Annotated in this window: 95 protein-coding genes, 1 tRNA gene, 2 pseudogenes and 1 riboswitch (1 of these 99 running past the window's edge); of the genes and pseudogenes, 37 read left to right on the top strand and 61 right to left on the bottom strand. The window is 47.9% G+C overall.

What is annotated here, in order from left to right; translation table 11 throughout:
* The 6 genes from gspH to gspC all read right to left on the bottom strand — a co-directional run.
* Positions 1-458 carry the 5' portion of a type II secretion system minor pseudopilin GspH gene (gene gspH, locus OX890_RS02955; protein WP_011848173.1) on the bottom strand. Its footprint begins 118 nt before the window's first position, so the window shows 458 of its 576 coding nt (coding positions 1-458); it begins with the start codon at positions 456-458; its stop codon lies off the left edge, out of view.
* 1 nt (position 459) lies between these two features.
* Positions 460-894 (bottom strand): type II secretion system major pseudopilin GspG, encoded by a 435-nt coding sequence (gspG, locus tag OX890_RS02950; RefSeq protein WP_006083645.1) that lies wholly within the window; start codon positions 892-894, stop codon positions 460-462.
* Between the two features lie 62 nt (positions 895-956).
* Positions 957-2,180, bottom strand: coding sequence for a type II secretion system inner membrane protein GspF (gene gspF, locus OX890_RS02945; RefSeq protein ID WP_006084929.1), 1,224 nt, complete (start codon positions 2,178-2,180; stop codon positions 957-959).
* 3 nt (positions 2,181-2,183) lie between these two features.
* The gene (gene gspE / locus OX890_RS02940) at positions 2,184-3,749 is read right to left on the bottom strand and encodes a type II secretion system ATPase GspE (protein ID WP_268650084.1); all 1,566 of its coding nucleotides are present in this window, start codon (positions 3,747-3,749) and stop codon (positions 2,184-2,186) included.
* The gene (gene gspD / locus OX890_RS02935) at positions 3,742-5,856 is read right to left on the bottom strand and encodes a type II secretion system secretin GspD (RefSeq protein WP_268650083.1); all 2,115 of its coding nucleotides are present in this window, start codon (positions 5,854-5,856) and stop codon (positions 3,742-3,744) included. Before gspD ends, gspE begins: the two co-directional genes overlap by 8 nt.
* A 24-nt stretch (positions 5,857-5,880) precedes the next feature.
* Positions 5,881-6,810 carry a type II secretion system protein GspC gene (gspC, locus tag OX890_RS02930; protein ID WP_268650082.1) on the bottom strand — a complete coding sequence of 310 codons (930 nt, stop codon included), beginning with the start codon at positions 6,808-6,810 and terminating at the stop codon, positions 5,881-5,883.
* Between the two features lie 253 nt (positions 6,811-7,063).
* Between gspC and hslR the strand changes: the two genes are divergently transcribed.
* The 6 genes from hslR (at position 7,064) to OX890_RS02900 (ending at position 15,631) form a co-directional block, all read left to right on the top strand.
* On the top strand, positions 7,064-7,462 hold the full coding sequence (gene hslR, locus OX890_RS02925; protein WP_006083650.1) for a ribosome-associated heat shock protein Hsp15: 399 nt from the start codon (positions 7,064-7,066) through the stop codon (positions 7,460-7,462).
* Positions 7,463-7,476: 14 nt separating this feature from the next.
* Entirely contained in the window at positions 7,477-8,337 is an 861-nt protein-coding gene (hslO, locus tag OX890_RS02920) for an Hsp33 family molecular chaperone HslO (protein ID WP_106648507.1), read from the top strand.
* A gap of 211 nt (positions 8,338-8,548) precedes the next feature.
* On the top strand, positions 8,549-10,090 hold the full coding sequence (locus OX890_RS02915) for a phosphoenolpyruvate carboxykinase (protein ID WP_268650081.1): 1,542 nt from the start codon (positions 8,549-8,551) through the stop codon (positions 10,088-10,090).
* Between the two features lie 579 nt (positions 10,091-10,669).
* Entirely contained in the window at positions 10,670-11,920 is a 1,251-nt protein-coding gene (locus OX890_RS02910) for a dicarboxylate/amino acid:cation symporter (RefSeq protein WP_006084923.1), read from the top strand.
* A gap of 295 nt (positions 11,921-12,215) precedes the next feature.
* Positions 12,216-13,427: an FUSC family protein gene (locus OX890_RS02905; RefSeq protein WP_268650080.1), complete on the top strand. Its 1,212-nt coding sequence runs from the start codon at positions 12,216-12,218 to the stop codon at positions 13,425-13,427.
* Positions 13,428-13,570: 143 nt separating this feature from the next.
* Positions 13,571-15,631 carry a M14 family metallopeptidase gene (locus OX890_RS02900; RefSeq protein ID WP_268650079.1) on the top strand — a complete coding sequence of 687 codons (2,061 nt, stop codon included), beginning with the start codon at positions 13,571-13,573 and terminating at the stop codon, positions 15,629-15,631.
* A gap of 25 nt (positions 15,632-15,656) precedes the next feature.
* Here OX890_RS02900 and OX890_RS02895 read toward each other — a convergent pair whose 3' ends face one another.
* A complete protein-coding gene (locus OX890_RS02895) occupies positions 15,657-16,424 on the bottom strand; it encodes a class I SAM-dependent methyltransferase (RefSeq protein WP_012586424.1) in 768 nt (255 codons plus the stop codon).
* A 277-nt stretch (positions 16,425-16,701) separates the two neighbouring features.
* Here OX890_RS02895 and OX890_RS02890 point away from each other — a divergent pair, with 277 nt between their 5' ends.
* The gene (locus OX890_RS02890) at positions 16,702-17,487 is read left to right on the top strand and encodes a hypothetical protein (RefSeq protein ID WP_012586423.1); all 786 of its coding nucleotides are present in this window, start codon (positions 16,702-16,704) and stop codon (positions 17,485-17,487) included.
* A gap of 622 nt (positions 17,488-18,109) precedes the next feature.
* Here the strand turns inward: OX890_RS02890 and OX890_RS02885 are convergent.
* Together OX890_RS02885 and OX890_RS02880 are read right to left on the bottom strand one after the other, a co-directional pair.
* On the bottom strand, positions 18,110-18,706 hold the full coding sequence (locus OX890_RS02885) for a hypothetical protein (protein WP_268650078.1): 597 nt from the start codon (positions 18,704-18,706) through the stop codon (positions 18,110-18,112).
* A gap of 315 nt (positions 18,707-19,021) precedes the next feature.
* Entirely contained in the window at positions 19,022-19,465 is a 444-nt protein-coding gene (locus tag OX890_RS02880) for a hypothetical protein (RefSeq protein WP_268650077.1), read from the bottom strand.
* Between the two features lie 432 nt (positions 19,466-19,897).
* On the opposite strand from OX890_RS02880, the gene OX890_RS02875 reads away from it, so the two are divergent.
* Positions 19,898-20,911 (top strand): IS110 family transposase, encoded by a 1,014-nt coding sequence (locus tag OX890_RS02875; protein WP_107946627.1) that lies wholly within the window; start codon positions 19,898-19,900, stop codon positions 20,909-20,911.
* A gap of 314 nt (positions 20,912-21,225) precedes the next feature.
* Here the strand turns inward: OX890_RS02875 and OX890_RS02870 are convergent, their stop codons facing one another.
* Both OX890_RS02870 and OX890_RS02865 read right to left on the bottom strand, forming a co-directional pair.
* Positions 21,226-21,729, bottom strand: coding sequence for a GIY-YIG nuclease family protein (locus tag OX890_RS02870; protein WP_268650076.1), 504 nt, complete (start codon positions 21,727-21,729; stop codon positions 21,226-21,228).
* Between the two features lie 11 nt (positions 21,730-21,740).
* Complete coding sequence (locus OX890_RS02865) at positions 21,741-23,876, bottom strand: S9 family peptidase (protein WP_268650075.1); 2,136 nt, start codon at positions 23,874-23,876, stop codon at positions 21,741-21,743.
* Positions 23,877-24,056: 180 nt separating this feature from the next.
* Positions 24,057-24,286: riboswitch (FMN riboswitch) on the top strand.
* 192 nt (positions 24,287-24,478) lie between these two features.
* Between OX890_RS02865 and ribB the strand changes: the two genes are divergently transcribed.
* Both ribB and OX890_RS02855 read left to right on the top strand, forming a co-directional pair.
* Positions 24,479-25,132 (top strand): 3,4-dihydroxy-2-butanone-4-phosphate synthase, encoded by a 654-nt coding sequence (gene ribB, locus OX890_RS02860; protein WP_259505961.1) that lies wholly within the window; start codon positions 24,479-24,481, stop codon positions 25,130-25,132.
* Between the two features lie 442 nt (positions 25,133-25,574).
* Positions 25,575-28,799 carry an EAL domain-containing protein gene (locus OX890_RS02855; RefSeq protein WP_268650074.1) on the top strand — a complete coding sequence of 1,075 codons (3,225 nt, stop codon included), beginning with the start codon at positions 25,575-25,577 and terminating at the stop codon, positions 28,797-28,799.
* Positions 28,800-28,894: 95 nt separating this feature from the next.
* On the opposite strand, the gene ftnA is transcribed toward OX890_RS02855, so the two are convergent.
* The gene (gene ftnA / locus OX890_RS02850; protein WP_006083664.1) at positions 28,895-29,431 is read right to left on the bottom strand and encodes a non-heme ferritin; all 537 of its coding nucleotides are present in this window, start codon (positions 29,429-29,431) and stop codon (positions 28,895-28,897) included.
* Positions 29,432-29,780: 349 nt separating this feature from the next.
* Between ftnA and moeA the strand changes: the two genes are divergently transcribed.
* The 4 genes from moeA to OX890_RS02830 all read left to right on the top strand — a co-directional run bounded on the left by moeA (position 29,781) and on the right by OX890_RS02830 (position 32,849).
* Positions 29,781-31,034 (top strand): molybdopterin molybdotransferase MoeA, encoded by a 1,254-nt coding sequence (gene moeA / locus OX890_RS02845; RefSeq protein WP_268650073.1) that lies wholly within the window; start codon positions 29,781-29,783, stop codon positions 31,032-31,034.
* Positions 31,035-31,044: 10 nt separating this feature from the next.
* Entirely contained in the window at positions 31,045-31,812 is a 768-nt protein-coding gene (moeB, locus tag OX890_RS02840) for a molybdopterin-synthase adenylyltransferase MoeB (protein WP_268650072.1), read from the top strand.
* A gap of 99 nt (positions 31,813-31,911) precedes the next feature.
* Positions 31,912-32,574, top strand: coding sequence for a Bax inhibitor-1 family protein (locus OX890_RS02835; protein WP_006084906.1), 663 nt, complete (start codon positions 31,912-31,914; stop codon positions 32,572-32,574).
* Between the two features lie 17 nt (positions 32,575-32,591).
* A complete protein-coding gene (locus OX890_RS02830; RefSeq protein ID WP_226059781.1) occupies positions 32,592-32,849 on the top strand; it encodes a putative hemolysin in 258 nt (85 codons plus the stop codon).
* A 74-nt stretch (positions 32,850-32,923) separates the two neighbouring features.
* On the opposite strand, the gene rlmF is transcribed toward OX890_RS02830, so the two are convergent.
* Together rlmF and OX890_RS02820 are read right to left on the bottom strand one after the other, a co-directional pair.
* Positions 32,924-34,021 (bottom strand): 23S rRNA (adenine(1618)-N(6))-methyltransferase RlmF, encoded by a 1,098-nt coding sequence (gene rlmF, locus OX890_RS02825; protein WP_268650071.1) that lies wholly within the window; start codon positions 34,019-34,021, stop codon positions 32,924-32,926.
* A 58-nt stretch (positions 34,022-34,079) separates the two neighbouring features.
* Entirely contained in the window at positions 34,080-34,502 is a 423-nt protein-coding gene (locus OX890_RS02820) for a flagellar basal body-associated protein FliL (protein WP_012586415.1), read from the bottom strand.
* Positions 34,503-34,618: 116 nt separating this feature from the next.
* Here OX890_RS02820 and OX890_RS02815 point away from each other — a divergent pair, with 116 nt between their 5' ends.
* A complete protein-coding gene (locus OX890_RS02815; protein ID WP_268650070.1) occupies positions 34,619-35,182 on the top strand; it encodes a chorismate--pyruvate lyase family protein in 564 nt (187 codons plus the stop codon).
* Positions 35,183-35,277: 95 nt separating this feature from the next.
* On the opposite strand, the gene OX890_RS02810 is transcribed toward OX890_RS02815, so the two are convergent.
* Positions 35,278-37,887, bottom strand: coding sequence for an immune inhibitor A domain-containing protein (locus tag OX890_RS02810; RefSeq protein WP_268650069.1), 2,610 nt, complete (start codon positions 37,885-37,887; stop codon positions 35,278-35,280).
* A 323-nt stretch (positions 37,888-38,210) separates the two neighbouring features.
* Positions 38,211-38,804, bottom strand: coding sequence for a YhgN family NAAT transporter (locus OX890_RS02805; protein WP_268650068.1), 594 nt, complete (start codon positions 38,802-38,804; stop codon positions 38,211-38,213).
* A 220-nt stretch (positions 38,805-39,024) separates the two neighbouring features.
* Here OX890_RS02805 and OX890_RS02800 point away from each other — a divergent pair, with 220 nt between their 5' ends.
* Both OX890_RS02800 and OX890_RS02795 read left to right on the top strand, forming a co-directional pair.
* Positions 39,025-40,683 carry a metal transporter gene (locus OX890_RS02800; protein WP_268650067.1) on the top strand — a complete coding sequence of 553 codons (1,659 nt, stop codon included), beginning with the start codon at positions 39,025-39,027 and terminating at the stop codon, positions 40,681-40,683.
* Positions 40,684-40,744: 61 nt separating this feature from the next.
* Positions 40,745-41,548 (top strand): NRDE family protein, encoded by an 804-nt coding sequence (locus OX890_RS02795; RefSeq protein ID WP_268650066.1) that lies wholly within the window; start codon positions 40,745-40,747, stop codon positions 41,546-41,548.
* Positions 41,549-41,621: 73 nt separating this feature from the next.
* Here the strand turns inward: OX890_RS02795 and OX890_RS02790 are convergent, their stop codons facing one another.
* A complete protein-coding gene (locus OX890_RS02790; protein ID WP_268650065.1) occupies positions 41,622-42,074 on the bottom strand; it encodes a YybH family protein in 453 nt (150 codons plus the stop codon).
* Positions 42,075-42,529: 455 nt separating this feature from the next.
* Here OX890_RS02790 and OX890_RS02785 point away from each other — a divergent pair, with 455 nt between their 5' ends.
* Positions 42,530-43,093: a lysophospholipid acyltransferase family protein gene (locus OX890_RS02785; RefSeq protein ID WP_011848198.1), complete on the top strand. Its 564-nt coding sequence runs from the start codon at positions 42,530-42,532 to the stop codon at positions 43,091-43,093.
* A gap of 26 nt (positions 43,094-43,119) precedes the next feature.
* Complete coding sequence (locus OX890_RS02780) at positions 43,120-43,743, top strand: LysE family translocator (RefSeq protein WP_012196504.1); 624 nt, start codon at positions 43,120-43,122, stop codon at positions 43,741-43,743.
* A gap of 37 nt (positions 43,744-43,780) precedes the next feature.
* Here OX890_RS02780 and OX890_RS02775 read toward each other — a convergent pair whose 3' ends face one another.
* Positions 43,781-45,046 (bottom strand): mechanosensitive ion channel family protein, encoded by a 1,266-nt coding sequence (locus OX890_RS02775; protein WP_107403194.1) that lies wholly within the window; start codon positions 45,044-45,046, stop codon positions 43,781-43,783.
* 208 nt (positions 45,047-45,254) lie between these two features.
* Here OX890_RS02775 and OX890_RS02770 point away from each other — a divergent pair, with 208 nt between their 5' ends.
* Entirely contained in the window at positions 45,255-45,833 is a 579-nt protein-coding gene (locus tag OX890_RS02770; RefSeq protein ID WP_268650064.1) for a TonB-dependent receptor, read from the top strand.
* Positions 45,834-45,859: 26 nt separating this feature from the next.
* Here the strand turns inward: OX890_RS02770 and OX890_RS02765 are convergent, their stop codons facing one another.
* Entirely contained in the window at positions 45,860-46,252 is a 393-nt protein-coding gene (locus tag OX890_RS02765) for a DUF1090 domain-containing protein (protein ID WP_268650063.1), read from the bottom strand.
* A 233-nt stretch (positions 46,253-46,485) separates the two neighbouring features.
* Here OX890_RS02765 and OX890_RS02760 point away from each other — a divergent pair, with 233 nt between their 5' ends.
* Entirely contained in the window at positions 46,486-47,112 is a 627-nt protein-coding gene (locus tag OX890_RS02760) for a DUF3157 family protein (protein ID WP_268650062.1), read from the top strand.
* A 20-nt stretch (positions 47,113-47,132) separates the two neighbouring features.
* Entirely contained in the window at positions 47,133-47,453 is a 321-nt protein-coding gene (locus OX890_RS02755) for a hypothetical protein (RefSeq protein ID WP_232005140.1), read from the top strand.
* Positions 47,454-47,456: 3 nt separating this feature from the next.
* Here OX890_RS02755 and OX890_RS02750 read toward each other — a convergent pair whose 3' ends face one another.
* Complete coding sequence (locus tag OX890_RS02750; protein ID WP_107403188.1) at positions 47,457-47,888, bottom strand: VOC family protein; 432 nt, start codon at positions 47,886-47,888, stop codon at positions 47,457-47,459.
* A gap of 406 nt (positions 47,889-48,294) precedes the next feature.
* Here OX890_RS02750 and OX890_RS02745 point away from each other — a divergent pair, with 406 nt between their 5' ends.
* Positions 48,295-48,930 carry a hypothetical protein gene (locus OX890_RS02745; RefSeq protein ID WP_126490902.1) on the top strand — a complete coding sequence of 212 codons (636 nt, stop codon included), beginning with the start codon at positions 48,295-48,297 and terminating at the stop codon, positions 48,928-48,930.
* 207 nt (positions 48,931-49,137) lie between these two features.
* On the top strand, positions 49,138-50,478 hold the full coding sequence (locus OX890_RS02740) for a M48 family metallopeptidase (RefSeq protein ID WP_126490901.1): 1,341 nt from the start codon (positions 49,138-49,140) through the stop codon (positions 50,476-50,478).
* Between the two features lie 139 nt (positions 50,479-50,617).
* On the opposite strand, the gene yedF is transcribed toward OX890_RS02740, so the two are convergent.
* The 3 genes from yedF to fdhD all read right to left on the bottom strand — a co-directional run bounded on the left by yedF (position 50,618) and on the right by fdhD (position 53,015).
* Positions 50,618-50,851: a sulfurtransferase-like selenium metabolism protein YedF gene (gene yedF / locus OX890_RS02735; RefSeq protein WP_126490900.1), complete on the bottom strand. Its 234-nt coding sequence runs from the start codon at positions 50,849-50,851 to the stop codon at positions 50,618-50,620.
* Complete coding sequence (yedE, locus tag OX890_RS02730; protein ID WP_011982059.1) at positions 50,851-52,065, bottom strand: selenium metabolism membrane protein YedE/FdhT; 1,215 nt, start codon at positions 52,063-52,065, stop codon at positions 50,851-50,853. Before yedE ends, yedF begins: the two co-directional genes overlap by 1 nt.
* Before the next feature lie 113 nt (positions 52,066-52,178).
* The gene (gene fdhD / locus OX890_RS02725; protein WP_006084880.1) at positions 52,179-53,015 is read right to left on the bottom strand and encodes a formate dehydrogenase accessory sulfurtransferase FdhD; all 837 of its coding nucleotides are present in this window, start codon (positions 53,013-53,015) and stop codon (positions 52,179-52,181) included.
* Between the two features lie 141 nt (positions 53,016-53,156).
* Between fdhD and OX890_RS02720 the strand changes: the two genes are divergently transcribed.
* Positions 53,157-53,251 (top strand) — tRNA-Sec (locus OX890_RS02720).
* Positions 53,252-53,320: 69 nt separating this feature from the next.
* On the opposite strand, the pseudogene selB reads toward OX890_RS02720, so the two are convergent.
* From selB to hutC, 9 genes and pseudogenes are all read right to left on the bottom strand, one after another.
* A pseudogene (gene selB / locus OX890_RS21180) lies at positions 53,321-55,168 on the bottom strand (selenocysteine-specific translation elongation factor); the annotation flags it as partial.
* On the bottom strand, positions 55,165-56,586 hold the full coding sequence (gene selA, locus OX890_RS02710; protein WP_006084876.1) for an L-seryl-tRNA(Sec) selenium transferase: 1,422 nt from the start codon (positions 56,584-56,586) through the stop codon (positions 55,165-55,167). The pseudogene selB and the gene selA, both read right to left, overlap by 4 nt.
* Before the next feature lie 97 nt (positions 56,587-56,683).
* Positions 56,684-57,589, bottom strand: coding sequence for a formate dehydrogenase accessory protein FdhE (gene fdhE / locus OX890_RS02705; RefSeq protein WP_126490899.1), 906 nt, complete (start codon positions 57,587-57,589; stop codon positions 56,684-56,686).
* Entirely contained in the window at positions 57,589-58,230 is a 642-nt protein-coding gene (locus OX890_RS02700; RefSeq protein WP_006084873.1) for a formate dehydrogenase subunit gamma, read from the bottom strand. The genes fdhE and OX890_RS02700 overlap by 1 nt, the downstream gene beginning before the upstream one ends.
* On the bottom strand, positions 58,227-59,138 hold the full coding sequence (fdxH, locus tag OX890_RS02695) for a formate dehydrogenase subunit beta (RefSeq protein WP_310473085.1): 912 nt from the start codon (positions 59,136-59,138) through the stop codon (positions 58,227-58,229). Before fdxH ends, OX890_RS02700 begins: the two co-directional genes overlap by 4 nt.
* Positions 59,139-59,140: 2 nt before the next feature.
* Positions 59,141-62,155 carry a formate dehydrogenase-N subunit alpha gene (fdnG, locus tag OX890_RS02690; RefSeq protein WP_145963098.1) on the bottom strand — a complete coding sequence of 1,005 codons (3,015 nt, stop codon included), beginning with the start codon at positions 62,153-62,155 and terminating at the stop codon, positions 59,141-59,143.
* A 674-nt stretch (positions 62,156-62,829) separates the two neighbouring features.
* Complete coding sequence (gene hutH, locus OX890_RS02685) at positions 62,830-64,371, bottom strand: histidine ammonia-lyase (RefSeq protein ID WP_268650061.1); 1,542 nt, start codon at positions 64,369-64,371, stop codon at positions 62,830-62,832.
* A gap of 52 nt (positions 64,372-64,423) precedes the next feature.
* Positions 64,424-66,091 (bottom strand): urocanate hydratase, encoded by a 1,668-nt coding sequence (hutU, locus tag OX890_RS02680; protein WP_126490895.1) that lies wholly within the window; start codon positions 66,089-66,091, stop codon positions 64,424-64,426.
* 186 nt (positions 66,092-66,277) lie between these two features.
* Positions 66,278-66,985 carry a histidine utilization repressor gene (hutC, locus tag OX890_RS02675; protein ID WP_011848212.1) on the bottom strand — a complete coding sequence of 236 codons (708 nt, stop codon included), beginning with the start codon at positions 66,983-66,985 and terminating at the stop codon, positions 66,278-66,280.
* A 233-nt stretch (positions 66,986-67,218) separates the two neighbouring features.
* Here hutC and hutI point away from each other — a divergent pair, with 233 nt between their 5' ends.
* Positions 67,219-68,445: an imidazolonepropionase gene (gene hutI / locus OX890_RS02670; protein ID WP_063881898.1), complete on the top strand. Its 1,227-nt coding sequence runs from the start codon at positions 67,219-67,221 to the stop codon at positions 68,443-68,445.
* A gap of 111 nt (positions 68,446-68,556) precedes the next feature.
* Here the strand turns inward: hutI and OX890_RS02665 are convergent, their stop codons facing one another.
* The 3 genes from OX890_RS02665 to OX890_RS02655 form a co-directional block, all read right to left on the bottom strand.
* On the bottom strand, positions 68,557-69,315 hold the full coding sequence (locus OX890_RS02665; protein WP_126490894.1) for a siderophore-interacting protein: 759 nt from the start codon (positions 69,313-69,315) through the stop codon (positions 68,557-68,559).
* Positions 69,308-69,868, bottom strand: a complete 561-nt coding sequence (locus OX890_RS02660; protein ID WP_126490893.1) for a MarR family winged helix-turn-helix transcriptional regulator — start codon at positions 69,866-69,868, stop codon at positions 69,308-69,310. Before OX890_RS02660 ends, OX890_RS02665 begins: the two co-directional genes overlap by 8 nt.
* A 485-nt stretch (positions 69,869-70,353) precedes the next feature.
* Entirely contained in the window at positions 70,354-71,112 is a 759-nt protein-coding gene (locus OX890_RS02655; protein WP_126490892.1) for a COG4705 family protein, read from the bottom strand.
* Between the two features lie 456 nt (positions 71,113-71,568).
* On the opposite strand from OX890_RS02655, the gene OX890_RS02650 reads away from it, so the two are divergent.
* Positions 71,569-72,186 (top strand): FMN-binding negative transcriptional regulator, encoded by a 618-nt coding sequence (locus tag OX890_RS02650; RefSeq protein ID WP_126490891.1) that lies wholly within the window; start codon positions 71,569-71,571, stop codon positions 72,184-72,186.
* Positions 72,187-72,404: 218 nt separating this feature from the next.
* On the top strand, positions 72,405-74,228 hold the full coding sequence (locus OX890_RS02645) for a glycerophosphodiester phosphodiesterase (RefSeq protein ID WP_268650060.1): 1,824 nt from the start codon (positions 72,405-72,407) through the stop codon (positions 74,226-74,228).
* 12 nt (positions 74,229-74,240) lie between these two features.
* Here OX890_RS02645 and OX890_RS02640 read toward each other — a convergent pair.
* The 4 genes and pseudogenes from OX890_RS02640 to OX890_RS02625 all read right to left on the bottom strand — a co-directional run.
* Positions 74,241-74,450 (bottom strand): annotated as a pseudogene (locus tag OX890_RS02640) (hypothetical protein); the annotation flags it as partial.
* Between the two features lie 293 nt (positions 74,451-74,743).
* Complete coding sequence (locus tag OX890_RS02635; RefSeq protein WP_126490890.1) at positions 74,744-75,757, bottom strand: DUF3137 domain-containing protein; 1,014 nt, start codon at positions 75,755-75,757, stop codon at positions 74,744-74,746.
* Between the two features lie 96 nt (positions 75,758-75,853).
* A complete protein-coding gene (locus OX890_RS02630) occupies positions 75,854-76,288 on the bottom strand; it encodes a hypothetical protein (RefSeq protein WP_006084852.1) in 435 nt (144 codons plus the stop codon).
* 203 nt (positions 76,289-76,491) lie between these two features.
* Positions 76,492-77,649 carry an alpha/beta hydrolase-fold protein gene (locus OX890_RS02625; protein WP_268650059.1) on the bottom strand — a complete coding sequence of 386 codons (1,158 nt, stop codon included), beginning with the start codon at positions 77,647-77,649 and terminating at the stop codon, positions 76,492-76,494.
* A gap of 242 nt (positions 77,650-77,891) precedes the next feature.
* On the opposite strand from OX890_RS02625, the gene mtnC reads away from it, so the two are divergent.
* Positions 77,892-78,572, top strand: coding sequence for an acireductone synthase (mtnC, locus tag OX890_RS02620; protein ID WP_006084850.1), 681 nt, complete (start codon positions 77,892-77,894; stop codon positions 78,570-78,572).
* 94 nt (positions 78,573-78,666) lie between these two features.
* Here the strand turns inward: mtnC and OX890_RS02615 are convergent, their stop codons facing one another.
* The 4 genes from OX890_RS02615 to OX890_RS02600 all read right to left on the bottom strand — a co-directional run bounded on the left by OX890_RS02615 (position 78,667) and on the right by OX890_RS02600 (position 81,380).
* A complete protein-coding gene (locus OX890_RS02615; protein WP_006084849.1) occupies positions 78,667-79,749 on the bottom strand; it encodes a hypothetical protein in 1,083 nt (360 codons plus the stop codon).
* A gap of 295 nt (positions 79,750-80,044) precedes the next feature.
* Positions 80,045-80,431 carry a carboxymuconolactone decarboxylase family protein gene (locus tag OX890_RS02610; protein WP_259528791.1) on the bottom strand — a complete coding sequence of 129 codons (387 nt, stop codon included), beginning with the start codon at positions 80,429-80,431 and terminating at the stop codon, positions 80,045-80,047.
* 193 nt (positions 80,432-80,624) lie between these two features.
* The gene (locus OX890_RS02605) at positions 80,625-80,981 is read right to left on the bottom strand and encodes a MerR family transcriptional regulator (RefSeq protein WP_259570653.1); all 357 of its coding nucleotides are present in this window, start codon (positions 80,979-80,981) and stop codon (positions 80,625-80,627) included.
* A gap of 3 nt (positions 80,982-80,984) precedes the next feature.
* On the bottom strand, positions 80,985-81,380 hold the full coding sequence (locus OX890_RS02600; RefSeq protein WP_268650058.1) for a GFA family protein: 396 nt from the start codon (positions 81,378-81,380) through the stop codon (positions 80,985-80,987).
* A gap of 156 nt (positions 81,381-81,536) precedes the next feature.
* Here OX890_RS02600 and OX890_RS02595 point away from each other — a divergent pair, with 156 nt between their 5' ends.
* From OX890_RS02595 to OX890_RS02585, 3 genes are all read left to right on the top strand, one after another.
* Complete coding sequence (locus tag OX890_RS02595; protein ID WP_259563505.1) at positions 81,537-81,965, top strand: acyl-CoA thioesterase; 429 nt, start codon at positions 81,537-81,539, stop codon at positions 81,963-81,965.
* A gap of 62 nt (positions 81,966-82,027) precedes the next feature.
* Positions 82,028-82,294: a GNAT family N-acetyltransferase gene (locus tag OX890_RS02590; protein ID WP_115335933.1), complete on the top strand. Its 267-nt coding sequence runs from the start codon at positions 82,028-82,030 to the stop codon at positions 82,292-82,294.
* 45 nt (positions 82,295-82,339) lie between these two features.
* Positions 82,340-83,032 carry a hypothetical protein gene (locus tag OX890_RS02585; protein WP_259516125.1) on the top strand — a complete coding sequence of 231 codons (693 nt, stop codon included), beginning with the start codon at positions 82,340-82,342 and terminating at the stop codon, positions 83,030-83,032.
* Positions 83,033-83,098: 66 nt separating this feature from the next.
* On the opposite strand, the gene OX890_RS02580 is transcribed toward OX890_RS02585, so the two are convergent.
* From OX890_RS02580 to OX890_RS02550, 7 genes are all read right to left on the bottom strand, one after another.
* Positions 83,099-83,647 (bottom strand): HPP family protein, encoded by a 549-nt coding sequence (locus OX890_RS02580; RefSeq protein WP_006084842.1) that lies wholly within the window; start codon positions 83,645-83,647, stop codon positions 83,099-83,101.
* A gap of 122 nt (positions 83,648-83,769) precedes the next feature.
* Positions 83,770-84,180 (bottom strand): acyl-CoA thioesterase, encoded by a 411-nt coding sequence (locus OX890_RS02575; RefSeq protein WP_268650057.1) that lies wholly within the window; start codon positions 84,178-84,180, stop codon positions 83,770-83,772.
* A gap of 128 nt (positions 84,181-84,308) precedes the next feature.
* Positions 84,309-86,759: a toxin-antitoxin system YwqK family antitoxin gene (locus OX890_RS02570; protein WP_268650056.1), complete on the bottom strand. Its 2,451-nt coding sequence runs from the start codon at positions 86,757-86,759 to the stop codon at positions 84,309-84,311.
* Between the two features lie 143 nt (positions 86,760-86,902).
* Positions 86,903-88,708 (bottom strand): AMP-dependent synthetase/ligase, encoded by a 1,806-nt coding sequence (locus OX890_RS02565; RefSeq protein ID WP_268650055.1) that lies wholly within the window; start codon positions 88,706-88,708, stop codon positions 86,903-86,905.
* A gap of 128 nt (positions 88,709-88,836) precedes the next feature.
* Positions 88,837-90,147 carry an ABC transporter permease gene (locus OX890_RS02560; protein ID WP_268650054.1) on the bottom strand — a complete coding sequence of 437 codons (1,311 nt, stop codon included), beginning with the start codon at positions 90,145-90,147 and terminating at the stop codon, positions 88,837-88,839.
* Positions 90,144-91,007, bottom strand: a complete 864-nt coding sequence (locus OX890_RS02555; protein WP_268650053.1) for an ABC transporter ATP-binding protein — start codon at positions 91,005-91,007, stop codon at positions 90,144-90,146. Before OX890_RS02555 ends, OX890_RS02560 begins: the two co-directional genes overlap by 4 nt.
* A gap of 53 nt (positions 91,008-91,060) precedes the next feature.
* On the bottom strand, positions 91,061-91,432 hold the full coding sequence (locus OX890_RS02550) for a GntR family transcriptional regulator (protein ID WP_268650052.1): 372 nt from the start codon (positions 91,430-91,432) through the stop codon (positions 91,061-91,063).
* 93 nt (positions 91,433-91,525) lie between these two features.
* Between OX890_RS02550 and OX890_RS02545 the strand changes: the two genes are divergently transcribed.
* From OX890_RS02545 to OX890_RS02530, 4 genes are all read left to right on the top strand, one after another.
* Positions 91,526-93,184 (top strand): alpha/beta hydrolase, encoded by a 1,659-nt coding sequence (locus OX890_RS02545; RefSeq protein WP_268650051.1) that lies wholly within the window; start codon positions 91,526-91,528, stop codon positions 93,182-93,184.
* A gap of 3 nt (positions 93,185-93,187) precedes the next feature.
* Entirely contained in the window at positions 93,188-93,922 is a 735-nt protein-coding gene (locus OX890_RS02540) for an ABC transporter ATP-binding protein (RefSeq protein WP_268650050.1), read from the top strand.
* Between the two features lie 94 nt (positions 93,923-94,016).
* Positions 94,017-95,156, top strand: a complete 1,140-nt coding sequence (locus OX890_RS02535) for an ABC transporter permease (protein ID WP_268650049.1) — start codon at positions 94,017-94,019, stop codon at positions 95,154-95,156.
* A 79-nt stretch (positions 95,157-95,235) separates the two neighbouring features.
* Complete coding sequence (locus OX890_RS02530) at positions 95,236-95,487, top strand: hypothetical protein (protein ID WP_107946172.1); 252 nt, start codon at positions 95,236-95,238, stop codon at positions 95,485-95,487.
* A 24-nt stretch (positions 95,488-95,511) separates the two neighbouring features.
* Here OX890_RS02530 and OX890_RS02525 read toward each other — a convergent pair whose 3' ends face one another.
* The 7 genes from OX890_RS02525 to OX890_RS02495 form a co-directional block, all read right to left on the bottom strand.
* Positions 95,512-96,495, bottom strand: coding sequence for a hypothetical protein (locus OX890_RS02525; RefSeq protein ID WP_268650048.1), 984 nt, complete (start codon positions 96,493-96,495; stop codon positions 95,512-95,514).
* A gap of 2 nt (positions 96,496-96,497) precedes the next feature.
* Complete coding sequence (gene pbpC / locus OX890_RS02520; RefSeq protein ID WP_268650047.1) at positions 96,498-97,706, bottom strand: penicillin-binding protein 1C; 1,209 nt, start codon at positions 97,704-97,706, stop codon at positions 96,498-96,500.
* Between the two features lie 83 nt (positions 97,707-97,789).
* A complete protein-coding gene (locus tag OX890_RS02515; protein WP_126490871.1) occupies positions 97,790-103,408 on the bottom strand; it encodes an alpha-2-macroglobulin family protein in 5,619 nt (1,872 codons plus the stop codon).
* Between the two features lie 208 nt (positions 103,409-103,616).
* Positions 103,617-104,150, bottom strand: a complete 534-nt coding sequence (mog, locus tag OX890_RS02510; protein ID WP_006083754.1) for a molybdopterin adenylyltransferase — start codon at positions 104,148-104,150, stop codon at positions 103,617-103,619.
* Positions 104,151-104,405: 255 nt separating this feature from the next.
* Positions 104,406-105,365, bottom strand: a complete 960-nt coding sequence (locus OX890_RS02505) for a carbohydrate kinase family protein (protein WP_126490870.1) — start codon at positions 105,363-105,365, stop codon at positions 104,406-104,408.
* Between the two features lie 119 nt (positions 105,366-105,484).
* Positions 105,485-107,881, bottom strand: a complete 2,397-nt coding sequence (locus OX890_RS02500) for a TonB-dependent receptor domain-containing protein (protein ID WP_126490869.1) — start codon at positions 107,879-107,881, stop codon at positions 105,485-105,487.
* Between the two features lie 278 nt (positions 107,882-108,159).
* Positions 108,160-109,380 (bottom strand): MFS transporter, encoded by a 1,221-nt coding sequence (locus OX890_RS02495; RefSeq protein ID WP_126490868.1) that lies wholly within the window; start codon positions 109,378-109,380, stop codon positions 108,160-108,162.
* Between the two features lie 261 nt (positions 109,381-109,641).
* Between OX890_RS02495 and gtfA the strand changes: the two genes are divergently transcribed.
* Complete coding sequence (gtfA, locus tag OX890_RS02490; RefSeq protein ID WP_268650046.1) at positions 109,642-111,120, top strand: sucrose phosphorylase; 1,479 nt, start codon at positions 109,642-109,644, stop codon at positions 111,118-111,120.
* 120 nt (positions 111,121-111,240) lie between these two features.
* On the opposite strand, the gene OX890_RS02485 is transcribed toward gtfA, so the two are convergent.
* The 4 genes from OX890_RS02485 to OX890_RS02470 all read right to left on the bottom strand — a co-directional run bounded on the left by OX890_RS02485 (position 111,241) and on the right by OX890_RS02470 (position 115,220).
* Positions 111,241-112,272 carry a LacI family DNA-binding transcriptional regulator gene (locus OX890_RS02485; protein WP_107403133.1) on the bottom strand — a complete coding sequence of 344 codons (1,032 nt, stop codon included), beginning with the start codon at positions 112,270-112,272 and terminating at the stop codon, positions 111,241-111,243.
* Between the two features lie 92 nt (positions 112,273-112,364).
* Positions 112,365-113,822: an MFS transporter gene (locus OX890_RS02480; protein WP_268650045.1), complete on the bottom strand. Its 1,458-nt coding sequence runs from the start codon at positions 113,820-113,822 to the stop codon at positions 112,365-112,367.
* 59 nt (positions 113,823-113,881) lie between these two features.
* Entirely contained in the window at positions 113,882-114,346 is a 465-nt protein-coding gene (locus OX890_RS02475; RefSeq protein WP_014620907.1) for an NlpC/P60 family protein, read from the bottom strand.
* 136 nt (positions 114,347-114,482) lie between these two features.
* The gene (locus OX890_RS02470) at positions 114,483-115,220 is read right to left on the bottom strand and encodes a sulfite exporter TauE/SafE family protein (protein WP_006084819.1); all 738 of its coding nucleotides are present in this window, start codon (positions 115,218-115,220) and stop codon (positions 114,483-114,485) included.
* Positions 115,221-115,343: the final 123 nt, after the last annotated feature.

Here is a 115,343-nt window from a genome sequence, read left to right as displayed (position 1 = left end):
ATCTCGCCGCTCGGGAATAGCATGACCTGTGGCTCAGGATGTTTCTTCTTGTCATCGGCAGAGGGCTCAATTAGTGGTTCTTCAAACCAAGAATCGTCTTCTTCATCGTCTTGTACCAAGGGCAAACCATCGAGCACTAAGTTCATCACGACACCCGGCTCCATCTGCTTTTCAGACAAGAGCCTGTCTTTATCCAAAGGCTCCCACTTACCGTCTTTATAAAAAACAAACTGATAACTGGTTTTCTCAATCACAATCCCAATAAATTGGCCACTCAAAACGGTCTCATCGAGCACCATTTCAGTGGCAGCGATAAACTGCCGCGCCGTTCTATCTAGGGCCTGTTGTGGGCCCGAATTGCCGATAGACATAGTCACAGCCGCTGCCGTGAGTCCCATCAACAAGATCACTAGCATCACCTCCATTAAGGTGAAACCAGCGTGGCGCAGCTTTAGCATCTTATTGGAAATTCTGTAAATTCCAGTTACCGATGTCATCTTCGGTACCTGGTTGACCATCTGGGCCTGCTGTGAATATATCTAGCTTGCCGTTTTCGCCAGGGCTTAACAGCAAGTACTTATTGCGCCATGGATCTTCTGGCAGACGTTTTACATAACCATCTTCACGGTAGTTACGTGGCTCAGGCGAAATCGTTGGCTTTTGCACTAAGGCTTCTAGACCTTGCTCGGTCGTCGGGTAGATGCCGTTATCTAACTTGTACATGTCTAAGGCATTTTCGAGTGCGACTATGTCAGATACCGCTTTTTGTTGGTCAGCTTTATCTTTGTTACCCATTAAGTTAGGCACCACCATAGAGGCTAAAATCCCTAAAATAACAATAACAACCATCACTTCGAGTAAGGTAAAACCTTGATGTTTCTTGTTCATTTGCATCGACTACTTCTCCTAAAAAAACCTATGCCAATCGACTTGGTCATAATCCATAAATTCAAAAATTAACCGCTAATCAAGTTATTCAAGGCTAAGATTGGCTGCAGAATCGCCATCACGATAAACAGCACCACACACGCCATACTCACCACCAGCATAGGCTCAAACACCCCCAGTGCTATGTTGACGTTGCCCTCGAATTCCCTGTCTTGGTTATCGGCGGCGCGTTCTAACATTTGCTCAAGCTGACCACTCTTTTCGCCCGAGGCAATCATGTATAACATCATTGCCGGAAACAACTTAGTATTAGTCAATGCCGCACCTAAGCTAGTTCCTTCACGCACCCGCGCAGTCGCATCATCCACTGCAGCCCGCACACGCACATTCTGCAATACTTCACTGGCGATACGCATACCGTCGAGCAAAGGCACAGAGCTTGCGGATAAGATACTTAAGGTCCGTGCAAAACGCGCCGTATTCAAGCCCTTACTCACGCGGCCCACAACCGGCATGCTCAATAGAAAATTGTCGTACTTCATTCGAAACGCAGGCGACTTTAACATGCGGCGAAAGAGTGCGAATAGCATCACTAGGGCGATAACGACAAACACACCGTAGTTTTGTACAAAGTCAGAGGCCGAAATCAAGAAGCGTGTCGAAGCCGGTAACTCGGCGCCCATGTGTTCAAACTGCCCGACCACTTTAGGTACAACCGCTGCCAGCAGGATGGAAATCACTCCAATCGCCACTGTGGTCAGTACTGCAGGATAAATCATGGCTTGAGTCAGTTTAGATTTAAGCTGTTGACGTCGCTCTGTGTAATCCGCCAGACGATTAAGCACCACTTCTAAGTGACCGGATTTTTCACCCGAGGCCACCATGGCACGATATAAGTCATCGAAAATGTGCGGAAATTCGGCCAAGGAATCGGCCAGACTGTAACCTTCAACCACCCGCGAACGTACCGCCATGATCATACTCGCAAGGCGATCTTTCTCGCATTGCTGACCAACGGCTTTAAGGGATTCTTCAATCGGTAAACCCGCGGCCACTAAGGTCGCGATTTGACGGGTGATCAAGGCTAATTCAGCGACCGAGATACCCCGTTTGAAAAACGAAAAGCTGCTGCTCTTAGCTTTGGCTTCTTTTTCGGAAACAGGCAGAATTTCCAAGGGCATCATGCGCTGATCGCGCAACTGGCTACGGGCGTGTCTGGCGGTATCCGCCTCGATTACGCCCTTAAGCTGCTTTCCCTTGGCATCCAGTGCCTTATATTCAAATGCTGGCATAAATTACTCCTCGCGAGTCACACGTAGCACTTCTTCGAGAGTGGTGATGCCCGCGAGCACTTTGCTCATGCCATCGTGACGAATGCTCGGCACAAACTGACGGATATACTTTTCGATAGCTAACTCACCGCGGCCGCCATGGATCAATTCGCGGACATTGTCGTCAACCAGCAATAACTCATGAATACCCGTTCGACCACGGTAGCCATTGTTACCACAGGATTTACAGCCATTGGCACGGAAAATACGTCTGCCGTCATCGGCCGCTATGCCCAGTAACTCACGCTCACGCGCATCGGGCACGTGCTCGATTTTACATTTTGGACAAAGGGTACGGATCAAACGTTGCGCCAACACGCCCAGCAAACTCGATGATACGAGGAATGGCTCAACGCCCATGTCTTGCAAACGCGTAATTGCGCCAGAGGCCGTGTTGGTATGCAGGGTTGAAATCACCATGTGACCAGTCAGTGATGCTTGCACCGCAATTTGCGCGGTTTCGAGGTCACGGATTTCACCTATCATCACCACATCGGGATCTTGACGCAAAATTGCGCGCAGACCACGGGCGAAGGTCATGTCAGCCTTAGTGTTAACTTGGGTTTGACCGATACCGTCTAGCTCGTATTCGATTGGGTCTTCCACGGTAAGTATGTTGGTGTCTTTTGAGTTGATCTCAGTCAGACCCGCATACAAGGTGGTACTTTTACCTGAACCCGTTGGGCCAGTGACCAGAATAATGCCGTGGGGGCGACGGATAAGATCTTCAAACTTAACCCTAATACCATCAGTCATCCCCAATTGTTCTAAATCGAGGTTACCGGTATTTTTATCCAGCAGACGCAGCACGACGCGCTCACCATGGCTCGATGGCATGGTCGATACCCGCACATCCACCGCACGACCTGCAATACGCAGCGAAATACGGCCATCCTGTGGCACACGTTTTTCAGCGATATCGAGGCGCGCCATCACCTTAATCCGCGACACTAATAGCGACGACAGCTTACGGTTTGGCTTGAGGACTTCCTTGAGCACACCATCGATACGGAAACGCACTACGAGCTGTTTCTCGTAGGTTTCGATGTGGATATCCGACGCTTCTTCTTTAATCGCTTCAGATAACAAGGCATTAATCAGTTTGATGATAGGCGCGTCATCATCACCTTCGAGCAAGTCTTCGGTCTGCGGCAGCTCTTCGGCAAGGGTGAATAAATCCATCTCGTTGCCGATATCTTCCATCAACTGCTGCGCTTCAGACGAGTTAGCCTGATACGCTTGAGTGAGTTTGGCCTCAAACTTAGCGACTTCGAGCTTAACCAAAGGCAAATCAACACCCGAATAACGCCGCGCTTCGAGCATGGCCGTTAACGGTGTTTTGCTGGTATAAAACAAGCTCAACTCGCCCGTTTCACCCGGCGCGAGCACCACATCGTGGCGATGGGCGAAGGCAAAAGGTAAGCGCTCTTTACTGCTCGAACGAAACACCTCATCACCTTCAGCTTCCAGACCTAGCTCATTGGAGACTTGGCTGAGGTCATCGACTTGGGATAATTGTATTTCACTCATTGGTTTTATCTTTATTCTTGTTTTCTTCCAGTGACTTTAAAGTCGGATCCGTTTGGCGCATCTGGGCATCTAAACCTTTGCCTTCTTTGTAACGCTCTAAAATCGCGTTAACTTCTGGCGGCAAATACTCTGATTGATTCCATTCTTCCAACACAGGCACTTTTGTATTTGGCATTAAGTTAACGCCACGCTCTTGCTGCTCAAGTTGTAATGCTCTGAAATAGTTATATTTACGCCCAGCAATCCCTTCCATTGTGATGCCATCACGGATAATGGTTGGTTTGATGAAGATCATCAGGTTTTTCTTGGTCTTTTTGCTCGAAGAAGATTTGAATAAATGTCCCAAAATAGGAATGTCACCCAAGAAAGGCACTTTTTGCACACTTTCTTGCACTTCTTCGTTGATCAAGCCCCCCAGAACCACAATTTGCCCTGAATCAGCCATAACGGTAGTGGTTAAACGGCGTGTCGCAAAGGAAATATCCACACCTGTATTACCGTTAACTCCTGATACTTCCTGCTCAATCGTCAGCTTAACCGCATTGCCTTCGTTGATCTGTGGCACCACTTTCAGTTTAACCCCAACCTCTTTACGCTCAACAGTTTGGAATGGGTTGCTATTGCTCGAGCTGGCGGTAGAACCTGTCAGAATAGGCACTTCGTCACCCACAATAAACGAGGCCTCTTGGTTATCTAAGGTGGTAATCGAAGGCGTTGCCAGTACGTTTGAGTTAGTGTCACTCGACACTGCTTGAATTAAGGCACCAAAGTCGCCCATGGCCACGCCCCAAGCCATACCGTTCACTTTACCTAAGGCTTGAGCAAGTAAAGTAACATCACCTTTAGTATCTGGGTTTTTGCCAATCACGTCACCTGTATTTGGGTTAGTGATGAATGTCCCTTCTTGATCTTGCGCCTGCCATACACCTGCACCAATTTCACCTATGGTTGGGCCTAAGTTATTAAACTGAGTACCACCACCCGCTTTCGCGGCCCATTGGACCCCAAAGCCGACGCTATCGCCTTCGGCGACTTCCACGATAATGGCTTCTACGAGTACCTGAGCACGGCGGATGTCGAGTTGATTAATCACGCTCTCGATAGTGCGCATCTGATCGGGTTCAGCACTGATCACTAAGGCGTTGGTTTCAGTATGCGCCATGATATTAATTTCATTACGGCGTTTACCACCTGCAGCCTGAGCGCTCGGATCTTTCTCGCCTTCCAACTTTTGGGCAAAACCGGTCAGCACTTCAACTAAATCTTCTGCTTTGGCATAACGTAGATAACGAACTTTTGTGTTACCTGTGCTGGCTTGTTCGGCATCGAGACGACGGATAAGCTCGACCACACGTTGGCGGCTCTTCTCATCACCGCTCACGACCACGGCATTGATACGTTCGTCAGCAACCACTTTTGGTGCTTGTCCTGGCAATTGGGATTGGTTAGCAGTAGCACGATAAAGGGTATCTATGATTCGTACCATTTCACCCGCGGAGGCAAATTCTAACGGCACGACTTGCACCGAGGTATCGCCTTGCTTATCTACTCGACGGATAATTTCGACTAACTTGTTCACGACAGCAGCACGGCCAGACAACATCAAGACATTGGAGGGGTCGTAGTTCACTACGTTGCCGCCACCCGCATTATCATTAAGTTGGCGCAATAACGGCGCTAATTGCTTAGCCTCAGTATTATACAAGGCCACGATACGCGTCACCATTTCATCACCAAGGCCGGGGTCGTTATCGTTAGCGACTCGAATTGCAGCGGTTTTGGCATCTTTGTCTTTAATGACTTTAATAACGTTATTTTCCATCTCAACGATGGCATAACCGTAAACTTGTAAGACGTTGAGGAAAAACTGGTAATACTGTTCATCGTTCAACAGATCATAACTGCGAACGTTGATTTTGCCGCGAATTGTCGGGTCAACTATGATGGTCTTATTCAGGTTCTTACCAACGATATTGATAAATTCTTGAATATCCGTGCCTTTAAAGTTGGCCGCATACTGTTCAGACCAAGCGAATTGGGAGGAGAACATGGCTGCACCCGCAACAACCCCAGCAATCAGCTTGCGTCGAATCCTTTTGTTATTCATTCTTTTTCTTTCCTCTAACGCGTGTTATTGCGGCAAACTAAACATGATTTCAACCAATTGTCCTTCCCGCTCAACCATAATAGAAACTTCGGTTAACTCGGGTAATTGGCTCATCATTTCTAACGCCTGACTCATTACGGTCAAGTCGTATCCATTAATCGATTTGGCTAAATCATTGGCTTTAAAACCCGCCTGCTTAAACAAATTGGCGTCTTTCCCTGGATTCAAACGATAACCCGCCACAGAATCACCTTGTCTCACGGGTGAAATGGCAATGTAATCGGTGATCTTGCTCGGGTCGGCTAACAATTCGGTGCGGGATTCGGCGAGTTCTTGGGAAATATCGGCATTGTTACGTTGATCAACACGGCTCACTGCCGAGCCAGCCTTATTACTCTTAGCTTGTTGTAACTGCTGATTGGCTGGGCTTTGGCTGGTATAGACTAAGCCATCGAGCATTAAGGTCTCGTAACGGCCAGCGTTAGTGATAATGATACGGTCGGCATAGACTTCTTTGAGTGATGCAGATGTGCCCTTGATCTTATCGCCGAGGCTATAAGTATCTTGGCTGCCGTTTGACTCAATAATTGCGAGGCCTTTCTGGTCCGCTGTCGATGCGACAACCCCAGTCAGCTGAATTGAGAGTGTGGTCTTAGGTGCGTCTGTCACAGTCTCGACTGCTTCGACTTTAGGTTTATCAGATGTCGCATCCGCCTTACCAAAGAGTCCAAGCTGCTGCAGACCTGCGAGATCAACCTGACCGGCACCTTTGCCATTCACGCTTACGGGCGTTGGGGACCAAGCACTGGCAGATGAGTGAGTAGGCACTAATTTCCATGTAATTTGCGCAGCTAACAACATGATCACAATAAAGCCCAACCAGAAGACGATCCGGCTTAGGGGTTTATGGGGCATGCCAATGGCTTTTGCGATAACTTTATCTAATAAATCCATATTTTATGTGGACCCTCGATACAGGTCTCTGTTCTGATTATAATAATTAGGCAATAACCGCCTCATGCTAACCTAGGCTGCATTTGGCAACAAGCCCTTAACAGCATTCAAATTGGCGAAAATAGGCCAATTATGCTAACTTTGCCCGCCACAAAAGGGTGTGAAGCACGCCACCCTTTAACATAATAGAAATGCACTTCACGCATTTTCTTGCTCGGCATGTGAACTCATCGATCTTTTAGCTGGAGACACTATGACTCAAGGTCAAAGCGACAAAACAGACATTCGACTCGATAAGTGGCTTTGGGCTGCACGTTTCTATAAAACCCGTGCCATCGCCAAAGAAATGATTAACGGCGGCAAAGTACATTACAACGGCCAGCGCGCCAAATCTAGTAGGAATGCCGAGATAGGCGCCGTCCTTAAGATACGCCAAGGATATGACGATAAAGAGATCGTCATAAAAAAATTATCGCAATTACGCCAAAGTGGTGCGATTGCACAAGAATTGTACGAAGAAACCGCGACAAGTCTGGCTAAACGGGCCATTAATGCTGAGCAACGACGTCTCAACATGCTCAATAACCCGATACCCGATCAGAAACCAGATAAAAAGCAACGACGTCAGCTCATGCGCTTTAAAGACCTTTAACAGTGAGATACACGATGAACCAAGATACTTTACACCGCTACTTGTTCGACAATGCCGATGTGCGTGGTGAACTGGTGCAGTTACAAGACAGCTATCAACAAGTGATCAGCGCCCAAGAATATCCAGCCGTACTGCAAGTGCTGTTGGGTGAATTAATGGCGGCCACCTCGCTATTAACCGCGACATTAAAATTTAGCGGCGATATCAGCGTGCAGTTACAAGGCAACGGCCCTGTTTCTTTAGCAGTGATCAACGGTAACAATCTACAAGAGTTACGCGGTGTGGCTCGCTGGAATGCTGAACTTGCCGATGATGCTAGCCTTACCGATCTGTTCGGTCAGGGCTATATGGTCATCACCTTAACACCCGATGAAGGTGAGCGCTACCAAGGTGTGGTCGCACTGGACAAGCCAACACTTGCGGCCTGTGTTGAAGAATACTTCAATCAATCTGAACAGTTACCAACAGGCATTTGGTTATTTGCCGACGGCAAACAAGCGGCGGGCATGTTCCTACAAATTCTGCCAAGCCAGCAAGATCACAACGCCGACTTCGAACACTTGAGCCAACTAACGTCGACCATCAAGGCCGAAGAGTTATTCACTCTTGATGCAGAAAGCGTGTTACATCGCCTCTATCATCAGGAAGAAGTGCGTCTATTCGATCCTATCGATGTGAGCTTTAAATGCACCTGTTCCCATGAACGCAGTGCCGGCGCAATCAAAACCTTAGATCAAGCAGAAATCGAAGCCATTCTCGCCGAAGACGGCAAGATTGAAATGGGCTGCGAATATTGCCACGCAAAATACACCTTTGATGCCATAGACGTAGCGGCATTATTTGCGAACGGTCAGTCATCCGCGACTCAGCAATAATCACTTAACCGGTTCATCAAAGCTAAACAATATGGGCGCCCGATTCGGCGCCCATTTTTTATTCATACCCACAATCCCCTCACACATTGCACTCGGCTTAGGCTACAATCGCCTCACTTTGTTACCTAGCACGACTTAGGTGATAAATAAAACAAAATCGGCAGACGATCGATAACAAAAATAACCTTACAAATCAAATGGAGACCTCACTATGGCGGATGGATTAAACCGCGTTCACTTTAACCCCTCAACAGCACAACTTGTCGAATTTGCCCTGCTACGCGGCGAAGGTGAATTGACAGCCAATGGCGCATTAGTCGCTAAAACAGGCGCTCGCAGTGGTCGCTCACCCGGCGATCGTTTTATCGTAAGAGAACCCAGTTCAGAAGCAGACATCGAATGGGGCCCAGTCAATCAAGCTTTCGATCCAGGTGCTTTTGAAGGTTTATGGGCACGGGTTGAAGCTTACCTAGCCGATAAAGAACTGTTTGTCTCTGACCTCGAAGTCGGTGCCGATACAGAGCATTACCAGCCAGTACGTGTGACCACGCAATACGCTTGGCACCAACTGTTCGCCCGCAATCTATTTATCATTCCTGAAGAATTTAATCGTAAAGACAAACCTGTGTGGCAGATCATCAATGCCCCTGACTTTGTTTGCGATCCAGCGCGTGATGGCACTAACTCAGATGCGACCGTGATTTTAAACTTCGCCGAACGTAAAGTGCTGCTCGCGGGCCTGAAATACGCTGGCGAAATGAAAAAGTCTATGTTCTCAGTGCAGAACTTCCTACTGCCAGCCCAAGGCGTGCTACCTATGCACTGCTCGGCCAACGTAGGTAAAGATGGCGACACTACGCTGTTTTTCGGTTTATCTGGCACAGGTAAAACCACACTATCTGCCGATCCAAAACGCTTCCTGATCGGTGACGATGAACACGGCTGGGCACCTGGCGGCGTATTCAATATTGAAGGCGGTTGCTACGCCAAATGTATTGACTTAAGCCAAAAGAATGAACCAGTTATTTGGGATGCGATTCGTTTCGGCACTGTACTTGAAAACGTCGTAATGGACGAACACCGCGTACCCAACTACAAAGACAGCAGCCTGACGGAAAACACCCGCGCGGCGTATCCGCTGGAGCACATCGCCCAACGTAAAGAAGACAACTGCGGCGCCGAGCCACATGCGGTTGTGTTCTTAACTTGCGACGTGTCTGGCGTATTACCACCGGTTTCTATCCTGACCAAAGAACAAGCGGCATACCACTTCTTGTCTGGCTACACCGCTAAAGTGGGTTCGACTGAAATCGGCTCAACCTCAGCGATCCAATCGACCTTCTCAACCTGCTTCGGTGCACCTTTCTTCCCACGCCCTGCTGGCGTGTACGCTGAACTGTTGATGAAGCGCATTGAGTCATTCGGTAGCCAAGTGTACTTAGTCAACACCGGTTGGACTGGCGGTCCACACGGTGTGGGTAAACGTTTTGACATCCCCACCACTCGCGCCATCGTCGATGCGATTGTCAGCGGTGAGTTGAAAGATGTTGAAACCGTCCACTTAGACACCTTGAACCTCGCCGTTCCTGTGGCAGTCACAGGCGTAGACAGCAACTTACTCAACCCAATCAACACTTGGGGCGATAAAGCGCTATACGCCGAATATGCCCAGAAGCTAGCCGAAGCTTTCACTAAAAACTTCGCTAAGTATCAAGTGTCTGACGCTATCCGCAACGCTGGTCCAAAGGCATAAGCGCTTAAGCATTAAGCTATAGCCTTACTTGTAAAAAAGCGCCGACCCAGCAATGAGTCGGCGCTTTTTATCGTCGTGCCAAAGGCAAATACTTAGTCTTGATGCTATTAAGATCCCACTGAGTCAATGCTGCACGACCATTTAAAGCTCAGCGACTCCCTCATTAAAGATGGATGGACGCTTAATATCTCCCAACGGCATCATTGCGACGGCAACTATATTGGTGGGCATCCGAATTAAATTTATATAGCAGATGTTGCAACAGCCCCAAAAATCACAATTCATCATTCCGGCAGCTAAAATCGCACCATTAAATAAACTTTATTCATTTTTAAGCCAATAAATTTAAGCATTCCTCATTTAACACTTATGTAATTTAGACTTTGATTATTTTGAAACCAAGGTTGGTGATGTTTCACAATCCCCTGCTATGCAATTGTGGTACTTTAGCCGGACAAAAAAAGTGTCGGGCATTGGCTTTTAGCCTAGAGTAGGCCTTAATCACTAAGGTTTACGGCGTCTAGATTCAAATCGCCTACATGACACAAAATGCTGCGGCAACTGGGGAGTTTCGCAAGAATGAAGAGCAAGAGTTTATTAGGCAATATTGGTGTGCAAGTGGTTATTGCCATGATTATCGGCGCGCTAGTCGGTTTTATCATGGGCGAGAGTGCAAGCGTGTTTGCACCACTCGGAACCATTTTTATCCATTTAATCAAAATGCTAGTGATCCCACTAGTGTTAGTTTCTATCATCAGCGGTGCCGCGAGCTTAGGCGATAGCCCATCGGCGGGTAAGATTGGCATCGGCACTTTCGGCTTCTTTATCGTGACATCTGGCATCGCCGTGGCACTGGCGTTGGTGATGGGTAATCTGTTTCAACCGGGCGCGGGTGTGGATTTCACTGCCCACAGCAGCTCAGATTTGATGGAAGTAACTAAGGAACACGGCGCATTGCCTGGGGTCATGGATACCTTTATCGGTATGATCCCAACCAATGTGTTCGAATCGCTGAACGGCGGTAACATCTTACAAATCTTAGTCTTTAGTATCTTTTTCGGTATCGCGCTGACTAAGGTTAAAGGCGATGGCGCTAAGCCTATTTTGGCCGCACTCAACACTGTCGTCGACGCCTTTGTGTGGATGATCAACTGCGTGATGATCATTGCGCCTATTGGTGTATTTGGTTTGATGGCCGATTCCGTGGGCACCTTCGGTTTCGATGCGTTAGAAGTGGTATTTAAGTTATTCGCCGTGTTTGTGGCCGCGATTCTGATCTACGGTTTTATCTTCTTCCCATTGGTGGTGCAGCTCTTTTCAAGAGTGTCGGCGCGCCAGTTTATTTCGGCAATGAAGAAACCACAGGTGATGGCGTTATCGACCGCCTCGTCAATGGCGACGCTGCCGGTGAATATGGAAACCTGCGAGGAAGATCTTAAAGTCTCTAAAGCAACCACAGCCTTCGTGCTGCCGTTAGGCGCTACGATCAATATGAGCGGCAACGCGATTTATTATGGTTTAGTGGCCATGTTCTTCGCCCAAATGTATAACGTCGACCTGTCGATGACGGCCTATGCGGCCATTATCTTCACCTCAACCTTAGGCGCAATTGGTCAAGCGGGTGTGCCCGGTCCGTCTTTCTTAGTGGTAGCTGTGCTGTTAGCGGCTGGCATTCCTATCGATGGCTTACCTTTGCTATTTGCCTTAGACAGAGTGTTTGACATGATCCGCACCGCACTTAATATCACTGGCGATGCGGCTTGTGCCTTGATCATGGATAAGTACACAGAAGTTGAAGTTAAAGCGGATAGCGAGCACAGCTTAAGCTAGCAAATACAGTCACTCAACGCTTCAAATACCGGCTTGAATAGGCAACCCTTATTCAAGCCTTTTTTATGCCTGCTGCACGGCATAACACTCCCGCTTCTACACACGACTGTTCAGCCAATCCAATTCAAATATCTGAATTTAAATGTGATCTCTCCCGCGCTATCCACTAAGCTCAATTTGCTAGATTTCGCAATTTGCATTTCTTTCTGGCGCAATAGCCGCAAGTGACACGGTTTTTCTGCGATACTGACTCTACATAATGTCGCTTGGCTAACGCCCAAAGGAATTCTGCCCTATGTCTGTATTTGCCCCAGCCACACCCTTTGCCGACTTTATCTATCGTCATTTCCGTTCGGTTCACGCCTTAAAACTCGGTTTAGCCCTGCTCGTCGCTGTCACGATTAATGCTATTTGGGCGCCGCCGCATTTTATTTGGAGCATGGTGACGATTGTTGTCATCATGATGAGTCTGCCGCAGGTCGGCGGCGCGATTGAAAAGTCACTGCAAAGAGCGATAGGCACCTGTTTAGGCTCGGCTTATGGGGTGATGCTGGTTGCCACAGTTGACAGTTATTGGCTGATCATGAGCCTGCTGATCTTGGCCGTCAGTTTGATTTGTTTTATCTCGGCCGGACGCTACAGCTACGCCTATTTAGTGTCAGGATTTACCATCATAATAGTGGTCGGCGATGCAAATCACGACACCTCCGAGGCCCTGTGGCGCACGGCCAATATTCTCTCTGGCTGCGTGATCGCTATTTTGGTCTCGCTGTTTATTTTCCCAATCAAAGCCAAACAAGATTGGCGCTCTCAACTCACTCATGCCATCGACAATATGGCCGAAGTACTCGCCCAGCATCTTAAAGCGCCCGCTAATCACGACCTCGATTTTCGCGCTAAACTCGAAGCTGCAATGAAAGCCGTGCTCACCCAGAAGAAGCTGTTTTTCTCCTTAGAATGGGAAAGTAAAACCCTCAAAAAACACAAAGTACTGCTGTCGCAACTTGCCAATAAACAAGTGCGTCTAATCACCTTACTCGAACTCTTGCCCTTAACCCGCTGGCAGGAAGAAGATAAAGACGCCTATCTGCAGATTAATGCGGTTGCCTCTGAGCTCGCCTTCTATTTACAACAGCTTGCAGAGTTTGTGGCGGGTAAAGCCCAACAATTGCCGACCTTGCCAGAATGCTTAGAACAAGAGTTACAACACAGACTCCAGCTTGCGCTAGCCTCAGCCCCGATGGCATCAATAACTATGACATCAACAATCGTGACATCAACAATCGTGACATCAACAATCGTGACATCAACAACGGCATCAACAACCGATTCAAATGCCGCCGCAACCGACGGCGAAGTCCCGCAGGGATTTGCGCTCACAGGATATAGCTGGCTTATTTATCAACTCGCCATTGCCGTCGAAGCACTTTACGAAGACATCGCCATTATCGAAATTGCCTATAACAAGCAGCCCGCATCGCAGATAAAGTCCGGCAAAGCGGATTAGCCTGTTATGTCATTCAGGGTTTTATACCAATCGTATTAACCCACCGCCTGAATGCCAGATAAACCCTTGACCGCCCTTGCGTTAACGGGGCGTTTAATGAAAAGATACCGTCCTAATAAAAATTCGATATATGGACTCTTTTCATGCGCTTATTTTCCCTCTCCGTTATCGCCATTGCCTGCCTTTCTGCGGGCAGTCTCTACTCAGTCGATGCTGTTGCCAACGATGCAAAAACCTTGGCCAAAACAGCTCAAGCATCTACAGATTTGCCGGCCTCAACGCCAGTCGCTGCGGCGCAAACCGTCACCAACAAAACGCCAGTTGAAACCCCAGTAGCAACAGCGCCACAGGATGTAAGTCCAGCTGCGAATACCCAAGCAACCGAACCCGCTGCGACTGTCGCAACCGATGCCACTGCTGTAGCGCCAGAGGCTCAGCCCGCGCCGATTCCTGAGCGAGCCAACACCTTTGTCAACGATGCCATTTTACCGCCGAGTATAACTTGGCATGGCGCCAGCGAATCGCTCATGTTGAGTGTCGATAACGAGTGGGCGACGCCGTTTGAACAAAGTAGTGGTATTGAAAGCCCAAGCTACGAGGCCACTATCGCTTGGCTCGACAAACTTGCAGGCGAGACCAATAAATTACAAAAGGTTAGCTTAGGTAAGAGCCCACAGGGGCGCGATATTTGGATGTATATCGCCAGCAGTGAAGGCATTAATGAGTCGGCGCGCCTCAAGCAAAACACTAAGCCAACGGTTTTAGTGCAAGCAGGGATTCATGCCGGAGAAATCGACGGTAAAGATGCCGGCATGATGCTGCTACGCGACATCATCAAGGGCGATAAAAGCACCCTGCTGGATAAAGCCAACCTCTTGTTTGTGCCTATGTTTAGTGTCGATGCCCATGAGCGCAGCGGCGAATTTAATCGCGTGAATCAACGTGGCCCTGTGAATATGGGCTGGCGCACTACGGCAAATAATCTCAACCTTAACCGCGATTATGCCAAGGCCGATACCTTAGAAATGCAGCACATGTTGCGCGCAATCAACGTGTGGCAGCCAGATTTGTATATTGATGTGCATGTCACCGACGGCATCGATTACCAATACGATGTCACCTTTGGCTATAACCTTGCCCAAGGGTTAAGCCCAGCCAGTTACCGCTGGCTCGAAAACAGCTACAGACCCGCGGTTGAAGCCGCGTTAACCGAGCAAGGCCATATTCCCGGCCCGCTAATTTTTGCCGTGGATAACGCCGATATCACCAAAGGCATGTCGCTGTGGAATCCAAGTCCGCGCTTCTCTAACGGTTATGGCGATGCGCGCCATTTACCGACTATTTTGATTGAAAACCACAGCCTAAAACCCTTTAAACAAAGAGTGCTCGGCACCTATGTGATGCTGGAGCAAACCCTTAAAACCGTGGGCGAACAGGCGACTAAACTGAAGAGTGCGATTCAAAAAGATAAATATCGCGCTTCGCCGTTGATCACCCTAACGTGGAAATCGGCACCGCTGGCAAAAGGTTGGGATTTTAAGGGCATCGACTATCAACTCGAAAAGAGCCCCATCAGTGGCACTGAGGTGGTGCGCTGGAACGGTCAACCTAAGCTGTACCCCAACTTGCCTGTGATCGCCGAGACTGTGCCAGATATTAAAGTCACTCGTCCGAGTGCTTACTATATTCCGGCGCAATGGACGCAGGTGATTGATCGCCTGAACATACACGGCATTCGCATGACGCGCCTGACCAAACCGACAGAGCTTAAATTACAGCAATACAAACTCAGTAATCCCGTGTTTAACACTAAGGATTTTGAGGGCCATCAAACGGTTAAAGCCGAGTCAGAGTTGACGAAAGTCAGCACCACTCTGCCCGCTGGCACCATTAAAATCAGCACAGATCAACCGCTGGGCGATCTGGCGGTTTTACTGCTAGAGCCGCAATCACCAGATTCTTTGCTGCAATGGGGTTTCTTTAATCCTATCTTCACCCGCACTGAATACATTGAAGATTATGCGGTTGAGCCGCTGGCGGCCAATATGCTAAAAGATGATCCTAAGCTGCAAGCTGAGTTCGACAAAGCACTGACCAATGCCGAATTTGCCGCCGATCCCGAGGCACGCCTGCGCTGGTTCTATGAACGCAGCCCTTACTACGATAACCGTTACCTTAAGTATCCGGTTTACCGTAGTCGTTAATCCTCGCCATCACAAACAGCAAGCATTACGCAGGCTTACGAGCACTTATGCTATACACCAAGGGCACATTCTGCCCTTGGTGTGTTAACACATAACGACCATCGGCTTGCGCTTCGAGCCCTTCGAAACAGTTGTACGGGCTGAAATCGAATTCGTGGAAGAACTCCAACACTAAGCCCGCCTGCAATAACGCATTGATCACTTCAGATAGACTGTGTGACCAACACATTAAGGTTTGCTGATCATCACCGGCATTTTCGGTATAAGTGCCTTCCTGCTCTATGTCTGGCTCACCCCGATTAAAATAGCTATAACCATCGAACAGCTGTTGCGCCGGATGAAACTCAGCCATGTAAAACTGTCCGCCGGGTTTTAAACAAGCAACAACCGTCTGCGCCCACAGGGTTAAATCCGGTAGCCAAACAATGGCACCATAGGACGTAAAAACAATATCTTGCGGCTCAACCTTGCTCGCCACACTGTAGACATCGCTACAAATAAACTCGGCGGACAACTGTGTCTGCTGCGCCAGCTTTTGTGCTTCATCAATCGCCACCTCAGACAAATCGACGCCCAGTACTTTAGCGCCCATGCGCGCCCACGACAGGGTATCTAAGCCAAAATGGCATTGCAGATGCAGCAAGCTTTTACCAGCAACATCCAGCTCGCTGAGCTCGATTTCCCGTAATGAAGTATTCCCACGCAGGAAGCCCGCCACATCGTAAAAATCCGAAGTTAAATGTACCCGAGTGCGCGCATCCCAAGCCGTCTTGTTCGTCGTTAAATAATCCATCAGCATCCCTTCTTATGTTTTTTTGTATTGTCTGTATGTTTGCCCGGCCAGACCTATGAGGCTCAAGCTAACTTAATAAATGAGCAATTTCACTAATCTGTGAGTAAATCCCTCATTCTGCGGACATGTCCGCACAGCCTAGCGCGGACACTTTCAGTTTAAACCATTGATTATAAATGAAACTTAAAATTGGCATGGGCTGTGCAATGTCTTATCCATCGCAAGACGACTCAGCACTCCCCCGAAAAACGAGTGCCAGATAAACAAGGAAGCTAACATGTCACTACGTCCATTTATATTCACCCTCGCTTTTATATTGGTGTTTACCGCAGGGGTATCACTCACTGGCTGCATTATTAATGTCAACGCCGCTGGCATGCCCGATTTAGACCACCAGCAACGCGAACTCACCCTCGATAGCCAAGACTTGCAAGGCCTGATTGCCGAGACTGGCGCAGGCAGCCTCGAAATTATCGGTGTCGAAGGCCTAACCCAAATTAAACTCGTCGCCGACATCTATAGCAATAAGGACGGCAACGACGACAGCAAAGTCATTCTCACCCTTGAGAAAAAGGCCAACAAGGCCAAGCTCAAAGCCGATTTTGAACAAAGCGGTTTTAATAATTACTCGCCCTACATCGATCTAAAACTGCAAGTGCCTGCGAATTTAGCACTGGATATCGATGACGGCTCAGGTGCCATTTTGATCAGCAAGATGACAGCAGATATCAATGTCAAAGACGGTTCAGGTGAACTCATTATCAATGGCGGTAACAATGTCAGCATTGATGATGGCTCTGGTGATATTGAAGTCAGCAAAATCAGCGGCAACCTCACGATTGACGATGGCTCTGGCGCAATCAAGGTAACTGATGTTCGCGGCAATATCGCTATCGATGATGGTTCAGGCAACATCGAAGTCGCCAATGTGCAGAGTCCAGTGACCATCACAGATGGCTCAGGCGACATTAATGTCTTTAACACTAAGGGATTAACGATTCTTGCGGCAGGTTCTGGCGATGTGAAATTTAACAAAATCGACGGCCCAGTAAGCATGGAATAACGCGCCGTTTTACCACCCTACACCCAAAGGTTTTACCTACTTCCCGGCGTAGAGACTGATGTTGCAACGGTTCCCAGCCAAAATGTCAGTCTTCTACCCACCCTTTTAAGCTTGTGCCCGACTTATGCATTTATGCCACTAACCCCTTGTAGTGGCATTTTTTTGCGTCTGAGACTTTCTCAGCCTCAATTCATGACAGTCTTTGGTAACGTTTTACCTATTTTTTTTCCTAAAAAAATTTAGCAATGAGTATATAAATAAGGCGTTATTTTGTTTGTTGATACGTTTTAAAAAGTCAAAGTCGTGGGGCTTCACCCCACACCCGACCAAGAAGGACTGCTCGTCCTATCCTCCTTGGATTCTCCAAGACGCCCCTAGCGAAGTTACATGCATTAGTTTGTGGCTTCGTGCTTATTCGAAAATCGCTAACGCTTCCGATGGGGCATCCCTTCCCCCCGAAAGCTACGCAGACATCCTGTCTGCGTCACGCTATTTTCTTCAACGCCCTTCAGCAACTTCGCAGGGGAGATGAACTTCTGAATCCTAGGTGCAGGCTGTTAATCCCGAAAGAGTTTTGCTAGCCCTATCATTCCTATAACAAAATTTAACAATGGATGTCTCGTTAAACTTTCTTAAAATATTTTTGAGTTTCCAAGTCGCTTTTCCAGCGACGATATCCCCTAAGAAAACTTTCAACATCAATAGTTTCATTAAATATGTCATTATTAGACTCAGAACATTTTAATAAATATTGTTCGGCAACAATCTGTAGTGAATCACTTTTCCCTTTAACCCATTTCAATTCAAAATCCATATACTTAGTTATTTTTTTGACATCCAAAGAATATTCGTATTGCTTATCTTTTCCGAAGAATACTTCAGATAAGTTAGTTCTTCCGCCACTAATTATATGAGCCCTAAAGCAACTTGCAATGACAATTAATAATTCAGGAGGGGGATAAAAACCTGACTCGATGCACCACAGAAAATGAATTAATGGATTACTCTGCATTTTTTCACGTTCTATATTATCGTGAGATGAAAATTCCTCAAGTAAGTTCCAATTGTGTTCAAATCCTGAGTAGTAAGGAAATTCGTCATGTTCAACGGAGGATTTTAATATTTCACGTACTTCAGCAACATCTTCTGGTGTATTTTCATAGGCGCCTTTAAAAATAGCCTTGCCCTTAACTAACTTTTTCAATTCATCTATGTTCATTTCTCACCCTATTTTAAGCACTAATAAAACAAGACAAATACAGACCGTAACAGTTGAGATTTTCTCGACTTTAACTCCACTTAATAACTTAAAAATGAATTTTTCCATAATTAATTAACCTCTGCATATTTTCTTGGTTACTATTATGGTTCCCAGTGACTTATTGTCACGGACACAAAACTAAATGATTGTCCGAACAGTCATCCTCAGCAAGTTACAAACTCACCCTAACGCCAAATTCGAATGTCCAGTAGGTGTTACCTGAAATTTATCATATACATGCAATCTGATTCAGAAGCAGACTGTAATCATGCTTCATATCTTCAATAAAATCTTCGCCAATTGTAGGAAAACCGTACACAAGAAGCTCACTTCCCCTAACCCTGAATAAGTTATAAAGATAGCTTTCGTTTTAAGAGAAACGTGCACGGCTTCAAAGGGACGGTTTTTTACAATTTTATTATTTAGTTCACTGTTTTTTATGAAGTTATATTGATCTCCTGTAATATCAATTGCAACTTCGTCAATTTCTAACCAATAGTGCGTTATTTGATCGCCTATCCCAGTAGCAGCACTAACGCCCTTCACTTCAAGCTGCGGCCATACCTCAAGAAAATGATAAGACAAAAGCATCGATGATAATTTGCAACTCATAATAGGGAAACAATCAATCACAAGTTTCATGTTCGATTTTTCACACTTATCAATTAATCCTCGGAGCTTAAATGCTTCTTCTTTTATTTCGTTAATTGTTGGCAAAGCTCTCATTTCCTTAATGACACACATTATTTTTATAGTACGCATGTGCACTTATATTGTAAGAGCCGTGACACACTGCTCTCACGGTTGTCGAAACCATTACCTACACCTTTAAAAATAAACCATTGACTATAAATGTAATGCATTGATTTTATGTATAAAGATAGCTATTCATGTACAAGAATAAGGTTGTGGTTGCAAAAAATAATATTAAAAAATTAGGCTTGGCAAATCATTGATGCTTGGGGAGATTGTCTAGCTAACAGGATACTCTATGATTAACTGGATTAAGCACTGACATGGAAGTGACCGTTGACGGCATGGATGCCGTCGTCGAGCCTATAGGGATGATGAGATGGACACCTCTTGTAAAGTAGGCGTCATTAACGCCATATTGAATCTGCAAGCTCAATATCAACAAAGGTGTCCACTATGAAAATTACTCTAATTGGTATCGATTTGGCAAAAAATGTTCTCCAGGTTTGTGGTGTTAATCAAGCAGGGAAAGCGGTATTTAATCGCACAATTAAACGCACCCAACTATTAAAAACGCTTGTGCAATATCCCGAGGCTGTCATTGCTATGGAAGCCTGTAGTGGCTCAAATTATTGGGGCAGAGAACTTATCTCTCAGGGTTTTGAGGTCAGATTAATTCCACCACAACATGTGAAACCATTCGTGAAAGGGAATAAAAATGACCGCAATGATGCTTTTGCTATATGTGAAGCGGCTCAACGTCCTAACATCATTTTTGTTAAACCAAGATCTTTAGAGCAGGTCGATGTGATCATTAGCCATCGGATCCGAGAGCGCCGTATTAGGGTCAGAACGGCATTAACTAATCAGATCCGTGGTTTATTAAGTGAATATGGCATCGTTATCCCTAAAGGTCGTGATCCACTTAACCTAGCACTTCCTGAGTTACTCGAAGATGCAAGTAACTCGCTTACCACTATCGCTCGTCGTTACATTAGGGAATTGCTCGATGAGCTTTATGCCATAAATGCTTCGATTAAGTCATTAGAAAAAGATATTCGGATACAAGCAAGAAATCATCCAGATACCAAACGGTTAACCGCAATACGAGGTGTCGCTGAGATTATTGCCACAGCAGCGGTATCCTTTGCTGGTGATGGCTCCAGTTATCAAAATGGTCGACATTTTTCTGCAAATTTAGGGCTCGTTCCAAAAGAGTTTTCAAGTGGTGGAAAACAGAAATTAGGTGGCATAACCAAGCGTGGTAACAGCTATCTAAGGCGTCAGTTAATTCAAGGTGCATGGTCTGTCATACGCTACGCAACAAACAACGATGATAGGCTGTCTGTATGGGCGAGAAATATCATTGAACGAAGAGGCAAGCAAAAAGCAGCTGTGGCAGTTGCAAATAAACTGGCGAGGATAATTTGGGCGATGCTCTACTATAAAACAGAGTACAGAGCCTGTTAACTAAATGAAGCAATAACATACCCTAAAAAACCGAACACAATTAATGAAGTAACAGGTAATACCGGCCTTTGCAAATGCTGAGAGAGTATAAGGAGTTATAACTCCGAAGGGACGATAAGCAGCAAAGGCGCGGTTCTCATTAAGGCCAGAGAACAAAGATTCTCACAAACAGGTCGGATATACGTACGCAGTATTACTTTCTGTTACTCATAAAGTGGTTGATCTGTTCGAGGTGTCCATATACATATTTACGGCGAGTCACTGGAATGACAGTGCTTAATCATTCCTCGTCACAGGACAAGTATGATGCAGCGTTAACGCTCTAGTACTCCACATCCAGACTCAATCAATGCCAGCTTTTGACTGCGGCTTAGCTTTTTAACTGCAATCTCACGACGTAGTGCATCACCCTGACAACCAACCTGCTCTTGATACATCAGCGTTAATGGACCTTTACCGCGCAGATACTTAGCGGATTTGATTCCACCCGATTGATGCTCGCTAAAGCGTCGCGCTACGTCGGTGGTGACACCTGTGTATAAATGCCCGTTGGCGCAGCGGACTAGATACAAATACCAGAGGGATGATGACTTTATGGGTGTAGGCTTCAGAGGTGCAGAATTTAATGGTACGGGATTCAGCGCATCTTCTTTCACTAATTCTGCTATTGGGGTTTCTTCTATAGTCGAAGCTTCTGTAACTATATCTTTGGTAGCGACAGCGCTAGTCACTGGGGCAAGTGCGTCTGCCCCCAGTGACTCATGTTGCTGTAAAGCGCCTATGTCCGTATTGCCTAGGCTGACGGCTGATTCGGTCACTTGCGAATGACCTACTTTGCCATACCTAACAGACTCAAGAAGAACGCATATTCTTGGGCTGTGTCTTGATACTGGCGATAGCGACCACTCTTACCACCGTGGCCGGCTTCCATATCCACGTTAAGTAACAAGACTTTATCGTCGCTCTTGTACCATTGGTTTTTAACATCGCGCAGCTTAGCCACCCACTTGGCGGGTTCAAAATACTGCACCTGTGAATCATGCAAACCCGTCGTCACTAACATGTGTGGGTATTCTTGCTCGGTGACATTGTCGTAGGGCGAGTAACTCAGCATGTAATCGAAATAGGTTTTCTCGTTCGGATTGCCCCACTCATCGTACTCATTGGTCGTCAACGGAATCGACTCGTCCAGCATAGTGGTCACCACATCAACAAACGGCACATGGGCTGCGATGGCAAAATACTTGTCCGGCGCTTGGTTAGCAATTGCGCCCATTAGCAAACCACCCGCGCTGCCGCCAGAGGCGACGACCTTGTTTTTATCGCCATAACCTTGTGCCGTTAATGCCGTGGTTACATCGATAAAATCATTGAAGGTGTTTTGCTTATTCAACAGCTTACCGTCGTCATACCAAGGGCGGCCGAGCATTTCTGAACCGCGCACGTGGGCGATAGCATACACAAAACCGCGATCGAGCAAACTGATAACGGATGAAGAAAAGTCAGGCTCTACAGTGTAACCATAGGAACCATAACCGTATTGATACAGAGGGTTAGTGCCATCTTTCTTGAATTTATCTTTACGATACACCAAGGAAACAGGCACCTTTACGCCATCACGGGCGGTAATAAACACACGTTCGGCACGATATTGGCTGGCATCGAAGCCGCCTAAGACTTGATCTTGTTTCAATAAATCCCGTCTATCGGGATTCACTAGCGAATATTCGTATACGGCTTCTGGCGTTGTCAGGCTGGAGTAGAAAATGCGTAACTTATTGCTGTCTTGCTGAGAATTAACATCTAAACCCATCACATAGGCAGGTTCATCAAAGCTCAACTCGAAGGGCTTTTGACCGTTGAACGGCATCACTTTAATTCGCGTCAGGCCGTTTTCGCGGGTCTGAATAATCAGATAATCCTTGAGTACTAACTCGTCTTCGATACGGGCATTGGGGTTATGCGCTACCACTTCTTGCCACTTAGATTTGTCCGCCGCATCTTTGATGGCAACTTTCATCAAGCGGAAGTTAGTCGCCTGCCAGTTGGTGAGAATGTAATAAGTATCACCCAACTTAGACACACTGTATTCGTGACCTTCTTCCCGCGCTAACACTGGCTTGAATAAACCCAGAGGTTCGCTGGCATCGAGCACTGACACTTCGCTCGTCGTGGTGCTCTCTTGGAACAGCACAATTTGCGACTCATCTAAGGTTTTGCCCAGCGAGATATAAAAGGAATCGTCTTGTTCTTCATACACTAAAACATCGCTCGATTGCTTAGTGCCTAGCTCATGGCGATACACTTGGTAGCCAAGTAAGGTCTGCAAATCTTTGGCGATATAGAACACATGTTTGTTGTCGTTCGCCCACACCACTCGACCTTCGGTGTTTTCAAGCACGTCGACGATCATGTCGCCCGAGGCCAAATCTTTAAAATAGATGTGGTACACACGGCGGCTGAGGACGTCTTCACCAAAGGCCAACATGGTTTCATCTGGGCTAACACTGGCGCCGCCTAAGCCATAAAACTCATGGCCCTTAGCTCGCTCATTCACATCCAGCATCACTTGCTCAATGCCATCGGCGCCCTTACGACTAATTAGCGGATATTCGCCGCCTTCTTTATAACGACTGTAATAGCTGTGCTGGTGCCATTGGTAGGGCACGCTCGACTCATCGGCAACTAAGCGCTCAGTTAACTCTTTAAAAAGGCCATCTTGCAGCGGCTTTAAGGGTTTGAAATAGGCCGCAGTGTAGCGATTCTCGGCTTCGAGATGGGCCAACACTTTAGGATCTTTGCGTTCATCGTCACGCAGCCAATAGTAATCATCGGTGCGCGTTACGCCATGCAAGGTCACCACATGGGGAATTTTTTCAGCAACTGGGGCGGGTACTTGCCCTTTTGAGGTCGAACAACCGGATAACAACATGGCAATACCTAAAGTTAGCAGCAGAGATCGCATTTATACGTCCTTGTGACGTCCATAACGACCGTCGCAGAATGCAACGGCAAGTCAATAAGCTTATGTGTTCAATATGATAGTGGTCAGGTGTGCACTAGCGCAAACATTGAACGCGAGAAGTTGCCATTCGCGGTAAATAAGAGCAACATAACGGCGTTTTTGAGCGCAAACGGTTCAAAAGCAAATTCTCAGGGCGGGGTGAAACTCCCCACCGGCGGTAAATGGGTAACGCTAAGTGATTATTTAACTGAGCATCCCCAAAGCCCGCGAGCGCCCGAAATCACTTTCGGGGTCAGCAGATCTGGTGCCTTAGATTTTGCCTAGTGCAAAACTGACTATTCCAGAGCCGACGGTAATGGACTGTTTGCTTTAATGGCGACAGTGCTGAGTCCGGATGGAAGAGAATGTAAGACAACACCTTGTGGTATTTAAGTGCAACGCGCTTATGTATTGCAGTGTTAGCCTCATGTTTTGCAATAACTTCACCCCAAAGTGAGGTGATATTGCTACAGCAAAATCGAGCCATTAGGTTTGATTAGGTTGTATTTCTGCACGCCCTGATTCTGGATATTCCAATGTCGTATTTTTTAAGGATATTAACCATGAATCAGTCTTTACTTGCTCCTTTTGGTACTGCTATCGAACGCGTTGAAGCGGGTCTTAATGCCCTGCGTCAAGGCCAAGGTGTGTTAGTTGTCGATGACGAAGATAGAGAAAACGAAGGCGATTTAATTTTCGCTGCCGAGACACTGACTAACGCCCAAATGGCCATGCTCATCCGTGAATGTAGCGGTATTGTTTGCCTGTGTTTACCCGATGAAAAAGTCAAAGCCCTCGAACTGCCTGCTATGGTCGAGCACAACTCGAGCCAATACGGCACGGCATTTACTGTGAGCATTGAAGCGACTGTCGGTGTAACGACTGGGGTTTCTGCCGCTGACCGCGTAACCACCATTAAAGCCGCGATTAGCGACAACGCTAAGCCAAGTGATCTCGCTCGCCCAGGCCATGTGTATCCACTTCGCGCCCAACCGGGCGGCGTATTAACTCGCCGCGGCCACACCGAAGGCACGATCGATTTAGTGCAACTCGCTGGCTTAAAACCCGCTGGTGTATTGTGTGAAGTCACCAATCCCGATGGCACTATGGCGCGTTTACCCGAAATTATCGCCTTCGGCGCACTGCACAATATGCCTGTGCTGACGATTGAAGATATAGTGGTCTACCGTAAATCGCTATTGGCTAAGGTCGGTTAAGTCAGACTTCAATGGCCTAAACTTAGGTCATTAATTTAAGACGAAGGGACGTTTCGCTGCGGCAAACGTCCTTTTTATTGGGCTTTATTTGCAGTCCAACATCGCTTATTCCACCGGTTATACCATTCCCTGAATCAACGCCCATAAGAGCAAGAAATAAAGCCATTCTTTCGAATGACAAAATACTGTGTCACATCACAGACAAATGAAATGTTTGTTTGATAGGCAAAAAATACACTAATAAAAATAGTTGCTTAGCTCGATATATAACAATCTGCTTAATTTCGTGACCTAGATTAGATATCCATAAACTAAAGGTCGCCGTGACTGGCCGCCTATGTTAAATATTCTCACCCTGTGCCTAGTTCCATTTTCAACTCAAGTTCAACGTGATGACGTTGAATTTCTTTTTTAGCTAGGCGAACGAGTGGAGTGATCTTTAATGCCGTCAGCGCTACACCACCTCAGTTTGAAGCAAAAGCTCATTCTGTTTTCGCTTGTCCCCTTGTTGATGATGAGTTTTTTTATTCTGACTCGCATGCATGGCTTAATAAATGAATCACACTCGGCCAAGCACAACCATCTTGCGGTGCAGGCGACGGTACACATCACCGAATTACTGTATCAGTTGCAGAACGAATATGGCCTTAGCACCAATCAACTGCCCGCCGATAACGCGCTAGTCGCGCAACAACAGGCGACCTCCAACGCATTCAATACGTTACTTAATAGCGAACCTTTAGCCCACCTCTGTGAGGCGCTCGATCCTAACAGTATTGAAGCAAGTCAGATGAACGCATTATTAGATGCCATCACACTCACGGGCCACAGACTCGCCAACGCACGCCAAACCCTTGCGAGCGAAACACAAAGCCCGTTTTCTGACCGCTATAGTCAACTGCACACTCAGCTGTTGCAGCTCATTCAACTATTGCAGTTACAGACCAACGAAATCAGCCAATCCCGCGCCTATACCGATTTATTAAACCTGCTAATGGTGCAGGAACTCGCCGTAAAAGAACGTAGCGCGATCAATCATTTGTTACTCAGCGACTCACTCAATCTGAATGATTACCGCACCATAGGCTCCTTCATGTATGAATATGGCCGAGCCGTGATGCACGCAAGCAATGCAGCGATTTCCGATAGAAAATCGTTACTGCAAAACCTGCAAGATTCGCCAGAGAATCAACGTATTCTGCAGATAAGCCAACAAATTGAGCAACAAACCCGCATTAGCGCACTGGCACAGAATATTAATGCCAACTTAGGTTACGGTGGCTTAATGGGGAGTTTTCAGGACTATCTGCTAAAGGGCGATGACGTTTCACTGCAAAAATTTAATAGCGCGCTGGCGACGATTCACCTCAACTTAGATGAACTCAATCACGAGACCCGCTTTCTTCCCAAATTTAAGCCAGCGCTGAAAACCCTTGAGGACAGCATAGATCAATACCAATTCAGCATGGCCAAGCTGCAGCAACTGAAGCAGCAAGGCTTGCCGATGGCGGAGATCAACGCCATTGCGCAAGTCCCAGCCAGTGAGGACAAGTTAAGCCAAGCGATGACACAGTTGCTAATGCCGCCACATCCGATTGACAGCCAAAAATGGTGGGCGCTCACCACCCAGCGTATTGAACAACTGCATCAACTCGCCAAAGGCATCACCCAAACCATGGCGCAACAGAGCGAGTATCAACAAAACCAAGCCCTGACCTTCCTCGGCCTGTACTTGTTATCAGCGCTGTTCACCGCAACCGTTACACTCTGGCTCGGACAGAAGATCATTCGCAACTTTATGGATAAAATCACTAAGATTGCCAATGACATGCAGCAAATGGCGGAAGATCCTAAGCTCAATATCAATATCCGCGTTTCAGGTACTGATGAACTTGCTCGCATGGCCCGTGCCATGAACCGGATGATCAGCGAACGGCAGAAGGCGAACCATGCGCTCACCCGCGCCGCTGCGGTATTTGACTATTCTGCCGAGGGCATAATGGTGACTGATGCCGACAACCATATCGAACTGGTCAATCCGGCTTTCTGCAATATTACTGGCTATACATTGGAAGACGTGAAAGGCCGCAGTCCATCCATCCTCAGTTCTAGCCGTCATTCGCAACACTTTTACACCACCATGTGGGAGTCGCTGCAAACAGAAGGAAAATGGGAGGGCGAGGTTTGGAATAAACGCAAAAATGGCCAAGTGTATCCCGAGTATTTAGCCATTACTGTGGTGCGAAATGAGCAAGGACAAATAATCCAACACATTGGTTTATTTATGGATATCAGTAAGCGTAAGCAATATGAGCAAGATCTTTGGTATCAAGCCAACTTCGATGCGTTAACGGGGCTGCCTAATCGTAAGTTGTTTAATGAGCGCCTGCAGCACGAAATCCATGTGGCGCAGCATGACTCACGCAAACTGGCGATTCTGCTGATAGATTTAGACCAATTCAAATACATCAACGATGTGCAAGGCCATGCCACGGGCGACTTATTACTTAAAGATGTGGCCAAACGCTTAGAAGGCATTGCGGGTAAAACCGACTTTATCGCCCGCATCGGGGGTGATGAATTTGTACTTATTCTGCCACGACTGACCAACGAACTCGCCATCGAACACATGGCAACGCGTATTATCGAAACCTTAGGCATACCGTTTGACTTAAATGACCGTGAGATCCAGATTTCAGCCAGCTTTGGTATCGGCGTCTATCCCGAAGATGGCCTCGATGTCAGCTCACTCACCCGCAATACCGAAACCGCCATGTATCAAGCCAAAGATGCGGGACGGAACAATTTCAAATACTTTACCACGGGCATGAATGAAGCCATGTTCGCTCGGATGGAGTTAGAGCAACGCCTGCGCCGCGCCGTAGCACAAAATGAATTTGCCCTGCATTATCAACCCATAGTGGATATGCAAACTGGAGTGGTCTGCAGCGTCGAAGCCCTTATCCGCTGGCAAGACCCCGACTTTGGCCTGATCCCACCGGATCAATTTATCCCGCTGGCCGAAGAAACCGGACTGATAGAGCCTATGGGCGAATGGGTGCTCAACCAAGCCATGCATGATTTGAGGCAGTGGCAAAAAAGTGGCCTAAAAATCAATGTCGCGATTAATGTTTCCGGTCGCCAATGCATCAACACCCGCGGCATGGGATTCGACCAAGTGCTGCAGGAATGCTTTAACCGCCACCATGTAAACCCGCGCAATGTGCATATTGAGATCACTGAGAGCATGCTGATGGGCGATGCCAGCCATTGCTTGAGCACGCTCGAATCGATTCGCCATTTAGGCTCGCAAATCTATATCGATGACTTCGGCACAGGTTATTCTTCCCTGAGTTATTTGAAGAAATTCCCGATTTCTGTGATTAAAATCGACCGTAGCTTTGTGGAAAATGCCCTCGAAAGTAACGCTAATGCTAACTTAGTCAAAGCCATTGTCATGATGGGGCAAAGCCTCGAAATGGAGTTAGTAGCCGAAGGCATAGAAACCGAGGCCCAATGGCACTTCCTGCGGGATTTAGGTTGCCACTTCGCCCAAGGATATTTGATCTCTAAACCACTGCCCTTTGACGAGATCACCCCCTTGCTGCACATCAAGCACACAACACTGCTCAACCACGATTACCAAGATAGGTGCGTGAATATCTAAGATGCTGAAAGCTAGCAACTAATAGCAAAAAGAATTGAAGAATAAACAGCAAAAAAGCAGCCTAGGCTGCTTTTTTTGTAACGAATAAAACGAGTTTACGCCTGTGGTTGGCCTTGACCGTTCATTATGCTTTCGCCGCCCTTAGAGGCTAACTTAGCTAAATCTTTATCGATAAAGAACAGTGCCTTACCATCTTCACCCACTAAACGTATCTTATCGACAATCGACTTGAACAGCTTTTCTTCTTCGTGCTGCTCGGCCACATACCATTGCAGGAAATTAAAGGTTGAGTAGTCTTGGTTAGAAAAGGCTGCATGGGCCAAGGCATTGATCTGACTGGTGATCAACTGCTCATGCTCATAGGTAAGTTCGAACAGAGCCAGTAAAGAACTAAACTGTGACTGCGGCGCTTCGATCGCCCCTAACAAAGGTAAGCCACCGGTTTCACTCACATAAGTGAACAGACGACGCATATGGCCCATTTCTTCGTCCGCATGCTCACGCATAAACTTAGCTGCACCTTCAAATCCCTGATCTTCACACCATGCGCTCATTTGCAGGTATAAATTTGAGGAGAAGAACTCCATATTAATTTGTTCATTCAACTTTTCGATCATAGTGGCTGACAGCATAGTAAATCCTCTTTTGCATTCGAACTGAATCATGGGGCACATTGTCATCAAGGGGGTCGACAAAAGCAACAAAATTTACCTTTAGATTTTTAGCTAAGTTAATGATTCATTGATAAAAATGATTTTCATTTGTCCAGCGACTCGCGTTCAGCCTTCGACTTAGCTGCGCAAATTGCGTTACTTCTTGCTAGGTTATCATCCAAAGTGGCAGGAAAAACTGACTGGCCTATCACAGAAACTCACATGCAAATCATAGCCATCGCCGATCACCGTGGCATAATAGCCAATCATAGTCAGGTGGAAATTCATTCAGCGTCATCACGACCCATTGCATATAAGGCAGACCCTCATGTCCGTAAAAGCCGATCCTTGTTCGCAACCTAGCTTAATGCATCCAGATCAAGCTATTCCCCTTTTGCTCGAACAAGTTAGCCCAGTGTCAGACACCGAAGTCGTATTGCTTCCCCATGCCCTTGGCCGCGTCCTTGCGGAAGATCTCGCTTCCTGCATCGACCTGCCCCCCTTCGACAACTCCTCAATGGACGGTTACGCCTTCCGTTTTGTCGACTTGAATACGCAAACCAATCACACCTCATTACGCCTTATCGGCAGTTCGTTCGCCGGCCATGGTTTTGAAGGTGAAGCTAAACCTAATACCTGCATACGGATCATGACGGGCGCGCCCGTCCCTGCGGGTTATGACACAGTGCAGATGCAGGAAGAAGCCGAAGTTGAAGGTGAGATTATTCATATTCGCCATCCTAAGGCGCAAGGTGCCAATGTGCGTTGCCGTGGCGAAGAGCTGACCCAAGGCACTAAAGTACTTACTGCTGGTATTCAAATTGGCGCTGCCGAACTCGGCGTATTGGCCACTATTGGTATCAGCCAAGTGCGAGTCTATCGTCAACTTAAGGTGGCGTTTTTCTCCACGGGTGACGAACTGCGTCCTGTTGGCAGCGAACTCGCGCCGGGGCAAATTTACGATTCAAACCGTTACTCGATTCAAGGTTTACTCAGCCGCGCTAATGTGGAATGGCTTGATTTAGGCGTAATAGCCGATGATCCTGAAGCCATACGTCAGGCATTTCGCCAAGCCGCCAGCCAAGCAGACATGGTGTTGACCTCGGGCGGCGTGTCGGTCGGCGAAGCGGATTTCACGAAACAAATTCTCGATGAAGAAGGCAAAATCACCTTCTGGAAACTCGCCATCAAACCAGGCAAGCCCTTCGCCATGGGAAAAATTGGCAAGGCGGTATTCTGTGGTTTACCGGGCAATCCCGTGTCTTCTATGGTGACGTTTTATAAGCTGGTTTGGCCTATCCTGAACAAGATGCAAGGTTTAACCCCAGTCGAGCCTTTGATGTTAGACGCCACACTCACCACACCGGTGCGTAAACAACCGGGCCGTGTCGAATATCAACGGGGCATTTTAAGCCGTAATGCACAGGGCAAACTCGAGGTTGCCATTACTGGTAGCCAAGGTTCAGGTATGTTGACCTCAATGAGCCTAGCGAACTGTTTCGTTTTATTGGAACAATTCCAAGGGGATACTGACGCTGGCACGCAAGTGACGGTCGAGCCCTTTAACAGCGTGCTCTGCTAGGAAAATATCCATGAATGTGCCTGACGATATTCTCAGCGACAGCGAACTCTTAAGATACAGCCGTCAGATCTCCATCAAAGCCATGGATATCGACGGCCAAGAACACCTAAAACAAGCGAAAGTGTTGATGATAGGTGCAGGCGGATTAGGCTGCGCCGCCAGCCAATACCTCACGGTTGCAGGGATTGGCGAGCTGACCTTGGTCGATTTTGACCAAGTTGAACTCTCTAACCTGCAGCGCCAAGTGCTGCATCAAGATGCCAATGTCGGCCAGCCAAAAGTCGAATCGGCCAAACAGAGCCTGAGTCAGCTCAATCCCTTTATTAAGATCAACATTATCAATGCAGTATTAGATGATCATGAGATTGACGCCCTTGTCGCCAATCACAGTCTAGTGCTCGACTGCACCGATAATGTCAGTGTGCGCGAACAACTCAACCTCAGCTGTTTTAAGCATAAAGTGCCCTTAGTCTCCGCAGCGGCAATTCGAATGGAAGGTATGGTCACTGTGTTCGATTATCACAGCGAAACACCTTGTTATCATTGCTTTAGCGCCCTATTTGGCGAGCAACAACTCAGCTGCGTCGAGTCTGGCATTCTAGCCCCTGTGGTCGGCATGATAGGTTGCTTGCAGGCGGTTGAAGCCATCAAGATCATCACTGGTATGGGTAAAACCTTAGCGGGCCGCATTTTGATGATCGATGCGATGACGATGGAGTTTCGTGAGATGAAACTCCCGAAACACGCCAACTGCAGTGTCTGTGGTACTCAGGCTTAAGATATTCTCGCTTGAAAAATGGCTTTACTTGCCTTAACTTAGCTCGACGCAGGTGAGGCTGAACGACCAGTTAACATAAGGAAATCACAAGGAAAACATATGGATTCGGAAAACAGTGTATTTGATCGCATGACCACAGACGATCCCATCGTTGGCGCAGGTATGTACAACCTCGTTATCGGCCTCACGCTGATTTGGGGTTTTGCGGTTAACTATTGGATGGTCACCAATATCGACCCAGAAGCGATTGCCAGCGTTAATCCTTGGATTTTCTTTATTGGCTATTTTGCCTCCTGTTTTTTTGGGATTTATCTGTTTCAAAAATCGAGCAATCCCGTCGTCAGCTTTATTGGCTACAACTTTGTAGTCGTCCCCTTCGGCTTAATTATCAATATGGTAGTCAGTCAATACGACCCTGAGTTAGTGACGGAAGCCATTCGAATCACAGGCCTAGTGACCATTGCCATGATGTGTTTAGGCACACTCTTTCCCGCCTTTTTCCAAAAAATTTCCGGCGCACTCACGATTGCTTTGGTGCTCGTCATCGTCGTCGAACTGATTGAAGTGTTTATCTTTAATACCCACCACGGGATTTTAGATTGGATCGTCGTGCTGATTTTCTGCGGGTATATAGGTTACGACTGGGGACGGGCGAATCAAATTCCGAAAACCATAGATAATGCCATCGATAGCGCAGCCGCTTTGTATATGGATATCATCAACTTATTCCTACGCATTCTGCGGATTCTAGGGCGCAAATAAGTCTCCACGGAGTGTCTATGAAAATCCTATTACCGCTTGCTGCAGCTTTACTGCTGGCAACTGTAGCACTCGTGGGTTGCGGCGAAGCTGAAAAGCCTGCTGCGCAAGTTAAAATTGCCAATCCCGCCTCAGAGTATTGCATCTCCCTCGGTGGTAGCTTAGCAATAGAGAAAACCGCCGAAGGTGAGCATGGCATCTGTACCTTGCCAAACGGTGAAGCCATGGAAGAGTGGGCGTTATTCCGCCGTGATCATCAGGAAGAAAAGCCGCAGTAACAGTGGTTATTTTACCTTTAAAAAAACAGGCGCCAATAATGGCGCCTGTTTTGTTATTAAGTAAACTGAAAATCTTAATTGGCTAAGTGTTCGGCGCGCCAGATTTTGCGCTTAGCGGCCGACTGAAAGCTCCACGCTAAGACCCGCGTAATTTTATTGCCTTGCTGCATTTCAATCGTCTTAACAGTATCGACGTTCAACTTTGCTAAGGCTTGATAACAAGGTTTCAGGTTTTCTTGCTTCGACACTAGGCTAGTGAACCACAGGCATTGGTCTGCAAACATCTGACTCTCACGGATCATGGTCGCCAAGAACTGTCGCTCTCCACCTTGGCACCAAAGTTCTGCCGCTTGGCCGCCGAAATTCAGCTTAGGTGCAGCCTTTACTGAGCTCCCCCGATTAAGCTGTAGATTATTCACCTTACGCTTTGTACCTTCGCTCGCCTCGGCCATAGAGGCATGAAACGGAGGATTACACAGGGTTAACTCAAAACGTTCTTCGGCTTGAATAACTCCCTTGAATACCGCCTTGTCATCTGGCTGTAATCGTAAGTTTATCCGCCCTTGCAGCACTGGGTTTTGCTCGATAATACTCTGCACATTGGTGAGTGAATGGGCATTGATATCCGAGGCAACATATTGCCAGCCATACACTTGGCAGCCCAATATGGGATAAATGCCGTTCGCGCCTGTGCCAATATCCAGCACCCTCGCCTTATCCATGGCACATGACTTATCGCCTTCGGCTAACAGATCTGCCACGTAATGCACATAATCGACGCGACCGGGGATCGGAGGACAAAGTGCGCCCTGAGGAATATCCCAAGAACCAATTCCATAGTGATGTTTGAGTAGCGCCGCATTGAGGGTTTTAACTGCCAGCGGGTCGGCAAAATCTACCGATAGCGCGCCATAGGGCGTGGGCCGCACAAAGGTTTTTAGCTGAGGGAATGCAGCGTATAGCGCTGGAAAATCATAGCCATTCAAGTGGGCATTACGCGGATGCAGGGCTTTTTTGATTTCAGCTCTGGGTTTGTCTTTGCTTGGCTTTGCTCTGCCTTTATCTTCAGGTTTAGCCTGCTTGGGTGCTTTAACTTTTTGACGGATGTTAACTGCACGGGTTGCGGTTTTCGCAGTCGCTGATTGAACGGATTTCACGGCAGGTTTTGACATAGCAGCTCTTGGAACGCAGTGGGCCGAAATAAGTCAGCCCATAAAATAAGACAATGAATTAATCGTACAGATAAGAGGTAAAGAGTAAGTTTACAATCAAGGCCTTGCCCGCTTCTTTGGTGAGCAGATTATTGACCATATCGAAGCACTCACGACGGATTTCTTCACGGCCAGTGAGTGACTTAATCTTTTCTTCCGATTGATTACCTAACACTTCAACAATCGCGGCGCGTAATAGCGGATCGTGACGCTCAACGGTGACCAAATCATCTGGGCTCTTAACCATTAACTCGACGCTGATCTTCACAAAACCTAATTTCTTACGGTTAGAAATGTAGTTAGTGACTATTTCGGGCTCAAAACCATAGTAGGCGTACTCACCCGTAGGCGTCGCTGCAGGTGCCGCTTCTTTTTCATCGGCCGCATAAACACTGAAAACACTGGTAAACAGGATCAGACAGACTGAGAGTAATTTTTTCATAGCGGCTTACGGCTCCCTAAAAACAATAATGGTAATGGAAGAAACTTCCCAATCTATCTGCTCGCGTCGCGACATGCTAGACTGCCGACGTTTGCCTACATTGTAACGAGTATTTAATGAATGTGACTAGCTTAAGCTTCCCCTATGGTGAATCTATTCAGTGGTTTTGTGCCGAAAACGCCAACAAACTCCCCAAATCGCCCTTGAAAGAATGGTTACTTGCCACTGGCAGCCTAACGCAAAAACTCAAAACTTGCTGCACTCAATTTGAAGTCAAAGTCCTTGGCGAAGGACTACATGCGCCCTTAGATGGCGAATATCCCCAGCAAGGCTCAGTATGGATCCGCGAAGTGTTACTTTGCCTCGACTCAATCCCTTGGGTATTTGCCAGAACTTTGATCCCCGAAAAGTTAATGGCCGAGCGCCAAGCGGATTTCCTTGGTCTGGGCACCCGCCCCTTAGGTGAACTGCTGTTTAGCCAAGATCATTTTATCCCAGGCAGAATTGAAGTCGCCAGTTTTGAGACCTGTAGCCGCCTCGCTCATTTAGCCGAAAGTTTAGATCAGAGTGTCGAACATGAACTCTGGGGACGCCGCCGCTATTTTCATCACGGTGAACACGAAATGATCGTCAGTGAAATCTTTCTGCCTGCGGCCGAGCAAGCTATCCGTCAGTTATGAACTCGAGCTTTAGCCAAAGCTTGCTCTAATGACTAATGACAAATAAAAATGCCTCTAAATTAGAGGCATTTTTGATCTGCTATCACGCGATTAACTTAACGAATATTTAACTGGCGACGCCAAGTCAATAAGCCAAGGAAAGCAAGGCTCAACCAACCTAGACTACCACCGCCAGAACTCTCATTCGCCGGCGGAGTCACAGGAGGTGTGACAGGGGGCGTAACTGGTGCGGTAACAGTCACTATCAAACTACTAATATCCTTAGTATTTTGCGCATCAGTTACTGTAAGCGTCACAGTATAAGTGCCCGCCTTCGCATAGGTATGGGTTGGCGAAGCCGCTGTACTTGTGGTGCCATCACCAAAATCCCAAGCGTAGGTTAATGCCCCCATACCACCATTAATATTACTGGTGAAGTTTACAACTAATTGATTGACCGTATTAGTAAAACTGACTTTTAACGGCGCTACAGCATCAGAATTTGCATTTGCATTTGCTAACCGAATCACAGCTGTGCTGTTATTGCCGGCTTGCGATAGTACCTGCATCGTCAAACCTAACTGCTGCAATACCATGCCTGACTGGGGTTGTAGCGGCGCGCTGTAATCAAAACTATCATCAAACAGGCTGACAGCATCGCGATTATTGTCACCTGCATAGAAAGTTTGTTTTACTGTGCTAAAGGCTGCATCGCGGATTTGTACCTCGGTAGAGCGAGTGCCAATAAGGTTTTGGTCAGCATCAATCACGCCAATCAAGCCATGGCCAGCATGCTCTGAAACGTTATTGTCTCTGTAACCCAAATTTTCTAACCAGACTAATACGCCAGGATCAAAGCTTTTTGCTTGCAAACCCGCATCGACACCGTTATGGCTACGCAATTGGATAATATAACGAGACTGGGATTTTGGATCAGGACGTGAGTCCTTAATCCGGCTATAACCGTAAAACGTCACTTTATCCGCGACTTCAGCGTTATCACCATATAACTCAGTGGTATTTTGTTTAACGCTGATGTTATCGAGAGTGATACCTGACCCTCCGGTATAGTCATCGGTGACATAATTGATCTCGACCGCAATCGTTTTCCCTGAATAGGCAGATAAATCATACTCTAACGTTACCCAAGCATCATTGCCCTCCGCCTGAGCAATCGCAGACGACTCGCCAGTAATAATATGACGAGCGCTATTTACCCCATTGTTAAACTTAGTGTGATTACCCGCAATAGCCTCACCATCCACTTTCACTTGCATGTAGTCATAGTCACGTTCAATACTCCAACTGGCTTTCATACTCAGGATCAGTTTATCTGTCGTGACTGCGGGCAAAGTAACATTAAAAATCATGCTATTATTCAGCATATCCCCTTGACCAGAATAATACTGATAACTGCCCTGATAAGGTGTTTTAAAGGGGATTGGCGTTGGAGGAAGTGGAATAGAGACTTGGTTAACCGCCTGATGATTAACCGCTTCATTCAACGTCACTTCCATGCCTGATTTAGGAATACTATCTAAGCTGATTTCACGTTCATTCAACCACTTACCTTTATATCTTTCCTGTAGGTAAGAACGCGCATAGGGACTAAAACCACTCGGCTGGGCACCAGCGATAGCGCCAGCCCAACTACCACCAGACATCAAAGACCACAACCCCACAGGAGAGCCATCTTTATTGGGGTTGTCAGTAGTATCGTATTCATCTGGCAGACCTAAATCATGGCCAAACTCGTGGGTACACACGCCCGTGGCCGCATCGATAGGCTGAATGGTATAACCGAATACTTTTTTATCCGTACCAGGAAGCGCATAGCCATTGGTTGCTTGGTCGACAAAAAATCGATGCGACCAAATTGCACTCGCACCTAATTTTCCGCCGCCGACCTCTTCGCCTACGCTAGAGTGGAAAATCATCACATGGTCGATAATGCCATCGGGCTCGTTGTAATTACCGTTGTTGTTCAAATCATTTTGGTCTTCAACATCATAGCTAGCCAACTCTGCAGGAGACATATTCGCAACGGCTTGAGATACGGCTTCTTTTACCAATTGTTCGACCTGTGAATCACTACGAGTATCTGGATCATTAGCACCATAGTATTCGGCATTTTGTGAGGCGGTATACCAACCCTTTACATCCCCAGTAAAGGAGAAGGTTTGCCCTGAAACCGCTTGATAATATTGATAAGCCGAATCTAGCGTCTGCCCCTGTGGACCATTAAAGCCAGTCGTCGAAAAGAGTAATGCCTTGTAGTGGGACGAAGGATAACTTGGGTAATACATGGCCGTATCGCCCGCACTTAAGCCATTGTTATCATGTTTTAAATCAGGAAAATCTACTAATATAGAGAGTACTTTAACGGTTTTTTTTACATCCGCATCAACCAGTAAACGCTGTGCGGATGAGCGCATCATTTGCGATGACTTAGCTCTTTGCAGACGCGCATGTTCGGCTTCAACTTCGATGCGCGGCGCCTTAGGTTGAGTCAAAGTGGCACGATAAATATACGCTTCTATCGCTTCCTGCTTTACGCTATCACTGGCATCGGCGGCCACTTCACCACGTTTAATCAACCAATATAAAATTCGATCTTTATTAATCACACCCGCATCAGCAGGCGTATGATTCGGAGCCGCAATACTCGCGCCGCTAATCAATGCCAACATCAGTCCAAACGCTGTCACGCCTTTTGCACTTCGCATTTTTAACATCCTTACTGTAACAGCCAACGCCATTCTATTTATTAAGACTAGTGTCTCTTTGTATTAAGACAAATTTGCCTTTAGCCTTTATAAGTCATCTACTCAGGGTTTATCTATCTCAAGATAGAGAGACAGAGTTTTTGACATTATCAGCACTGCGTTGAAGTAACAACTTGATACATTACTTCGCTGGCACGATTTACACTTTTGTCAGCGTTTATTCAGCAAACCTCTATGCTGACGGCATTCCAGCCAAATCCCAGCCATAAAAAAACCGCATTAACAGCGTTAATGCGGTTTCGTTTTAAGCGAGCGAGATAAATTTAGCCGGCGGTTTTTAGATAATTTGAAATACCGTCAAGGAACATTTGTACTGAGATCATGACCAATACCATGCCCATCAAACGCTCAACCGCAGTGAGGCCTTTTTCACCCAGCACACGGGTGAAGAGTTTATAAAACATTAAGATCACTGCGCTTGCCCCCCAAGCAGACACTAATGCTATGGTCCAATCGCCCATGCGTGAGCTATCGGTATGCGCCAGTAGAATCAAAGCGGCAAGAATCGATGGACCCGCCATCAAGGGAATGGCCATAGGCACGATAAATGGCTCTTCTCCCGCGGCTAATCCAACGACACCACCGGGTTGGGGGAAGATCATCTTAATCGCGATCAAAAACAGAATAATACCGCCTGCAATACTCACAGATTCGGAACGAAGATTTAAGAAACTTAAAATGGCTTCACCCGCATAAAGAAAAGACAGCATGATCACTAAGGCGAAAAGTAACTCTCGGATCAGTACCTTACGACGTTTCTTGGGATCGATATGCCGCAGAATCGACGCGAAAATCGGCAAATTACCCAAAGGGTCCATGATCAGAAACAACATTACCGCAGCAGAAAATACATCCATTTAACGTATCAACACCCAAGCCAACATAAGCCCATATTGTATAACCTTTTCTCGATGTTGATGTGAAAATTTCTCCGCAAAATGGTCAAAGTGAATAAAATTCGCCCCCGAAAACCCCAACGCAAAATGTCAGTTTGGTAAATTGCCAGCAAGTCACTGCTCACTTTGCCTTACAGCTGGTATACTATGGCGTTTTTTCAGCAAATTTTCCGTGGAATCCATGCTCTATCTTCTTGCTAGCTGTATCGCACTCTTAATTGGGCCACTGTTTTATCGCTACTTTTCATCGGGCAGCGGATTACAGAAGGGGCTCGATGGCTTTATATTCGTCTCATTAGGCGGATTAGTGCTGATCCACATCTTGCCAGAGCTACTGCAGCATGGCGGTTTGTTAGCCGTAGTCTTTGTATTCCTAGGTATCTGGGGACCGACCGCTAGCGAACGCCTTTTCCACCGTTATTCAGAAATCACCCATAATCTCACCTTATCCCTAGGGATTGGCGGCTTGCTACTGCACACCATCACCGACGGTGGCGCTATGGTATTGGCGCAGCAAGACGGCAGTTCGATCTTACTTGCCCTCGGGATCATTATGCATCGCCTCCCCGTCGGCCTCGCCATTTGGTGGTTACTCAAACCTCAAGTCGGCACCCGCTGGGCTAGCTTAGTGCTGGTCGCTATGATGCTACTTACGGGTGTTGGTTACTTTGCAGGCGAGCAATTAATCACTCAGCTCAGTTTAGAAAATACCGTTTATTTACAAGCCTTTGTTACCGGTTCTATTTTGCATGTTGTGCTACATCAACCCCACGGCCAGCACGATACCGACAAGCAAGGCAAATACGAATACCAAGCTGGCATAGGTAGTTTGCTCGGCATAGGCCTGCTCGTGATGCTGCTCTTGATGGATTCTGGCGGCCACGAACATGCCCACCATGATCACAGCACAGAACAATTAATGACTTGGTTACTGACACTCGCGCCCATATTACTGCTGAGCTATGGTGCGGCTGCGCTGCGCTTCAAATTCGGTTTAACACCGCAGGATAGCAGCTTAGCCCGTCGCTGGTTCCAACGCTTAGCGGGGCCCGAAGCTCTCGTCATCACCGCACTGTTACTCGGTCCTTGGCTAGCATTATTCCAGTTACTTGTGGTCTTTATTCTTAGCGCTTATTTAAGTCACGCTAACGTCACTATTACCGATCCGCATACTAAATTACCCAGTAATTCCCTACGTTTCGGCTTTGCACATTTAGTCGATCGCAGCGCACCGTGGATTTTACTCAGCCTAGTGCTAGTGAATTTAATCGGCCATCCTTCAGTGCCATTAAGCAATCCGCTGCTGCAGGTTATAGTGCTGTTACTCGTATTCTTACCTATGCGTTTCTGCAACTTAGGCGCAGCGGTGCTGGCTCTTGCACTGGCCTATAGTGGCTGGAGCCCTATCGCGATTATCATGCCGCTGATTGCCGCACCAGTGCTTAACATAGCGCAGCTTAAGTTAATGACATGGCCACAAAGGGCAATATTACTGAGTATTATTGCGCTGAGTTTAGTCGCTGCACTGCGTTTGCCACTGTGGTTCTCCCTGTTCACTTTACCGGAAGTGGTGAACTTAATCGCGCTGCTGATCCTGTCGGGATTATTTGCCGCCAGCTTACTGCGCTTAGGCCCACGTAAATTTCTACGCCGCTTAATGCTGAGCAAACCGGCAGCTCATGGGCATAGTCATTCGCACAGCCAAGCGCATGGCCATTCCCACGAACCTAGCACTTCGCACACATCTGTGCAGAGCACTGCTGAAACGCCTAGTGCCCATGATCATTCCGATGAACATACACACGATAAAGCAAAAGCAAATAAGCACTCGCACCACTAACACTGTTCATTTGTGAGCAGACAGGCTAAGTTAATCTACCTTTGGATTAATTTAGCCTGCTATGTGCATACTCTTTGTCGCCATTAATGCCCATCCTAAGTATCCCTTAATCATTTGTGCCAACCGTGACGAGTTTCACCATAGACCGACCGCGCCAGCGCACTTTTGGCCACCGGAAGAAAACTTACTCGCAGGTAAAGATCTGCAGGCGGGCGGCACTTGGTTTGGGGTGAATAAACAGGGACAAGTCGCCGCTGTGACGAATCTGCGCGTACCGCAAAAGAACCCAGAAGCCATGCGTAGCCGCGGTGAACTCATCACTATGACCCTAAGTTCAGGCTCGCTCATTTGCCCGAATTGGCTCATTGAGCACAGTGACAATTATCAGCCATTCAATCTCGTCTTCGGCCAAGGCACTGACTTATATTGTTTTAACAGCATCAACAAAGACACAGTTAAACTCGCCGATGGGTTTCATGCCATTAGCAATGGGGCACTCGATGATATTTGGCCGAAAATGGCGAAGGGACAGCAAGCGCTAGAAGCCGTGATCAATCAGTCAGACAACCTAGAAGTGCAAGCGCTGTTACAGCTGATGAAGGACGACTCCCAACCACAAGATAATGAATTGCCTAACACGGGAGTGGGGATCGAGTGGGAACGGCGCTTAGCCGCGATTTATATTCGTCACCCCGACTATGGCACGCGCTCCACCAGCATTCTGCTTGAAGATGCTGAGGGCGGCATGCATTTCACCGAAGTGAGATACGACGGCAAAGGTAGACAGCTCGGACAGCAGGATTTCCACTTAACCCTGCCCGCCGAGCCACCCGCTAAGCCAGACTGTTTATTAACGCAAATCTAAACTGAACAACTGTGCAGCCTTGTATTGAAACGGTGCACTTTAGTCAGCGCTATTGTTCTATTAAAGCTGCGGCTTAGTCCGAACTGTGATCCATAGTGATCACCCAGCGGTCGTCAATTTTCTCAATCAACAGGGTAAACACGCCCGTTGGGGCATCTTTTATCCGCCGTAAATCCCAGCGCCCAACCACCATAGCGGCGTAATTGCTGAGCATTTTGATTTCTTTTATCGTGAACTTCAGCTCACCAAGCGCTTCTTTATTGGGATAATTTTTCTTATAAGCGGCAAGGGTTTCCTCCCAGCCATAACGAAACTTACCGTTAGAAACAAAACGCAATTGCTCACTCTTCCAGTAACCTTGCATATAAGCATCGAGATCGCCGCGATTCCAGGCGTCTTCTTGGCCTTTGAGCATCTGCGTAATTTCATCCGTCGGCACCGCACTCACATGGCAAGTCACTAAGAGTAAAAGTGCCGCAAAAACACGCTGCCAGCTAACCTTGTTTAATAGTCCATTTTTCAACATAGTATTGTTCCCCCACAATCAGGTTAAACTGTATTATACCCAAGCTACCTCAAGATACGAGTTTCAGAGCATCTAGGGTACACCAATTCAAGGCGCTTCAATGAAAGAATGTCGACCACCTTTTGAATTGATGCAACACGGAAGTGGGGTGCCCTAGGCGCTCCGTCCCGGCGGCTGATGTTGATAATGTGGCAACGCATTTTATGCCGTGTTGGCTATTTTTAACTTAGTCCACTAGGTCCGCAAATAGCCGCAATCGCCATGGATGGCGTGAATGCCATTTATGCAGGAGCAATTAAGGGCCTTGCCTAAAATGCGTTCAATTCCCGCTGAATCCTGCATCTTGAGGTTGTTTGGGTATATCGTGAATTCAGCACAGACTATCTTGCTAAAGCCAATTTAAAATCTAAAAAAGCTGATGATATTATTAATTTTTCGACTCTGGGCACCGAACTATGTTCACACCACTTTGCCGTTGGCTACTTAAGCTTTCAGGCTGGCAGATAGAAGGCCAACTGCCCGACTGCGCTAAATACATCATCATAGTCGCACCGCATACCAGTAACTGGGACTTCATCGTGGGTATCTTAGCTCGTGGGGCGCTTGGCACTCGAATTCACTTTCTCGGTAAACACCAACTCTTTATCCCGCCTTGGGGCTGGTTCTTCCGCGCGATTGGCGGCAGCCCAGTGGATAGACGCAAAAACAACAACTTGGTCGATGCCGCTGTGCAGCTGTTTGAGTCGAAAACCGATTATAAGCTAGCGTTGGCGCCCGAAGGCACCCGCAGCCCAGTAACACGCTGGAAATGCGGCTTCTACCATATAGCCTGCAAGGCTCACGTGCCTATCACTCCCGTTGGCTTAGACTTTAGCCGCCGCACTGTCGTTATCCGCACGCCACTGCAACCCAGTGGTGATATCGCGACCGACATGCACGAGATTTTAAGCTTTTATCGCACCATTAAAGGTCGCCATCCTAAGGTGATCCCTGATTTTGTGGCGAGCGCGAAGCATTAATCTTTCCCCCATTTAGAGCGGCACACATGCAACCCGAAACTTGGTTACTCTATCTCTTGGCCATTGTATTGATTGGGATCTCGCCCGGCCCCATCGCTATGCTGTCTATGTCACATGGGATCCATTTCGGCAAGATGCGCAGCATGGCCACTGGTCTTGGCAGTGTGAGTGCCGCTTTAGTCTTGATGATGGCATCAGCGGCGGGATTAGGCGCCATTATCAGCGCCTCAGAATACGGTTTTACCCTGCTAAAATGGTGCGGTGCGGCCTATTTAGTGTTTTTAGGGATCAAGCTGTTGTTGACCAAAAACCAAGGTCAAACCCTTGAGGTTAGCCAATTAAAAGGCAAAGGCACGCCAAGGCAACTTTATCAGCAGGCGTTTCTGGTGGGGATCAGTAATCCAAAGGATTTACTGTTTTTTGCCGCGCTGTTTCCACAATTTATCGATCTTGCCGCGCCGCAATTACCGCAACTTATGATACTGGCAGCCACTTGGGCCGTGGTGGATTTTAGCTTTGTGATGATTTACGCCAGCATGGCCAATGTGCTTGCGCCCAGCCTAAAGGCGAGCAACAAGCTGCATTGGTTTGACAGAACCAGCGGCGGTGTCTTTCTTACCTTAGCCGCGATTCTTATCTCTCGAAATTAAATCAATAATCACCGACAATCGTCGACAGTCATTAACACTAGTCGACCTTAACCGACTTTAAGCTACGAATATCGTTGCCCGTTGGCGCTTGGAATGCCTGCAGACCAAACTCAGGCAATATCGCAAAAACATGGTCGAAGATATCCGCTTGTATCGCCTCATAAAATGCCCAGCGGGTGTCGTTGGTGAAGATATAAACCTCGATCGGCAATCCCTCAGTGGTCGGCGCTAATTGGCGCACCATTAAGGTCATTTCCTTATGGATCTTATCGTGACGCTGTAGGTATTCCTGCAGGTAAGCACGGAAGGTGCCGACGTTAGTCAGATGGCGACCGTTCACTTTCATGTCGAGGTCAGACACTCTGGCGTTCGACTCACGGATTTCGTTGATTTTGGCGGGAAAATATTCTTTTAAGCAATTGATCTTACTCAGACGCTCGCGCTCTTCCTCGCTCAAAAACTTAATGCTGTTGATATCAATATTGATGGCGCGTTTGATCCTACGACCACCCGACTCAGACATACCCCGCCAGTTACGAAACGCATCCGACACTAAGGCATAGGCTGGGATCATAGTGATGGTTTTGTCCCAGTTGCGCACTTTAACTGTGGTCAGCGAGACCTCTTCTACCGCACCGTCGGCGCCGTATTTGTCCATCTGGATCCAATCGCCCTTGCTCACCATACGGTTAGCCGCTAACTGAATGCCCGCCACGAAACCTAAGATAGTGTCGCGGAACACTAACATCACAAAACCCGTCGCCACACCTAAGCCGCTGAGGAAGTACACAGGGGACTGATCGGCCAAGATTGAGATAGAAACGATAATACCGACAAAGAATAAAAACAGCTTAGTTAACTGCACAAAGCTTTTAACGGGTAAACGCCGACTCACCAGATTCACATCTGAAATTTCATCGACCGCATCTAAACCCGCATAAATAGCGCGGATCATCAGCACCACCAGCCAAATACTCAGTAGCCGATCGACTAAATTACTTAAGATTTGATGCTCGGTTAAGGCGATGGGCACTAATAGATTGAGCACGATTGCAGGCACTAGCATGGCCAGCTTTTCGAGCACCTTGTAACGCATGAACACATCGTCCCAGGTAACTTTGGAGCGCAGGATCACCATGTTGACCGCACGTATGACTACGCGTCGAACAATGAAATAAGCGATGCCTGCAAGCAGTAAGCAGGCAATGATCATGATGCTGGTTGATATGCCGTCCGAGGGTTGGCTATCAATCCCAAAGCCCGCTAACCATGCCGAAATTTCGAGCCTTATTTCCTGATCCACAATTCCACTCCAACGTAGGCGCTAGCGCAACAAACCCATACAAAGGTAACCGCCGAGTTGACCTCGGTTAATGTCACCCTAGAAAATACTGATATCCAAACACAATATACTTACAAATACTTATTTTAAAAGAGATTTTAGCATTTTGAATTGACCGAGCACAAAGGAAAATGAACAATCTTCAACCTGTTCCCAAGGAAATCATCCCATGTGTCGTTATTCATCTACGCTAGCCTGTCTTAGCTTTGGACTATTGAGCCTAAGCCAACCACTTCAAGCTGCCGAATATAGCACTTCGAAGCCATTGGTGATGTCAGATAAATCAGAGAAAACTACCAATCCTTCTTATATCGCCCTCATGCTGGATTACGTTCCCGCCGCAGACAATCTCTACGGCATTACATTAGCGCCCTATCATTTCGATAATAATTACCAGCAATGGGGCTATTACCTAGGCTATGCCCGCAGCCGAGAAACCGATGTAATAGTGCCAGAACCCGCGCTGTCATATCGCCAAGAAAGCCTCTTTCGCTTAGGATTAAGCTACAGCCTCACTGCCGACTTAAGCTTTTATGCGGGCGGCAGCGGCTATATCAGCACTGTGTCTTACACGAATAACATTTCACCCAAAATTGTCGATGGCAAACCCACATGGGAAGAAGATAAAACCACCCGTTGGGGCGCAGAAGCAGGGCTAAGATACCGCATTACAGAACATTTCATCCTGAGCGCGGGCTATAACTCCAGCACAGAATCCACAGTTTTGAGCATAGGTTACGCGGGCTAAGCTCCTAGCGACTGGGCTTGAGCGATTTATTGGGTTAGCTCGGCTCGCGCCTTAGCAAGCTCCAATTCCGCTTCGGCAACCTTATTGCGTTTCTTATTGATTTTATCCATAGAACGACCTTCTTCTATGGCTTTAGACAACTCGTTTTGGCGCTCAGTCAGTTTTTCTTCTAAGGCCGAAACTTTGGCAACGCGCTCGGCATATAAGCTGTCGTCATCACAATGGGTTGAGACTTCGTAATAGGCCTTTTCGAGCCCGTCAACTTTATGCTTATTGCCCGCCGCTTTCGCTTGGGCAAGTTCGGCACTGATAGCTTCTAACTTCGCCGCGCAGCCCACTTTAGGGGCTTCATCGGCCCATGCTGCCGCGCTCAATGCCAAGCTAATAACGACGCCATAAATTCCATGTTTAATCTGCATATTAATCTCCTCTAGCTTAATTCATTGCTCATTGTCGCTATCTGACAGTGTCCTGTCACCGCGCTATCAATATAGTGCCACACTCAGTGAACTCAATCTGTATTCGAGTCAGTATCTTCCAGCTAAATCCACTTTATTCATCAAAACACGACTTAGACAGTGACTAATATGCGGCAAATTGTTTATGTTAGGGCAGAATATTGACTCAGACGGATATCGGAGCCAGAAAATTAATGCAAACTTCATTACGCCTTAGCGCACTTAGCTCATTGTTATTGCTAACATCATCGGTTATGGCCGCCGACGTAGCTCAAATCACCCTAGAAAATGGCGCCCAAGTCAGACTTAAAGACGACTTTACCTGGGAATATGTGGTCACAGAAACCAAAGCTGCGCCCAATGCCTTAGCTGCGACGGCAGTGAGCACCTCAAGCAATATTGCCAGCGTCCCAAGTGTTGCACTTGCCACTCAAACTGTAGCTGCGCCTATTACCACCTTGACTGCCACTGCGATTGCCCAGCCTGAGCTATTAGGCTCGACAGCCAAAGACGGCATCAAAGTCAGCTTTGCCGAAGGTCAATGGAAAGGCGATAAACTTGGACTCAGTTTCGATCTTGCCAGTACCAGCAATGAACACGTGACCTTAGTCGAAGTGGAAGCCAGCTTCTTCGCCGATAATGGCACTTTGCTCAAAACCGAAAAACTCGAAGTGTGGGAAGCCATTTTCCGTATGCCTGAAACCTATCTGCGCAAAGGCGAGCAGCGCAAAAGCAGCGTGATTTGGGTCGAAGGCATAGATAAAGCTCAATGGCAGAAGCAGTTAATTAACCTCAAAATCACCGAAATTAACTCCCGCTAACACGGCGAATAAGTAAGGGATTGCGAACCCGTTTTCAATCCCTTATCAATACTTTTAGCGAATGTTATTGCTTTGTAGTGCTAGAGTTCAATGCTTGGGCGACATCGCTTAACTATAAACAATATTGGTTTGACGGCATTTTAGAGTCCTACGCCGATCTGCAAATTGCCTTCCCAGATATGCCAGCGATTGATTACATCTCAAACTCGACCCTAGGGCTTAAATATCTGCTCACGCAGCGGATTTATTTGTCATTTAAATATGACTTTAACGACACTAAAACCGTCATAGGCAATACGAAAGATACGAGCCAGACCTTAGGATTAGGTGTGAATTTCTAATCCTCACTCCCGATACGCTAACCTATGCGCCATAGGATGCTCATCATTCAATTGCAGTAAATCCCATAAGTTGCCGTAGAGATCTTTAAACACGGCGACTGTGCCGTAGTCTTGTTCTTGCGGCTCGCGCGCAAACTCGACACCATCGGCGACCATACGGCGATAATCACGCCAAAAGTCATCGGTATTCAAGAATAAGAACACCCGCCCACCCGCTTGATTACCAATAAAATCGAACTGCTCTGGCTTAGAAGCCCGCGCTAACAAAATAGACGCGCCCTTAGAACCCGGAGGGGCAACGACGACCCAGCGCTTATCTTGCTCGGCTTGATAAGTGTCTTCAACCAGTTCAAATTTTAATTTATTCACATAAAAATCAATCGCCTCGTCGTAATCTCTTACGACCAAGGCGATATGCACAAGAGCTTGTTTCATGGCGACCTTCAATTAACACTATTTGGTCATTAGTTTACAGGTCATTTCTGGCGCTTCGTAGCCCCAAATCACTTTTGCTTCGCCTTGATACCCCCAAAAGCTTTCATTACGACCTTAATACCTAGTACAACTGCCACTGGGTTGAACAAGCATTGACGAGCGAGCGTAAAAACTACTCAGTGAGAAAAAGCCTTTGGCTTATCCCTACATAACCAGCTCGTGTCCACTAGCCTGATCGGACACATTGCCGGACACTCTTGCGCCATCTCGGCAGCGGTCGGCGGACACTTAAATAGCCATTACATTGATAAGTAATATGAAATTTTTATGGCACAGATTCTGCTCTGACAGAGTAACGCGACTCTGGCATAACCCGCCGATCCACACAGCCATACAAGGAAGCACTATGAATACGCGCACTCAACTTATGGGCGGTCTGTTTATTCTCGCTCTGATCCCAACCGCCATTTGGGCAACTCAAACAAAGGGCCAAGCAACGAGCGACAGTGCCGATGGAGGCATATCAGTCATCAGCCAATCAGTGCTCAGCCAAAGTCAGCCAGATTTTTCATGGATTTATGTTAAACAGGATGGCGAGATGACTATCGGTGCTGGCCACAGTGACGATTGGGAGCAACTTGAACGCCAAGGTAATCCTTATCATACCGATTACCTATGGGTGAAAAAAGCAGGCACGCCTTATGTCATCACAGATCCCGCCATAGTGGCGCAAATAAAAACCGCCATCATGCCCATGCAGCAACAGGGTGAGAAAATGAAAGTGTTAGGCGAACAAATGCAGCAAAAAGGCGACGCGATCAACAGCCAAACTCAGCAACTTTTACTCAATGTTGCGACCGATAATGAAGATCCTCAGATACAGGCGGAGATCGACAGTCTGAGCGTATCGATGGAGGTGCTTGATCAACAAATGAATGAGCTAAGCAAAGTCCATGAAAGCCTTTCCAATACCGCAGAGAAGCAAATTGTCAGCCTCGCTCAAGCAGCCATTAAAGCGGGCACAGCGATAAAGGCACCTTAACTGCCTTTGGAAAACAGCCAGCACATTTGCCAACAGGCAAAAAGCCGCAAGATCCTGACACAAGCTTCCTACGCCAGTCACGCATAATGCTGATTTAACCGAATCACAGAACGGTTAATTTTGGCATTACGCGTGATAGTGGTTGAATTTTCGAGCGAAATTGACTATTTTCACGCCGCTTGTCACTTCACTAGGAAAAGGATAAACATGGAACAAGTTATTACCGCAACTGCAGGGAAAGATAATCCCATCCAAATGACAGATATTGTCTATTCGAAGGAAAAATCGCTGTTCACTCTGTTAGCGATTATCTCAGGGATCGTCTGGGCAGCATTGATCATAGGCACTTTGGGCATGGCCCTGCTCTATGTGTTGATGTTTTTCATTATTTATCTTTTCAGCCACTCCGCTTTTATCAGCTACCTAAAAGGTACGGCTGTCGAAATCAATGCAGAGCAATTCCCTGAATTACATAAACAATACTTAGCATGCTGCGAACGTTTAGAAATGAAAGAGCCACCACGGGCTTACTTGTTGGCCGCCGATGGCATGCTCAACGCGCTGGCAACCCGCTTCCTCGGCCGTAACTATATCGTGTTGTTTTCATCGATTGTGGATGCGCTTGAGTCCGATAAAGATGCACTTAACTTCTATATCGGCCACGAATTAGGCCATATTCGCCGCAATCATATTGGCAAAGCACCCTTTTTAGTCTTCGCCACTTGGTTGCCTTTAGTGGGCGCGGCTTATTCTCGCGCCTGCGAATATACCTGTGATCTCCACGGGTTACGTTGCTGCAACAGCTTACGCTCTGCCACCAATGCCGTTGCCGTTTTAGCCGCTGGCGTAGAGCAATGGAAACGTATGAATGTAGATCAATATATCCGCCAAGCTCGCGAATCGAGTGGTTTTTGGATGTCACTGCACGAGCTTAACGGCAGCTATCCTTGGCTGACTAAGCGTATGGCAAGAGTAGACGCCAAAGCGCAGGGAACTGAATACACGCCGCCATCACGCAGTGCGTGGGCATTTGTATTTAGCCTCTTTATGCCACGCATGGGCACAGCAGGCGGTGGACTCATTATTTTTGCTGCGATTATTGGTGTTGCCGCCGCAGTTGCGTTGCCAGCATACAAGCAATATCAAGAAAAGATGAGTGCAGCCAGCAGTTATACCGATCCAGTTATCATGGCGCCGCAAATGAACACAGGGCCTGCCACAGTACCCGATGCCGCACTCGCCATTGAACATATTGACCAGTTGCATCAGTCATTAGCTCCGATAACGGAAGTACTAACACATTACTACCAAGGTAATAAAGCTTGGCCAACTGAGTTAGAAGTGCTCGGGTTTACCGACGAGCAGTTGTCGACCTTCAATCTCTATTCCGATGGCATAGTCGGATTTGTTGGAGGCGAAGCGCTCGGTGATTATCAAGGCTACGAAGTCTATCTATCGCCACAAGTCGACGAGCAAAGCAATATCACTTGGGTGTGTAGCAGTAGCGACATTCCTGACGAATATCTGCCGCTAGATTGCCAAGGCTAAGCCTGAGTTAACTCAATTAGACATCGACTGAAAGAAGCTTTTCCTGAGGAAGTTAATTGTATTTCCAAAGGAAATAGTAAAAAGGCACAAACATAAGTTTGTGCCTTTTTCAGTTTTACGCCTTAGCGAAAATCAATCGCTAACGCTGGATCAGATAACGGATCGTTGGTCCATTCTGCTCAATTTCCAACACTTTATAACCATGATTTTTAGCGTCGAGGGGAATATTGTTGATGGACTGCGGACAGTCACTGATCACCTCGAGAATTTCACCTAGCTTTAACTTAGGCATAGCTTCAAGGGTGGCCACTGCAGGATAAGGGCAAGGTTCACCGACCATATCGAGTTGATAATCTGGAACATATTGATTCATTACGCCGCCTCCGCTAGCAATTGTTCATCACGCTTCGCCTTGCGAGCAAAGAAACGTTTTTCCCATAGCAACATAGCGCCAAAGGAAAGTCCCAGCAGCACATAGGTCAGCAATAAGCCGCCTCGATCACCAAAGCTGGTCAATAAATTCACTTTGTCCCAGTTGGTCGCTAAGGGTTGAGCTAAGTCATCCCAGTAATACGCCAGTAAAGTCGAACCTAACACGTTGCCTAAACCGACCCACCAGAAATGCACTTGGCCTTCAACTGCACGGTACATCCAGCCCGTTTCACAACCACCAGCAAGCACAATACCAAAACCAAACAGCAAGCCGCCGATCACCGCATTAGGACCCGCCCACATAATTTTAGGTGGCACACCCAGTTGCACATAGCTGTAAATGCCTATCGCACTGACCGCCATACCTAAGATAATGGCCTTCGCCATATGAGTACGGCCAGTAATCCACATATCGCGGAACGCTGAGGTAAAGCAGATTTGCGCCCGTTCAATTAACAGACCAAATCCGACTCCGCAAAGCATAGCTATGCCGAGTTTAGGCGCATTGAACATAGTCAATAAGCCCCAACCGACGATGCCGACAAACACTAACATACCGATGCGGAAACGACGTCGAGCCTGATTTTCATCCTGCTTAATCGAAGTCGCTTTATTCACCTTCTTCAGCTTTACCGGAATACGGAACATAGGCAGTAAGGTAAATCTTGCACCAAAGTAAGAGCCCGCAGCGGTCGCCAGAGCAAAGAACCAAGCATGCAAAGAGAACTGCGGAATACCCGTGAAGAAGGCCGCTAAGTTACAGCCCATAGCCAAGCGGGCACCAAAGCCAGCAATAATGCCGCCGATCAGCGCCTGAGCAATACGGATACGGCTCTGTGGCATACGCAGTTTGACGTTATTGGCCCAGAGCGCAGCAGCAATACAACCACCAAACATACCGATAATCATCATGCCGTCGATACGATCTAAAGGAGACCCCTGCAGACCTATCACTTTGAAATATCCCCAGGTTTCAGGCTCTGCGCCAAAAAACTGCATCAAGTGCCCGCCCCAACGAGTGAATTCCCCAGTAACAGCCCAGAAGGTTCCAGTCAGACCAAAATAGTAAGTAGAAAGGATACCCGCAGCGATCACCGCTGGCATAGGAGCCCAAAAACGAACTAAGTATTCTTGTTTAAATTGTTGCCATGTCATGTCATTACCCTAATGAACGAGACTATAAAAAAATAAGCACAATGCGCTTATAACCTTTATGCCACAATGATTTAGGTTGTTATATACAACGCCAATCTTAAGTGGTTTCACGCTTAAATGGCTTTGGCTAAGCTAGCGCAGTGCTGTCCCAACAGTCGATAACCGTGGGTGTAGAGCGTTGCCCTGCCATTGCGGCAAAAACCGATAAGCGTGATATTGCTTTTCTCTGCTAATTCCAACGCCAGTGAAGTCACGGCGGACATAGCAAACAGAATTTGGATATTGGCACTGGCGGCCTTTTGCACCATTTCAAAACTCGCGCGACTGGTGAGCAATACGGCCACTGGACGTTCCACATTGTGAGCGGAAAAGGCGCCAATTAACTTGTCGAGTGCGATATGCCTGCCTATATCTTCATAGGCGGCGATGATCTGTCCTTGATGGTTAAGCCCCATGGCAGCATGCGTCGCGCCCGTCAGCTTAAAATGCTGTTGATTATCTTTAATTTGCCCAAGTGCGACTTGTAAGTGGCTGATGTCGAATCTGGCATCTGAGTCCACCCGCATGACAGGCTTGACCGCCTCTTCGAGCTGGGCGACACCGCACAGTCCACAACCCGTGCGCCCCGCCATATTGCGCCTTTGTTGTTTGAGTTCCATAAAGCATCGTTGGTTGATTTCCACTTGGATCAACACGCCTTCACGGGTGAATTCGAGTTCTACCCCTTTGATGTCATTGATATGGGAAACGATACGTTCTGACAGCGTAAAACCTATGGCAAAGGCTTCTAAATCTTGGGGGCTCGCCAACATAACAGTATGAGCGATGCCGTTATAGACCAGCGCAACCCGTACTTCATTGGCTAAGTAATCAGTCAGCTCAGATGCGTGTCCATGCTCTAACAGGACCACGTTTCTTTCAGTAACCACTTCATGTGAATGATATTCCATAGCGCCCCTTTAAAACTATAAAACCAAATAAAAACAATTAGTTTGATGACAATTTAAGACTTGTATCACAAACCTATAAACTAAATACGAATCGCCTTGAATCATCTTTACGCATTTTCTACTATCCCTAGGTCTTCTATTGGAAGAACGTCGTCTCCGGTGAGGCGTCCGGATTTCAAATCCGGGTAGGGCTGCCAGCAGTCCTGGGTAGGTTCGACTCCTATGTTCTTCCGCCAATTCGCATGGGAGAAAAAAAGCTCCGCGTCACGAATTTCCCGGCTATTACTGCGATATTTCCTACGGGTAAAACCACTTCTGTCAAAAAACTCAAGCAGCTGAATGCTGACCTTGCGACCAAGCCCTATTAAGTCTTTAAATTCAGCGGTTTCGAGCTTGCCATGTTCTGCAATATGAGTACGCACTAAGCTGGCGTAGTAACAGATTTGTTCGCTGAGCAAATACCTGTCTTTCACCACTGCAGTAATAAACCCCTGTTGCACCAGCTGGAAACACAGCAGTCTTAATTTGGCAGGTTCTAGCGCAAGATATTCGCCCATTTCGGTGACCCACACGGGGGCGGTTTGCTCGGCAAGCCAAGGCGCAAGTGCCTGCCAACAATGCTGCGCCTCAGCATCAAGCACGATTCTGTGCTCGGCCAATTGCAACAAGGCGCCACGCAATACCATGCGCCCCTCTTGGCACAGCGTATCGAGCACTTTATTGGCTAATTCGGTCGGTAAAGCGCTGTGACTCATACGTTGCAGGCGATTACGCCCAAGCCCAAGTTGGTCGGGATGTTGTTGATGGAACTCGCTCAGTAAAGTAATAAACTGTTGTTTTTCTTGCTCAAGTAAACGTGTGGCCACGGCAAACTCGCCAAGACGGACTAAACCCGCTTGGGCTAAGAGCATAGCGAGCCCTTCGTCGGTTAATTGCCAACGCCACGCAATTTCAGCAAGTTCTAGCGCCTGAGTTTGGCCGAGTAAAGCCACCACATGGGCAGGATTATCCAAGCGCGCTACTTGCTGTAATCTCTCGACTCGTTCAGGCGTGCGCTTCTTTCGATTAGGGACTTTAAGCGCCAACACTCGCCCTGCACCTAAAGTCTGTTTACCGCCAATGTGGCGCAGGACGATGGGATCGTCTTGGCATAAAAGTAGCGGCTTTTCGAGTACCAACTCCGCCAGATAAAAACCTTCAGCATCAGCTTCATTTAACAGCGAAACTCGCCCTAAAGTATGATCAGCGCCATGGTGACAGTGAACATTTTGCCAATGTACCAAGGGCTCAATACCTAATAAATCGAAGACTCGAATATGCACCACAGGGCGGCTACAGTGCTCAGCTTGAGGCAAGCTGCTTAGCCAATCGCCGCGTTCGGGCGACCTATGGTTATCAACTCCGGTTAAATTGAGTGCTACACGTGTCCCCGTGACGGCCCTTTGGGCTTCTTGTCCTTGACAATGGATGCCTCGTACTCTCAACTTGGCCTTTTGTCCTGAGCTAAAAAGACTATCACCCACGCACACATTGCCGCTGATCACTGTGCCCGTAACCACACAACCTGCACCCTTCACACTAAAGGCGCGATCGAGCGTCATCCTAAAACTGCTGGCATCCTCAGCCCGCTTAGACTCCTGCTCAGCTAAATCAAGAATATGCGCCTTAAGTGCGGCCACACCATTGGATGCTAAGTCGGCAGTTTCACTTGCCGACACCTGAAAAAAACCACTGGCCTCAATGCCATACTCGGCCAGCAAAGTGAGTCCATCGGCGACAAGCTGCTCAGCCATATCACTATCAACCAGATCCCGCTTAGTCAGCACTAAGGTCAAACTGTGAAGCGGTAAGAGCGCTAGGATTTGCAGATGTTCGCGGGTTTGCGGCATAACGCCATCATCACAGGCCAGCACGAGTAAGGCATGGCGAGCATGACTCACGCCCACCAGCATGTTGTTGATAAATTTTTCATGCCCAGGCACATCAATAAAAGCGAGGCGCGAACCATCCCTAAGCGGCATAAACGCATAGCCGAGATCGATCGTCATACCGCGGCGCTTCTCCTCCGGCAGACGATCGGTATTCATCCCAGTCAAGGCGCGAATAAGCGTACTCTTGCCGTGATCGACATGACCCGCAGTAACAATGATCACAACTGCACACCTAATATGCTCAGCTCGGCGAGTAGCTCGGCTTCGCTATCAAGACCGCGTAAATCCAATCTGAGTTGATCGTTACTCATGCGACCTATGATAGGGCGTGCCGCCTGCTTAAATTTTTGTTCTAACAAACTTAAACTGCCGCCATCGAGTGCGATAAAACACAGCGCCACTGAGGGTAAAAAAGTATCGGGCTGCGAGCCACTGCCGACCTGTGTTTGGCACTCAATTAACTCAATACGATAACAAGGTTCAAAGTGTGGAACCAAAGCTTGCTGTAAGCGATGACCAATCTGCCATAACGTCTCTTGGCTACGGGCAAATTTCGCCATAATGGGCAGCTCAGAGTCTAAGGTTTCAGGGTTAAGATAGTGGATCAATGTTGCCTCTAACGCCGCCAAAATCAGCTTATCGCAACGTAGGGCGCGCTTTAGTGGATGACTCTGTAACTGCTTAATCAGCGACTGTTTACCAACGATCAAACCAGACTGAGGGCCACCCAATAATTTATCGCCAGAAAAACTCACTAAATCGACCCCATCGGCCAGCATGGCTTGGGGCGTAGGTTCTTGTTTTAGCCCAAAGCGGCGCAGGTCCGTCAGTGAGCCACTACCAAGATCCGAAATGAGTGATATGCCACGCTCACGGCATAACTGACCCAGCCTTGCCTCCTCCACTGCGGCAGTAAAGCCACTGATATGATAATTACTGGTGTGGACCTTCATTATCGCAGCGGTATTTTCAGTAATCGCCTGCTCATAATCCTTAAGGTGAGTCCGATTGGTGCTGCCGACCTCGACTAAGGTGCAGCCTGCTTGGCGCATAATGTCAGGGATGCGAAACGCGCCGCCAATTTCTACCAACTCACCACGGGAGACTATGACTTCTTTCCCCGCAGCCACAGCTGACAGCATCAACAACACAGCAGCAGCATTGTTATTCACAACACAACAAGCCTCGGCACCCGTTAAGCGCTGGATTAAAGCACTGATCGCATTATCCCTGTGACCACGTTCACCTGCCGCAAGCTCAAACTCCAGCGGTGTGGGGTAGCGCATAACAGAAGTCACGGCTCGAATCGCCGCTTCTGACTGCTGCGCTCGGCCAAGGTTGGTATGCAGTATGGTGCCAGTAAGATTCCACACAGGTATTAAGCTGTGGCTGTAATCTTTAGACAGTTGATCAACCAAACATCCGTGCAATTGCGCAAGCTCGCCACACCATGTCGGCAAACGGCGCTCACTGCTAATTAAGCTTCGCGCCGCCTTTAACTGGCTATCCAGCGCCGTCTTTACTGCCACTTTGCCGTAAGACTGCTGCAATACCACAAAGCTAGGCTCCGCCAGTAAGCTGTCCATTGAGGGCAACGCGCGGTACAAGGCTTGTGGCGTTTCGGGTGCTTGGGTCATCATCTGTGTCATCTTGTTTAAGTTATTGTCATCTGTTGGATAAAAAGCAGGAAGGGATCAGCAACCCGACTCCCTCCTGCATTGACTTAAGCTATTTGGCTTACGTGGTTTCGTGGGCCATTAGCAGTGGGTTCAATGTTGTCGCCCCAAAGCCTTTAGCATTTAGCTCACTGTCTAACATCAAGGTTGCGAGATCGTCAGCCGCCACATCCATAGAAGGTGAATTTTCGACGAACATCATCTTGGTGTAGCCATGACATTCATCGCAGCTTTCGATCCGCACTTGAGCCTGAGTATCATCTAGCGACCAAATCGTCATCTCTTTGTCCTGACCGCAACTGGTGCAATGAGCGCGAATGTAATGCCACTCGCTTTCGCACAAACTGCAATGCAGGTAGCGCAAACCAGCACGGGGCTGATCGACAATCACGCTCGCCACGGGATGACAGCCACATACGGGGCACATACTCTGTTGTGCCACCTTACGTTGATCCATCCGCTTGATGACCATAGGTGCCCAATGCGACCAATAAACGCCCATCGCCGCCCAGATGAATAAGCTAAAATGGGCCGGCACTTCACTGACATGTCCTTGGCGCAGTGAACGCCCCCACGAACTCAACTGCTCGGGAGATTGCTGCATCAGCAAACGCACTACCCGAGCAATGGATTCATCCACTTGCGGCAACAAATCACTTAACAGTTGCTGTAGCAGTCCTTGCCAATAGCTATCTGCCTCTGAGCCCAACAGAGAAAGCGGAGTCGCCTCATCTTTCCCCCAAGCGAGAAGCTGACCGAAGTCAGCCCCCTCCGCCAATTTGGCCTGTATAGAGACCAGACGGCGGCACAGCTCAAAGTAGTCAGCCAGCGGCGAGTCCTTGGCCAATGACAGCAAACGATGCGCCCTTCTGTGATACACAGCTTGGGGATCTGCCGCTTTTAACGGTTTTAGTTCCAGCGGCGATTCGCTGCCGGGGACCAGAGGTATCTCGGCTGTATGACTCATTATTTTTTCTCCACGTCCGAATGTTCATCCAACATCACAGGGTGATGTTTGCGGCACCAAGCCTTAGAGACTTTGCCGTAAAGCATGCCCGTGACCGACCCTTCCACCCATGTCGCCATCCAGAAATGCACCATCACAAAAATCAACATGATGAGCGCACAAATGGCGTGCAACAGAATGGCCCAACCCACCACAGTGGCGGAGAAATAGGGCGCAAAATAAGGCTGCCACATGATGATCCCCGTCACGGTTAAAGTGACAGACGTCAGCACGAAGGCGCGAAACAATACCTTTTGCCCTGGATTGTAATGACCGATAGGCGGGATTTTCTCCTCGTTCTCGAACATCACATCCTTAATGGCGAGCATCCAAGCGAGGTCGTGCTTTTCCCATTTGTTGTGTTTGTAGTAACGCACCAACATCAACATCAGCGGTAAGCACATCATCAAGCCCGCAATAGGGTGAATAAACTTCGCCAATTGCGGTGTGCCCGCTATCGCCCCCAACCATTGAAACGACGGATAGAAGAAGGAGAAGCCAGTGAGAAAGGTCACTAGGCCAACTGCTACAATGAACCAATGACAGATGCGATCGAACAGCTTGTGACGCACTATCATTTCTTGCTTATCATGCTTGCTCATTTGTCGCCCTCCTCTTCCTGCCTAGCCTCTTCCTCTGGCGGTTGATAACCCGGTTGGTCTTCTTCGACTATGTTGCGACCGACGGTGATCTTATGCAGACAAGCGACGGCGGCAGTGGCAAGAATGCCCATAGTGCCTAAAGGTTTGACCCAGTCCTGCCACAGAGTGAGTGACAGCGGGATCTGCGGGTTATCAGGCATGTTGTAGCTTTCGGGCTGATTGATATCGTGCAATATCATCATCATACCCGTACCACCTACGCCCTCAGGGTTATAAAGTCCTGCCTTAGCAAAGCCCCTTTCCTTCAGTTCTTCGACCCGTTTTTGCGAGTAAAACAACATGTCCTCACGGGTGCCAAAACGCAGCGCCCCTGTGGTACAGGACTTAACACAGGAAGGTTCCAATCCCACGGCCAAACGGTCAGAGCACATAGTGCACTTGTAGGCCTTGTTGTCCTTAGGATCGATTTTGGGCACATCGAAGGGACAAGCACTGGCGCAATAACCGCAGCCGATACACTTGTCCGAATCGAAGTCCACCACACCATTGGCGTGCTGGATAATCGCACCCGAGGTCGAACAGGCAGTTAAGCAGGCAGGGTCGGCACAGTGCATACAGGCCGAGTGGGTAAATTGCCAACGCAGCTTGTTGCTTTCCATCACCTCATGGAATTCCATCAGGGTCCAACATTGGCCCGATAGCGACATAGGGTTTTGGTAACTACCTTGGAACGTGCCCACTTCTTCCCGTAAATCATTCCACTCAGAACACGCCACTTGGCAGGCTTTACAACCATTACACTTAGTGGCGTCGAACAGCTTGGCGACCTTTTCTGACGAATTACGCCCCTTTGCCGCAGGCGTCACCGCTGAAGTACCGGAGCGGCGGATAATGTCTTGTGATGCCATAATCAGAGCCCCTTCGCTTTAGTGATGTTAACCAAAAATGCCTTGAACTCAGGCACCTGTGTATTTGCATCCCCCACTTCCGTGGTGAGCACGTTACAGGAGTAACTCTTACGAGTGAGCGCATTATGGCTGCCGTGACGGGGTAAGCCGACGGTATGAACTAACTGACCATTCACCTTTAACGGCTGCAGACGTTTAGTCACTAAAGCTTTGGTTTCAATGCTGCCACGTTTAGAGCTGACAGTGACCCAATCCCCATTGGTGATACCTTTTTCTGCCGCCAACATTTCATCAATTTCGACGAAGGTTTCCGGCATAGAAATCGCTGCCAAACGGGCATGAGTAGACCAGAAGTTAAAGTGTTCAGTTACACAATAAGTAGTTGCCACATAAGGGAAGTCCTTATGGGAACCTAAGGTTTCCTTCACGCCCGGTAACATACGTACCGCTGGGTTACTGGTGACCTTGTGTAACGGGTTCACCCCAATAGGCGACTCCATCGGCTCGTAGTGCTCAGGGAACGGACCTTCGGCCAATAATTTAAGGGCGAAGAAACGACCCACACCTTCGGGCTGCATGATGAAGGGGCCAGCGGATTCCTGTGGTGTTAACTTCATGTTGAAGTCGCCCACATCGATACCGTGCCACTTACCGTCAACCCACTCGACGATAGTACGTTTTGGATCCCAAGGTTTACCGTTGATATCGCAAGAAGCGCGGTTATACAGCACACGACGGTTTGCTGGCCATGCGAATGCCCAGCCCGGAGTGACACCTTTACCCGAAGGATCATGGTTGTCGCGGCGAGCCATCAGGTTGCCTTCTTCGGTCCAAGAACCCGCATAAATCCAACAGGCGCTAGCAGTACTACCATCGGCTTTGAGTTCAGAGAAGCTACTGAGCTGACGCTGAGTGACGAGATCCTTACCGTTAAGCTCGCGAGCAACTTCTTCGGCATGCGGCGAGTAAGGATTGTGGTAATCCCAACTTATCGCTTGCACTGGCTCAGGCAATTTACCGCCCTCTTGTTTGTACAGTTCACGCATCGCCATTAAGACGCCGGAGAGGATCTCAGCATCTGGCTTGGCTTCACCCGGCGGGTTAGCACCCTTCCAATGCCACTGCATCCAACGTCCAGAGTTGACGATGGAACCTTCTTCCTCAGCAAAACACGTCGTCGGTAAGCGGAACACTTCCGTCATGATTTCAGCGGGATTCACTTCGTTGAAGCCATCGGCGTTTTGCCAGAAGGTTGCGGTTTCAGTTGCCAAGGCATCCAGCACCACCATGTACTTAAGATTACTCAAGGCTTTGAGTACCTTATTGCGGTTCGGCATAGAATTAATGGCGTTAACACCTTGGATAATGTAGCCATTCACTTCACCGTGGAAAGCCATATCTAAGTGTTTAGTAAAGTCGTACTGTTTATCCCACTTAGGCACCCAGTCATAACCAAAGTCGTTTTCAACCGTGGCGTTATCGCCCCAGAAGCTCTTCATTTGTGAAATAAAGAATTTAGGATAATTTTGCCAATAGTTGGTTTGACCCGGACGCAAGGCGACAGGCGTGTAACGATCGAGATAGGTCTTAAGATCAGTGTCTTTTTCACTCGGTAACTTCAAGTAACCAGGCAAGCTTTGGCACAATAAACCCATATCGGTCGCGCCTTGCACGTTAGAGTGACCACGCAGTGCGTTAACGCCACCGCCCAACACCCCAATGTTACCCAGCAGCAACTGCACCATAGCCATAGAGCGAATGTTCTGCGCCCCTTTAGTATGGTGAGTCCAACCTAAGGCATACATAAAAGTCGCGGCTCTATCGTGGGTATGAGTGCTACCAATTTGTTGGCAAACCATCTCATAGTCCGCAATCGGCGTACCGGTAATATTGCTTACTGTTTCAAAGTCATAGCGATCTACATGTTGCTTCATTAAGTTCCACACGCAGCGTGGATGCTCGAAGCTAGGATCGACTTTCGCGTAACCCTGTTCGTCTAACTCGTAGTACCAAGACTCTTTATTGTAGCTATCGGTTTCTTCATCGAAACCACTGAACAGACCTTCACTAAAAGAGAAGTCTTCGCGCACTATGTAACTGGCATTGGTATAAGCCTTCACATAGTCGTAGTTCACTTGTTTGGTTTCAATAAGATAGCGGATCACCCCGAGCAGGAAGGCGATATCTGTGCCCGAACGGATCGGCGCATAATAATCGGCCACAGCGGCGCTACGGGTGAAGCGAGGATCGACCACCAAAAGTTTAGCCTTGTTATGTTGCATCGCTTCTGTAACCCAGCCGAATCCGACAGGGTGAGCCTCTGCAGCATTACCGCCCATGATAATGATCAAATTAGAATTTTTAATATCGATCCAGTGGTTGGTCATGGCACCACGTCCAAATGTCGGAGCAAGACTTGCTACCGTTGGAGAGTGTCAGTTACGCGCAATAGTATCGATTGCAACTAGGCCCAGTGCCCGTGCAAATTTCTGGGTGATATAGCCGCCTTCGTTCGGCATCGCCGACGAGGTCATCATCCCAGTGCTAAGCCAACGGTTAACCGTCGTCCCGGCAGAATTCTTTTCAATCAAGTTAGCATCACGATCATCTTTCATCAGGCGGGCGATGCGTTGGTAAGCTTCGCTCCAGCTGATACGTGTCCATTCATTGCTGCCTGGCGCACGGTACTCTGGGTATTTAAGACGATTGGGACTATTGACATAATCCACTAGACCAGCGCCCTTAGGACACAAGGCCCCGCGGTTAACTGGATGGTCTGCATCCCCTTCGATATGGAAAATAGTTTGTTCGGCGTTTTTGCCGTTACTTCCTTTGCTGTACATCAGCAATCCGCAACCCACTGAGCAATAGCAGCAGTTATTGCGGGTTTCTTTCGCGCTAATGAGTTTGAATTCCCGAACGGCCGCATAGGCCTTTTCGGACATCAATCCCAACGCAGAAATTGCTGAGGTGGCAGCTCCGGCAGCACACAGTCTAAAAAACTGGCGTCTGTTCATTGCGTCCTCTCACACTCTTGTCGTTATGAGTCTAGTGGTTGCGGTGGTAAAGATTGCAACCGATCGAGTGGGCCCACTTAAAGACCACACTTAATTTAAGATTATCCTTAAAGAGGAAATAGATAACAAATAATGACATGAGATCGAGATCGCAAATAACCAATCACAAAATTTAACTCCAAATAAATAAATAATATTGAAATTAAAAACTATAAATAATGTAAAAAAAACTTAATTAAAGAGTTAAAACCCAACAATACCAAAAGGACAATTTGTCTAGCAATGCAGGTCCATATTGTCCCACAACCTAACCATATGGTTATTAAAAATAGTTTTAGATATTAAAATGTGTATAACGATGGCGGATAAAAACACAAAAGTGACGGTTTATTGAGGGGTAAGCAGCCACTGAATTTGACAATGTAAAGATCAGCGCAAAAAGTGCAGAGTCTGCGGTGTTAAACACACCAAAATGGCAAAGACAAAGATCGAGGAAAAGCAGGAAAAAACCAAATAAAAAGGCACAAGCAATCTGCCTGCACCTTAAATTTTGCCTTTTAACGCTTATTTTTAGTACATTGAGGTGCAAAATCTGGGCGCGATAACAAAAGCGCCCAGTGCAGCCTATTCCCGCGGAGTAAACACCTGTTCAGCCATTAAACTAAAACAAACGCCTAAAAGCTGGCTAGCGTTCCTGCTGGCAGATAAGTGTTAAAGCTCGCTGTATACAACAAATCTGTCGCGGCTTCGATATCTGGCGCAAAGTATCTGTCTTTATCGTAATAAGCGACAACTTCACGTAATTCGGCTTTAGCCTTAGCCACTGCAGCACTTGGGGCTAAAGGCGCGCGGAAATCTAAACCCTGCGCCGCCGCTAACAATTCAATTGCCAGTACACCACGGGTATTTTCGCTCATATCGCGCAAGCGACGGGCCGCAAAGGTCGCCATAGAAACATGGTCTTCTTGGTTTGCCGATGTTGGCAAGCTGTCAACTGATGCCGGATGAGCGTAGGTCTTGTTCTCAGACGCCAATGCCGCCGCCGTCACTTGGGCGATCATAAAGCCCGAATTCACCCCGCCGTTTTTCACAAGGAAAGGGGGCAGTTTCGACAGGCTAGAATCGATCAATAACGCAATACGACGCTCGGCAATGGAGCCCAGTTCAGCAATCGTAATCGCCAGATTATCCGCCGCCATCGCCACAGGCTCAGCGTGGAAGTTACCGCCCGAAATGATATCGCCCGTGTCTTGGAACACCAGTGGGTTATCGGTTACGCCATTCGCCTCTGTGCCTAACACATCGGCCGCGTGACGAATTTGGGTCAAGCAAGCACCCAGCACCTGTGGCTGACAGCGCAGTGAGTAAGGATCTTGCACCTTTTCACAGTTAGCATGACTTAAGCTTATCTCAGACTCTTCACCCAGTAGATGACGGAAGAGCATGGCCGAATCGATTTGACCTTTCTGACCACGCGCAGCATGGATGCGAGGATCAAACGGGCTACGGCTGCCCATAGCGGCTTCGACGCTCATGGCACCGATCACTGAACTTGCTGCGAACAAGTCTTCGGCGTGGAACAACCCTTCCAGCGCCAGCGCAGTCGAGGCTTGCGTACCATTAAGCAAAGCGAGCCCTTCTTTAGCCGCTAAATCGATTGGCTTAAGGCCAGCGATTTCTAAACCTTCGGCGGCAGAAATTAACTCGCCTCGATAGCTCATCTCGCCTTCGCCCAGCATAGGCAAACACATGTGCGCCAGTGGCGCTAAGTCACCCGAGGCGCCGACTGAACCTTTTTCTGGCACGCAGGGATAAACTTCGGCGTTCACTAAGCTGATTAAGAAGTTAATCACTTCTAAACGAATGCCTGAAAAACCACGGCTTAACGAGTTGATTTTTAACACCATCATCAAGCGCACTGTGGCATCTTGCATGTATTGCCCCGTGCCAGCGGCATGTGACAACACGATAGAACGTTGCAGCAATTGCAGATCTTCGGGCGCTATCTTGGTATTGGCCAACAAGCCAAAGCCCGTGTTGATGCCATAAACGGTACGGCCTTCATCCAACACTTTCTGCACGATTTGCGCACTGGTGTTGATATCAGTAATGGCCTCAGGTGCGAGTTCCAGTGTCAACTTATGACGGCTGATTTCGCGCAATTGCGCTAGGCTCAAGCTGCCCGGCGTTAACACTAAGTGATTCACAGATTTCATATTTTTAGCTCCAAGCTTTTAGTTATTATTGTTATTGAGTCGTTAGCATCGGCTAGTCTTGCATAGGTAAATCGAGGCCCTGCTCCTTGGCGCAGTTTTTCGCAATCTCGTAGCCCGCATCGGCATGGCGCATCACGCCTGTCGCGGGGTCATTCCACAGTACACGGCCAACCCGTTTTGCCGCCGCGTCGGTTCCGTCGCACACAATCACCACACCCGAATGTTGGCTAAAGCCCATGCCGACGCCGCCGCCGTGGTGCAAAGATACCCAAGTTGCACCGCTGGCGGTGTTGAGTAGCGCGTTCAGCAATGGCCAATCGGATACTGCATCTGAGCCGTCCAGCATAGATTCGGTTTCGCGGTTCGGGCTGGCAACAGAGCCAGAATCTAAGTGGTCGCGACCAATTACCACGGGCGCCGACAACTCGCCATTTTTGACCATTTCGTTGAAAGCTAACGCCAAGCGAGCGCGATCTTTTAAGCCAACCCAGCAAATACGCGCAGGCAGACCTTGGAAGGCAATACGCTCGCGTGCCATGTCTAACCAATTGTGCAGGTGTGGATTATCTGGGATCAGTTCTTTGACTTTGGCGTCAGTTTTATAGATATCTTCGGGATCGCCAGATAACGCCACCCAGCGGAATGGACCAATGCCTTCACAGAACAGCGGGCGAATATAAGCAGGCACAAAACCTGGGAAATCAAAGGCGTTTGCAACGCCCATTTCAAACGCCATTTGGCGAATGTTGTTACCGTAATCGAGCGTTGCTGCGCCGGCAGCTTGCAGATCGAGCATGGCTTGTACTTGCACCGCCATGGAGGCTTTCGCCGCTTTCACTACGCCCGCTTCGTCGGTTTTACGCATGGCCGCAGCCTCAGCCATAGTCCAGCCCTGCGGCAGATAACCGTTTAATGGATCGTGTGCCGACGTCTGGTCGGTCACCACATCTGGGGTAACGCCGCGTTTAACTAATTCAGCAAACACATCGGCGGCGTTCGCTAATAAGCCCACGGATACTGGCTTGCCAGCTTGGTTCGCCGCTTCAATCATGGCTAATGCTTCATCGAGCGAAGTGGCTTTTTTATCGACATAGCGAGTACGCAAACGGAAATCGATGCGGGTCTCGTCGACTTCACAGGCTAACACTGAGAAGCCAGCCATAGTGCCCGCCAGCGTTTGTGCGCCGCCCATGCCGCCTAGTCCGCCGGTGAGGATCCATTTGCCTTTGGATGCCCCCTCAAAGTGCTGTTTTGCGACCGACACAAAGGTCTCGTAAGTACCTTGGACTATGCCTTGAGTGCCGATGTAAATCCAAGAACCCGCCGTCATCTGGCCGTACATGGCCAAACCTAGCTTATCTAACTCGTTGAAATGTTCCCAGTTCGCCCAATGTGGCACTAGGTTTGAGTTAGCGATTAACACGCGAGGTGCATCGGCATGGGTGCGGAATACGCCCACAGGTTTGCCCGATTGCACTAATAAGGTTTCGTCATCTTCGAGGCGTTGTAAGACTTCGATGATTTTGTCATAGCAATCCCAGTCGCGAGCGGCGCGGCCGATACCACCATAGACGACTAAGTCTTCTGGGCGCTCGGCGACATCGGGATGTAAGTTGTTCATTAACATGCGCATTGGCGCTTCTGTGAGCCAACTCTTACAGCTTAATTGCGTGCCATGCGGTGCAATAATACGGCGGCTTGGGTCGTGTCGCTTGTCCATTGAATTTTCCTCTTTCAACCTGTGGTGCTAACTCGTATTTGCTGAGTCGCTAATACGGGTTAACACTATTGTTTTTATGGTGTTTTTATCTTTTAACTTATGTTTTTATGGTGTTTTTATCTTTTAACTTATAAGGGTACAGCTATTGGAGTGACTGATTTACATCGGTAAATAACGCCACTGGCGCTACTTACTAAAAGTTAAGTGGCCGCCGAGTTTAAAGCGGCTGCCGGGGTGAACTAACTTGGCAAAACTCACGACGCCTTGACGCGACCAAGTACGGCGTAAAATCTGTAAACAGGGCTCTGTGGCGGGGATTTCAAGCCTTTGCTGTAATTCGGCGCTGGCGATAATCGCCTCAATCGTGTGATGCGCCTCGGTCAACGGTGCCACTTGGGATAAATATTCGTGGGGCGTCTGCAAGGTAAAATCCTGCAATAAATAGTCGGGCACCAACTCGGGGTTCACGTAACGCTCCTCGACTTGCAGCGGTAACCCCTGCTCGCAATGCACTAAGATCGAATGGAATACCTTTGCACCGCGCTCAAGCCCAAGGGAAATTGCGATAGTTGTACTGGCAACGGTTTGTTCTAACACCCATTGCTGTACGCTATAGCCGTGGCCGCGGTCTTTAATTTCATCGGCAATATTGCGAATCGCCAACATAGACGACTGGGATTTACGCCCAGCCACAAAGGTACCAAGCCCTTGGGCTCGTTCGAGTACGCCGCTATCCGTAAGCTCGGTTAACGCACGTCGCGCCGTCATTCGGCTGCAGGTAAACAAGTCGGCAAGCTGATTCTCGGAAGGCACGCGGGCGTTTTCTTCCCACTCGCCAGATTCGATAGAGGAGATAATGTATTGCTTAATTTCTGCAAACTTAGGAATAGCCAAAACACTTCCTCTTAAATTCAGCTTCTTGTTCCTGTGCCCTTGCGAAAGTCATGCTTGCTAAAGAGGCACTGACGCAGGCGACAAAGACACGGGTCTGTCATGCCACTTTCAAACGGTGAAAATTGCGGCTACAATCCTAGCTTGTATATACAAGTAAATACAAGCTAGCTCACATAAATTTAATAAACCGTTAATCACTTGGTTAACATCTGCCAGCACAGCGAGGGGAATACATGTCTTGGGATCAGGTTTGGATTGACGTTAACTTAGCCACAATGGACCCTTCCATATCAGCACCTTATGGCGCGATCACCAATGCGGCCATCGCAGTTAAAGATGGCAAAATTGCTTGGCTTGGCCCCCGCAGTGAACTACCTGCCTTCGATGTTTTGTCCATTCCAGTTTACAGAGGCAAAGGCGGCTGGATCACCCCAGGATTAATTGACGCCCACACTCACTTAATCTTTGCCGGTAATCGCGCCAATGAATTTGAGTTACGCCTACAAGGCGCGAGTTACGAAGAAATTGCCCGCTCAGGTGGCGGCATTATTTCGACCGTTAAAGCCTGCCGCGAAGCAGATGAAGCAGAATTATTTGAACTCGGCCGCCAGCGCTTAAACGCGCTCGCCAAAGAAGGGGTGACTACGGTTGAGATCAAATCAGGTTACGGCTTAGATACTGAAACTGAATTGAAAATCCTGCGTGTCGCCCGCGAGCTAGGCAAGCATCACCACGTAGATGTGAAGACCACATTCCTTGGCGCCCATGCGATTCCGCCTGAGTATAAAGACAACAGCGACGGCTATGTCGACCTAATTATCAATAAGATGCTGCCCGCAGTGATCGCTGAGAACCTTGCCGATGCAGTGGATGTGTTCTGCGAGAATATTGCCTTCAACCTTGAGCAAACTGAACGGGTACTTAGCGCAGCCAAAGCGGCGGGCTTAGAAATTAAACTCCACGCCGAGCAGCTAACCAATATGGGTGGCAGCGCACTGGCCGCACGTCTTGGCGCTAAGTCTGTGGATCATATTGAATACTTAGATGAAGCAGGCGTTAAAGCCTTGAGTGAAAGTGGCACCTGCGCCGTACTGCTGCCAGGCGCGTTTTACTTTTTGCGGGAAACCCAAAAACCACCTATCGATTTATTGCGTCAATACGGCGTACCTATGGTGCTCGCCAGCGACTTTAACCCAGGCTCATCGCCCATCTGCTCGACCCTGCTGATGTTGAACATGGGTTGCACCCTATTCCGCTTAACGCCCGAAGAAGCGCTCGCGGGTTTAACATTGAATGCCGCCAAGGCACTTGGGATTGAAGAGAATGTTGGCAGCTTAGTGGTCGGCAAACAAGCCGATTTTTGTCTGTGGGATATCGCCACACCAGCGCAACTCGCCTATTCCTACGGCGTCAATCCCTGCAAAGATGTAGTGAAGAATGGCAAGTTAGTACACCAATAGAATGCGCGTACTCGCCACAAATGTGGCATAAGTAGCAAATAAAATAAGGTCGCAAAATCAAACTTGGCGACCTTATCTTTTTTAATAGCTCGGTTTGTTTAACAACAGGATTTAAGCTTTAGCACTGGCACCATTTTCTAACTGTTCATCTTCTTGTTTTACCAGCTTATGCTCGCCTTCGTTACAGCCAATTTTCCAATAGCTCGAAGTATAAAAATGGCTCTTGGGCAGTGAATGCGCTTGCTTAAAGTATCTCCTTAGCGCGCGCATACTGTTGAATTCACAAGCAATCCACACGGCGGGCTCGCCAGTAAGCCAAGGTAATTGGGCTATTCGCTCAACCAAAGGGCGACCTTCGGGATCAGCCTCAGGATTGATCACCCAATGCAGCTCAACATTTTCGGGATGCACCAGAGGCTGAATGTCGGCTTCGCTCAACACTTCAATCACAGCGTAACCCACTGCATTGTATGGTAATTGTGCCAGGTTCACGCTGATAGCGGGCAAGGCGGTCATATCACCTGCGAGTAAAAACCAATCCGCCTCAAAGTTGATCAGTTTTTTTAGCCCGGGTCCGCCAATTTGAATGATATCGCCTACCTGCGCCGTTTTCGCCCAGCTCGATGCGGGGCCGTCGGTATCGTGCAGTACAAAATCCACATCAATTTCATCAGCACGTTGCTGGCGAATCGTGTAGGTTCGCATCAATGGACGTTCACCCGTTTGTGGAAATAACAACTTAATATAGGCACTCTCTTGATCGATAGGAAAACCAGCGAATCCCGCACCGCCTAAGGTCATGCGTAACATATGCGGGGTGATATAAGTGGAGCGGATCACTTCCAACTCACGTAGTGCAGGTTTATTCATTATGATTTTCTCCTATGGCGTGTTCTTCCATTAAGCGTGCCTCAACGGCTCCTTTGCCAATCGGGTCTTTTGGCTTACTAGATGGTCTTTTTTGAGCATGGCAATCCGCACCACTTTTAGCGGCAGCCGCCTCATCCACACTTTTGCTGATCCGATTGGCAAGTTTAATAAAGGTGTCAACTTCGGCTGAACTGAGCGCCTGCGTCATGCGCGCCACGGTTTTACGTTCTGAGGCACTGATCTGGGTCATGATCTTTTCCCCTTCAGCCGTGGGTCGCAGTAACTGGCTGCGGCCATCCTTTGGGTTATCGATTTTAGTGATCAACCCACCCTGCTGTAGCTCATTTAGAACACGGGTAATTTGCGCTTTATCCCGCTGCATTCGCAGAGCAATAGACTGAGCTGTCGATTCAGAATTGCGACACACGCCCTTCAAGGCACGGATATGAGTGACAGGTAAATCAATCTCTTGTGCAGCAATATCGCTACGCAATTGCTTTTTGTAGGCATGCACTAATCTGTGCAAAGTTTCACTGAGTGACAATGAAGGCATAGAAGGCTCTCGATATAGTTGACTGTATCAACAATATCGAGATTGGTTGATTGTGTCAACTAAGTAACCATATCCTGAGTGGGCGGCAATGTGTAAATAATCAGAAAATGATTAAGCACTGGCTTTCCAGTGACACGCCATAAACTCATCCTTGAGGGCTCGGCCGTGACATCCCTGTCACGAACGGTCACTTACAAACCAGTGCTTAATCTCATCAACTCCCGTGCATATTGATGACCTAATTTAGCCATTAGCCTGATGCAATTTGCGTTACAGGAAACTGCGCCACCATCACAAACTCGTTATGTTGATAATGTGCCGTCATCAAGTGAGCTTGAATCAGTCTGGTACAGAGTGATTCACTGGCACGATTGCTAACTAAACGATCATGAGAAATTTATGATTAACGTTTGGTTTAGGAGAATGGACTTTAGCCCGTCCCGTTGAGCGACGCGAACAACTTGAACAAGTTGTTAAGCACCACATTAGTGTGATTTACTGGCTGCGCGCTGTGGCAGTACAATAACCAGAATTACTATGGCGACCAAAAGTACACCTGTAGCCGTATAGCGGCTGAATTCTAGACCACCCTGAGCGATAGGTTTATCCAAAAAGTCACCAACCACGGCTCCAAGTGGACGGGTAAGAATAAACGCTGACCAGAATAAAATTGTTCGAGATACTTTTGTGAAGAAGTAAGCTGCGACGATTAATGCTAACCCGCCGCTGAAAATGTAAGCTGCGCCGACATAACCCAAATCAGCTGAACCTGCGGTCCAGTCACCTAGCGCTGTACCGAGCGTCTGAGAAAACATTATGGTAAGCCAGTAGAACGCTTCTGCTTTAGGTGTGTGAATTGACGAAACACTAATACTGCCTAGTGTTCTATACCAAATAAACAACGTACTTGCTAAAAACACTGCGAGGAGTGTTGAGCCGCCCAGATAGCCAATACCTAAGGAACGGTCTGCAAAATCAGCGAGCGTCGTACCTACAGTAGTTGATGCGACGATTGCGACCCAATAAACAAACGGATTGAATTTCTTCGTACGGATTTGGAACACAACCGCAAGAATGAAAAAAGCCATAAAAATGACTGTTCCAATCGAGTAACCTAGATCCATTGACATGGAAACGGCATCGCCGCCTGTTTCACCTAAGGTAGTTGCGAGAATTTTAATTACCCAAAAGCCAAGCGTAATCTGTGGGACTTTAACTAGAGCTTCTTTCATTTCTGTATTCATCTGAAGTCCATTGTGGTGGCTAACAGCGCATTGCTCTGAGCCAGTAATATTGGTCACTTTGTATCATGACTAAAATTTGGTCAACGGGGAAGATCTATCCTAGATGGGTTTAGCTCAATTTGGGGCAAAAACGCGTTAGTTAACAACGAATGCCAAATGGCTGAGTTCTGCGCGTGAACCAAACTAGGCAAGTCTGATTCACGGATTTTAACGAGGCTAGATGTATACGCAGGTCTTAACTAGATTAAGCACTCGCATGGATGCCACGTTCGAGCATACACGGATGTACTTGCTGCGAGTCACAGTAATGCGAGTGTTTAATCTCCGAGTCCGAGTTCAAGCCCCTACGATTTTGATTTTAATAAGCCACAAACTAACATTCTAAATCCCCTATCGACTCCCGACTTTTTCCTTGTAATATAACGCTTTCACTCATGTTGAAACCCAAGGACGATAATGTATACACCTAAGAATATGGCGATGACAGATCAGCAGGCCATCACAGCTTTTATCACGCAAAACAGCTTTGGTTTGCTGGTTTCGAGCTCACTTAATGCGACCCATATTCCCTTTGTACTCGATGCAACTGTCGGAGAGAAAGGCGTGTTGTACGGCCATGTTTCGCGAGCGAACTCACATTGGCAAGAGCTTGAAAGCCAGCGGGTATTAGTGGTTTTCAGCGGCGCACACGCTTACATTTCCCCAACTTGGTATGATGCTAAACCTGCGGTGCCTACATGGAATTATGCGGCGGTGCATTGTTATGGTGTCGCAAGCCTGCTGAGTGATACCGAAACTCAAGACATGTTGGACAAGCTAGTCACAAAGTACGAACCCAAGCTATTGCAAGATAAACAAATTATGCCAGATGAGTATCAGCAAAAGCTGCGCCAAGCTATAGTCGGCTTTAAAATTGTGATTGATGAGATTCAAGCAAAAGAAAAGCTCGGCCAGCATAGATCCATTAGCGATCAACAGGGTGTGTTCAGCGGCTTAAGTGCCAGCTCCAATGCCGATGCAGCGCAATTAGCCCACTATATGAATCAACGAGATATTGGCAAAGGTAATGACTGAGCCCATGCAGCTAAGCCAATACTTTGATTAGCCGCTCACAGTCGCGCAGCACTGTTAATCATTGTCGAATTTAATCCGGTACCCGTAGGTCTTCTGTAAAATCATTGAGAAGAAGACTTTAACGGCCTGCCCATATCTAAAACATTGTACCAATGACTAACCGCCAACCTGAAACACTGCTAAATTACAGTCCTAACTCGCACGAATAAGGAAGCTGCATGCTCAATCCTGAACACAGTTACTGGCATGACACGCTTAAAGCCATTCGTCGTTGCGGTAGAAAACTCATTGAATTTGAACTGCTATTTACCTTAGTGTCGGCGGGTATTATCGTCCCGTCTTTTGGCTGGCTACTGCGCCATCTGATTGCCAAAACGGGCAATGTCACCATAACCAATTACGACTTAATCGCCTTCGCCATGTCTCCCTATGGCTTGCTATTTATGATCATTACCCTATTCAGCAGCTTTACCGTGTTTTTCACCCAGCGCGCTGGGGTCACGATTCTGGCCGCATCTGGGCTATACGATATTCCCATAGGCCCAGTGCGGGCACTGATTTTCGCCACGGCGCGTTTACCCGTATTCATTCGCCTTGGTAGCATATATGCGGCTTGCTTACTGCTGCTCAGCGTACCTTTTATGGGATTAGGGTATCTTATTTTTAGCGTGTTTCTACAGGGACACGACATCAATTACTACCTGTATTTCAAGCCAGCAGAATGGTATTTAGCCTTATCGAGCATGGCCTTCTTAGCGTTACTCTATCTGCTTATTAGCTTATATCTGTGGGCCAAAGCGGCCTTTTCCCTGACGATAATTGTCAGTGAAACAACCGATGCATTAACGGCACTCAAACGCAGTTGGCAGTTAAGTGCGGGTAATGAACGCGCGATTATGTGGCACGCGGCGGGTTGGTGGTTAAGGATAGGGGCTTTACTGTACCCCTTAATGCTGTTGATCTCGTGGGGGGCCGATAGCTTACTCGACCGGGTTTCACTGACACTTTCGGCAGAATTAGCCATGTTGGCCCTCGTCTCTGCACTGATTTTTATGCTGAGTGCAACTTGGTCCTTGCTCGGCATGTTTGGCGAAGCCTTTATCATCTTGCTGTTATACCGCCAACTGGGAGAGAAACCTGCAGGGTTAGAACGTCTTGGACGAGAGACAGTAAAAAAGACTTCAGAGCTGTCGATTTACACTCTAAGTGGCGTCTTGGTCACGACTTTTTTAATCATGCTGGGATTTGGAGTGTATGCCCTAAACAGTGAGCCACAAAGGGATGAAATCCTCATTTCTGCCCACCGAGCTGGTGCAGCTAGGGCACCAGAAAATACCCTTGCGGCTTTGCGTTTAGCAATTGCAGAAAAGGCAGATTATGCTGAAATAGATGTGCAAACCGCCGCTGACGGCACCTTAATGGTGCTGCACGATGCGGATTTAATGCGTATCGCGGGCGATCCACGGCGAGTTGCCAATCTCAGCGCCAGTGAAATACAACTACTCGATGCGGGTCGCTGGCACAGTGCCGCCTTTACCGGTGAATCCGTGCCGACGCTACTACAAATGCTCAATGAGGCGCGCAATAAGATAGGTTTGAATATTGAGCTTAAATATAATCAAGCCGATCCCACCTTAGCGCAGGCTGTTGTTGCCCTACTGCAACAACAGAAAATGACGCAACAAGTAGTAATTACCTCGCTCGAAGCAAGAGCCATTGAAGAAGTGCAGCGACTAGACCCTTCAATCCAAACAGGGCTGATTGTCACCCAATCTATCGGCGACCCGATTAAGTCGAATGCACAATTCTTAGCGATAAATCAGTCGATTACTAATGAGAAGTTTATCGCCAGAGCCCATAAGGGCGGCAAGCAAGTTCATGTGTGGACAGTGAACAATCCACGGCAAATGCTACGCATGTTAGCACTGGGAGCCGATGTACTGATCACCGACTATCCACAGGAAGCGGTGGAAATACGAGAACAATGGCTATCACTGTCACCCGTTGAGCAGACGGCACTGCGCCTACGTTATGTACTGTAAATGCCGCAACGATTAGCTGGGCATAGCCTCAAGGCGCTTAGCTCTTCGCTGCAGTAACCAGAAGATGACTAATACCCCAAAGGAAGCGGCGAAGGTGGTCAGCGTTAGCGCAAAACCTTTGAATGACAATAGGTTTAAGCTAAAACCATCTAACGCCAGCACAGCCAGACCCAATGGCATTTGGATGAACACAGCGGTGAGCCAATCGAAGGGAAGTTTCGGGATTCATTGTTATGGTGTCTCAAGCCTGTAGAAAGCTTCGACAGGCTATATTGAAGATTGTGATTGATAAGATTCAAACGAAGGAAAAGCTCGGCTAGCATAGACCCAACCCATTAGCGATCAACAGCGTGTTCAATGACTTGAGTACCAGCTTCCATGCCTATGCAGCTTAACTCACCGCTCACAGTAGGCGCTGAATATACCTACCGCAGCAGAGTTGTACTGACGCTAAATAGCCGAAGAACACTAGGGCCAATAGATACCATGCACTTATTCGTTAATAACCTAACGCACTAGAGCCCAGTATGCTTATCAAGCTTTAAAGTATCGATTATTGAGAAGGTATAACCTAACTCGGTAAACATCTGCTCGATATTACGCTTAAAATTGATGGGGCGATCTAAGTCCAGTTGATTGATAAAGAAGTGGTGTTTTGTCGGTATCTTAATCAGCAACTGTTTTTGATAGAAACAGGCTTCAACTTCGGCATTTAACTCGCGGCTCAAAGCCAACAGATTTTCCATCATCAAGGGATTGAGTAAGTAGCGCGCCTCGACTTGGTCGCTACTATAAACCTCAAAGCGCCGCTCGAACCGTACGTCCTCAAGCTTGACGCGCAACAGCTTAGCCTTAAAACCCTCTAGGCGATTTTTTAAACTGCCCTTATCAGTGACTAACAGCGTAGTACTATTGAATCTCTTAGGAATATTGCAAACCAGCAGCACACCATTGAAGATGGTCTCCCGCTGAACCGAGCCATTATCGTTCGATTTAGTGTTGTAAGCATCGACCTCGTAAAACTGGAACGGCACCTTTTTATAGGTTCCCTTAAGGCAATTTTGCGCGTACTGCTTATCCGTTTTAGGGAGTAGCCCCAACTCAATAAAGGTCGAAAAATCGACCTTAGGCGCCCTCGTTAGCGCAAAGTCATCGCCAAAATACTTAAGGCTAATGGGATAGAGTTTTTCAAAGGCGGCATTATAGAGTTCATCGCTTTCCTTACCCGAGGCAATGACCGCTAGCGCTATCACGGGAGCGGGCAGGAACGCGACAATCATCAAAGGCACAAAATAATCCATAGGCACCAGCATAAACTGGACCCCGAGCAGCCCGGCGAATGCACCCAAAATCACCGTGATGCATATGTAGTAGATTGGGGTGGTGAACTTGGCATTTTCACGCCGCCTTTGGTTTACGCCTTCACGCTTTGCTTCAAACGGACCGCATTTAGGGGCGATTTTTTGTTTGTAATACTTCTGAAAGGCAATACGGTGATCTTCGGGAATATCAAATTCAATCGAACTCATTGGCTCCTACTCTTACGATTCAAATCCATTTAGGCCAATGATTTTACATAATTTAGTGACCGAAAAACAGTTAAGCATCCTGCGGTATATGCTGAACTAATCGTTAACCGTGGCTAAAGACAAACGACGTGCTCGACGCTGCAGTAACCAGAAGATGACTAATACCCCAAAGGAAGCGGCAAAGGTGGTCAGCGTCAGCGCAAAACCTTTGAATGACAATAGGTTTAAGCTAAAACCATCTAACGCTAACACAGCCAAGCCCAATGGCATTTGGATAAACACAGCAGTGAACCAATCGAAGGGAAGTTTAGGAAAAATCCTGTGATAAGCGTAAAGCACTAAACCTGCTAGTAATATCAGCAAACTCGCATCGTGAGCCCCTAACAACAGGTACTCCACACTGTTTGGGGTAATCTTCGGCACTGCACTTAACATATCCAGCATATAACCAGCGCTCGCGACTAATGAGAAACTGATAAAACTCAATAAAGCTAATAAGATACCAAAGCCAAGAGCGGGTAAATATTTCATTTAAGGTCTCTCTATTTGCAGCTGAAAATAGGCAGTCTCATCTCCCGAAAAACCACTGCATGCAAGCCACAGAATAGAAAAGGGACTTTAGCTACAATAGCAGGCTAAATTTCCCTTAGCTATTAAGACCATAGTCTTATGGTAGCCACAAACTTATACACATGAGTACAGTTAACGACAGGCAAAAACGTGAGCGTTTACACTTAATGCTTCGCCTGATACTCAGCTAACTGTTTACTGTATTTGTCTTGGAAGAATGGATGGTCAGTTAATTCAAGCGCTTGCTTTTCATACTTAATCGCTTCAACTAGCTGACCCTGGCTCGCATAGGCGCTTGCCAATGCATGGCTGGCCTCGAATGCTGTTGGAATCGCTTTTAAGGTTTGCAAATAAATATCGATAGCTTTGGCGGGATCAGTCGTCTCGACAGAACTTGCCAACGCGATAAGCGAATCGGTAGCGGGCACGTCAAAACCATATTTGTCGTTCGACAGGGTTTTATAATGCGCCAAAATAGCGGCTACACCTTGACGTGATATTACCGAGTCAGGCTTAAGCACTTGGTGTACATCGTTAAAAATAGCTTCAATACCATAAGCCGTCGCCAAAATAGGTTGCGTCATATAGTAAGTGCCATCGAAGCGCTTGATGCGATAATCGAGTAAATTCGTAGCGTTCGCTTTGATAATGGCTTCAAGCTTGGCAAAGTCAGCTAATTGATTTTGTTCGAAATCACTGTCGCTAGTGCTCATAAAAAGGAATCTTGGCTTCCCTTTCATACCTGCGAGCTTCTTTGCAGCATCTGCCATTACAAAAGCGTAGTTATCATCCAGTACGGGACTTGCGGCGATGTAAGCATTAAATAGGCTTGGGCGATTCAAAAGCGTGTAGAGGCTAAAAGTGGCATAGCCAGTGAAGCCATTGAGGATCCGAAAACCATTTGTGCGATACTGTTTATCGATGGCGGGCAGTAGATCTTGCTCCATAAAATCTAAAAACTGCTGATTTTCTTGCTGCTTAGTGGCTAAGCTTTTTAACTCACCCAAGCCTGCATGACCATCTGGCGCCGTCACGATAATGGTTTCCAGCCAAGGCCAGCCACCGTTATGACTCATCCAATCTTCCATTCCAGCGAGATAGCCATGACTACGAGGATGTAAATCCACCAGTACCACGTAACGTTTATCAGTATTGGACTGGTAACTGGCCGGCAATGTCACCTTAAAGTCAGCAGGCTCAGTTAACAGGCTCGAACTGACCTTTAACATCAGTGGTTGAGCGGGAAAAGTATCATCGGCATTTGCTGACACATTGAAGAATGCAAAACTGTAAATCACCAGCAGAATTAATAGCGTACGCATAAATTTCATTCCTTGAAAATCAACTATATAAGTATTAGCCGAAGTTAACACCCGTATTATTGAAAGTAAATTCGATCTCACGGCCTAATCCTTCTGCCAAGCATATCGCAAACCCTAAGTATTCCCATTTAGGCTGTGATAGCTGTGGTAAGACTCGCGAAATAGACTAGCCAATTTCGCCAATAACGCTTAGGATCGGAGTTGCATTTTTAAGCCAACATATTGTGGAGTATCAAAACATTATGGGTATCAGAGCCATAGTCGTAGACACAGCAGGCACCACGACAGACCTAAACTTTATCCAAGATGTACTATTCCCCTATTCTGTCAAAGCCTTACCAGACTTTTTAGAACAGAACCAACACAATGTATTGGTTGAAAACTGTATTTGTGACACCCGAGATATCGCCCTAGAGCCAGATGCGGACTTAGCACGCGTGACTGAAATTTTGCAGCAGTGGGTCAGCGAAGATCGTAAAGCAACACCACTCAAAACTCTGCAAGGCTTGATCTGGAAGCAAGGCTACGCCCATGGCGAATTTAAGGGCCATATCTTCCCTGACTTTATTGAAGCAGTGAAACGCTTTAGCGAACAAAATCTGCGTATTTATAGCTTTTCATCGGGTTCGGTCGATGCGCAAAAACTGTTGTTCAGCCACAGTGACGGCGGTGATTTAACCGAGATGTTTAACGGTCATTTTGATACCCGTACCGGCAACAAATTAGATAAACAGGCTTACTGCAATATCCTCAACACTATCAGCTTAAGCCCTAAGCAAGTGCTGTTTGTGTCTGATGTGATTGAAGAATTAAAGGCTGCCGACGCTGCAGGCATGATGACCTGCCAAATGGTACGCGATAGCAAACAACGCACGGGTGAGTTCCGCACCATCAGCAGCTTCGATGAGCTACTGATTGAATAACGTGATTGTTGAATAACACGATAGTCGACTCACTCAGCCAAGCTGATTTAGCCAAAATGAAAGCGACCTTATGGTCGCTTTTTTATGGGGCAGCTTATTTGCCCTTTTCCGTCAAAGGAAATGCGGCCGAGATACACTTTTTCACCTCAAAACGATAACCATAATCCGCTTTCTTATCCGGCGTTATCTGCAAAATCTCATAGTCATTTAACTCGATCACATTCGACTCGGCTGGCTTTTCACAACGCGAACGGCTATTGGCTTCAAGCGCAAAGGCAAACGTCGCTAACCACTGCCGCACGAGATACTGATATTGCGCCCGCACCGACGCATAGGTTTGCTTGCGTTCCGCTTCTTCGCGCTCATCGGCAGTTTGTTTATCAGCCGGTTTGTTGGCTTCAAGCTCGGGCTTAATCTTAGCTAACTCAGCAATCGGTGCCGTCAGCACATCGGTCGTATGCGGCATAAGCCCTAATGCTGGCTCGACGGGATTATGTTCAGAGGCTTCTTGAGTTGTTGTAATAAAGTCTGCGAACGAGGTTTGAAGGCGGGTTTCTAAATCAATCAGTAAGCTCAAGTGATATAAGACCACAGCCGCCAACACGATACGGATCGTAAAGGTCGTTTTACGAAATGATGTATGTGAGGTGATCCGTAACGATTTGACACCTAAAGGTTTAAGCAAAAAAATTAAGACTAAATAGATGGGGATAATCAACTGCAATGCCAGCAGCACAATTGCGCTCACCATTAAAAACCAAGCGGGCATATAGAGTAAAATCGCTAAGTTATGGGTGTAGTCCAGATGACTTGCCGACACCCCGACCACTTCGTTAACTATGGCGCCAGACCAACCTAAGGCAAAGTTGGCAATAATGGCGTAAAACAGCAACAACACGGCCTTGCCCGCCAAACTGTGCCAGACCCGCTCGAACACGGGCCAAAACTCGATGGCCATAGCAATAACCGCAATCACGGCGACCACACCCATCAAGTCGGTACTAAAGGCCAATATCAAGGCAATAAGATACAGCTTTTGCGCAAAGGATAACTTAGCAAACCCTTGGCTTAGGTAGCGCCACAACTTGCTCAACCCTAGCTGGAGCTCGCTAGGCAAAGGCTTGATGACTTGCCGTAAGTGCAGGCGGGCAGATTCAGTGTAACGACCTAAATTCATTATAATTTTAAATTCCGGTTACGATTAAGACACGCTTGAGTTGCCGATGTAAGCTGCAAAATCTATGGCGACACTCGCGTCACCTATGCCAGTGTAGCGACTAACTTTGGCAATTCACTAACAAAACTTGCCGAATCGTCCCTTAGCGGCGAAATGAATCTCCCACGAGATTCTATGTCGATGATGCGGAACAGAAATACCGTTTAAATGGATTTGAAAGTAATACCTATGAGTAAAATTAAAGTGACCTTAAGATCGCCTCAATGAAGTGTTATGAACCTAACTCAAAGTAGACTCAAACGACACTTAACTCCCGCTCGGCAAAGACAGCTTTCGCGACGAACATGCCATTCAGTGCTGCGGGGAAGCCAGCATAAACAGACATTTGCAGTATCACTTCGACGATTTCCTGCGGTGCACAACCAACATTCAATGCGCCATTAATATGGACGTTAAGCTGCGGCTGGCAATGCCCTAATGCAGTGAGCGCCGCGACTGTGACTAACTCCCGTGTCTTAAGATCGAGTCCTTCACGCTGATAAATATCCCCAAAAGGATATTCGATAATGTACTTGCCCAAGTCGGGACAAATATTTGCCAGACTATTGATCACTTTCTCGCCCGCTTCGCCGTCGATTTCAGTCAGCTTAGCTAAGCCCTGCACATACCTTTGATTACTCATTTTGACTCCTTAGGATTTGACCACAGAAGTCAGCTTACGCCTTAGAGTTAACTCTAAGTCAACGGCTGATTGATGAATAATGCAGGTAACCCTGTGATTGAAGCAGGAAGACAGCAGCTAAAGATAAAAGCGAATAATATTAATCGATTAGGATTTAAATACAGAACTGAGCGACTGAACCGAATCGCTAAGCTTAATCACTGAAATGCGTTTGGTAATAGCGGATTTTTTGCTCGAGGGCGATCAGGTGCGCCTGCTCTTGGCGAATACGCTCTGCCAATTGTGCGGCATGTTGCTCAAGTAATTGCTGTCGCTCACCTGCGGTTGTATCGCCTTGAGCACGCAGTTCGGCATAGGTCAAAATCTGCTTTAGTGGCATGCCCGTTTCTTTCAAGCGATTGATAAACCCAATCCATTCTGCTTCTTTCGCGGCATAGTCGCGGTGCCCGCTCACATTTCGCACCACAGACCGTAGCAAACCGATTTTCTCGTAATACCTGAGCGTATGCGCCGACAAACCTGTGAGTGCAGCAAACTGACCTATGTTCATAATCTAACGATCCGCAGGATGGTTAACACCATCATTCGTGGGCACATTTTCCAGATCGAATGGATTGACCCCTTCGAGGCAACCAATGTTGTAACCATATTCATGGGGATTGGAACGCCGCTGGTGATGGGTGTAAATACCGCAGTTGGAGCAAAAGTAATGCTTGGCGGTTTTGGTATTGAATTCATAGCATTTCAGCACCTCTTCACCCTTAAGGATTTTGATCCCCGCCAGCGGTACAGAGCCGACAATCGCGCCCTTACGGCGGCAGATAGAACAATCGCAGCGGCGCGGATTTTCGATGCCATTGGGCAGCGATAATTGCAACACCACAGCGCCACAGTGGCAAGACGCTTGGTGTTCAGCTTGAATATGGGTGTTTCCGACTCGTTTAATCATGCACTGCTCCTTGTTTCGCTTAATGTTATCGCTAAATGCCTATAACGCCATGGCTTGTCGCTTGTTCTTTATGCTGCTAGTCTGACCATCTTAAACGAGCGTTTCAACTCGCATTTTTAGATCGGCAATTCAATGCCAAACACACTGGAAAACACAATGGAAAAGTTTCTCGCACAGCACCCTATAGTGACCGAAATCCCCGTGGCTTGGGGCGAAATGGATGCGTTACAACACGTCAACAACGTCGTCTATTTCCGTTATTTTGAGACAGCACGTATCGACTTTTTCAATCGCCTTTTCCCGCTAGATAGCCTGTATAAATCAGGTATTGGCCCGGTGATCAGCGAAAATCAGGCCCGCTATAAACGCCCAGTGACCTTCCCCGATACTCTATTAGTGAGTGTCAGCATTAGCGATATTCACAGCGATAGATTTACCATGCATTATCAGGCTTTTAGTAAACAGCAGCAGGCAGTAACCACCTTAGGTACTTCAGTCGCGGTGATGTTTAACTTTAAAACCGGCAAAAAGGCCGACTTACCGGCAGAACTGCTGGCGATTCTCAAACAACACGAAGTCGCCTAAGCTAACCAAATCGATAGCTAAATTGCCAGCACACTTTAAGCCACTCCTTGAGGGAAGAATGTATGTCAGATAACGAAAATATTGAGATAGCTATTGAACATCAACAGGATAGACAGCGTTTTATTATCCCTGTCGATGGCTATGAAGCCGTGTTGGAATACCAATTATCAGGCAAGGATATCGATTTTAGCCGCACCTTTGTCCCCAACGAACTGCGCGGTAAAGGACTTGCCGAACGCTTAGTTCGCCACGGACTTAAATGGGCCAAAAGCCAAGATTTGGCTATCCAAGCCAGCTGCTGGTATGTGCAGAAGTTTTTGAAAAACTAGACTTAAAACATAAGCAAACACATCGCAGCAAAGGAGTGCCGCTAAATGACAGTCGCCCTATGTCGTAAAAGTTTACTGCTTGTAAGCTTACTTATCTTGTCCGCCTGCCAACAACGCCAAGCCATTCTGATTACCCAAGGTATTGAACCCGTTAAGGTAAAAGCAATTGAAACCGCCTTGATTCAATCTGGCTGGCAAGTAAGTAAGAGTACCATCGCCATTCCGGCAGAATTCCCTAATACGGCCATTGCCACCAATCCCGCTTATCGCGATTCCCAAGCCATCACTGAGATTGAAGATCTCCTCAAAGGCCAAGGTTTTGCCGAACCGACAGAGTATAAATTTGCCGAAGGTAAGCACTTTTTCAGTATGAATAATATCGGTATTTACTTACGTAACAGTGAACAGGCTTTGCAACCTTTGCCACCAGACTTTATCAGAACAGATCATTGTGCTGCGGGTGATGCAACCCTGAATCTTTCGCCTCAAGGCCAAGCCGTGCTCGAATATGAGAGGCCCATTAATGATAATTTTGAATTAGAACAACACACAGGAACTTGGCAATTCGATGGTGCGCAACTCAGTGTCACATTAAACCGAGCCCAGCAGGTGTTTAAATTAACCCACGAGCAAAGACCTATTTGGCGTGGTCTCAGCCCTGCGGATATCTACACGCCAATCCAAAATTCTAATTTCAAAGTGCTTAACTGCACCTTTTTGCTTATCTATCTAGAGTAGAGCCTTAAGCCGCATCCGAGCTTAAGCCTTTATTTTTACATTTAAAAACACTTGTACTGTACAGAGCTAAATCCAATACACAGGGTAATGGCGCTTGGGATCGGTGGAGAGGTTATTGACCACCAGCGCGACCAATAAGAGTAATACTGAGCCGAGGAACACTGGCATTAGCGCGTAGAGAAAACCGAGTTGATGCACGTTTTCACCGCCAATCACAGCGATCAATGCCGTTGCACCGCCCGGTGGATGCAGAGTGCGAGTCAAGTACATTAATGCGATAGACAGGGATACCGCTAAGGCGCTGGCCAGCACCACATAATCGCCACACACTTGGTAAACGGCGACCCCAATTAAGGCCGATAACACACTGCCACCAATCAAGTTGCGCGGTTGAGAAAACTCCGCCAGCGGTGCGCCGTATACCAGCACAGCAGAAGCACCGAATGAGCCAATCACAAACATAGTGCCGACGAGGTTTTCGCTCATATAATTTGCGAGACTCGCGACCAAGTAAATGCCACAGAAAGCCCCAACCCATGACCACACAATCTTTTTAAGTGGCTGTCTTGGTGGACAAATGTCCTTCGAGCGCATGCGGGTAAAATAGAATCTCATGATTAATCCGAACCGATAAAAATTAGGCGATACAGGTAAGTGATCTGCATCACAGTTAGCGGGTCGACAAATTAACGCTTCAGCAGCGCAATTGCAATTGCGCTGACCGAGAGACAGGGCAGCTAGGCGCTTTCACCATTCAGATTAGCGAGCATTTCGCGGATATCTTCAGGAATCGGGCGGCTTTTTTCGTGGCTGTAGTCATAATGCACCAGTGTGGTTTTCACTTCGGCGGTCTTGTTGCCCGCTTGCCAACAGGTTTGAGTCAGTTCGAAGCTGCTATTACCGATGCGGCTCACATAGGTTTTCACTGTCACGCTTTTGCCGTAATAGGTTGGCGCAATAAACGCCACGGTAAAGCCGGCCACGATAAGATTCCACTGATGTAAATCCAACTCTGGATTAAAAATCTCGAAGATTGGCGTGCGCGCGGCTTCGCACCATACGGGGATCACTGTGTTATTGATATGGCCTAGACCATCGGTTTCTGTGAATCTTGGGTGGATTTCGAGGCTGTATTCGGTAACTGGCATTCGGACTTCCCTTTTATTGTTATTCTATAAGCTGATGAATTTAATGATTATCGCGATTAAGCTACCCGCACCAAATTCATCCTTTATCCCAAGCCTACCAGACCCTAAAGGCTAAACAAACCTAGACCTTAGAATTGGCAACTGGCGGTTTCTGCCGTTTGCTTGCCATTGGCATCATACTTTTTAAAGCATCCTGCCTTACCCATATCATAAATTTTTTCATATTCTAACTTGCCACTGCGGTAGGACTTAAACACACCATGGCTTTTAGGGTTTTCTAAGTGATAAATTTTGCGCCCTTTGGTCACATGCGAATAATCGGAAAAACCCGGCTCTTCCTGATAAATCACCCCATTGATATAGCGTTTATGGACCACATGTTGTTCATCGATGCGCAGCATTTCACTCGATAACTTGCCATTGATGTCGTAACACACTTTATCTACGGCATAATTGCTATCTAACTCTTCGATGCAATTCACAGCACCATTATCAAAGTACTCCCGCTGTATACCACAGCGTGCAATGGCGTTATCCCAGTAGTAAGGCGCACCATTCCAGGTTTCCCCTTCTTGCTGGCAATAGTTCCACAGATTCTCTAATTGGCCGTTAGCATAGAAACTGTAACGTGGGCCTGAGAGGCGATTATTGACATTGTGAGCATAAATACGCAGAGCATAACCGCCCGTGGTCGAATAACGCAGACTTGGACCGTATTCCTTACCCGCTTGGTAACTTGTCATCTCTAACAAACGGCCATTGGAATCAAACTGGTATGTTTTATCTAACAGGCCATTGCTGTAGTAAGCTAATTTGTACAAGCTGCCGTTGCTATGATACTCACGCTGTTCACCGTGCTTTATCGATGAGGTCTCAGTATTTTTTTGATTGATTATCCCTGCACAATCCGCTGCGTAGGGATTTTTACGCATAATGCATTCGTCTTGCGAGGGCTTAAGTGTCACAGTTTCATTTAATTTAAAACTCATTAACCCTGTCAGTTCACCCTTAGTATCAAAATGCATTTGCGGGCCATCTAGCTCACCATGGCGATAGTTTGAGATACTACTCACTACGTTAGGGATTGAGTACCAAATACTCTGACCATCGAGCCAGCCCTGTTCATAATGGCTGGTAACAAGCAGCACATTATCTTTATTGAATGACTTAGCCTCGCCTTGGCGCAAACCATTAAGATAACTCACCTCGGCTTTACTCCCCCCAGCAAAAGTAAACAGCCAAGGGCCAGTGCGTTTCCCCTCAAGGTAACTCCCCTGACCTAGACTATCGCGGTAATGGCCAACCGATATCTTTTCAGTCCAAGGCCCTTGTTTTACGCCTTGTTCATAGCGACCTTTCGTCCCATCTTGCTCTAACCATTCACCGTCTTTGACTCCGTTACGATAAATGCCTTTTTCCATTAATTGCTTAGCGCCTTCGGTGCTGGAGCCATAATCTGGTGCATAAATTTCGTAGGGTCCGTCGAGCACATCCTGATTATAGTGAGCAAAACCGAAGTTATCGGCCTCATCGAATATCGACTGTGCAATCCATTTACCTTGTTTTTTACCGTCAAGGTATTCACCTTCCCAATAGGTTTCTCGGCTATCGGCTTCCATCCACTTACCGACTTTTTTACCCTGCTTGTAATCGCCCGAATACATCACATTGCCATTGCGGCCATCGTAAGCAACATAGGCACCATCGAGCAGACCTTGGGCATAATGACTTTCACTCGCAAGCCCTGCCCAAGTGCTCCCCATGCCCATGCTCATAAAATTGTAGAATGGGCCTGTGCGGGGGATTTCAGCGCCACCGCTTTTAAGCCAGTCGAAGTTATCGGCCTCAAAGGCCACACTCACCAATACAAAACTACCGTCTTCTTCGCTATAACCACTGCGATCAAAGGTGGTCACTAAGCTGTATTGGCGCTCAATGCCTTGAGCATCTTTATCTTTGCGAGTCAGTGGATAACGTAATTTATACTCGACGGCGGTTTTTACATCGACGGGTGAACCTTCGGAATTTCGATAACCCACTAAGGTTGGCCTGAGCTTAGTTGAGCCATCGACAATCGCTTTAATGGCAGGATCTTCAATTGCTTCAACATCATAGGTCATACGGTACTGTTGTGGCGGAATTTGGCTTAGCACTTTACGGACGCCGCCCACGGTAAACGTGGTTAAGGTTGGGGTCACTTCATCGAGCATAACTTGTAGGCGCGGTAGTTTAGTCAGCTCTTCCCCATCAAAACCATAGCCGCGCAGGTGCTGACCATCGGCATCCTTGAGCATGACGATCACTTCTTTAGTGCCGCCTTTATCAAAGTCATAGTAAAAAACCGCCACAATTTCGGCTCGGCCATAATCGTCAATACGCACGCCGGGCGCATCGCCGTAGAGCATTTCGCCCCACACTTGCTGATCTTTTTGATAGAAATTAAGCCATTGGCCATGGGGTAAATCCACAGGTCCGTGGACGATTTTGTCGTAATCCGCAGCGATAGCAGCAGGAGTGACAGAAAAAGCAGACAACAACACCGCAGTGGCTGCGAAAAGACTACGAATCGAAAGTTCCATTTAAACTACGCCCTTTATACCGATAACTTGCGCATCATGCGCACCAGTAAACGGAGCGAATTTTAAGCTAAGTTAAGCGCTTCAGGAAGTAGCAGAAACAAAAAAGGCCGCAACCGCGGCCTTTAGTAACAATGACTTAACAATCAGTTGTTGTACATGGCATTAATTTCGTGGGCGTATTTATGATAAATCATCTTGCGGCGCAACTTGAGCGTTGGGGTGATTAAACCCGCTTCCATCGAGAAGGCTTCTGGCAACAGTGTGAACTTTTTAATCTGTTCAAAGCCCGCCAATTCATGCTGCAACTGCTTGAGACGTTGTTCAAAATGCTCAACCACATGACTATGGCGTAGCAATTCTAAAGGCGACTCATACTTCAGCCCTTTGTCCTTCGCCCACGCTTCCAGTGACTCAAACGCTGGCACAATCAAGGCGGTCACATAGTTACGCGCATCGGCAATAATCGCCACTTGCTCGATAAAAGGACAACAACCCACAGCACCCTCAACCCGTTGCGGCGCGATATATTTGCCGTTAGAGGTTTTCATTAACTCTTTGATACGGTCGGTAATAAATAAGTTACCGTTCGCATCAAAACGTCCAGCATCGCCGGTTTTTAACCAACCGTCTTCGAAGGCGGCGGCGGTATCTTCTGGTCGATTGTAATAGCCACGCATCACAGTCGCACCGCGGACTAAAATCTCATCGTCCTTGCCTAGCTTGATTTCGGTTTCCAGCAGAGGTTGACCATTAGAACCTGGCACTCGATTACCTAAGGTATTGCAAGTCACGGTCGCGTTGGTTTCCGTCATGCCGTAACCACACAGCACAGGAATATTAATCGCATGGAAGAAGCTGCCGACATTCACATCTAATGCCGCGCCACCGCAGGGCATAAACTTCAAACGCCCGCCAAGCACGGCTTGCAGCTTGCTATACACAAGTTTGTGGGCCAAACGCCATTGCAGCGACAACCATAATCCGCCCTTAGCACGACCTTGGCCGACTTCGAACTGGCGTTGACCAACACGCATCGCCCAAGCAAATAGCTTCTTACGACCATCGGCTGACTTGGCGACTTTATCTTGTACGGCGCTGTACACTTTTTCGAGGAAACGCGGCACCACACACAAGGTATGCGGACGCACGGCGCTAATCGCCTCTTTCACTCTTTGGGTATTTTGCAAATAGACGTTATGACCGCCACGGCACAAAACGTAAAAACTCCAACTGCGTTCAAAGACATGGCTCAAAGGCAAGAATGCCAAAGACACATCGCCAGAATGGAAAGCCAGTTTTTGATCGTGTTGACGTATGGTCGAGGCCATATTGCGGTAATCCAGCATCACGCCTTTAGGATCGCCCGTGGTGCCAGAGGTATAAATTAAGGTCAGTAAATCATCGAGATTGGCCGCTTGTAAACGCTGGTTAAGCTCAATTTCTTGCTTCATCGCTTTCGCATCGCCCGCCAGCAGCGCATCTAAATGCCAATGCTGCTCAGCTTTGTCAGCGGCAAGTGCCACGCTGGCATCAAAAACAATCACATGCTCAAGACTTGGGCATAAGGTTTGAAGCTCGCAGGCCATAGCGTATTGTTTAGCATCGTCGACAAAAATGACTTTCGCCGCCGCATCGTTAACGATAAAGCTCGCCTGCTCGACGGTACTGGTGGGGTAAATCGGCACCACAACGGCGCGACTTTTAAGCGTCCCGACATCGGCACAGGTCCACTGTGGGCAGTTTTGCGCCAAAATAACGCAACGGTCTTGCACTTGTACGCCAATTTCGATCAACACTTGTGCAATTTTACTGCTAATTTGGTCAAAGGCTTGCCAGCTCACCTGATACCAAGGAGCGGCCATTTCAAAACCTTCCAGCGCTATCGCGTCCTTTAAAGACTCGCTCTGCTGCTGTAATAGTCGAATAACATGATATTGATCGAGAGACATAAGAGACTCACCTTTTAGCTTACAAGTGTACCGCTTTTTGGCCATTCTACCTGAAGGCCAGTCAAAAACTAAGAGTTTTTGCTCTAATCTTGTGCAAACTGAGTCCCAATATTGCAATCTATATCCGTTTAGCCGCTAATGACATCTCCCTTCCAGAGGGTTTTCTTGCCCCAAATCAGTACTATGCTCCCAAGTATCATTAAGAGCATATCCCAGATAATCCAATCGCCTAGATTGCCGCCATCGCGTAACGATGGAAGGCTGATGGACACCCACAGGGAATGCCCCGCAACAACCATCATAGTGAGCGTGACATGCAACACTCGGCGACACATACAGCCAAAACCTAAGGTCAAAGCGCAGGCCCAGTAAGTGCTGAGCACAAGATGACCTACTAACTGCATATTCAGATCACCACTGAGCCAACCCAGCAGCAGACTACACGCCAGCATAATCCCAACGACCACATTCAGCAGTCGTTGCTGGCCACGGCAAAAAGCCGCTATGAGTCCTTTTCGACCATCAAATCCTGGCATCAGCAATAAGGTTTCTGTCGAGCGCGAGCGTTGCACTCGGCTCCAATGCACCAGCGAACACATAATCACGCTGAACTGTGCCAACAGCAGTAACACGGGGAAATTCTGATGGAATTGGTGCGACAACACCCCAAGCACTAGGCAGACTGCCGGTATGAGCAGCAGTAAAATCGTCAGCATAGGACCGATAAAAAAATTGGTGGGATGCAGATAACGCTCAAAACGGCTCAAGATACGCATCGATTGCAAATTGGGCAGCCAGAACCAGCCCATTTCGAGGCCATTGAGGTACACAGTTCTCGCCTCAGCACGCCAAGGTAAAGCGCGGCAGATACGGATAATGAAAGCACCTAACGCCACCAGTGCAATCGCGCTTAACCATAGGGGGATATAACCTGTAATCAAGGAGATAAACGGCACTAAAACAAACAATAAAAAGGAGGCGTAAAACCACTGAGTGCTGAGTAAACACAGGCAAATAAAGGCAAGACTCATCGCCAAGGCCAACACTAAGGTGGGTAGGCTAGACGTTGAACCCAGAGCCAAACAAAACAATACGCTTATGCCAAATACGCTGGTTAACACCACTGCACTTTGGATATAAATATGGCGGCGATAATGGGGAATTAACTGGGCGCATTCACTCGCCATCAAACGTATAAGTTGCCATGCTACCGCCGCCGAGCTTGAAACGATTCCCATAGAAAACAATAGTTCAGCACTGTCACTTTTGCCCTGCAACGCTGTAATGCAACCTAAGACCATTCCCAGTAAGCCAGTACCTAAAAAGCTCACACTGCCGACGTCAAAACACCAAAGACGCAGCATCCCTTTAAAAGGATTCATCAACCGCGCGCCTTTTATTTTAGCTGTCGGCGTGATGTTTAGTTCTGGCGCACTCATCTGTGTAGCTCCATAAAAAGCTGTTCCAGATTAAGCGCTTCGTTCTTTAACACGCCCGAAATTAGCGCGCTGTGCTCGCCTAAATCCACCAGCACTGAATCACCGACACGACTCAACACAGTGACCGACTCAGGCAAAACCGTTTCGGGCGCGAGTGTGAGTAAACGCACTTGTTCCCGTAGGGCATCGATTTCTTTAAACAGCACTAATTCGCCCTGTTTAATCAGCGCCACATGACTGGCAACCCGCTCGATATCTGAAGTGATATGGGATGAAAACAGTACAGCGGAACCCGATTCGAGGGCGAGATCGAACAAATCGACCATAAATTTACGCCGTACAATCGGGTCGAGACTGGCGACGGGCTCATCGAGGATCAACAGTTCAGGGCGATAGGCCATCGCCATAATCAAGGCTAGCGATTGCCTTTGCCCCACAGATAAACGTTGCACCTGTTGAGTCACATCTAGCTCGAACCGTACTAGCCAATCTTGCTCTAATTGCATGTCCCAATTGGGATAAAAACTGCGGTGTAAATCGAGAGCGCGTTCAATGGTAAAACCTTCATAACCAAAAGGTTGCTGCGGCACATAACCTAAGCGCTCCTTTGCCTTGGAGGTTAAATTCTCAGGCGTTTCGCCTAAGGTAACAATACTGCCAGAATCTGGTGTGAGCACACCCAAAGCGCAGCGCATTAGGGTCGATTTACCCGCCCCATTTTGCCCCAATAGCCCAACCACCATGCCCGCCGACAAGGTTAACGATAAATCCTTAAGCGCCCACTTTTCACCTGCGCCTTTACCGCGAAAGACTTTATTCACTTGGCTAAATTCAAGTATTGGTGTGCACGCTTGGTCCATCGAATATCATCCTTTTTTATTCTATTTTATCGATAAGTGACAGTAGGTTAACGCTAGTCTTGCCAGCGTTCATTTATCAATTGCATTAACTCGGGCAGGCTGACGCCTAACTGTTTAGCCTGCGACAACAAAGCATCGAGTTGGGGTTCGAGCATGCTCACGCCCGATGCCATAGTCTCAGTGCGCAGCGCGACTTTTGTCGCTTGACCGCGGCGGCGCTCGAGCCACCCTTGATCGACAAGCTGCTGAATCGCACGGGAGACAGTCATAGGATTCACTGCAAGATGCTCGGCAATCTGGCGCACAGAGGGCAAGACATCATCCACTTGCAGTTGACCGCCCACAATTAAACGCACGACCTGTTCGTGTAATTGCTTGTAAATTGGTTCGCCACTGCTGGGGTTGACATTTAAAAGTTCTAACATTAGCCTTTACACACTGTATTAATACATTGATACACCGATACACTGGTATTTAAATTAACACACTCGTCCTGAAATGCAAAAAGGAAAGCGCGCATGATAGATAGCATGACACACAGGAAGTTAAGCCAAACCGCTCAACGCCCTTCGCCCACTCGGCAACTGCATGGTACGGCTAATACCACGCTTGCCACATGGCGCACGCATATTTTAGGCTCGCGCATATTAAGCATAAGCGCACTTATGCTGGCGATGGCAAGTACGGCGACATGGGCGAGTGATGTGAAAAGCCAACAGACACAAGCGGCTGATATCGCGAGGAACATGGCGAATAACACCGACACTTGTTATGTAGAAGGTGTATCCGATCGCCTAAACTGCGGTTTTGTGACTGTGCCTGAAAACCCCAACAGACCCGATGGCAAACAGATCCAAGTGCATTACGTGGTCTTGCCCGCGGTGAAAAACGTCAACCATGAAGAAGCCTTACTCGCCATTGCTGGCGGCCCAGGACAATCGGCCATAGACAATGCCGCGGGTTTTGATGCCATGCTGAGCAAAGTCCGCCAACAGCGGGATATCTTGCTGATCGACCAAAGGGGCACAGGCCGCTCGAATCTGCTGACCTGTGATGAAGGCGCGCAATCTCCACTGTCATTCGATGATGACAATGCCGACACTTTAGCCGAAACCCAAAAATGCTTAGCCAAAATCGATGCCGACGTCACCCAATACGGTAGCCTCAACGCGATTAAAGACTTCGAAGCCGTGCGCCAGCATTTGGGCTACAAAAAACTGCATATTTACGGCATCTCCTACGGCACTCGTATGGCGCAGCTTTACATGCGTTTATACCCTGCACACTTAGCCACAGTGACCTTAGACGGCATAGTGCCGATGCAACAAAGCGTGTTAGAAATCGGCGCGTCGATTGATCGGGGTTTTGATTTACTCTTTAAAGATTGCCAAGAAACCGCCGCTTGTCATGCCCAGTTCCCTGAGCTTAAAGCCGAATTCGACCAAGTCGCGGCCTCACTCGCCAAAGCGCCTGTGATGGAAAACGTCTACGACCCAGTCACGGGTGAAAAGACCATGCTGACAATGACGCGCGGTAAGTTCTACGGCTCCATCCGCATGGCGCTGTATCAAGCCAATGTGCGCGCCTTAGTGCCCCATGCGATTCACCAAGCCGCGAAACACAACTTCCAACCCATACTCGGTTTGTATTCCCTCACTATCGACAATGCTGGCATGGCGATGGGTATGCACGCATCCGTGGTCTGTGGCGAAGATATGCACCGTATTACGCCCGCCATGCGCGAGCAGGCTCAGCACTCCTTTATGGGCAAAACTATGCTCGAAGGCTTAGAAGCCACCTGTGAAGTATGGAAAGTCCCCGCGGTCGATAAAAGCTTTAGCGAGCCCATCAGCAGCGATATTCCGATCTTGTTGTTATCCGGCGAAATCGACCCTGCGACACCACCGAGTTGGGGCGAGTTAGCGATGGAAAAACTCACCAATGCCAAACACTTTGTCGCACCCTATGCAACCCACGGCGTGGCCTATCAATCCTGTGCCAATAACCTTATCGCCGATCTGGTTCGCTCGGGTTCCGTTAAAGATCTCGACGGCGAATGTTTAAAGAAAGATGTGCGCCGCAGCTTTTATTTGAATGCCAGCTCGGTAGAACCACTTGATGCAAACATCAAAAAAACCACCGCAGATGATAAAGCCAGCACTGGGGCCAAGGAGTAAGCCATGATCAAAGTATCCAATCTTTCAAAACGCATCGGTGACGTGCAGGCGCTCAATGACTTAAGCTTCGTCGCACAAAACGGCCAAATCACAGGATTACTCGGCCCCAACGGCGCGGGTAAAACTACCTGTTTACGCACGATTTTTGGCTTGCTGAAACCCGATAACGGCAAAGCAGAAATCGAAGGCATAGATGTCGCCATCGACCCTATCGGTGCTAAGCAGCAACTCGGGTTATTCCCCGACCCTTTTGGTCTGTACGAACGCTTAACGCCACGGGAATACATTCGTTATTTTGCCGAGCTAAGCGGCTTATCCTCTAAGGATGCCAAGGAAGCCACCAGCCAAATGATTGCTAAATTACGTCTGGAAGACATTAGCGATCGCCGCTGCAAAGGCTTTTCCCAAGGACAAAGGATGAAAACCGCTCTCGCACAGGCCATAGTCCACAGCCCGAGTAATATTATCCTCGACGAACCAACCCGTGGGCTCGATGTGATGAGCACTCGCCTGCTGCGTGACATTCTTATCGACCTTAAGAATCAAGGACATTGCGTGCTGTTCTCTAGCCATGTGATGCAAGAAGTCGCCGCGCTGTGTGACCAAGTGATTGTCATGGCTCAGGGCAGAGTCGTCGCCATTGGTAGCCCCACCGAACTGTGCATCCAAACGGGTAAAGACACACTCGAAGAAGCCTTTATTCAACTGATCGGCACAGATGAAGGGATAGCGGCATGATGACTCAGCAAAGATTACGCCCGCAGGTTTTAACCTTTAAGAGCTTGATATGTAAAGGCGTGGAATTTAAGAACATGGTTAAAGGAATGACAGCATGAATAAAATAATGGCTATGGTTCGTAAAGAACTCATCGACGCCGCCCGCGATAAGCGCTCTGTGATGGCGGGGCTTTATTACGCCATCGGCACGCCGCTGATCATGTGCGGCCTGTTTATGGTGTTAATTGGTCAGCTGACGAGTCCAGACGATCTTAAAATCACTATCACCAATCCCGATAAAGCGCCGGATTTAGTGCGTTTTTTATCGAATAAAGGCATCAGCAGTGGTGAAGCGAAGGACAGTGAGCTTAAAGCCATAGAGCTTATCATCAGCCCCGACTATGCCGCGCAGATGAATCAAGGCAAAGGCGCCGAGATCACGATTGTTGCCGATAATTCCGATGAAAAACTGCAAAACTCAATTCGAAGACTCGAGAAGCAACTGCAGTCCTACAGCACAGAAATGGGCAGCCTACGACTGATTGCCCGCGGTATCGATCCTCGTGTGATGCAGCCACTGAAGGTCAGTGTCCACGACCAAGCGACAACAGATTCGAAGGGCGGGATGATCTTAGGTATCGCGATTTTCACTATGATTTACTCGGTATTTATCTCGGGCATGAACCTCGCCATAGATACAAGCGCGGGTGAACGCGAACGTAACTCGCTAGCTCTGTTACTCAGTCATCCACTGACCACACGCCAGTTAGTGCTGTCGAAAATCATCGCTGTGAGTCTGTTTGCCCTATTAGGCTTAGTGCTGATTTTGCTGGTATCTAGAATCGCCTACACCTTTGTACCTTGGCAAGAGCTTGGCTTTAGCGTCAACATCACCACAGAATTTATGGCGCTGATGTTAGTGGTCGGTATTCCCGTCGCGTTAATGGCCGCTTGCCTGCAACTGTTTGTGTCTTTCATGGCGAAAACCTTTAAGGAAGCACAATCCTATCTGACTATGGTGCTGTTTGTGCCCTTAGCCTTGTCGATGGCCGCCAGCTACAACATAGCGCCAGACATGCTGCAGTGGCTGCCAGTCTCGGGTCAGCAACAGGCCTTAATGGACTTTATCAAAGGTAAAGACTTGCCCATGTTGCAGTTACTGGTTTCGACCTTAGGCACGCTCGCCATCGCGGTATTGCTGGCGTTTGGCATGGAAAGGTCGCTCAAGAGTGAAAAAGTAATCTTCGGTTTGTAAGGTAAATCGATTGCTCAACTTGGCGACGATCACCAAATCGTCTCCAAGTTGAAAACCTCAATAACTACGGGAGTTTGTTATGGAAAACGAATATGTCTTAATGGTGATTATGGTCACCTTCATCATAGGAATCAGTGCCACTGAAATGTTTAAGCACTATCTAAAGGCGCGCCAACTTGGAGTCGGCACCACAGACGATAGCCACCTTAAGGATAAAGTGACTCAACTCAGCTTACAAAACCAAGCGCTAATCGAGCGAGTGCAAGTGCTTGAAAAAATAGTGACAGAGCCAGAGTACGAGCTAAAGCAACAGATTAGCGCGTTAAAATAAGAGTCAGCCCTAAAACCATTAGGGTTACTGCAAGATGCTGACATTAAGATTCAAACTCGCACTGCGACCCTTGTCGTCAGTGACAGATAACTTATAGTCACCCGCCGTCGAGGGCCGCCACTCTAAGGTCTGTTTCGGTAAGCTTTGGCCGATGAGATCCCGCCCAACAAACCAGTACAACATACTCGCGTCGGATGCGGCATCGGCCTTCAATGCAATATGTTCATTTAAATGACTTTGTCTCAAGCTATAAGTGACATTTCTCAGGGGGGAGCGAATAACAGGATCTATGTTAGTGAGCTGAATAGTGTTACGACACGATTCGGGCAACTGTGGCGCCAACTTGCGCGGTAGCCCCGCCTGCTCAAATAAACTCGCCATGTCCGAAGGCCAGAACGCGAAGACTTCTTGGTGCTGGGTTTGAGTATCATAGGGTGGACACACAGCCATACCCGTTTGATTATCGACCCAAACAGGACGATGTAGCGTAGACACTTTGACGGGTGAAACGCCGGGAATAAACCAACCCTCAACCACTTTAGGGCACCACAGGTTAGGCAACTCACCTGATTCGGCGCAAATGTTCACTTTTTTCACTGTACTGGGTTGAGCTAAGGCTTTATCGGCGGTACTCGGCAGACTTGCCTGCAAAGCATCACTGATGCTAAAAAATAATGGCCCAGCAATTTCAGCACCAATAAAAGCGGCATTCGGCGTTGCATCGAAATTCCCTACCCAGACCACCAATACATAGGGGCCAGCGACGCCAGCGCTCCAAGCATCATGGAATCCCCAAGAGGTGCCCGTCTTCCAAGCCACACGCCAGCCCTGCTTAGGTAAACCATCGGCGCGCGGATTGTCTTTAAGCATATCCAACACAAGAAAGCTCGCAGCTTGACTCAATAACTGAGTGCTCGGCGGATTAATGGGCTGATCTGTCCTCTCCCGTAAGGGATAATAACGTCCCTCACTCGCTAGCATTAGGTAGAGTCTGCCAAGTTCCATCATAGTCAGCTCGCCCCCCCTAAGGCAAGTGCTAGCCCATAATGGCTTTCTCCCCTTAGACCAAGTATCTGGGCTTGTCGTAAAAAGCCGTACAAATTAGGACGAGTCAACTGCCCTGCCAGCCACACTGCAGGCAGATTGCGGCTCTTGATCAAAGCATCATGGGCACTAATAGGGCCCGTGAAGCGATGGTCGAAATTCTCCGGTTCAAAACTCCCAAAAGCGGTAGGCGCATCTTTAATGATACTTTGGGGATGAATAATCCCTTGATCTAACCCTAAGGCATACAGAAAAGGTTTCAGAGTCGAACCCGGGGAGCGGCGGGCGACGACACCATCAACCTGACCATAAATCATGGGATTGAAAAAATCAGCGGATCCCACCCAAGCCTTAATCGCCTGATCACGGGTATCGATCAATAGCGCTGTGGCATTATTCACGCCTAAATGGCGCTTACCCGCAACATACTGACGAATTCGCAGTTCCAGCAGCGTTTGTAACTTAGGCTCTATTGTCGTGTGAATAATGGTCGCGTCTTGGCGTAGTTGTCGACGAGTAAAATGGGGCGCCTTAAAAGGCAGCTCGTTGCGTTCAGCACCTAGGGCCGTCAACACCAGCAAGCCTTGATTACGAGGATCATCTGGATAGGTCTGCTGCCAAAATAGCGCCAGCCTATCCCTTGCCGCTTGAAAGTCTGCCTGAAATCGAGCTCGACGCGCCGGACTCTGAGGCATAACCGCTAGGCTCAAAGCCTCGCTCAAAGACAACTCACCCGCGATTTTATGGAAATAAATCTGACTTGCAGCACCAACCCCTTCAATATTGCCCCCCATGGGAGCGAGGTTAAGATAAGCCTCTAATAGCTCATGCTTGCTATAACGAGCCTCTAACCAGAATGCCGCCAAGATCTGCTCTAATTTGCCCGACACAGTGCGACTGTTAATGGCATAGACTCGACGAACTAACTGCATAGTCAGAGTCGAGGCACCTTGACGATCACCGCCAACATAAGTGGCCAACATGGCACGTACTAATGCGACTGGATTAACACCTGGGTGATAATAGAAATAGCGATCTTCCTTTAACAACATGACCTTAATCATGATGGGGGAGATATCCTCTAAATCTTGCCAGAGTCGATATTGGCCATCAGTGGCTAAGGTCAAGCGCATTAAAGAGCCATCGGCAGCCAACACCTCACGTGAACTGGGCATCAGTTGACTCAATGGCTGCGCAGGCCAAAGTCTAAGCCCTAGCAATATAACGGCTAGGGCGACTAAGGCTAGATAAACGGATCTCATGGAGCAGAGATCACTAATTCACTGCCCGCCCCCAGTGCTTGTTGCAGAGGATCATACAGCCCTTCAGCATAGGCAGCTGGCACTTGGAAATGGCCAACATTGGTTGCGCGCGCTTTGTAAGTAAAGGTGCCAACATCACGGCTAGCCGTACCATACAATACGACTCTATCCTCACGGACATTGAGCCAAGAAGGTGACCAATCACTCCGTTCGCCAACGCCTATTGGTGGCTGCCAACCACTGAATTCTTCACCTTTGTCTCTATATACTGGCTCAACACCACCGGGGAGCAGATCAATAACAACGACTTGTTCCAGCTGTTCGAGCGACGTCGCACGCAGTCGCAATCGAACTAAGAACTCCTCTCCGACTTTCAACCCCTTAAGCGGCTCGCCCTTAAGATCGAGATAATCGCGACTCACTTCTAAACCGTGACTGAAAGCGGCAACGGGCTGCTTATCAAACCCCGCTTCCATCAACATATAGAAAGCATCGGCAGCACCCGTCTTTTGGACTTTGACCTTATCAGTAGTAAACGGCAACTCAGCCTTGGGCAAAGTTTGCAGCAGCCACTTGTCCGCCACTTGAGCGGTTAACGTCAACTCACCACTGCTTGCTTGCTGATCGTAAGCCGCCAGTGCTCGTACTAAGGTTCCTGCAGATAGAGAAGTATAACGTTGTGCCGATAGCCAGTTACCCACACGTTCTAACAATCCCTCGGGTAGCTTCTCAAGGCGTTCTGGTGCGTGGCGGGCGACTAGGGTTAGCAATTGAGCATCATGGACCAAAGGATCTAAATATAGATCGAAACGCTTCGGCGTTTTCTGCATCAATTCCCATGTTTGTGCTTCCCACAGCGGCTTAGCCAGCGTCTGTTGCTGCATGAGTGTAAAACTCGCCGCTAGCCAAGCACTTGCAATATCAGACTGCCAATCTTTAGGATAATAACGCTGTAATCGATCGCGAATATCAGCCAGAGCACCACTGACCTGCACACCTTGGCGAGCCAAGAGATAAGTGCCGTAGGCGCGCTGACGCAACTCGCTCAAACCACTACTCGGGCCACTACTCAGCACTGATAAATAGCCGTTGGCTCTCTCTAGCATGTCCTGCGGCACAGCATAGCCATTGCCTTTGGCGTCCAATAGCATATCCACGACATACAGGGATACCATAGGTTCGACAACGGGATTTGCCGCCCATAGACCGAAGGCACCTTCACTGTTCTGGCGGCTACGGAGCTGAGCAATCAGTTGATTAAAGGCGGGTAAATTCTCCTGCGGTTTCCCTAATATCAGGGCTGGAACAGATTTAGATACCAGTTGTTCGGTACAGGCATGGGGATAACTATCGAGATAAGCACTTAAGCCCTGCGCCCAGACCAAGGGGCTACTTTGCAGTCCCGCCTCTTTGCGGCTAAAAGGCTCAAATAGCTTACGCTCCAGCGATAATTGCTTCTCTGCACTATCTAACACAGCCGTCTGCAACTGCACGCGATTCGTGGTTAGAGGCCGAATTGAAATACTCTCTCCAATCTGGAAATCTCCTTGTTCACCCTTGAGCGTCCAATGCAACTTCGCCTCTCCCAGAGGCTCAATCGCCTTGAGTTTGAAACGCGCCGTCGCCTCTTGTCCCGGTAGAATATCAAACGATTGCTCAGCACCCTCTAGCTGGGTCAATCCACCCTCCAAAGATAGCGCCACTTGGACATGGGTAGATGTAGGCTCAGTGTTGTAGAGACCCAGTGTGATTTCGGCCTCATCACCAGGAGCCAAAAACGCGGGCACATTTGGACTCATCACCACTGGCGCCTTCACGTGAACAGAAGCTTCGGCAACACCCATATTGCTGTCAGTTACACTGACGGCAAAGAAATGAATCTTTCCATTAAACGTATCGGGCACACTGTAATTAAACTGCTGTTCACCGGCGCTGAGTTCCTGTAGTCCAGACCAATATACGACTGGCGATGCACGTTTACGCTTAAACGGATTCAAATTTGCAGCGAGTAAAGCTTCGGCATCGCCACCGGGTGCGGCATAACGCATTAACACGTTAAGATCTGGTAATAACAAGTCTAAGATTTGGCTCGAGTTTACCGTCAACGCCTTTTTAGCAAAGAAGTGTCCTAACGGATCGGGAGTTTGATAACGGGCGACTTGTAATATGCCTTCATCCACCCCAAAGACCACGACTTTTGAGGCTGTAGACAAGTTCAAGCCAATCTTTAGATCATTACCCGGCTTCATCTGCTCTGGCAGGCTTAACGATAAGGGCTGACGACGCTCCCCGAAATCTATCTTAAAGGGTTTAACCGCATAGGATAACGGACTCATAAAAATCTCATCAGAGTCTGGCGCACGCAAGAACTGCACATTCACATAGGCATTGCCTTCTATCCCCTTTGGCAATTGGATCGATTGCACCGAGCGACTGCTATCTGCTTTAAACCATTTAAATGCATAAACTTTATCTCGCTCAATGGTGATCAAACCCGCACCAGTGTAGGGCGCTTGAATCGCGAGTTTGATCGTCTCGCCGGGTTGGTACTCATCTTTGTCTAACTTGAGTTGAAGTTCAGCATTACGCTCTAAGGCACGACTCGCATTGCCTTGACCCGCCACACTATAGTCAATTTGGTTAAGCTGGCGCCCTTCGGCATCGATGATCCTTAATCGGTAATCACCAGACTCACGCGTATCGAGAGACAAATCGAGTTGACCCTGCTCAAGCTGTAAATCTGTGCTTTCCAATAGCGTATCTTTACGACGTGACTCATAACGATACGTGCCATCATTTTGCTTCACCAAGACAGAGACCCAACGTCGAGCAATACGTTCAGCCTTAAGTTGTACGGCTCGAGGTTGTAAATCTTGACCCACAGTCACTAGCTTAAGATGCCGCTCTCCACCTTTGCTAATAAAGCCCAAATCACCATCGGCTTTATAACCCAGTAGCATATCGGCGCTCGAGACCAGCGCCTGATCTTGAGCACTTACACCTCTACCGGATCCTGCCTCATACACTTTTGCAAGCAGATGCAACTTGAACGTCGTCTGTCCGAAACGATCTAAAGCGAGATTCAGCCCTGCAACGCCTTCTTCATTGGTGTTCACTTCCGCTAAAGTCTCACGGAAGGATTCTTTCAACTCACCTAACACACCAAAGTAATAACCTGGCCATTGCTTAAAACTAATATCCGTGGGCGACAGTACAATTTCACCCGTCACGCGTCGATCACCCGCAGGTCCACCAAACAGCTGCTCGGCCTGAACCTTAGCCGACACGTCCTCAGGTTTTAACCACCCTAAACCAGTGCCGCCATCCGTCGCACCTAGCGTTACTCTGACCTTGATACGATCAGGTTCAAAATCGCGAACTTTAAAGCTCACCTCACCCAAACGAGTCAAACGATGTTTATCGCGGATCAAAGATAAGCTGGCTGTGTACTCTCCAGCCACTGCGGCCTCGGAACTGCTAAAGTCCAAACTGTTAAAACCGCTCGTGTCTAAATTAAATGTGCGATCTAATACATTAATGCCACGCGGATCTGTCACCACCATTTTGACCGGCAAGCCCTTAAAAGAGGCTGCCCAACTCTGGCTCCTGACTAAACTCGCCACATGGGCCGTTTCACCTGGGCGATATAACCCACGGTCAGTAAAGAGATACGCACTCAGCGTATTAGGATCTTCACTCTCGTAGCTACCGCCAATATCAAAACGGGACATATCGAGCTGACGGTGCCAATCGCCTATCGGCAAGAAAGACACATCTCCGGCTTTTTCTACCCGATAGAAAAGCGGCGTCTTTTCACGACGCAATTCACCCAACTGAGCTAAATGCACATGGCCTTGTGGATCAGTAAGTCCTTGTGCCACTGGCAGACCGTTGCGTCCGACCACTTCCACCTTGGCATCGACAATTGCTAAGCCCTTGGATAATGACTGCACAAATATATCCAAACTGCCGTCGACACTGCGCTTAGCCAAAATCCCCAGATCAGTGACTACCACAAAACGTAAATCATGGGCTTCACGTGGATAATCGTCGAAGGTGCCATAATTATTCTCTTCGGCTGGCGTTAACTTAAGCACAAAAATGCCTCGCTTATCAGCGAAGTAGGATTTAAGGTCCACCTGACCATAGGAGGTTTTAGCGGGATCCGTCGATGCAAAGCTTTGGGTTATTTCAGTGCGCGTCACCAGTCGATCGAAGGCGGCATTGTTAAAGTACTGGGCCGTGAAAATACCCGAATTCTGATCCACCAGCTGATGAAGTTGATCGGGCAACAGTTGAGCGACCTCAATCCTGACATCTGCAACACCTCTCACGAGATAACCTAAACGTTGATCATCATTTAACGTTAGTAGCGCACCCTCGCCGAGGAACGAAAGCGCCTTGGGATATTCCGGCATACGCACCACGGAAAAAGCGGCATCACGGGACAAATAGCCACCCTGACCTTCCACATGCTTAGCCACCTTGATGGCAAGATAACGACCAACAGGTGCTTTAAATTTAAAACTATGTAACTGATTAAGGCCTTCCGCTCCAGGGTTTTGACTCAAAGACACTTTAGGTGCTGCCAGCAACACTGAGTCAGTGACATTTTGAGTATTCCAGTACGTATTCCCTTGGGGGTCTTTCTGGGGCAACAACCAAGCTTCGACCTTGCCTTTAAGTGCCTCATCTCCCACGGGACGAGAACTCTCCATGGTCAGTACAGGCTCAGGTTCTTCCTTATCGTTATAGGCAAAACCAATTTGTGCCGCGGAAAAGCTCAACTGATAACGTCCCGGTACACTAACCTGCATACTGCCTTCTGCGGCCGCATTCCCCCCTGTTTCCGCTTTAATCCCTTTACTCAGTTCTAACTTAACCGAGCTCGGTTCCAATGGCGTCGCTAAAGGCGCCGAATGAATATAGGCATTTAGGTGTTTATCATCGAAGGTCAGCTCATAATCACTGTCTTGGCTATAGGTTAAACCTGGGCTTAACAGTACAGACAAAGCTGGCTTAACGGTTTGTGTTGCGACGGGATGACTAAAATGAACGGTTGCGACAAACTTTTGAATATTGGGCTGATTCGGATCATGGTAAAGGCGGGCATCGCTAATATTGGCGCTGAAGGGAGCGGTCTTAAACTCGAGGCGATACTTATCCAGTAGAATATGACTGGCTAATAATGTGTCACTATCCAGTGTGAGATCGTAGGCTTGATCCACTGGCCAGTCACCATCAGGTTGAAACTGTAGATGTTTATCGCTCGCCCAGCGCCATTGACCTGCAATAGCGGGGCTCAAATGGACGCCCTTATTCAAGGGTTTACCTATATTATCTAGGGGAGCAACTGAATCGCTAAAACGAACGACGAGCGGTGCAACCTGAGTCGTCTCAGCCTCGTAATTAGTCAATGACGGCGCGAATATTCTAGACTGCACTGTTTGTGGTTTAGGTAAATGCTGATACCAATCCCACGCTTTCCATAGGCCTGCTGCAACGAATAATAGGGCTAATAGGCTACCGACACTTTTGCCTGGATGAGCTTTGCACCAGCGCATCCAAGGTGGTGATTGCCAATGACCAAAAATATTTGCTAACAGAGTCTTCATCCCTAATTTCTCCTACATCCCCGCGGATGCATCCAATGGCAGTATGACCAACACAAATTAAATAAATACCCACATCAACCGAGGCGAATGGGGCTAGATGTTACAACCCATAGACGATTTTGCGTGGGCTATGCATTTCCATCCACAGCTCCGCCGCAGCGTCTGCCCAGACTGACAGCAACCAAGTTTAACCTAACATCTCAATATATTACTTAGCCTTAGGCCTGAATGGCTTGATCACGGCTTCGTTGCACTCTAAATACGGGCCTTCCATTAAGTCGATACAGTACGGAATAGCAGGGAACACGGCATCTAAACATTCGCGAATCGATTTTGGCTTACCGGGCAAGTTCACGATCAACGAATCCCCCCGTAGACCTGCGGTTTGGCGCGATAAAATGGCAGTGGGGACAAACTTTAAGGATTCAGCACGCATCAACTCGCCAAAGCCAGGCATCATGCGATCGCATACGGCTTCTGTGGCTTCTGGGGTAACATCGCGTTTCGCAGGTCCTGTGCCGCCCGTGGTGACAATCAAACAGCAGTCCTGCTCGTCGGCCATTTTGATCAGCGTCGCTTCAATCACATCCTGCTCATCGGGGATCACTTGATAAATCGGCTCCCACTCGCTGGTGAGGTAGTCGTTGAGCGTGTCGATAATCGCCTTGCCTGAGATATCTTCATAAATCCCCGCGCTGGCGCGATCGCTTACCGTCACAATACCGATTTTTGCTTTGCTCATAGGAAATCCCCAATGATGTTGAAATAAAACCCTGCCGAAATAAAAAATGTCGACATCTAGCATGGAAGAAGCCGCTGCAGCTTCGACCTTAAGTCGCAGCTAAAATAGCATAAATGCTCGGAAAAGGGGGCGACTAAAACGTGATTAGGTTCGCGCTATGCTATTGAAAAATGGCGGGCGGAAAATCTAAAAGACAAAAAATCCAAGATAAACTCAACAGGCTCACCTTGGATTTTATCGTTAATGCAGTCAGGTTTAGCTAACCTGCGCCAACGTAGGTAAGGAGGGAAACGCGCCCTTTTGCCCGCAGGTAATCGCACCGCAGCGAGTTGCAAACACCACCGCCGCCTCTAAGTGCGCTTTGCTTTCGAGCCTTTGTTTCAAGGTCAAATTGTCTAAATCGTATTCCAGCTCTAAGCCTAAGGCGAACAGGAAGCCTGAGATAAAACTGTCGCCCGCGGCCGTGGTATCGACGGCTGAGATTTTGGGGACGGGTACGCTAAACCTTTGCTGCGCTGTGATGCATTGCACTGGGTTGGCGCCATCGGTGACCAAAATCACCTCAACCCCTTGGGCGAGGCAGAACTGCAGATAATCTTCAAAGCTCTTATCCCGCGCCAGCGCTAAATAGTCCGCTTCTTCGCGGCTCATTTTCAGCACTTGAGTGTAGCGAAAACACTGCTCAACCCGCTCGGCCAGCAAGGACGTATCCTGCCACAGGGATAAACGCAGGTTCACATCGAAACTCACTAAAGTCGCGAATGCATTGGCACAACGCGCACCATAAAGGCTAGTGTTAAAGATGGCGGTTTCGGTAAAGGTATTCGAGCAAAGGTGAAAGATATCAATCCCCTGCCATGGGATATTGTCAAAATGCTGATTGCTGTAGCGCATATCGGCTGTGCCATTTCGGTTGAACTCAAAGGTGCGCTCACCCTGTTCATCTAAATTCACCAGCACAGTCGCGGTAGCGGCGCCCGGCACTTCGGCAAGATAATCGGTCGCCACCCCCTGATCCGCTAAGGCTTGCTTTAACATAACGCCATAATGGTCGGCGCTGATGCCACCGGCAAAGTAACTCTTACCGCCGAGTTTAGCGTAACCCACGGCCACATTAGCGGGCGCGCCACCCGCAATCGGCTGATGATGTTTGCCCGTGGCATCGGTTGGCAGCAAGTCCACTAACACCTCACCAAAACTGAGTAATACCGTCATTTCCACTCCAACTTTGTATTCTATATTCTGCATTCTGTAGCAGGCAAAAAGCCCACTTTCATGGGCTGTTTTGGGCTTAACATTTTTTCTGTAAAAACAGATTCTGTAGCAAGATCCGCTTAGAACTCGTATTTAAGCGTCGCACTCGTGGTGCGGCCATTAATGGTACGGGCACGGATGATATTGTTATCAGGGATTGAGCCTTCTTCCGCTTCAGTAATACCAGTGGCATTAAACAAGTTGTTGACGTTTAAAGACACACTCATAGCTTCGGTCAGATTGTAAGTTGCAAAGGCATTTACTTGGTTGTAGCCGTCGAAACTTAAGTCGTTATTATCTTGAGCATAAGAATCCGTGGTACCGATTAAGTTAACGCCCACTGAACCTTGGTCAAAGTTGTAACGGCCCATCAAAGAGTAGATAAAGTCAGCCTGTCTTCTTGGGGTGTTACCCACGACTTCTGGCGTCAATGCATCTTTAGCAATCTCAGCATCGGTCCAGGTTAGGTTGCCTCTAAAGTCGAAGTCACCGATAAAATAGGCCGACTCGATTTCGATACCTTTGGCTTTGTACTTACGGTCGAAGAAACGTTGGCTGGTGGCTTCAAAGTTTTGCTCTTCGGTTTCAGAGTAGAACGCTGTCGCGAACACAGACAAATCATCGTAACGGTACTTAACACCTAACTCGTACTGATCAACGATATCAACCGCATCTTCCTTCGCCACTGAACCATCGGCACGCACCTTACCAAACAATAGACGGTCGGCATTGGCGCGGCCACCATGGCTCAAGCGACCAAAGGCGGCTAAGTCACTGGAAAATTGATAGTTAGCACCTAATGAGTAAGAGGTGTAACTCCAATCGTAATTTACTGGCTGAGGGTTAGCATTATCGATGGAAGACACGCTCTGCTCAGGGATTGAAATCACCCCATCGAGATTCATATCCACTTGCGATTGCACGCTACCGGCGTAGTTACCGCTCGCATCACCACTGTCATAACGCACACTGGCATCGAGCGATAAGTCACCAAAACTCGAGGCTAACGCGAGGTAAGGCGCTTTAATGGTGTAGTCGGTATCGTAATTACGTTGGCAACAATTTCCCCAGTAAGGTACGCCATAACCATAGAGGCCATTGTCAGAATACGCCGTACCATCGGCGGCAACCACATCTAATAGCGCGGCATTATCGCCTTTTACTTCCATCAGATAAGAGTTCCACATCCAGGTCATGCTGATGTTTTGCACCGCATTGTAATAACCTAAGGTCACGCTGGTATCGTCGAAGGTTTTAGTCAATTTGAAGTCGTTTACGATTGAGCCAAAGTCATTCATCTGCACATCAAAGGTATTGATACGCATGGCTAAACCGTCCATCTGACTACCAGAATTAGGTCCATTGGCGTAAATCAACTTAGCGCCAGTGCCTGCAATACTGGTCGCGATGTCGCTACCGTTGGCCACTTCGGCTGGGAATGGCGCAATGAAGTTACCGCTCACATCGGAGAAGCGGAAACGGTTTTCTACCTGCCAATCGTTACCTAAATCGAAGGAGGCTTCTAAGCCGACAGAATTAACTACAGGATTCATGCCATCGCGCATATCGCCACGGCGACGTTCGCCATCGGCACCTAAGCTCAAGGTTGACTGGAAATACGCGGATTGAATCGCATCGGATTTAGCATCAAAACCAGGGATTGAACTGCCATCCGAGTACATAGGCATAGGTAAGTAACCAATGCTTTTATCGTCTAAATGTTTGAAATACAGACGAACATAACCCTTATCGAATTCTTTGGTTAAGTTAGCTTTGATCTGGCCGCCTTTGTTGGCGTTATAGCCAGCGTCGCGTGGGCCTTCGCCCGTGCGCACAAAACCGCCCACATGAAAACGCAGGCTGTCGTTGATGCTAGTGCCGTATTCAAAGTCGGTACGGAAAGTGTCGTAATCCAGCCCTAGAGTGGTAGCCACACTGCCCGAATCCGAGGTGCCCGTTTTACTGATCACGTTGATAATGCCGCCGGGCGCATTACTGGCTGCAGTCGATGCCGAGCCACCACGGATAGATTCAATGGTTTGCACTGTTGAATCTAAGCGTAAAAAGATGTCTGCGTTACCGAAGGCGATATCGCCAAACTGTAGGATTGGCAATCCATCTTCTTGAATTTGTAGGAACTTAGCACCACCAGACGCCACAGGTAAACCACGCACGGCAATGTTAGCGTTACCTTCGCCACCAGTAGACTCAACCTTCATCCCCGGAATAATACGAAATGCCTCGGCCGATGAACGTGGTGAGCTCACTTCCAGCTCAGCCAGTGACACGCTGCTGACTGACACACTCGAGTCCATAACACGAGTGCCGCGGGCAACCCCAGTCACGGTAATTCTTTCTAAACCTAACGCGTCTTTCTTGGCTTCTTCCTGTTGTGGTGCTTCGGCTGCCCAAAGGTGAGAACTCACCAACACGGCCAATGTACTTAACAAGAATTTCTGTGATGTGCTTTTTATCATTTTTATGTCCCCACCCATATTTGAGATGCAGCCCTATCTCCCCATGGCTGCCTCTACCGAATTGTGATTAATCGAAGAACCATCTTAGTGATTGCTCAAGGTCATATTGAACTTAACCCCGAATCAACTTAATCGATTAAGTTAACAAGTTAGCAACTTGGCAACAAAAAGCAAGTGCGTTTTTTGCACAGTTTTGGTTCGCACTCTGGGTGCACTAGGTCAAAGCATTGATTAATTGAAGAAATGTGACAGAAAAATATTTTCTGTCACAGCCCAAATTAGTGCGCTTCAGCCGTTAACAAATGACGGGCAGGATCTTTAACGAGATTAAATCCGCTCAGGAGGCATAACAAAATGGCAAAACCAGTGGCGAGGTAGAAGCCATATTTAACATGGCCGAAAATATCGCCCACTAACCCCATCAACAAGGGCCCTACGGCAGCGGACACGGCAGTAAAAAACAGAATCACCCCAGCCACAGAGCCATGCTGATCCACAGGGAAACAACTAATCCCCTTAGAATTGAGCGTGGGATACATCATCGACATAAACAGCCCGGACAAGGGCAACAAGATGACAGCGGCCTCAATGCCGTAGATCATAGACCCAAGATAACAAGCACTTATCGCGAAGCTAAACCAGAACATCACTTGCTGCCATGGGAAGCGATCGAGCACCCAACCCCCTAAAAAGCGCCCACCCGCACGCAGGGTAAAAAAGATCGTCAAGGCATAAGCGGCCAAGGTGGTGTAATCGCCTTGATAGCTTTGCAACAAGGTCGGCATCCACACGTAAATCGCCACTTCGGTGGCAACGTATAAACCTATCGCGAGTGAAAACCCTAATGCATAAGGGTTTTTCATCATCTTAAAGGTGCTGGCAAGGTTAATGGCATCCGTCGAGGAACGTTTAATTTGTGGATAATCCGCCCGATAAGCTAACCAACACAGCACTAAACAGAAGCAACCTGCGCCAAAATACAGATACTTCCAAGAAACGCCGCTGATCAGTAAATAACTGACGATGGCCGGCCCTATCATGGCACCCACACCAAAGTAGCCCTCCACCGTATTCATAGTGCTCGAATGCTGTTTTGAGGAAGTCGAGATATCGCCGATAAGCCCGAGTGCGCCGGTTTTAAAGACGCCAATCGCCGTGCCGACAAAGGCGAGTAGAAACAAGAAATAGTAAAATGACTCCCCCAACGCGAACATAAAACAGGCAAGCGCGAATAATAATAACCCCAATAGAATGGTTAACTTACGCCCAATCTTATCCGCCAAGAAGCCTAAAAACAGTCCACTCATCGCGATAAAAATCATCGGCATATAATGGAAAGCACTGGCCTGCGACATGGACAAACCAAACTGGGATATCAACTCTGGAATAATGACGCCCACGGCATCTGAGGTCATAGCGAACATGAAAAACATTAAATATGTGAGTACCCGAATACGGGTGTGATTGCGGTTATCGCAACCTTTTGAATCACTTACCATACCATTTCACCTTATCGTTATTATACCTACTCGCTCTCAGCAGCTCAGTAACAGCATGCTGAAAGGGTTTCGGCTTTTGTGTACAGCAGTGAGCCAGCCTCCCCCAAAACTTGAGACTAACTCAAAAATCCAACAAACCACTTGAATAATGTTTCATATTGGTTAAATATACAACTTAATCGATTAAGTTTAGTTGTGCAATCAATTAAAGGATTGCCATAAACCTTTACTCTAAAAAGACAACTCAAGCGTGGGCAAAGTATGAAAAACCAAGTGCAACTGATCACCTATGTCGACAGAATTACCAATGCCGGGCTCAAGGAGCTCAAAGCGCTACTCGATGACGAGTTGCAAGGTCTATTCGGCGGCGTACATCTTTTGCCTTTCTATTTCCCCATTGACGGCAGCGATGCAGGCTTCGATCCGATAGACCATGTGCAAGTCGATTCACGCTTAGGCAATTGGGATGACGTTAAACGCATTGGTGACGACTACGACATCATGGCCGACCTTATCGTTAACCACATGTCCGCCGAATCGCCAGAATTTAAAGACGTGCTCAAGCACGGCAAACAATCGGCTTACTGGGATTTGTTTTTAACCAAAGACAAGGTATTTCCTGAGGGGTTAAGCGAGCAAGATCAAGCCGCTATCTATCGTCCACGTCCAGGAAGTTGTTTTAGCACTTACACCTTAGCCGATGGCTCCACCGAAGAGTTTTGGACCACCTTTACCCGCAATCAAATCGATATCGACGTTCATTCCGCCGCGGGTAAAGACTATTTAAACCGAGTGCTGGCGCGTTTCGACCACAGTAAAGTGAATCTGATCCGCTTAGATGCTGCGGGTTATGCAATTAAAAAGCCCGGCACTAGCTGCTTTATGATTGAAGAGTCCTTCGAGTTCGTGAATAAGTTAGCTAAGCAAGCCAATGAGTTAGGCATGACAACGCTGGCAGAAATCCATTCACACCACATGACTCAAGTCGAAATCGCCAAACGGGTCGACATGGTGTACGACTTCGCCCTCCCACCGCTCATCTTGCACACGCTGTTTAGCCAAGATTGCCAAGCCTTGACCCATTGGCTGGAAATGGCGCCACGCAACTGCATTACCGTACTCGACACCCACGACGGCATCGGCATTATCGACGTCGGCCCTATGGATGGCTTGCGCGGATTATTGACCGAAAATCAAATCGATAATCTAGTTGAAACCATACATGGCAACAGTAAGGGCGAGAGTCTACAAGCCACAGGCGCGGCCGCCAGCAACGTCGATTTGTATCAAATCAACTGCACCTATTACGATGCCCTCGGTCAGAATGACCTAGATTATTTGATGGCGCGGGCGATTCAGTTTTTCGCACCAGGTATTCCGCAGGTGTATTACGCGGGTCTGCTGGCGATTCCAAACGATATGGAGCTGCTCAACAACACCCATGTCGGTCGCGATATCAATCGCCCTTACTTGAACCGTGAAAAAGTGCAGCAAGCCATGCAGAAACCTGTCGTTAAGGCGCTGACTAAACTGATTAAACTGCGTAATAGCAGCCCAGCCTTCGATGGCCGCTTTACAATGGCATCGGCAGAACGCACATTAACCTTATCTTGGACAGCGGCTGATTCGCAGGCAAGTCTCACCCTCGACTTTGCCAATAAAGATGGCCAAATCATCCTTTTAGATAGGCAAGGTAAAGAGACACAAGTGTCGTTATCAAAACTGTTGGCTCAAGCATAAGCTTGAGTTCCTGTTCGGGCTTGAGCTTGAGTTTGGGTTTAAGTTCAAGCTAAGCGACATAGTTTTGAGATAGCAAAAAGGCGCATTGAATGCGCCTTTTTTAGTTAAAAGATGTAGCGATTAGCAGCTCTTACCGAGACGTAATTCATAGCCCAAAACTTCCGCATGCACGGCGTCACTAACAAACATTTGCGCCGCTTTTCGGCCCTTCTGCTCAGAGTATTGATAGACAGTCGTTAACGGCGGATTTGAACGTGTGCCTTCATCTATGCCATCAAAGCCCACGACTCGCACATCTTCAGGAACATTCAGCCCCATGGCCTGCGCCTCACCGAGCACACTCAAGGCGATTAAGTCACTCATGCATAAAAACACATTCGGCCGTGGAGTCGAGTTCAATGCTTCTTTTGCCGCTATCGCCGCATAGTCGGCATTGCTCTCGGGGATATTCCAAATGCGGTCCTGCCCCAGAACAACGCCCACTTCTTCAATCGCTTGCAAGTAACCCTGTAATCTTTGATGGGCAACAGAGGTATCGATCTCTAACAAATTCAAATCATAAACGCGGCACGTTAAGTGGGTATCGAGCAAACGTAACCCTAAAATGGCCACATTGTCTGTGGGTGACTGCAATGCCAGTTTCGCCACTTCATAGGCGGCTAACTTATTGTCTATGCTCACTGATGCATTGCGGTGGATATCAAAATCGACCGTGACGACCTTTTTCTTTACCTGCTTTAACTGCTCGGCTAACAGGGCGTTGCGCGGGCGACCATAACAAATAAAACCATCCACAAAGTCGGCCACCGCATTCACGCTGTCCGAACTGCCCGAAAACAGCAGCAAATTGAGTTTTTCTTGTTCCAAGACAGAGGCTACGCCCTTCATAAATTTACTGGCGACGGGATCGGACACCATGTATTCCACGCTGTCCGACAGTACCAAGGCGACAGTATCGAACTTGCCCTTACGTAGGGATTGAGCCGCTTTATTTGGCCCGAAATATCCCAACTTAGTGCAGGCAGCCAAAATGTCGTTACGACGTTTTTCCGATAATTGGTCGGGGCGATTAAACGCGTTAGAAACAGTGGCATTAGAGACACCCAACTCGTTGGCTATGCTCTTTAGGGTCCAGTGTTTTGTTGTTGTCATGCTTATGTCCTGGAATCGAATAAAGCCACAAAAATACGGCTCAGCGCAAATAGTACACGGCTTAAATGGGTCGTGCACCTGCAAATCTTGGCTTAATGCGCAGTTTCGCTATCGTGATCTTTTAATGCCGTTGCAGGGGATAAAAAACCGACTATCGCGGCACACAATGCCGCAGCGGCCATAAATCCATATTGGAAGGCGTGATGCACTACCTCTGTCGGCAATGTTTTAATCGCAGCGATGCCAAGCTCTGAACCCGTGAGTGGCAACAGACTATAAAGCAGCACGCTAAACAGCGCAGTACCAATAGCAGCGCCCATAGAACGACACAGTGACACCATAGCCGTGATCTGGCTGAGTCGCGCCTTGCCCGACACGCTCTGCACCACGAGCTGCACACTCGGCATAACAGTGCCTAGCCCAATCCCGACCAACACACCTAAACCGCCGATTACATTGGCATTAGGCGGCACAAAGCTAATCAATAACAAGCCGATGAAAGCTAAGCCCATGCCAAAGGTCGGCAACCACTTAGGCGCGACATCTTTACTTAACAGTCGGCCCGCAATCGTCGAGCCAGTGACAATACCGAAGGTCATAGGCAAGAGCAGCAAACCGGTTTTGGCGGGATTGGTGTGTAAACCCACTTGCAGATAAATCGGCAGGAAGAAAATCATCGCAAACAAACAGGCCGCAAACAGCGCCGCCGTTAGTAGTGGCATATACACGGCCTTCTTCGCCAGTAAATCTAACGGCAGAAACGGGCTAGCCAATCGCCGCTCCCACAATAACAAGCCTAAAATCCCAACCACCACAAAGACGGCAAAGCCTAAGCTGGTCGCAGAAAGCCAAGCAAACTCTTGACCCGCCACAGATAACCAATATAAGAGTGCGGTGATAATGGTCGGAAACAAGACCACGCCCACTAAATCAAACTTGCCTTGGCGTACGGGTTTAACGCTGCGCTTATGCAGCCCATTGAGTCGCCATACCGCTAGCATAGCCAGTGGAATATTCGCCCAAAATAGCCAATGCCACGAATAGGCGTGCACCACAATACCGCCAATGACAGGGCCGCCAACACTCGCGAGGGTAAACATAGCAGCAAAATAGCCTTGGAAACGCGCCCGCTGCCGAATGGGGACTAACTCGCCAATCAAGGATTGAGACAAACTCATCAAGCCGCCACCGCCCATGCCCTGCAAGATACGTCCGGCAATCATGTGATCCATAGTGCCCGCACTCGCCGAAACGATTGAGCCCAGCGCAAAAATCACTATGGCGATCATCAGGATTTTCGCGCGACCGAAGTTATCCCCTAACCAGCCATAAATAGGCACAGAAGCGGCCATCGCCAGCATATAACCGATAGTGATCCACGAGGCTTGGCGCAGGCCGCCAAGATCTTCAACTATGGCTGGCGTCGCCGTGGCGAGTAAGGTTTGATCGACCGCCGCCAAAAACATGGGCAAGAATACGGCCGAGAAAATGGCGAGAAAAACAGAAGTCGGTAAAGGGTCACTCTGGGATAACGCAGGCTCTAAGGACATATTGTCTCCGCTAACTCATCAGCCAAAGTGCATAAAAGAAAGTGCATAAAGAAGATGTGCTAAATTCGCCGTGCATTCCAATACTTAGACGCCCAATAACTGTTATGCAGGCTCGAAATCTTCACCCCTTGGCTAGTGGAAACATGGAGAAAATTATCGTCTCCCACATAAATGCCGACATGGTGTGTGCTCCAACCTGTCTTGAAAAATACCAAGTCGCCCTTGCGCAGTTGATTTCTCGGCACGGGTTTCCCTAGGGCTTGCTGTTCTTCAACCGTGCGCGGCAAGGTCATACCCAACATCTTCTGATAGGCGACCGACACAAAGGCCGAGCAATCTATGCCCCGCTTAGTGCCACCGCCTAAACGATAGGGCACACCGCGCCACTCAGAATGCAGTTCGGAGATATTGCTATCGTTCCAAACCGTGGCGGGTTCAACTTGCTTTACCACAGGCTTAGGTTCTGGCGCGCTAGCACAAGCGCCAAGGCCTAAGGCTAAGATAATTATCAGTAATCGTTTCATAGCTTCAAACTCATTGCAGGCAGATTTCACAGTAACGTAATTTTGAGTTTTTATCAGGTAAATTCAGGGCGGCTGGGGATCAAAACGCCCAAACACCCGCGCACTCTAGCAGACTAATGTAACCCAAAGCTTAAAACTATAACGCGGTCCACAATAAACGTACGCCCACCAGCACCATTAAAATCAAGATGATGCGCTTAAATAACCTGTCGTTAATTTTATCTTGAATAAACAAACCTAGCTTTACCCCTAACCATGCCAGCGGCACCAGTAACAGGGAAACTAAAATATTCTCTTGGTTAATCTGCCCAAGCAAACTGTAAGGGATCAGCTTGACCAAATTCACCACCGCAAAAAACACCACAGCCGTGGCTAAAAACTCCGCCTTAGCCAAACGCAGCGGCAACAAATAAGCATTGAGTGGCGGCCCGCCCGCATGGGCAACAAAGCTAGTAAATCCTGCTGTTAAGCCACACAAGCGCCCAACCAGGGGTGAAGGTGATGCTTGGGTTTTATCCCCCAGAATCAAACCATACAAACCAAAACCGAGGGACACACAGCCTAAAATCGCCCGTAGATATTCTTCATTCAACCTATCAAACAACAGATAAGCGATAAAAATACCCACTATCGCCGCGGGCAATAATATCCATAAATGACGCGGATTATGTTGCCCCCACCAAGAGCGCACGCTTAAAAAATCCATATAAATCAGCAGCGGTAACATAAGCGCCGCCGCTGTGGTAGGACTAATGGCCAGCGCCAATAGCGGGACAGTTAAGCCGCCCACGCCACCCGCAAAACCGGATTTAGAAATCCCCGTAATCAACACTGCGGGTATCGCCACCAACCAAAAAAGAGGGTCCGTTAACATCAACACATCCTGAATAACGCTTTATGGCTATCAAGTTACCTGTTGTTGAGGTGATAAAAAAGCAAAAAATCCGCAGCCATTTAGCTGCGGATTTTTGTTTTAGCTTTTGGCTAAGCCGGACTA

This window comes from Shewanella sp. DAU305, from assembly GCF_026802235.1.
Classification (GTDB): Bacteria; Pseudomonadota; Gammaproteobacteria; order Enterobacterales; family Shewanellaceae; genus Shewanella; species Shewanella baltica.
Note: the sequence above shows the minus strand (reverse complement) of the source record. Positions and strands in the feature narration are given on the sequence as shown.

What these genes read in the sequence shown, in the direction of transcription:
- gspG (WP_006083645.1), bottom strand. Translation starts at nt 894, where the DNA reads ATGCAAATGAACAAGAAACATCAAGGTTTTACCTTACTCGAAGTGATG.
- gspF (WP_006084929.1), bottom strand. Translation starts at nt 2,180, where the DNA reads ATGCCAGCATTTGAATATAAGGCACTGGATGCCAAGGGAAAGCAGCTT.
- gspE (WP_268650084.1), bottom strand. Translation starts at nt 3,749, where the DNA reads ATGAGTGAAATACAATTATCCCAAGTCGATGACCTCAGCCAAGTCTCC.
- gspD (WP_268650083.1), bottom strand. Translation starts at nt 5,856, where the DNA reads ATGAATAACAAAAGGATTCGACGCAAGCTGATTGCTGGGGTTGTTGCG.
- gspC (WP_268650082.1), bottom strand. Translation starts at nt 6,810, where the DNA reads ATGGATTTATTAGATAAAGTTATCGCAAAAGCCATTGGCATGCCCCAT.
- hslR (WP_006083650.1), top strand. Translation starts at nt 7,064, where the DNA reads ATGACTCAAGGTCAAAGCGACAAAACAGACATTCGACTCGATAAGTGG.
- hslO (WP_106648507.1), top strand. Translation starts at nt 7,477, where the DNA reads ATGAACCAAGATACTTTACACCGCTACTTGTTCGACAATGCCGATGTG.
- OX890_RS02915 (WP_268650081.1), top strand. Translation starts at nt 8,549, where the DNA reads ATGGCGGATGGATTAAACCGCGTTCACTTTAACCCCTCAACAGCACAA.
- OX890_RS02910 (WP_006084923.1), top strand. Translation starts at nt 10,670, where the DNA reads ATGAAGAGCAAGAGTTTATTAGGCAATATTGGTGTGCAAGTGGTTATT.
- OX890_RS02905 (WP_268650080.1), top strand. Translation starts at nt 12,216, where the DNA reads ATGTCTGTATTTGCCCCAGCCACACCCTTTGCCGACTTTATCTATCGT.
- OX890_RS02900 (WP_268650079.1), top strand. Translation starts at nt 13,571, where the DNA reads ATGCGCTTATTTTCCCTCTCCGTTATCGCCATTGCCTGCCTTTCTGCG.
- OX890_RS02895 (WP_012586424.1), bottom strand. Translation starts at nt 16,424, where the DNA reads ATGGATTATTTAACGACGAACAAGACGGCTTGGGATGCGCGCACTCGG.
- OX890_RS02890 (WP_012586423.1), top strand. Translation starts at nt 16,702, where the DNA reads ATGTCACTACGTCCATTTATATTCACCCTCGCTTTTATATTGGTGTTT.
- OX890_RS02885 (WP_268650078.1), bottom strand. Translation starts at nt 18,706, where the DNA reads ATGAACATAGATGAATTGAAAAAGTTAGTTAAGGGCAAGGCTATTTTT.
- OX890_RS02875 (WP_107946627.1), top strand. Translation starts at nt 19,898, where the DNA reads ATGAAAATTACTCTAATTGGTATCGATTTGGCAAAAAATGTTCTCCAG.
- OX890_RS02865 (WP_268650075.1), bottom strand. Translation starts at nt 23,876, where the DNA reads ATGCGATCTCTGCTGCTAACTTTAGGTATTGCCATGTTGTTATCCGGT.
- ribB (WP_259505961.1), top strand. Translation starts at nt 24,479, where the DNA reads ATGAATCAGTCTTTACTTGCTCCTTTTGGTACTGCTATCGAACGCGTT.
- OX890_RS02855 (WP_268650074.1), top strand. Translation starts at nt 25,575, where the DNA reads ATGCCGTCAGCGCTACACCACCTCAGTTTGAAGCAAAAGCTCATTCTG.
- ftnA (WP_006083664.1), bottom strand. Translation starts at nt 29,431, where the DNA reads ATGCTGTCAGCCACTATGATCGAAAAGTTGAATGAACAAATTAATATG.
- moeA (WP_268650073.1), top strand. Translation starts at nt 29,781, where the DNA reads ATGTCCGTAAAAGCCGATCCTTGTTCGCAACCTAGCTTAATGCATCCA.
- moeB (WP_268650072.1), top strand. Translation starts at nt 31,045, where the DNA reads ATGAATGTGCCTGACGATATTCTCAGCGACAGCGAACTCTTAAGATAC.
- OX890_RS02835 (WP_006084906.1), top strand. Translation starts at nt 31,912, where the DNA reads ATGGATTCGGAAAACAGTGTATTTGATCGCATGACCACAGACGATCCC.
- OX890_RS02830 (WP_226059781.1), top strand. Translation starts at nt 32,592, where the DNA reads ATGAAAATCCTATTACCGCTTGCTGCAGCTTTACTGCTGGCAACTGTA.
- rlmF (WP_268650071.1), bottom strand. Translation starts at nt 34,021, where the DNA reads ATGTCAAAACCTGCCGTGAAATCCGTTCAATCAGCGACTGCGAAAACC.
- OX890_RS02820 (WP_012586415.1), bottom strand. Translation starts at nt 34,502, where the DNA reads ATGAAAAAATTACTCTCAGTCTGTCTGATCCTGTTTACCAGTGTTTTC.
- OX890_RS02815 (WP_268650070.1), top strand. Translation starts at nt 34,619, where the DNA reads ATGAATGTGACTAGCTTAAGCTTCCCCTATGGTGAATCTATTCAGTGG.
- OX890_RS02810 (WP_268650069.1), bottom strand. Translation starts at nt 37,887, where the DNA reads ATGCGAAGTGCAAAAGGCGTGACAGCGTTTGGACTGATGTTGGCATTG.
- OX890_RS02805 (WP_268650068.1), bottom strand. Translation starts at nt 38,804, where the DNA reads ATGGATGTATTTTCTGCTGCGGTAATGTTGTTTCTGATCATGGACCCT.
- OX890_RS02800 (WP_268650067.1), top strand. Translation starts at nt 39,025, where the DNA reads ATGCTCTATCTTCTTGCTAGCTGTATCGCACTCTTAATTGGGCCACTG.
- OX890_RS02795 (WP_268650066.1), top strand. Translation starts at nt 40,745, where the DNA reads ATGTGCATACTCTTTGTCGCCATTAATGCCCATCCTAAGTATCCCTTA.
- OX890_RS02790 (WP_268650065.1), bottom strand. Translation starts at nt 42,074, where the DNA reads ATGTTGAAAAATGGACTATTAAACAAGGTTAGCTGGCAGCGTGTTTTT.
- OX890_RS02785 (WP_011848198.1), top strand. Translation starts at nt 42,530, where the DNA reads ATGTTCACACCACTTTGCCGTTGGCTACTTAAGCTTTCAGGCTGGCAG.
- OX890_RS02780 (WP_012196504.1), top strand. Translation starts at nt 43,120, where the DNA reads ATGCAACCCGAAACTTGGTTACTCTATCTCTTGGCCATTGTATTGATT.
- OX890_RS02770 (WP_268650064.1), top strand. Translation starts at nt 45,255, where the DNA reads ATGTGTCGTTATTCATCTACGCTAGCCTGTCTTAGCTTTGGACTATTG.
- OX890_RS02765 (WP_268650063.1), bottom strand. Translation starts at nt 46,252, where the DNA reads ATGCAGATTAAACATGGAATTTATGGCGTCGTTATTAGCTTGGCATTG.
- OX890_RS02760 (WP_268650062.1), top strand. Translation starts at nt 46,486, where the DNA reads ATGCAAACTTCATTACGCCTTAGCGCACTTAGCTCATTGTTATTGCTA.
- OX890_RS02750 (WP_107403188.1), bottom strand. Translation starts at nt 47,888, where the DNA reads ATGAAACAAGCTCTTGTGCATATCGCCTTGGTCGTAAGAGATTACGAC.
- OX890_RS02745 (WP_126490902.1), top strand. Translation starts at nt 48,295, where the DNA reads ATGAATACGCGCACTCAACTTATGGGCGGTCTGTTTATTCTCGCTCTG.
- OX890_RS02740 (WP_126490901.1), top strand. Translation starts at nt 49,138, where the DNA reads ATGGAACAAGTTATTACCGCAACTGCAGGGAAAGATAATCCCATCCAA.
- yedF (WP_126490900.1), bottom strand. Translation starts at nt 50,851, where the DNA reads ATGAATCAATATGTTCCAGATTATCAACTCGATATGGTCGGTGAACCT.
- yedE (WP_011982059.1), bottom strand. Translation starts at nt 52,065, where the DNA reads ATGACATGGCAACAATTTAAACAAGAATACTTAGTTCGTTTTTGGGCT.
- fdhD (WP_006084880.1), bottom strand. Translation starts at nt 53,015, where the DNA reads ATGGAATATCATTCACATGAAGTGGTTACTGAAAGAAACGTGGTCCTG.
- selA (WP_006084876.1), bottom strand. Translation starts at nt 56,586, where the DNA reads ATGATGACCCAAGCACCCGAAACGCCACAAGCCTTGTACCGCGCGTTG.
- fdhE (WP_126490899.1), bottom strand. Translation starts at nt 57,589, where the DNA reads ATGAGTCATACAGCCGAGATACCTCTGGTCCCCGGCAGCGAATCGCCG.
- OX890_RS02700 (WP_006084873.1), bottom strand. Translation starts at nt 58,230, where the DNA reads ATGAGCAAGCATGATAAGCAAGAAATGATAGTGCGTCACAAGCTGTTC.
- fdxH (WP_310473085.1), bottom strand. Translation starts at nt 59,138, where the DNA reads ATGGCATCACAAGACATTATCCGCCGCTCCGGTACTTCAGCGGTGACG.
- hutH (WP_268650061.1), bottom strand. Translation starts at nt 64,371, where the DNA reads ATGAAATCTGTGAATCACTTAGTGTTAACGCCGGGCAGCTTGAGCCTA.
- hutU (WP_126490895.1), bottom strand. Translation starts at nt 66,091, where the DNA reads ATGGACAAGCGACACGACCCAAGCCGCCGTATTATTGCACCGCATGGC.
- hutI (WP_063881898.1), top strand. Translation starts at nt 67,219, where the DNA reads ATGTCTTGGGATCAGGTTTGGATTGACGTTAACTTAGCCACAATGGAC.
- OX890_RS02665 (WP_126490894.1), bottom strand. Translation starts at nt 69,315, where the DNA reads ATGAATAAACCTGCACTACGTGAGTTGGAAGTGATCCGCTCCACTTAT.
- OX890_RS02660 (WP_126490893.1), bottom strand. Translation starts at nt 69,868, where the DNA reads ATGCCTTCATTGTCACTCAGTGAAACTTTGCACAGATTAGTGCATGCC.
- OX890_RS02655 (WP_126490892.1), bottom strand. Translation starts at nt 71,112, where the DNA reads ATGAATACAGAAATGAAAGAAGCTCTAGTTAAAGTCCCACAGATTACG.
- OX890_RS02650 (WP_126490891.1), top strand. Translation starts at nt 71,569, where the DNA reads ATGTATACACCTAAGAATATGGCGATGACAGATCAGCAGGCCATCACA.
- OX890_RS02645 (WP_268650060.1), top strand. Translation starts at nt 72,405, where the DNA reads ATGCTCAATCCTGAACACAGTTACTGGCATGACACGCTTAAAGCCATT.
- OX890_RS02635 (WP_126490890.1), bottom strand. Translation starts at nt 75,757, where the DNA reads ATGAGTTCGATTGAATTTGATATTCCCGAAGATCACCGTATTGCCTTT.
- OX890_RS02630 (WP_006084852.1), bottom strand. Translation starts at nt 76,288, where the DNA reads ATGAAATATTTACCCGCTCTTGGCTTTGGTATCTTATTAGCTTTATTG.
- OX890_RS02625 (WP_268650059.1), bottom strand. Translation starts at nt 77,649, where the DNA reads ATGCGTACGCTATTAATTCTGCTGGTGATTTACAGTTTTGCATTCTTC.
- mtnC (WP_006084850.1), top strand. Translation starts at nt 77,892, where the DNA reads ATGGGTATCAGAGCCATAGTCGTAGACACAGCAGGCACCACGACAGAC.
- OX890_RS02615 (WP_006084849.1), bottom strand. Translation starts at nt 79,749, where the DNA reads ATGAATTTAGGTCGTTACACTGAATCTGCCCGCCTGCACTTACGGCAA.
- OX890_RS02610 (WP_259528791.1), bottom strand. Translation starts at nt 80,431, where the DNA reads ATGAGTAATCAAAGGTATGTGCAGGGCTTAGCTAAGCTGACTGAAATC.
- OX890_RS02605 (WP_259570653.1), bottom strand. Translation starts at nt 80,981, where the DNA reads ATGAACATAGGTCAGTTTGCTGCACTCACAGGTTTGTCGGCGCATACG.
- OX890_RS02600 (WP_268650058.1), bottom strand. Translation starts at nt 81,380, where the DNA reads ATGATTAAACGAGTCGGAAACACCCATATTCAAGCTGAACACCAAGCG.
- OX890_RS02595 (WP_259563505.1), top strand. Translation starts at nt 81,537, where the DNA reads ATGGAAAAGTTTCTCGCACAGCACCCTATAGTGACCGAAATCCCCGTG.
- OX890_RS02590 (WP_115335933.1), top strand. Translation starts at nt 82,028, where the DNA reads ATGTCAGATAACGAAAATATTGAGATAGCTATTGAACATCAACAGGAT.
- OX890_RS02585 (WP_259516125.1), top strand. Translation starts at nt 82,340, where the DNA reads ATGACAGTCGCCCTATGTCGTAAAAGTTTACTGCTTGTAAGCTTACTT.
- OX890_RS02580 (WP_006084842.1), bottom strand. Translation starts at nt 83,647, where the DNA reads ATGAGATTCTATTTTACCCGCATGCGCTCGAAGGACATTTGTCCACCA.
- OX890_RS02575 (WP_268650057.1), bottom strand. Translation starts at nt 84,180, where the DNA reads ATGCCAGTTACCGAATACAGCCTCGAAATCCACCCAAGATTCACAGAA.
- OX890_RS02570 (WP_268650056.1), bottom strand. Translation starts at nt 86,759, where the DNA reads ATGGAACTTTCGATTCGTAGTCTTTTCGCAGCCACTGCGGTGTTGTTG.
- OX890_RS02565 (WP_268650055.1), bottom strand. Translation starts at nt 88,708, where the DNA reads ATGTCTCTCGATCAATATCATGTTATTCGACTATTACAGCAGCAGAGC.
- OX890_RS02560 (WP_268650054.1), bottom strand. Translation starts at nt 90,147, where the DNA reads ATGAGTGCGCCAGAACTAAACATCACGCCGACAGCTAAAATAAAAGGC.
- OX890_RS02555 (WP_268650053.1), bottom strand. Translation starts at nt 91,007, where the DNA reads ATGGACCAAGCGTGCACACCAATACTTGAATTTAGCCAAGTGAATAAA.
- OX890_RS02550 (WP_268650052.1), bottom strand. Translation starts at nt 91,432, where the DNA reads ATGTTAGAACTTTTAAATGTCAACCCCAGCAGTGGCGAACCAATTTAC.
- OX890_RS02545 (WP_268650051.1), top strand. Translation starts at nt 91,526, where the DNA reads ATGATAGATAGCATGACACACAGGAAGTTAAGCCAAACCGCTCAACGC.
- OX890_RS02540 (WP_268650050.1), top strand. Translation starts at nt 93,188, where the DNA reads ATGATCAAAGTATCCAATCTTTCAAAACGCATCGGTGACGTGCAGGCG.
- OX890_RS02535 (WP_268650049.1), top strand. Translation starts at nt 94,017, where the DNA reads ATGAATAAAATAATGGCTATGGTTCGTAAAGAACTCATCGACGCCGCC.
- OX890_RS02530 (WP_107946172.1), top strand. Translation starts at nt 95,236, where the DNA reads ATGGAAAACGAATATGTCTTAATGGTGATTATGGTCACCTTCATCATA.
- OX890_RS02525 (WP_268650048.1), bottom strand. Translation starts at nt 96,495, where the DNA reads ATGATGGAACTTGGCAGACTCTACCTAATGCTAGCGAGTGAGGGACGT.
- pbpC (WP_268650047.1), bottom strand. Translation starts at nt 97,706, where the DNA reads ATGCCCAGTTCACGTGAGGTGTTGGCTGCCGATGGCTCTTTAATGCGC.
- OX890_RS02515 (WP_126490871.1), bottom strand. Translation starts at nt 103,408, where the DNA reads ATGAAGACTCTGTTAGCAAATATTTTTGGTCATTGGCAATCACCACCT.
- mog (WP_006083754.1), bottom strand. Translation starts at nt 104,150, where the DNA reads ATGAGCAAAGCAAAAATCGGTATTGTGACGGTAAGCGATCGCGCCAGC.
- OX890_RS02505 (WP_126490870.1), bottom strand. Translation starts at nt 105,365, where the DNA reads ATGACGGTATTACTCAGTTTTGGTGAGGTGTTAGTGGACTTGCTGCCA.
- OX890_RS02500 (WP_126490869.1), bottom strand. Translation starts at nt 107,881, where the DNA reads ATGATAAAAAGCACATCACAGAAATTCTTGTTAAGTACATTGGCCGTG.
- OX890_RS02495 (WP_126490868.1), bottom strand. Translation starts at nt 109,380, where the DNA reads ATGGTAAGTGATTCAAAAGGTTGCGATAACCGCAATCACACCCGTATT.
- gtfA (WP_268650046.1), top strand. Translation starts at nt 109,642, where the DNA reads ATGAAAAACCAAGTGCAACTGATCACCTATGTCGACAGAATTACCAAT.
- OX890_RS02485 (WP_107403133.1), bottom strand. Translation starts at nt 112,272, where the DNA reads ATGACAACAACAAAACACTGGACCCTAAAGAGCATAGCCAACGAGTTG.
- OX890_RS02480 (WP_268650045.1), bottom strand. Translation starts at nt 113,822, where the DNA reads ATGTCCTTAGAGCCTGCGTTATCCCAGAGTGACCCTTTACCGACTTCT.
- OX890_RS02475 (WP_014620907.1), bottom strand. Translation starts at nt 114,346, where the DNA reads ATGAAACGATTACTGATAATTATCTTAGCCTTAGGCCTTGGCGCTTGT.
- OX890_RS02470 (WP_006084819.1), bottom strand. Translation starts at nt 115,220, where the DNA reads ATGTTAACGGACCCTCTTTTTTGGTTGGTGGCGATACCCGCAGTGTTG.